This window comes from Halomonas borealis (genome assembly GCF_004798905.1).
GTDB lineage: Bacteria > Pseudomonadota > Gammaproteobacteria > Pseudomonadales > Halomonadaceae > Halomonas > Halomonas borealis.
The window spans coordinates 1-115343 of the sequence record NZ_SDMO01000005.1 but is presented as its reverse complement, the minus strand read 5'-3'; the positions used below and the strand labels follow the sequence as shown (position 1 = coordinate 115343).

Sequence of the window (115343 nt, the reverse complement as noted above, 5' to 3'; positions counted from 1 at the left end):
TACTGGGTGGAGAGCGCCTGACGGCGCTGGTTCTCGCGAATGGCGATGAACTCCATCTCCGGGGTGACGATGCCCTGGCGGGCATAGTGGAGCTGGGTGACGTTATGCCCCTGCTTGGCGCGGCGGGGCGTGCGGGTCAGCTCGAAACGCAGCGGCGCGAGCATAGGGTCGTTGGCCCGGCGGCGGCCATAGTCGGAGGTCGGTCCGTCGAGCCATTCGGTGTCGTCGCGAGCCTCGATCCAGGCGCGCCGCAGTTCGGGGAGCCCGCGACGCAGGTCGACGGCGGTGTCCGGGTCGGTGTAGGGCCCGGAAGTGTCATAGACCAGCAAGGGCGGATTTTCCTCATCGACACCGGAGGTGTGGGTCGGTGACAGGGCGATCTCGCGGAAGGGCACGCGGATATCCGGGCGTGAGCCTTCCACGAATATCTTGCGCGAGCCGGGCAGGGCCTGGATGGCGGCCTCGTCGACGCGGGCGCTTTCGTTGAGGAAGTGGGTGGTCTTGCTCATGTCGTGTTCTCCCTAGGATTGGTGGTGTTGTGCAGGGAGGACAGCCGGGAAGGACAGGGGCGACCGGTGCGATGGCACCGGCGGCATGTCGCTTGATCCCTACGCTGGTCCTAGCCAGTTCAGGTTCAACGGGACCCATGCTTCGGCGCTTGCGCCGCATGATCTCAGCCGTCTTCAACGGCACCCCGTCAAGCGTGGTGTCGCCCGCCGTCGTGGCGGGCGGGTTATGGCATCCTCTTGCCTACCGCAGGCTCACGGCCGAGCCGGGGCGGGCGGAAGAGGAGATCCTACGCCACGGATGGCGTCGGTAGCGTACCGGGAAGGTTTGACAGCGCCTCCTCGAAGGCCTTCCCCGGCGGAGCCTGTCTCTAAGGCAGGCAACAGCTCAGCGGGTCAGTCCGCACGGTCGAGCCCCATCTGCCAGAAGTCGATCTCCAGGCGCGTGGCGTTGCCGAAGGTCTCCGCCAGTTCGGCGAAGCGTGCGTCCGTCACCTCTTCGAGGCGCCCGTCGAGCCAGTCGATCTCGGCGGCCATGGCCGCCTGGAAGTCGTCGCTCTCGTACATGGCGATCCAGGCATCGAAGGGGTTGGCTTCGCCCCGCAGCGTGGAGGGCTGGGCATTCAGCCAATTGGCGATCTCGCCGTAGCCGACCAGGCAAGGCGCCAACGCCACGTGCAGGTCGAGCAGGTCGCCGCGGTTGCCGGCGTCCAACACGTAGCGGGTGTAGGCCATGGTCGCGCGGGCCTCGGGCAGGTGAGCCAGGTCGTCTTGCGAGATGCCCCAGTCGCGGCAGAAGCCGACGTGCAGGTCGAGCTCCACATCGAGGATGGTCTTCAGGCCGTCGAAGGCCTGGCGCAGCTCGGCCAGGTTACGGCTCTTGTAGGCGGCCAGGGCGTAGGCACGAGAGAAGTGGATCAGGAACAGGTAGTCCTGCTGCAGATAGTGGCGGAACGCCCCCGCCTCGAGCGTGCCGGCACCCAGGGTGCGTACGAAGTCGTGCTCGATGTAGGCGCGCCAGTCGTCCTGGCAGGCGGCGATCAAATCCTTGAAGCGGTAGCCCATCTTGCCTCCGATGCGGTCGGGATCCGGAGAGCGGGCGTAGCGGAAGCGGGGCGGGCCGGCGTGGATGATGAGCGTGCCGGGTCCTGCGCCTGATTCCCTACGCCGGTTCACATGCGGCCTGTGCCACATCCACCCGGATCAGGTTCCACGGGATCGACGCTGGGTTCGCGCAAGGCCTGTCGGCCTCTCTTGCGTATTCGCGAACCTGCGTCATCTCAGCCGGTTCCACCGGCACCCCGTCAAGCGAGTCGAATCAGTCTAGCAGCTAGAGGGAGGATGAACACCCCGGGATCATTCCCCCGGGGCGGTGTGTCCTTCGGTTTCAGGCGGCCGAGCCCAGTCCCGGCCGAAGGACTGGGTCGGCATGTCGCAGGGGCGCTCCACCGGCGGTGTTTCGGGAAGGGCGCCGGCCTCGACCGGTAGCGGCGACACCGCGTCGCGCAGCACCGGTGGCGGCGTCGTTTCGCTGGGCACCAGCAGCAGGCCGCGGCGGCGCAGGCGCCGGCCGAGGGTCAGGCTGCTGCTCCAGCGCACCAGTGGGGCGGCCAGCATCAGCCCGAACCAGACCGGGGTCAGCCACCAGAAGAAGGTCAGCGTATACCACGCGGTGAGGCCAGCCCAGAGGATGCCGACCAGGGTGCCCGGCCAGGTATGGCGCAGGGCCTCGCGCCAGGGCAGGGCACGCCCCTCGCGGGACTGAGGGTCCCAGGACACGGTGCGCCCGCTGAGCACCTCGATCACGAAGCGGCTGTGGAAGACCATCATCAGCGGGGCGATCAGCATCGCGAACAGCGCCTCGACCACGGCGCTTGTTGCCAGCCGGGCGCGACCGCCGTGGCGGGCAGGCGATTGGCGCAGGGCCAGGCAGACGCCCAGCACCTTGGGCATCAACAGCATCGCCAGGGTGCCGCCGAGTAGCGGCATGATCAGGTTGGGTGGGGCGATCGGCCAGTCGGGGAACAACTGGGCGTTGGAGGTGAAGAAGTTGGGTTCGATCACGGCACGCAGCAGGGCGTCGAGGGTGCTGACCACCAGGATCCCCAGCCAGATCAACGACGACAGGTAGGCCAGCGCGCCGCACAGGAAATGCACGCGGCTGAGCATGTGCAGGCCACGCCCGCTGAGCAGGCGCAGGTGCTGCAGGTTGCCCTGGACCCAGCGCCGGTCGCGCTTGGCGTAGTCGAGGATCTGGCTCGGCATCTCCTCGAAGCTGCCGCCGAGATCGGTACGCATGCGCACCTCCCAGCCCGCGCGGCGCAGCAGCGCCGCCTCGACGAAGTCGTGGCTGAGGATGTCGCCGCCCAGCGGCGGCCGGCCGGGTAGCTCGGGCAGGCCGGCATGCTGGGTGAAGGCCTCGACGCGCAGGATGGCGTTGTGGCCGAAGTAGTTGGCGGCGTCGGACTGCCAGAAGCTGAGTCCGGTGGCCAGCATCGGCGAGTAGACCGCTGCCGCGAACTGGTTGGCGCGGCCGAACAGGCTGTCCTGGCGAATCGGGATCGGCACCGTCTGCATCAGGCCGAGGCGCGGGTTGGCCTCCATCTCCGCGATCAGGGCGTGGATGGTGTCGCCGCTCATGATGCTGTCGGCGTCGAGTACCAGCATGAAGTCGTAGTGGCGCCCCCAGCGCTGGCAGAAATCGCCGAGGTTGCCGGCCTTGCGCCCGGCGTTGCTGTCGCGGTGCCGGTAGTGGAGGCGGCAGCGATCGGCCAGGCGCTGCTGGAGCGCCGCCATGACGGCCTTCTCGTGATCCACGGTGGCCGCGTCGTTGCTGTCGCTGAGCACGAAGGCCTCGATCCGGCGACGCTCGCTGACCGGTGGAAGATCGCGGCAGGTCGCCTCCAGGCCGGCGGCGACGCGCTCGACGTCTTCATTGTGGATGGGCATCACCAGGGCGGTGTGCGACGGGGCGTCGCCCTGGGGCGCCGGCGCCGAGAGCCTGGCCAGGCTCAGGGGATCGCGGCCGGCAAGGTTCAGGGTGAAACCGATCACGCCGCTCCAGAAGGCGATGGCGATCCAGCCGAAGGTCACGCTGAACAGCGCCAGGACCAGCAGCTCGAGGGGCGTCAGGCCGCCGACGTGGAGGATACGGAACATGGTCCACATACCCAGGGCGGTCGTGGCGGCGACCAGCAGGGCGAAGACCACACGACGCGTACGCCGCCAGGGAACGAGGGCCACGGGGTGTTGGGGATCAACGGCGCTCATCGGGGTACCAGACATAGTTCCAGGTTTCGGTCAGCGGTTCGCCATGCAGGGTGAGGGCCAGACGCATGTCGGCCGGTGTGCCCTCCTCCGGGGCGAGGTGGAAGCTGGCGCGCCAGGTGTCGCCGTCGGGCAGGCGCTGCACGCGTGGCTCGAGGATCTCGCCGTGGGAGGTCGTCAGCCGGGCGTTCAATGGCTGGTCGGCGGCGAGCCCGTCGAGGGAGGGGCCCTGGAAGTCGACGATGAAGACGCGCTGGCTGGCGGGCGGCGGATCGCTCTGCCCCGGGGTCGCTCCCCAGCCCTGACGGGAGCGGATGACGTGGGCGAGCTGCTGATCTGGCGGAGTGGCACCGAAGGTGCGCAGCCGATAGCGGAAGGTGCGCGACTGCCCGGCCTTCAGCGGCTGCTCGGGGATCCAGTAGGCGGTGATGTTGTCGTTGGCCTCGCTGTCGGAGGGAATCTCGACCAGCTCGACACTCCCCGGGCCCCAGTCGCCGAGTGGCGTCACCCATTCGCTGGGGCGATTCTCGTAACGCGCCTCGGCGTCCAGGTAGCCCTCGAAATGGCGCGGCCGCTGGACCAGGCCGAAGCCCTTCGGGGAGGTGTCCTGAAGGTTCGACAGGTGGAGCTTCTGGGGGTTGCTCAAGGGGCGCCAGATGCGCTCGCCATCGCCGGTCTGCAGTGCCAGGCCGCTGGAGTCATGGACCCGCAGCCGGTAGTCGTCGGCCGGATGGCTGGCGATGCCGCCATGCATGAACATGCTGGTCAGCGGGGCGACCCCTAGCTTGGCGACGTCCTCGCGGGCGAACAGACGGGCCTCGGTGTCGACCACGGTCTGGCTCCCGGGGGCGATATCGAAGCGATAGGCGCCGGTGACGGAGGGGCTGTCGAGCAGGGCATAGACGGTCATGCGGGTGGCGTCGGGGCCGGGTTCGGCCAGCCAGAACTCCCGGAAGGCCGGGAACTCTTCGCCTTGGGGGGACGCGGTATCGATGGCCAGGCCGCGGCTCGATAGCCCGTAGCCCTGGTCTCTGCCGATCAGTCGGAAATAGGAGGCGCCGAGGAAGACCATGAACTCGTCATGGTAGTCGCCGCTGTTCAGCGGATAGTGAAGGCGAAAACCGGCATAACCCAGGTCGTCGAGGTCGAGATCGGCAAGCTCGGCGGCATTGCCGTCGTAGCGGAACCGCGACGGGTCGAAGGGCAGGTGACGTACATCGCCTTCGGGCGTGACGAGGTTGAGGTCGACCGGGTGATCGTAGAGGAAGCCGGGATGAAACAGCTGGACCTCGAACAGCCCGTCGCTGTCGTGCCACAGGGCCTGCTCGGGGCGAAAGCGGATCTGGCGATAGGCGTCGTAGTCGAGCTCGGAGAGTGCCGAGGGCAGCTCGCCGGACGGGGCGACATAGGCCTCTCCGGCCAGGCGCTCGGCACGCTCGGTGATGGTGTCGAACAAGGCTCCCTCGGTCGTGGGGGTGGCACCGGCCTCCATGGCCAGCGTCGCGCCCAGCGAGAATGCCAGGAAACGGAACAGCGATGTCATAGGGTGACTCTCCTCGGGATCCCGCCGGCGTTCCCTGCGCGAGCCGGTCCAGGGGGATATGGCGTTGCTATGGTGGTGATCTGTCCGTGCGTCGTGGTCGATACGAACGGGCCTCTTGGATGCGTGTTGTTCGGGAAGTTGGTCAGCGTCTCGCCGGTATGGTTCCTTCGACCCGGTATGCAGGGCGCTCAGTATAGGCGATAGCGCTTCCAGTCCGGTCGGCCCTCGAGCTTCTCGGGGATCTTGCCGTAGCGCTTGTATTCCCACTGATACTGAGCCGGGTCCAGGGCGATGGCGGCCTCTACGCAGGCGTTCACCCCGGCGGCCGAGGTGGACTCGTCGTTGGCATAGACGCGCGCGTCGGCGGCCAGGAAGTGCAGCGCGAAGCCCCTGCCAGGCAGGCGCCGTGCCACGCCGGTGACCACTCGGGCCTCGGTGCGAGCCACCAGCTTGGGCAGCAGGGTCGCGGTGTAGGCCGGTCGGCCGAAGAAGGGCGCGAACACTCCGCTGCCCCAGCTGGGGACCTGGTCCGGCAGGATGCCCACCGTCTCGCCACGCTTGAGCGCCTTGAGCAAGGCCGCCACGCCGCGCGGGTTGGTGGGAACCAGCTGGGCCCCACGTCGTTCGCGGCCATGACGAATGACCGGGTCGAGCGGGGCGAGCTTGGGCGGCTCGTACATGGCAGTGAAGGGGAAGTGCCCCGACAGCCAGAAGTTGAGCACCTCCCAGTTACCGAAATGGGGGGCCAGCACGATCACGCCGCGGCCCTCGGCGCGGGCCTCGTCGAGCAGCTCGCGGCCCTGCACCTCGAGGATGCTGGCCTCGAGGTCGTGCGGCTCGCCCATCCAGGCCTGGCCCAGTTCGAGCATGGTGGCGCTGGAGTGTACCAGGCTGTGACGAGCCAGGCGACGGCGCTCGGCTGCGGGCCGCTCGGCATAGGCCTGCGCCAGGTTGATGCGCGTCACCCGGCGCTCCCGTCGGCTGCCGACCTGAACCAGTGGGCCGACCAGGCGCGACAGGCGCCACAAGGCGGCGGGGCGCCAGTTGGCGAGGGTCCGCCACAGGCCCGAGATCAGCCGGGCCTGCAGGTGTCCCTGGGTCTCTTGCGTCTCGGCCATGGGTCAGATCAGCCAGGTGTCGGCGTTGTCCGGCGAGCGTTGCTCCTGAAGCCCCTTGAAGCCCTTGACGCAGCGGATGACCAGCCAGATCACGCTCAGCAACCAGGTCAGAAAGCCGATGATCACGAAGGTCAGCAGGCCGGAGAGGGCGAAGTAGAGCAGACCGATCCAGAAGGTACGGATCTGGTAGCGATAGTGCTCGTCGAGCCAGGCCGGCCCCTTGCCACGATAGACGTAGGCGATCACCACGCCGACCAGCGAGGTCAGCCCGCCGGTGACGACGCCGGCCAGATGCAGGGCATAGACGACGATCGCCATGGTGGTGTCGGGAGACGCGGTCTCGTCGCTGGTCACGGCGTCGTGGCGCATGGGGTCGTGCTCGTTCATCGGTCGTCCTTGCAGTGAGGAAAGCATCGGCCTCCATGATACTGACCCATGTCGGCGATGCCAGCGTGTGGAACGCTCAGCGCCTGGGTCGGCTGATCTCGAGCAGGTTGCCGTCGGGGTCGCGCAGGTAGAGCGACTCGATGGCGCCGTTGGCCCCCTGACGGCTCACCGGGCCGAGTTCGACCTCGATGGAGAGCGCCTCCAGGTGCTGGAGGACCTCGTCGAGGGGCAACAGGCTGCGCAGGCATAGGTCGAGGCTGCCCGGGGTGGGCGTGGCGGCGCGTGGCTGGATGTCGGTGGTGGTCCAGTGCAGGCGCAGGGCCATGTCGCCGAGCATCAGGTCCACGCGCTCCTGATCTCGGTAGCGGACATCCAGCCCCAGCACGCGGGTGTAGAAATCCACGGCGCGCGAAATATCGGTCACGGTGATGACCAGGTGGTCGAGACCTGACAGCATGCATGCCTCCTTGAAGTGAGTCCTGCCACAGAGAATACGATGATGCCGATCTGTCCGCTATGCGCATCCACCGACCACACTCCCTACCATCGTGATGCGCGGCGCGACTATCGCCAGTGTCGGCACTGCACGCTGGTGTTCGTGCCGGCGCATCAGCGTCTCGGGCCGGTCGCTGAGAAGGCGGTCTACGATCGTCACGAGAACTCATCCGACGACGCCGGCTATCGCCGCTTCCTGTCGCGGCTCTTCGAGCCATTGACGGCGCGCCTCGAGCCCGGCGCCCGGGGGCTCGACTTCGGCGCCGGGCCCGGGCCGACGCTGTCGGTGATGTTCGAGGAGGCCGGCCACCCGATGGCGATCTACGATCCCTTCTACGCGCCGGATGAACGAGCGCTCGAGCGGCGCTACGACTTCATCACCGCCACCGAGGTGGTCGAGCATCTGTTCGCGCCGGGTCGCGAGCTCGAGCGCCTGATCGAGCTGCTGGCCCCCGATGGTTGGCTGGGGCTGATGACCAAGCGGGTACGCTCGGCCGAGGCGTTCGTCGGCTGGCACTACATCCTCGACCCGACTCATGTCTGCTTCTTCGGCGAGGCGAGCTTTCACTGGCTCGCCGAGCGCTGGCAGCTGCGGGTGGAATTCCCGGCCGATGATGTCGTGTTGCTGCAAAAGCGCCGACGGTGAAGGGGGCGTGGACGGCGCTGTCGGCGGGGCCCGACCTACGGCTAATGGTGTATGAGGCGTCGTGAATCTAGGCTCGCCGGAGTGTTTTCTTTTCGAGGTCCTCCGATGACGCCTTATGCCCCCCCGCTTCGCGACGTTCGCTTCGTGCTCGAGGAACTCCTCGAGCATGGCTCGCTCTCCCTGCCCGGCTTCGAGGAGGTCGGCCCCGACCTGGTCGAGGCCGTGCTCGAGGAGGCCGGCCGGCTGACCGGCGAGGTCTGGGCGCCGCTCAATGCCGTCGGCGACCGCCAGGGGTGCCGGCGTCGCGAGGATGGTGGCGTCGCGTTACCCGAGGGCTTCGCCGACGCTTACCGGGCCTATGCCGAGGGTGGCTGGAATGGCATCGGCGTCGCCCAGGCCCAGGGCGGCCAGGGCCTGCCGGAGGTGGTGGCCAGCGCGGTGCAGGAGATGCTGCACGGCGCCAACATGGCGCTGGGGCTATGCCCGATGCTGACCGCCGGCGCCATCGAAGCGCTGGCCCGCCACGGCAGCGAGATGCAGCAGGCGACCTACCTGGCGCCGTTGGTCGAGGGCCGTTGGACCGGCACCATGAACCTCACCGAGCCCCAGGCGGGGTCCGACCTCTCACGGGTGCGCACCCAGGCGGTGCCTTGCCCCGATGAGCCAGGCGATCATTACCGGCTGCGTGGCCAGAAGATCTTCATCACCTGGGGCGAGCACGAGGCCGCCGAGAACATCCTGCACCTGGTGCTGGCGCGGACCCCGGATGCGCCCGAGGGCAACAAGGGCATCTCGCTGTTCCTGGTGCCCAAGTTCCTGGTCGAGGCGGACGGCTCGCTCGGCGCACGCAACGACGTGCGTTGCACGGGGCTCGAGCATAAGCTCGGCATCCACGGCTCACCGACCTGCTCGCTGAGCTTCGGCGAGCGAGAGGGCGCCGTCGGCTATCTGGTCGGCGAGGCGGGGCGTGGCCTCAACCACATGTTCACCATGATGAACGAGGCGCGCCACAAGGTCGGTATCCAGGGCATCGGGGTCGCCGAGCGGGCCTGTCAGCAGGCGCGCGATTACGCCCTGGAACGGATGCAGGGGCGCCGCCACGGCGAGCCGTGCGCCATCGCCGATCACCTGGACGTCAAGCGCATGTTGCTCTCCATGCGGGCTCGGGTCGACGCGTTGCGGGCCCTGGCACTGACCGGCGCGGCGCAGATGGACCGCGCCCGCCACGCCGCCGAGGCCGATGAGCGCGCCGCCGCCCAGGCGCGCGCCGAGGTGCTGATCCCGGTGATCAAGGCGTTTGCTACCGACCAGGCGGTGGAGATCGCCTCGCTGGGCGTGCAGGTGCACGGTGGCATGGGCTACATCGAAGAGACCGGGGCCGCCCAGCTGCTGCGCGATGCGCGCATCGCGCCCATCTACGAGGGCACTAACGGCATCCAGGCCCTGGATCTGGCGGGGCGCAAGCTGGCCCGCGATGGTGGCGCGGCCCTGTCGAGCCTGCTCGATGAGGTGGCGGCCACCGCCGCGGCCCTCACCGCCCGTGACGCCCTGCGTCCGCTGGGCGAGAGCCTGGCCGGGGGCGTCGCCGACCTGCGTTCGGCCATGAGCGTGGTGTTGACCGCGGGCGCCGACCCGCAGAACGGTGCGGATGCCATCCAGGCCTTCGCCACGCCGTTCTCGAGCCTGGCCGGCCATGTGCTGTGTGCCTGGCAGCTGGGGCGCTCCGCGCTACGAGCCGAGGCGGCCCTGGCCGCAGGCAGCGACGACGACTTCTACCGCGCCAAGCTGGCGTCGGCGGACTTCGGGCTACGCCACTGGCTGCCCGAGGGGCGCGCCCGGCTCGCGGCGATCGAGGCCGGCATGGCGAGCCTGGTGTCGGTGGACCCGGCCAGCCTCTGAGCTCGCTGGCCGATGCGTGGTGGCATCGCCGGGGATGGCGCGAAGGCGATGGTCGAACGCGACCAAAGCCGTGATTGTCGCTCGACCAAGCGTTCGCTAGGGTGGGATGAATCCGTCTTCCATCGAATGAGGAGTCATCATGAGCGAGCAACCGATCGAGGTGCAGGACGACGCCGGAGTGGTCCGCCTGACCATCACGCGCCCCAAGGCGCTCAACGCCCTCAACAGCGATGTCATCGCCGCCCTGTCGGCAACGCTCGACGAACTCGAGGCCCGCGACGACCTGCGGGCGGTGCTGATCACCGGCGCCGGCGAGAAGGCCTTCGTGGCCGGCGCGGACATCACCGAGATGCGTGACCAGAGCGCGCTTCAGGCCCGCGACTTCGCCGGCCAGGCGCTCGCCACCCTCAAGCGGCTGGAGGCGTTGCCGGTACCGGTGGTGGCGCTGGTCAATGGCTTCTGCCTGGGCGGTGGCTGCGAGCTGGCGCTGGCCTGCGACTGGGCGGTGGCCAGCGACAACGCCGTGTTCGGCCAGCCGGAGGTGTTGCTCGGGGTGATCCCCGGCTTCGGTGGCACCCAGCGTCTGCCGCGCCGTGTCGGCCCGGCCATGGCCCTGGACCTGGTCACCACCGGGCGCAAGATCGATGCCCATGATGCGCTGCGCATCGGCCTGGTCAACCGGGTCATGTCCCAGACCGAGCTCGAAAGCTATGCCGCCGAGCTGACCCAGCAATTGGCCGGCAACGGTCCCCAGGCGGTGCGTGGCGCCAAGCAGGCCATCCACGACGGGCTGGACCAGGATCTGGATAGCGCGCTGGCCCTGGAAACCAGCCTGTTCGCGCTGTGCTTCGCCGGCGAGGAGCAGCGCGAAGGCATGGGCGCCTTCGTCGAGAAGCGCCCACCGAATTTCTGAACGGCGCCCGCGCCTTCAGCCAGATCGACGGCCATGGCGGCGACGCCATGGCCGTCTTGTCTTGCTCTGCGCTACCCCGAGGCTGTCGTTGGGTTCAGTCGGGATGCTTTCCGCGTCGACGGAGCAGGCGTGCGGGCCATCCCGGTCGCAGCATGCCGGTGGCGATGGCGGTGCCGACCAGGGTGATGGTCATGCCGGCCAGGATCTGTAGGCTCAGCGTCTCGTCGAGCAGCACATAACCCCACAGCAGGGCGCTGATCGGTACCAGGAAGGTCACCGTGGAGGTGGCGGTGGCCCCGGCGCTGGCGATCAGCCCGAAGTAGAGCAGGAAGGCCAGGGTGGTGCTGAAGGCCGCCAGGGCGAGGCCGTTGGCCCAGCCCAGGGCGCTGATAGGCGCCTGAGGCCACAGCCACAGGCCGGGGAGCAGCAGGATCAGCCCCGACATGGCGCAGCTGCCGGCAGCCAGCACGCGTACCGGCAGGTGCGATAGATAGGTCTTGGAGTAGTTGGTGGCGATGCCGTAGCAGAAGGTGGCGCCGAGCACTGCGAGGATGAACCAGCCGTCGCCGCCGAGGGAGAAGTCCAGCCGTTTGGCGGAAAGCACATAGACCCCGAAGAAGGCCAGTGCCAGGCCCAGGTACTGACGGCGAGGGACCGGGGTGGCGAAGAACAGCGCGCCGAGCAAGGCGGTGAACAGCGGGGTGGTGGCGTTGATCAGCGAGGTGAAGCCGGCCTCCAGCCGGGTGGTGGCCAGTGCCAGCAGGGAGAACGGCAGCACATGGTTGACCAGCCCCAGTAGCATCAGCTTGCCGGCGTTGTCTCGAACCTGGCGCAGATAATGGACGCCGAACAGCAGCGGCAACATCAGCAGGGCCCCCACGCCCATGCGAACGAGGATCAGCGGCACCGGGCCGAATTCGGGCACCGCCACGCGCATGAAGATGAACGACAGGCCCCACAGCGAAGAGAGCAGGATCAGGCGGAGGGTGTCGGCCGAGGTCATGGCGGTGTCCTGATGGCAGGCGGTTGTCGAGTTAGCCTGAGAAGGGTAATCGCCCGGACAGCGGCGGGGAAGGGCGAGGCAATCGCGGGGCGGGCTTGGTAGAGTGAGCGCTTCCATCAGTGCCAGGGAGGCAGGGATGCATATCTCTCAGCTCAATATCTATCCGGTCAAGTCACTGCGTGGCATCACGCTCGAGGAGGCCACGCTCACCGAGCGCGGTCTGGCTTTCGATCGCCACTGGATGGTCGTCGACGCCCGAGGTCGTTTCGTCACCCAGCGCGAGCGCCCCACCATGGCGCGGGTGGCGGTACGCCTCGAGGAAGACAGGCTGGTGTTGGAGCACCCCGACGCCGCTCCGTTGAGCATACCGCTGCGGCCTCGTGGGCTTTCACGCCTCGCGGTGAGCCTCTGGAACGATACCTGTGAGGCCCTGGACGAGGGGGCAGAGGCGGCCGACTGGCTGACCGCGGTGCTGGGTGGCGTCGAGCGTGGGAGATTGCATCTGGTGCGCTTCCCCGAGGAGCGCCGCCGCGCGGTGGAGGCCGATTATCTCCGGGGCGAAACGGCCCATACCGCCTTCCCCGATGGCTATCCGCTATTGGTGGCGCATCAGGCCTCGCTCGATCGCTTGAACCACCGTCTCGTCGCCAAGGGGCTCGAACGCGTGCCGATGAGCCGTTTTCGGCCCAACCTGGTGGTCGAGGGCGAGGCGCCCTTCGCCGAGGTCGAGTGGGATGCGCTGAGCCTCGTGTCGGGCGTGCGCCTGGGGCTGCGCAAGCCCTGCAAGCGTTGCAAGATCATCACCCAGGACCCGCACACCGGGGAGGCGCCGGTACCCAAGGAGCCGTTGAAGACGCTGGTGGAGATGGACACCCAGCCGGGCTGGCAGGGGGCCTTCTTCGGCCAGAATGCCATCCCCCTCGACGGCATCGGCCAGGCCTTGCGGGTCGGTGAGCCGCTGACGGCCACGTTCAACGACTGAACAGGCCTGGTGCCAGGCAGGCTCGGGGCGTCAGCGTGACGGGTCGACCCGGCCGCCCAACGAGGCGTTGCGCCGGAACCAGCCGGCGATGCTGTCGCGAGGATAGCGGGTCGGCAGCACCTCGTGAGGCACCCGGTCGGAGAGGAAGCACACGAAGGTGCCAGCCTCGGGGCGGACGCGGGTCAGCTCCCGCTCGGGCGTCTCGGCGTCGTAGATGACCATCTCGCCGCCGCCGTCGGCGGGCCAATCGGGGTTGAGATAGCCGACGGTGGAGATCACCCGGTTGGCACGGCCACGGAAGCTGTCCAGGTGTCGACGGTAGAAGGCGTCCGGCGGATATCGGGCGAAGTGGGCCTCGTACTCGAACAGCCCCAGGAACAGCGCTTGGTTGAGGGCCTGTTGCAGTTCGTCCATGGCCTCCAGGTAACGGCGCTGGGCCAGGCTTTCGCGGTTGAACCAGCGAATGGCGTCGCCGCGGATATCGCGGCGCAGGTGGTGTTCGGTGCCGCGGCCGACGCCGGCAGCGGCCAGGGCCTCGCGGGCGGCCATCGCCTCGATCTCGGCGTACAGCGGGGCATGCAGGGCTTCGGGAAGGAAGCCTTCGCCGTGATACCAGCCCTGTTCGACGAGGGCGTCGAGTAGCTCGGCCAGCCGGGCGGGCGGCAGGTGAGGGGGGGTCATGAGGGGGCCAGCCGACGCGCGGAGTGGAAGCGCAGCTCGCCCGGGGGGCGCCGGGATAGGTCGATCGGCATGCCGAAGCCCTCGGCCAACAGCTCCGACAGCATCATCGACGACAATCCCCAGATCACGAACTCGTCGTGGCGATAGCTCGGGACGAAGTAGTCGCGCCCGTCGACGCGGATCACGTCGGTGTGGGTGCGGCGGTCGGTCAGGAAGTGTGCCAGCGGGACCTCGAAGATGGCATCCAGCTCGCCCGGGTCGGCCACCAGCGGCAGGTCGGGCGGGATCACGCCCACATAGGGCGTGACCTTGAGGCCGTGCAGCGAGAGTACCTCCGACAGCCGACCGAGCACCTCTACCCGAGCGGAGGGCAGGGCGATCTCCTCGGCGGATTCGCGTAGCGCGGTGGCCAATAGATCGGAATCGCCATCCTCATGCTTGCCGCCGGGGAAGGCCACCTGCCCGCTGTGGGTAGAGAGATGGCTGGCGCGGCGGGTGAACAACAGCGTAGGGTCGGGGCGAGCCACCACGGGAATGAGCACGGCGGCCTGGGGGAGGTCGGCTCGTAGCCGATGCGGCGCATGTGCTTGCAGGCGCTCACGCAGTTTCTCTAACATGGTGATTCCGTCGGGTTTCATCCCTTTTACCCAGTCGCCGTGTGCGGCGTCAAGCCTCGGTATGCCTGCCGCCAGCCTGTCAGGGAGCGCCATGAACTTTTGCAGCCATTGTGGACAAACGGTCCGTTTCGCGATTCCCGAGGGTGACGACCGGCCGCGTTTCTGGTGCAAGGCCTGCGGGACCATTCATTATCAGAACCCGCGCATCATCGCCGGCACCCTGCCGGTGCATGGCACGCGGGTGCTACTGTGTCGCCGTGCCATCGCGCCGCGCAAGGGCTACTGGACGCTGCCGGCGGGGTTCATGGAGAACGCCGAGACCACCGTCGAGGCGGCGGCCCGCGAGACGCAGGAGGAAGCCCTGGCCGAGGTGGCGATCCATGGTCTCTATACCCTGATCAACCTGCCGCACATCGACCAGGTGTTCATGATCTTCCGCGCCGAGCTGGCCGGCGGCTACGGCGCCGGTCCGGAGAGCCTCGAGGTCGCGTTGTTCGAGGAGCAGGAGATTCCCTGGGACATGCTGGCCTTCCCCACCATCGAGTGCACCCTGCGCCACTACTTCGCCGACCGCCAGGGCGACGGTTTCCCGCTGCATGTCAGCGACATTACCCCCGAGGACCGCGAGCGCTACTTCGGTTCCGCCTGAGGCCTCGTGCGCTCGCGTCGGACAGGCACTACAGAGAGATCACTCCTAGAGGTCGGCCAGGCGCCAAGCATCGTAGGCCGGCTCCTCATAAGGATGGGCACGCCGCAGGGCCGTCACCGCCTCGTGAATCAGCGCATCCGTGCAGACCAGCTCCACCTTGAGCTCTTCCACGCGCTCCAGATCGCCGACTCGGCCGATGTGTGGGTCCGCTCCCGACAGCGGGCGGAACTGCCCGGTGCCGGGGGTCTGGAAGCAACAAGCCTCGTAATCGCCGATACGCCCGGCCCCGGTGGCGAAGACGGCCTCCTTGACGCTCTCGGCGTCCTCCACGGGCACGAAGAAGGCTAGCTTGTACATGGGTGTCTCCTGTTGAACGGTGTCGGCGTCCGTTGTGCCACAGGATAGCGTTCGCCGTCAGCCTCAAGGCCGGCACAGGCCCTGGAGTCAGCACTTCGGCTTGCGTGGCGGACGTCGGCTATCACCGCGACTACTATGGTCATATAGGACGAAGGATCATGTAAGGCGCAGGGCCCTGAGGGAGATGTCATGGGCGCTGCTCGCTCATGCAGGCCGGCTCGACGTGGGTGAGGGCGCACGCTGGCTTGCTGAGAAAGGTCGTTTCCTTGCTAATTACAATAACGTTGATGGATTGACGTAATAAACATGCGACAATGAATGTATATTTCCTAGCCACTTTGCGTAGAAGGAACTTGCCGATGAAGTCGTATCGTCCGGTATCGCCGGGGCGGCATGTGCTGCTGCCCTGCCTGCTGGCTGTCTCTTTGGTCGGCCCGGCCCAGGCCGCCGACCTGCTGACCATCACTCGGGACGCCATCGACAATAACGCCAGCCTGGCCTCGGCGCGTTCGCAGTTCGATAGCGTGGAGGCGGGACGTGATGTCGCCCGTGGCGACCTGTTGCCCCAGGTCTCGGCCTCGGGGCAGGTCGCGCATAATCGTCTCTACGAGAGTGTCGCCTCGACCCGGACAGCCGGCGTGGGCAGCGGCGATGATCGCTACAACAGCGCCGGGCTGACCCTGGAGGCCACCCAGGCGCTGTTCGATGCCGGCAACAGCGCCGAGGTCGATCAGGCCGAGAGCCGGATCGACCGGCAGACCTACCAGCTGGCCGCCACCGAGCAGCAGGTGCTGATCGATGTGACCTCAGCCTACTTCGATATCCTGCGGGCCCACGAGATCCTCGAGGCGCGCCGCGCCCAGGAACGGGCCATCGGCCGCCAGCTCGAGCAGGCCCAGGAGCAGTTCGATGTCGGCTTGATCGCCATCACCGAGGTGGAAGAGGCACAGGCCAGCTATGATCAGTCGCGTGCCGACCGGATCGCCGCCGAGAACGACCTGCAGGTCAGCTTCGAGGCCCTGGAGCGGCTCACCGGGCAGCGCTACGAGAGCATCGATGCCCTCCAGGAGGCGATGCCGGTGACGCCGCCGCAGCCGACCGGCCGCGATGCCTGGGTCGACCTGGCGATGGACAACAGCCCCCTGGTGTTGGCCAGCCAGGCCGGCATCGAGGTCTCCGAGGACGCCGTGGACATCGCCAAGGCTCAGCGCCTGCCGGTGGTCGAGGCCTTCGCTAACTATGACTACTCCGATACCGATCAGGACTACATGGAGGGGCATACTTCCTCCAGCCAGATCGGTGCCCGGTTCAGCCTGCCGATCTACACCGGCGGCCGCACCAGCGCCAGCATTCGCCAGTCCACCTATGACCTGGCATCCAGCCAGTATGACTTCGAGGACCAGCGTCGCCAGACCGTCCAGCAGGTGCGGTCACTGTACACCCAGGTCACCAACGACGTGGCCACCGTCGAGGCGCGGGCCCAGGCGATCGTCTCCAATCAGAGTGCGCTGGATGCCACGCGCGCCGGCTATGAGGTCGGCACCCGTAACATCGTCGATGTGCTCAATGCCGAGCAGCGCCTCTACGATGCCATCGCCGACCACGCCGATGCGCGCTTCAGCTACGTGATCGACCTGCTGTCCCTGCGTCAGCAGTCCGGCACCCTGAATGTCGAGGCCATCGAGACGGTCAACGACTGGCTGTCGGAAGAGCGGCGCGTGTCGTTGACGCTGCCCCGAGCCGACGAAGATAGCCGCTATGAAGCGGCGATGGACATCGGGGCGCCACCGCAGCCCGAGTCATGAAAGCTTCTTACATGCAGGCGTGAATGTATGTTTATATGCGCGCCTGCCGTGTGATCCCATCGACGTTCGACCCCTTAACGAGAATCTGGCATGAATACAACTCTTCGACGCAGTCGAGCCGGGCTGCTGGCGTTGGCGGCTGGCGTACTGCTGGCCGCTTGTGGCCAGGACGAGGCTGCTCAGTCACAGGGCGAGGGCGGCGAGCAGCCTCCCCAACCCAAGCCGGTGGCGACGCTGGCGCCACAGGATATTCCGCTGGACAAGTCCTACCCGGCCCAGCTGCGCAGCGATACCGAGGTGACGCTGGTGGCTCGTGTCACCGGCTTTCTCGAAAAGCGTCTCTTCGAGCCCGGTGACATCGTGGAGAAAGGCGAGAGCCTGTATGCCATCGAGCCGGATGTGTATCAGGCGACGGTGTCGCAGCGCGAGGCCGACCTGGCGAGCGCCGAGGCCGAGCTGGTGCGGGCGCGTCGCGATGCCAACCGCTTCCAGCAGCTGCTGCGTCAGAACTCGGTGAGTCGCCAGCAGGTCGATCAGGCTCAGGCCGATCTCAACGTGGCACGCTCCAGCGTGGCGCAGGCCGAGGCGGCGCTGGCCAGCGCGCGCATCAATCTGGAGTATGCCGACGTGACCGCACCGGTCAGCGGCGCCATCGGCCTCAGTGAGGTCAATGTCGGCAATCTGGTCAATTCGGGGACCGAGCTTGCGACCATCACCCCGCTGGACCCGCTCGAGGTGCGTTTCCAGCTACCTCAGGAGGATGCCTTCGCGCTGCGTCGCCAGCTCAAGGACCAGCCGATCGGCGAGATAGGCGCGCGACTGGTACTGCCAGGGGGCGAGGATCGCCTCGAGGGGCATCTGGACTTCTTGGCCTCGCGGGTCGACGAGGACACCAGCACCGTCCAGGCCAAGGCCGCCTTCGACAACCCCGAGGGCGCGGTGCTCCCCGGCCAGTTCGTGCGGGTGCGAGTGGAAGGGCTGAAGCGCTTCGAGGTGCTGGCCGTCCCCGAGCTCGCCATGAGCCAGGGATTGATGGGCCCCCAGGTGTTCGTGCTCGACGAGGACGACGTGGCCCGGGCGCGGCCGGTGGAGCTCGGCGAGCTGGCCGGCCCCTGGCAGGTTCTCAACGGTGGCGTAGAAGCGGGTGAGCGCGTGATGGTCGGCAATCCGGCGGACGTCGAGCCCGGTATGCCGATCGAGCCCCGCGAGTTCGATGGCGACGCCGAGGCGTTGGTCCGTCAGGCCACCGGCCAGCAGCCGGCGCAGGGCCAGGGCGCGCCCGCCGATGAACGCGCCGCGTCGAGTGAAGAGGACGCGGCGCAATGAACTTCTCCAACTTCTTCATCAAGCGGCCGATCTTCGCCACGGTGCTGGCGATCATCCTGACGGTGATCGGGTTGATGAGCATGCGGGTGCTGCCGGTCGAGCAGTACCCGAGTGTTGTGCCGCCTACGGTGTCGGTCAATGCCACCTTCCCCGGGGCGGACGCCGAGACCGTGGCGCAGACGGTGGCCGCACCGCTCGCCGAGGCCATCAACGGCGTCGAGGACATGCTCTACATGACCTCGAACAGCGCCGATAATGGCTCGATGAGCCTCTCGGTGGCCTTCGATATCGGCACCGATGGCGACATCAACACCATCAACGTCAACAACCGTGTGCAGGGAGCGCTCTCCCAGCTGCCTGATGCGGTACAGGACCAGGGCGTGACGGTAGAGCTGCGTTCCAGCTCGATCCTGATGCTGGTGGCATTGACCTCGCCCGAGGATGACTACGACCGCATCTACCTGCAGAACTACGCCACTCTCAACCTGCTGGATGAGCTGCGCCAGGTGCAGGGTGTCGGTGAGGCCGAGGTGCTGGGTGGCGGCGAGTTCGCCATGCGTATCTGGATGGATCCGGACAAGCTGGCGCAGTACGACCTGACGCCTTCCGAGGTGGGTAGCGCGATACGCGCCCAGAACACCGAGGTCCCGGCGGGTAGCCTGGCGGCGACGCCGCAGTCGGAGCCGCGGGCCTTCACCTATACCATCACCGCCGGCGGGCGCCTGACCGATGTCGACGATTTCCGCGATATCTTCCTGCGCACCAACCCGGATGGCTCGGCGCTGCGCCTGGACGACGTGGCGCGTATCGAGCTAGGGGCTTCCTTCTACGGCGTCGAGGCACGGCTCAATGGCGGCACCATGGCGCCGATCATCATCAACCAGCAGCCCGGCGCCAACGCCCTGGAGACCGCCAAGCTGGTCGAAGCCAAGATGGAAGAGCTGTCCGGACGCTTCCCACCGGGGCTCGATTACGTGGTGCCCTATGACACCACACAGTTCATCGATGCCTCGGTGGAGACGGTCTATCACACCTTCATCGAGGCCTTCCTGATCGTCGGCGTCATTCTGTTCATCTTCCTGCAGAACTGGCGCTTCACGGTCATCGCCATGTCGGTGGTGCCGGTCTCGGTGCTGGCGACCTTCGCCGGCTTCTACGTCTTCGGTTTCTCGATCAACCTGCTGACGCTGTTCGCCTTGGTGTTGTCGATCGGCATCGTGGTCGACGATGCGATCCTGGTGGTGGAGAACGTCGAACGGGTGCTCGGCGAGGATGAGGAGGTCACCGTCCGCCAGGCGACGGTCCAGGCCATGAAAGAGGTCGGCGGGCCGGTCATCGCCACGTCGCTGATCATGGCCGCGGTATTCGTGCCGGTGGCCTTCCTGGGTGGCTTCAGCGGTCAGATCTACCAGCAGTTCGCCTTGACCGTCGCCATCTCGGTGGCCTTCTCGGCGCTGATGGCGCTGACCTTTACGCCGGCGCTGTCGGCGATCTTCATCAAGCATGACCTGCACACCAAGGAGACGGCGTTCAAGCGCGCGGTGCGTACGCCGCTGCGACTGTTCGACCGCCTGTTCGCCGGCATCACCACGGTCTACATGGTGATCGTCAAGGCACTGGTGCGCTTCTGGGGTCTGGCGTTGCTGTTGACCGCCCTGGTGGGGGCGGGCTCCTGGTGGCTGTATTCCACCACGCCCTCGACGCTGGTGCCCGAGACCGACCAGGGCATCGTGCTGGCCGCCGTGCAGTTGCCGGACTCCGCCTCTCTGTCGCGGACGCGGGACTACATGAGCGAGCTCAGCGCGGCCATCGAGGAAGTACCAGGCGTGAAGTATTCCTCGGCGGTCGCCGGGTACGACATGCTGTCGAGCTCGGTGAATACCGCCCGGGGGATCATCTTCGTCAACCTGGAGCCCTGGAGCGAGCGTGACATCAGTGCCACCCAGCTGATCGGCAAGATCATGCAGTTCGGCGCGCGGATCGAGGGCGGCTCGGCGATGGCCTTCAACATGCCGCCGATCATGGGGCTGTCGACCACCGGTGGCTTCACCGGTTACCTGCAGTCCTTCGAGGGCGCCTCGCCTCAGGAGCTCTTCCAGGCGTCGATGAAGGTGATGCAGACGGCCGCAGAGCATCCGGCGTTGAAGCGGGTGTTCACTACCTTCAACGTCAACGTACCGTCCTTCCGTGCCGAGATCGATCGGCAGAAGGCGTTGAGCTATGGCGTGTCGCTCGAGGCGCTTAACTCGACGCTGGGCAGCACGTTCGGCAATGGCTTCGTTAACTACTTCAGTTATCAGGGCCGCAACTTCCAGGTCTACCTGCAGAACGAGGATGAGTTCCGCAAGACACCGGACGACATCTCTAACGTCTATGTTCGGGGTGGCGACGGCAATCGCATCCCGTTATCCGAGTTCGTGACCCTGAATCGCCAGACCGCACCGGCGGTCATGACGCGCTTCGGCGTCTATCCGGGTGCCCAGTTCCAGGGCGGTCCGGCGCCGGGCTACAGCTCGGGGCAGGCAATTTCCGCCATGGAGGAGATCGTCGCGGAACAACTCGGCGATGGTTGGGGCATGGGGTGGACCGGCACCGCCTACCAGGAGAGTCAGGCGGGCAGCGCCGCGACGCTGGCCATCGTCTTCGGCCTGCTGATGGTGTTCTTGATCCTGGCGGCCCAGTACGAGAGCTGGTCGCTGCCGCTGGCGGTGCTGACGGCGACGCCTTTTGCCTTCCTTGGGGGCATCGGTGGCATCGCCCTGCGCGGGCTGGATACCAGCGTCTACGTGCAGATCGGCATGCTGGTGGTGGTCGGGCTTGCGGCCAAGAACGCCATCCTGATCGTCGAGTTCGCCGAGTTGCAGCGCCGCGAGATGGGCAAGACGATCCGTGAGGCGGCCATCACGGCGGCGGAGCTACGCTTCCGGCCGATCGTCATGACCTCGCTGGCCTTCATCTTCGGTACTCTGCCGTTGATGGTGGCCACCGGGGCAAGCGACACCAGCAGCCATCACATCGGCACCACGGTGGCGATAGGCATGGCATCGGTGGCGGTGCTCGGCAGCCTGTTCGTGCCGACCTTCTACGCCATGATCGCGAGGGTCGCCGACGGCTTGAAGCGCAAGAGCGATGGCCAGCGGTCCGATGAGCGCCCGGCGCTGGAGAACGACACGAAGTGACCCGGGCCATCGCCTGAGTCGACGGGCACCGCCTCCCAAGGAGGCGGTGCCCGTTTTCGTTGGGCGGGGCCGCCGAGAGGCGAGCGGGGCGGTGGTATGCGACCAAAGTGGGGCGTTGCGCGTTGCCGGTGGGCCGCTACGCTGAAGGGAGGAAGACACTTTGCCGGCTAATCGGCCGCATGGGAGGAGCCGTCATGAACACCCTTACTTCACTCGCCCTGAGCTTTCCGCTGATCGTCTTCACCCTGCTGCTGGGGCTGCTGGTCGTCTATTGGCTGCTGGTGGTGCTGCGTCTGGCGCCGGTGGAGCTGTTCGAGCGTGACAGCCTGCGCAACGACACCCTGGCCAGCGCCCTGGTGTCGCTGGGGTTCGCCGGAGTGCCAGCTTCGCTGGCGCTGAGCATGCTGGTGATCCTGGCGTCGTTGTTGGCGCTGGTCGCCGAGGTAGCGGTGTTGGGCCCGCTTCCACTCGGCTTGTTCCGGGTGCCGCTTGGGATGGCGGTGATTTGGGCCGCCTTCGCGCTGGCCTCGCCGCTGGCGTCGGGGGCCTGCCGCCGGCTACATCGTCGCCTGCATCGCCATCCCAGCCTGTCGCGGCGCTGCCTGTTGGGTGAGCGCGTGCGGGTCATGCGGGTGGACGACGAGGGAGCGGTCGCCGAGCTGGGCGATGATCCCGGCCGTGAGGTACGGCTGCTGGGTAAGGCAGGCAATCGGCCGAGCCTCGGCGACACGCGTGTGTTGGTCAAGTACCTGGCGGGGCAGGAGGCGTACCGCTCGGTACGGGAGGAGGACTACCTGGATGCGCGCACGCGGCTGGTGCGGCTGCATCTGCTGGAGCGCCATGAGAGGGCGACACAGGAGAGTCGCCACGGTGATTCGCGGCCGTCAGCTTGAAGCGGGGGGGGCGAGTGAGGAGATACAGCTGGGCGTCGACCAGTTCGGTGCTGCGCTCAAGCAGTGAAAAGGCCGCGGTGTCGCGCAGCCAGTCGTGGTAGAGGCCGCTGAGGGTCGACTGCAGCAGGCGAGTGGCGAGTTCGGGGCTGATGTCGTCACGCAGCAGCGTTAGCTGGCGGGCGGTGGTGAAGTAGTCATGCAGGGCATCCAGGCAGTCGCGTGCCATTTCCTCCTGCATCGACTGGGGGTCGATGTCACTGAAGAACTCGCAGCGATGCAGCAGGATCGCATGCACCCGCCGATGTCGTGGTTGTTCTAGGCGCTGCACACCTTGTTGGCAACCTTGTCTGATGGCATCGAGGGGATTGGCAATGTCGGCTCCACTCGCGGCGACCAGTTCCTCGAAGGGCATGCGTACCCGGTCGAGCATGGCGCGAAACAGGTCGGCCTTGTTGCGGAAATGCCAGTACAGGGCGCCGCGGGTCACGCCGGCCTGGCAGGCGACCTGTTCCAGGGACGCGTGGGCCACCCCCTTCTCGAAGAAGACTTCTTCGGCGGCATCCAGCAGGGCCTCGCGAGTGGCTTCGGCTTCGGCCTTGGTGCGTCTGGCCATGAGGAATGACTCCGGATGATGAGGGAGTCATTCTACCTTAGCGGCGTGGCACTTTACATTCATCGCTGAATGCAACGCCACCCCGGAGTTCTTGAGGCATTCGCCGGGATGCGGGAATATGAGTCAGCGCTTATCTCAGGAGATCGCTTCATGGCCCGTGCTCCCTTCGAGCTCGCCGATACTCGCGTAGCCCCCGGCACCCGTCAGCAGATCGATGTGCCGGTGGCCCGGCTCTATACCCATGCACCGCTGCATATCCCGGTGGAGGTGGTTCACGGTCGTCAGCCGGGGCCGGTGATGCTGGTCTGTGGTGGCATCCATGGCGACGAGATCAACGGCGTTGAGATCGTGCGTCGCCTGCTGCGTTCCCGGCAGCTCAAGGGACTGCGCGGCACCCTGGTCGGCGTGCCGATCGTCAATGTCTTCGGCTTCGTTCAGCACAGCCGTTACCTGCCCGATCGACGCGACCTCAATCGCTGCTTCCCGGGTAGCGAGTCGGGCTCCCTGGGGGGGCGCATCGCGGCCCTGTTCCGCCAGCAGATCGTCGATCAGGCCACCCATATCATCGACCTGCATACCGGGGCCCTGCACCGCACCAACCTGCCGCAGATCCGTGCGCAGCTGCGGCCCGGCAGCGAGACCGAGCGCATGGCCGATGCCTTCGGGGCGCCGGTGATCCTCAACGCCGAGCTGCGTGACGGCAGCCTGCGGCACTATGCCGAGAGCCGCGATATCCCGGTGCTCACCTACGAGGCCGGCGAGGCGTTGCGTTTCGACGAGTGGGCGATCGCGCCCGGGGTGAGGGGCGTGCTGAGGGTGATGCGCCGGCTCGGCATGCTGGGGGGAGAAAAGCGCCGGCGCCCGCCACCGGCCGCCGAGGTGGCCGGTGGCTCGAGCTGGGCACGGGCACCGATCGACGGCATCCTGCGCCCTCGGGTGCGCCTGGGCGCAAGGGTGGCCGCGGGCGAGCTACTGGGGAAGGTGGCCGACCCCTTCGGCAATGCCGAGGGCGAGGTACGTGCCGTGGCCGATGGCATCGTGATCGGCATGAGTCGCCTGCCGTTGGCCAACGAGGGCGAGGCCTTGTTCCACATCGCCCGCTTCGATGCCATCGAGGAGGCCGAGAGCGCCGTCGAGAGCTTCCAGTCGAGCCTCGATCCGCCGCCGGACGCCCTGTACTGAGGAGTCAGCCGGCGAGGCTGGCTTGCTGCGGCGGGACCAGGCCCAGCGCATCGTCGAAGATCGAGAGCCCGGCGCCCTCGCGGTGGGCATTCTCGGAGAGATGGCGGCGGAACTTGCGACCGCCCGGGCAGCCCTGGAACAGGCCGAGCAGGTGTCGGGTCATGTGGTTGAGCTTCGCGCCTTCCTCGAGCCGGCGTGCGATGTAGGGGCGGAAGGCCTCGGCGGCGGCATGGCGGTCGAGCGTCGGGCCGGGCTCGCCATAGAGGCGTCGGTCGACGTCGGCCAGCAGCCAGGGGTTCTGGTAAGCCTCTCGGCCGACCATCACGCTGTCCACGTGCTCGAGCTGGGCCTGGCATTCGTCCAGCGTCTTGAGTCCGCCGTTGATGCCGATATGCAGCTCCGGGCGCTGCTGTTTCAGGCGATGCACCCGCCCATAGTCGAGCGGTGGCACATCGCGGTTCTGCTTGGGCGAGAGCCCTTCCAGCCAGGCCTTGCGGGCATGCACGGTGAACACCTCGCAGCCGGCATCGGCGACGCGTTCGATGAAGCGGGCCAGGTCGGCGTCCGCATCCTGGTCGTCGATGCCGATGCGGCACTTCACGGTGACCGGGATCGATACCGCCTCGCGCATGGCCGCAACCGCCACAGCCACCTTCTCCGGATAGGCCATCAGGCAGGCGCCGATCAGGTTGTTCTGTACCCGGTCGCTGGGGCAGCCGACGTTGAGGTTGACCTCGTCATAGCCCCAGGCCTCGGCGATCGCCGCGCATTCTGCCAACGCGCCGGCATCGCTGCCGCCCAGTTGCAGGGCCAGCGGGTGCTCGACCGCGTCATAGCCGAGGAAGCGTTCACGCGGGCTGCCGTGCAGGATGGCGCCGGTGGTCACCATCTCGGTGTAGAGTAGGGTATGGCGCGTCAGCGTTCGGGCGAATGCGCGGTAGTCGCGGGTCGTCCAATCCATCATGGGCGCCACGGAAAAGGTACGGTCGAGGTCGGTCATCGTCGTCACGGGGTCATTCGAGGAGGGCGTATTCTATCAGCCATGACGCGGGGTGCGAGCATCGAGGTCGCCCTGTCCTCGTGACCCGTTGGCGTCTATGCGCGCTTGAAGCGTCACGAGTCGCCTGGCGAGGGCGCCCCATGCGACCCTGTGTCGACATCGTCAGCATGAATCGGGCATTTCCGGACAGGGAGAACGGGCATGACAGCATGGCAGCGAGGCGTGTGGTGGATCGCGCTGATGGTAGCGCTGACGGGTTGCGGCGACGGTGGGGATGAGCCGCCGCCGGGCGATGAACGCTTGGGCGGCGTGGCCCAGCCCGAGGCCTCGACGCAGGCTGCGGCGGAGGCCAGCGTCACGCCGTTCGAGGCGGTGGTGAGCATCAATATCGATGCCCGGTTGCGCCGCGATCGACGCCTGATGGTCGAGGGGGGGACCAACCTGCCGGAGGCGACGCATCTACAGGTGCTGGTGGAGCGCGAGCTTAGTGGTGTGCGCTGGCAGGAGCGTACCGCGGTCGGAGCTGAGGGCTTCGTCGCCGGACCGTTCGGCCCGGGTAGCGGACTGCCCGACGGTGGTTATCGTATTACCGTCAACATGCCGGCGGCCCAGGTGCAGCCGCCTAACGTACGGGAACGGCTGGGCGATCGGGGGCAGCACCTGAAAGGTCCCCTGGTGCAGGCGTCGCGGCATGGGCTGGGCAAGGTGATCAGTGCCCGGCAGCGTTTCCTGATCGGCAGCGAGCCGCGGCATACCACCGATCAGGTGAACGTCATCGAGGTGGAATGAGGGCGTCGGTTTACAGGGTCTCGTGACGCCACAACGCGACGACCTTGCCCAGCAGGTGGCAGTCGGGTGTGTAGGGAGCGGGCCTGGCATCGTCATGGCGCTGGAAGGTCAGCTCGCCCTTGGCATCCTGTTGAACTCGGCGTAGCGCCAGCTTTCCGGCTTCTTCGATCAGGTAGAGCCCCGGCTGGCGGAAGATGTCGGTCGGCGCAATGGCCGCCAGGTCGCCGGCGTTCAGGTAATCGAGCGCCTCGCCGGGGGCCGGCGTCACCAGGTGGCAGTCGCCGTCCCAGCGTTGCCCGGGGGTGAGCTCGATGGGCAGCTCGATGCCCTTGGCCTCGCTGCCTTCCCAGGGTGGTGCTCCCTCGGTCTTGAGGAATAGTGGGGCCGGTCGGCGGGTACCGTTATCGAGCAGGGAGGACAGCGGGCAGTCGAGGGCCGCGGCCAGGGCGACCAGGCGCTCGTGGCCGATCTGTTTGATGGCGCCGGATTCCCAGTAGGAGATGGTGACGTCCGAGACGCCGACTCGGCGGGCCAGGGCGGCCTTGTTTAGTCGAGCCTCCTGGCGTAACTGTTTGATTCGTGGGCCGAGGGTTTCCATGAACGCAGTCCTGTCTAAGGTCGTCTGTAAAGAGAAAGCATGGTCTGTGATTGCTCGGGGCGGTGCAATACCGAGCATCAACGTTATGTCCGTTCGCCCGCTTGCCTCCACCAGGGGAGGAGGAAGGCGCCCCCGATTCCCGAAATCGCCGAAGTCGAGCGGTGAGCGAGCGCTCAGGGGCGCATCCGGCCGCTCGCTCATGACGCCGGGGTGACGCATGCGGGCTTGGAGAGGCGCCGGCGGTGCGATGCCGATGGTGCCGGGATGACGGCACATGTCGGGGTTGAGGCGTCGAGGCTCCAATGCGGCCGATTGTCATCGGCCTGCTATGGGCGACCTGGTTTACGCGATAGCCCTGGATCGGCCAGCAGGGGCGCGATGAACGACGCGCCGATAACCGTGGCGCTGCTATAGTCGTCGGGCGGCGAGAAAAGCATGGTGAGGCCTCAGCTAAGTGGGAGTCAGTGGTGGACCTCATCGATCGCGAATGATTCCACGGCGCGGCTGCCGGCATCACGCGAGGTGCGTATAATGCACACATTCCCCGGACGACCGTCGGCATGGCACGAGCAATGCGGCCGTGTGTGATCGGCTCGGTGCTCCGGGGCTCCACTCCCTCGACCGGACCAAGGACGACATGACCGTACGTACCCGTATCGCGCCGTCTCCCACCGGCGATCCCCATGTGGGGACCGCCTACATCGCCCTGTTCAACCTGTGCTTCGCGCGGCAACACGGCGGCGAATTCATCCTGCGCATCGAGGATACCGATCGGGTGCGCTCGACCGCCGAGTCGGAGCAGATGATCCTCGATTCCTTGCGCTGGCTGGGCCTGGAATGGAACGAGGGCCCCGACGTGGGTGGCCCCCACGGCCCCTACCGGCAGAGTGAGCGTGGTGACATCTACGCCGAGCATGCGCGCAAGCTGCTGGATTCCGGGCATGCCTTCAAGTGCTACCGTACCAGCGAGGAGCTCGACGAGCTGCGCGAGACGCGCAAGGCCGAAGGCCTTCACCTGGCGCTGAAGCCGGCCGACCTGGCCTTGCCCGACAACGAGGCCGCCCGCCGCGAGCGCGAGGGCTGGCCGCATGTGGTGCGCATGCAGGTGCCGGCCAGCGGCACCTGTGTGGTCGAAGACATGCTGCGCGGCACCATCGAGGTCGACTGGGCCCAGGTGGATGCCCAGATCCTGCTCAAGTCCGATGGCATGCCGACCTACCACCTGGCCAACGTGGTCGATGACCACCTGATGGGCATCACCCATGTGCTGCGTGGCGAGGAGTGGATCAACTCGGCGCCCAAGCACCAGCTGCTCTATGAGTACTTCGGCTGGCCGATGCCGACGTTGTGCCATATGCCATTGCTGCGCAATCCGGACAAGTCGAAGCTGTCCAAGCGCAAGAACCCGACCTCGATCAACTATTACCGGCGCATGGGTTTCCTGCCGCAGGCGGTGACCAACTACCTGGGGCGTATGGGTTGGTCGATGCCGGACGAGCGTGAGAAGTTCAGCCTCGAGGAGATGATCGGTCATTTCGACATTCAGCGGGTCTCGCTGGGCGGGCCGGTGTTCGACCTGCAGAAGTTGAGCTGGCTCAACGGCCTGTATATCCGTGAGGACCTGGACGACGCTGCCTTGCTTGAGGCCCTGAAGGACTGGGCCTTCAACGAGGATTACGTGCGCCAGATCCTGCCCGAGGTGCGTCCGCGGGTGGAGACGCTGTCGGACGTGATGCCGCTGGCCGGCCACTTCTTCGCCGGCGTGCCGGCGCTCGAGGCGAGCGATTTCGATGGGGTCAAGCCGGAGCGCGAGACGCTGGTCAAGCTGCTGCAGTTCCTGGTGTGGCGCCTCGAGATAGTGCCGAGTTGGCACAAGGACGCCTTGCTCGCCGAGATCAAGGCGCTGGCCGCGCATTTCGAACTCAAGATGAAGGACTTCCTGGCACCGGTGTTTATCGCCATCACCGGCTCGGCGTCCAGCACCTCGGTGATGGATGCCATGGCGATCCTCGGCTCCGACATGACTCGGGCTCGCCTGCGTCACGCCATCGAAGTGCTGGGCGGTGTCTCCAAGAAGCAGGCCAAGCGCTTCGAGAAGGAGTATCGCGAGCTATAAGGTGCGCCGCGCCGCTTGGAGAGGGAAGGGCCTCTGTCCTTCCTGCGACGTGTTCCCTCTTTTCTCGGGAATCGGTTGACGAAGGCGAGGAGTCGCAGTAATATACGCCTCGTCTTCGCGACATGTGGGGCCTTAGCTCAGCTGGGAGAGCGCAACACTGGCAGTGTTGAGGTCAGCGGTTCGATCCCGCTAGGCTCCACCATCAGCGTCAAAGAAGATGATGCGTCCCATTCGTCTAGTGGTCCAGGACACCGCCCTTTCACGGCGGTAACAGGGGTTCAAACCCCCTATGGGACGCCACTACCTCCTTGTTATTCCCTCCGGACGCCGAGCGCGTCTTTTTTTGTCTCCGTCATCGGCGTTTTTCAGGCGTCTCATCGCACGGGGCCATACTTTTTGACTAGGAAAAAGTCTTGCCAGGCCTTGACTTGTCCACCTGTTAGGCTCCCGCACCAAAGCTTGTGCACAGGATGGCCTCGCAGCCCCGTGGCTATGGGGTTTGTGAATTAGTTGTTTAAAATCAAAGGCTTGAGTTAGGTCAAAAGTTGATCAATCTGAGCGCGAGCCGCTATTCATGGCGATTATGGGCGGTTCCCCAAAGGTTTTGAACAGGCTTGTCCACAGAATGTGTGGAAAACGCTTCATCCCAGGGTGGGGGAGTGGAAGTCGATGGGGAAAGCGTGGCGATCGGCGGGTGAATCGCCCTCTATGCCGTCTTCGAGTGAGGCATGGCGGTCGGCCCGTGGCCGTTCGTCGCTGACGCGCAGTAAGCTCGACGTGAGGTGTCGTGGCGGGTGTGGGAGGCCCCTCGAGGCGCCTGCGCAGGCAAGGCTGAGCCTTGTGTCGGACGTAGGCAGAGTGCGCGTGGGCGGGGCGCGCTGTGTGGCACCCGAATGAAGAAGGCCGCCCCTCGGGGCGGCCTTCTACAGCGGTGCGTACCGACGCCCGGCTTACTCGGTGGGGTAGTCGCGCTTGGTGTGGCCCACGTACAGCTGGCGCGGACGGCTGATCTTGTAGCTGTCGCTGAGCATCTCGTGCCAGTGGGAGATCCAGCCGATGGTGCGGGACACCGCGAAGATCACGGTGAACATGTTGGTCGGAATGCCCATGGCCTTGAGGATGATGCCGGAATAGAAGTCGACGTTCGGGTAGAGCTTGCGATCGATGAAGTAGTCGTCTTCCAGGGCGATCTGCTCGAGGCGCTTGGCGATCTTGAGCTGCGGGTCGTCGGCCTTGCCCAGCTGGGCGAGGACCTCGTCGCAGGTCTCCTTCATGACCTTGGCGCGGGGGTCGAAGTTGCGATAGACCCGGTGGCCGAAGCCCATCAGCTTGAACGGATCGTTCTTGTCCTTGGCGCGGTCGACGAAGCGCTGAATGTTCTCTTCGGAGTCGTCACCGATCTCGTCGAGCATGTTCAGCACGGCTTCGTTGGCGCCGCCGTGCGCCGGCCCCCAGAGGGCGGCGATGCCGGCGCTGATGCAGGCGAACGGGTTGGCGCCGGTGGAGCCCGCCAGGCGCACCGTGGAGGTGGAGGCGTTCTGCTCGTGGTCGGCGTGGAGCATGAAGATGCGATCCATGGCCTTGGCGAACACCGGGTTGATCTCATAATCCTCGCAGGGATTGCTGAACATCATGTAGAGGAAGTTCTCTGCATAGTTCAGGTCGTTGCGCGGATAGGTGAACGGCTGGCCCACGTTGTACTTGTGGGACATGGCGGCGATGGTCGGCATCTTGGCGATCAGGCGAATGGCGCTGATCTCACGATCTTCCTGCTTGGTGATGTCCAGATGATCGTGATAGAAGGCCGCGAGGCCGCCGACCACGCCACACAGGATCGACATCGGGTGGGCGTCGCGGCGGAAGCCTTTGAAGAAGTTGGCCAGCTGCTCGTGGACCATGGTGTGATGGGTGACGCGGCCGGCGAACTCGTTGTACTGGGTCTTGTCGGGCAGCTCGCCGAACAGCAGCAGGTAGCACAGCTCGACGAAATCGGACTGTTTGGCCAGCTGGTCGATGGGGTAGCCGCGATGCAGCAGCATGCCCTGGCCACCATCGATGTAGGTGATGGCAGATTGGCAGGAGGAGGTCGCCATGAAGCCAGGGTCGTAGGTGAACAGGCCTTCGGCACCCAGGCTGCGAACGTCGATGACATCCGGCCCCGCGGCTCCCGAGTAGACCGGCAGCTCGATCGATGTTTCCAGGCCCTCTACCGTCAACGTTGCTTTCCTGTCAGCCATAACTGGCCTCCTCTCGAGTTCGTGGTGGCGCGATACGTCGTGATTTCGCTGAACTTGCCGGCGAAAAGGTTCGCCCACTATAGAAGCGTCTTGTCGATTGTCAATTCATTCGTCGGTGGCCAGGCGGCGCCGGCTGGCTCGCGGTTGTACGGATTTCGTGCGGGATATGCGGCTGTGCATCATGCCGTTGTTGCCTCCCTTGGGCGGCACAACGATGAACCTGTCGAGTCGTCGTGGAGCGGCACCGTCGTCGCCGTTCGTCGCCCGTGCCATGGCCCGGTCGGCCGGCTGAAGATTTGTCATGATGGGGGCATGACCCTATAATCTTGTCGCGCGACTGGCAGGAAAAGGGAGATCGTGACCCGCAAGGCATGATCGTTCTCCTTCCCGAAACCACCGCCCGTACCGGGCCTCCTCGAGTGCCCATTGGCGGGCCAAGAGAGTGTGTAGAGAGCCGTGAATAGCAAACGACCCGTAAATCTGGATCTGTCCACGATACAGTTCCCCCTCCCCGCCTTGACGTCGATCGTCCACCGCATCACCGGCGTCATTCTCTTCATCGGCCTGATCTTCGGCTTCTGGGCGCTGGATGCCTCTTTGTCGTCGCCCACAGGCTTCGCGGCGGTCAGCGATGCGCTGGCTCACAACTTCCTGGCCAAGTTGATCGCTTGGGGGCTGTTGTCCGCACTGGCCTTTCACTTCGTGGCCGGCATCAAGCACCTGCTGATGGACGTCGACATCGGCGTGACCCTCGAGGGTGGTGTCAAGAAGGCGCAGATCACCGTGGTGGCAAGCGTGGTCCTGATCATTCTGGCTGGAGTCTGGGTATGGTAACCAATATCACGAACCTCGGGCGCAGCGGCCTGTCTGATTGGCTCGTTCAGCGTCTCTCGGCCATTATCCTGGCTCTCTACACGCTCTTCATCGTCGGCTACCTGCTGTTTCATCCCGGGCTCGACTATGCGACCTGGAGCGGGCTCTTCGGCCAGACCTGGATGCGGATCTTCTCGCTGCTGGCCTTCGTGGCCCTGTCTGCCCACGCCTGGGTGGGGCTTTGGACCGTGACCACCGATTATCTCAAGTCGACCGGCATTCGTCTTGCCGTCCAGACCGTCATCATCCTGGCCATCTTTGTATTCCTGGTCTGGGGTATTCAAGTTCTGTGGGGAGCCTGATCCATGTCTACCATGCGTAGCCTGACCTTCGACGCCATCATCATCGGCGGTGGCGGTTCCGGCCTGCGGGCCGCCCTCGAGCTGGCCAAGTCCGGCAAGAAGACCGCCGTGCTGTCCAAGGTCTTCCCGACCCGTTCGCACACCGTCTCCGCCCAGGGCGGCATCACCTGTGCCATCGCCTCCTCGGACCCCGAGGATGACTGGCGCTGGCACATGTATGACACCGTCAAGGGCGGCGACTACATCGCCGACCAGGATGCCGCCGAGTACATGTGCTCCGAAGGCCCCAAGTCGGTCTTCGAGCTCGAGCACATGGGCCTGCCGTTCTCTCGCTTCGACAACGGTCGCATCTACCAGCGTCCGTTCGGCGGCCAGTCCAAGAACTTCGGTGAAGGCGGCCAGGCGGCCCGTACCTGCGCCGCGGCGGACCGTACCGGCCATGCCCTGCTGCATACTCTTTATCAGAATAACCTGAAGAACAATACCACCTTCCTCAACGAGTGGTATGCCATCGATCTGGTCAAGAACGCCGACGGCGACGTGGTGGGCTGCATCGCCATGGACATCGAGTCCGGCGAAGTGGTGCATATCAAGTCCAAGGCGACCGTGCTGGCCACCGGTGGCTCCGGCCGTATCTATGCCTCCACCACCAACGCCCTGATCAATACCGGCGATGGCATCGGCATGGCGCTGCGCGCCGGCTTCCCGATCCAGGACATCGAGATGTGGCAGTTCCACCCGACCGGCATCTACGGCGCCGGCACCCTGGTGACCGAGGGTTGCCGCGGCGAGGGTGGCTACCTGATCAACAAGGACGGCGAACGCTTCATGGAGCGTTACGCGCCCAACGCCAAGGACCTAGCCGGCCGTGACGTGGTCGCGCGCTCCATGGTGCTGGAGATCCTCGAGGGTCGCGGCTGTGGCGAGAACGGCGATCACGTCTATCTCAAGCTCGACCACCTCGGCGAGGATGTCCTCAGCAAGCGCCTGCCGGGCATCGTCGAGCTGTCCAAGACCTTCGCCCACGTGGACCCGGCCAAGGAGCCGATCCCGGTGGTGCCGACCTGCCACTACATGATGGGCGGCGTGCCGACCAACGTGCACGGTCAGGCGATCATGCCGGACAGCGATGGCAATGATCAGATCGTCAACGGCCTGTTCGCCGTGGGCGAGGCGGCCTGCGTGTCGGTCCACGGCGCCAATCGCCTGGGCGGCAACTCGCTGCTCGACCTGGTGGTCTTCGGGCGTGCCGCCGGCATGTTCATCGAGAGCGCGCTCAACGAGGGCGTCGAGTACCTGGCGGCCAGCGAGTCCGACGTCGCGGCGGCCATGCAGCGCATCAACCGCTGGAACGAGTCCGAGAGCGGCGAGACCGTGCCCGAGCTCAAGCGCGATCTGCAGGACATCATGCAGAATGCCTTCGGCGTCTTCCGCCAGGAAGACAACATGCAGAAGGGCGTTCAGCAACTGGCCGAGCTGCGTAAGCGTATCGACAACGCCTACCTGCCGGACAAGTCCAACACCTTCAACACCGCCCGGGTCGAGGCGCTCGAGCTCGACAACCTGATGGAAGTCGCCGAGGCTACCGCCATCGCCGCCCTCGAGCGCAAGGAGAGCCGTGGTGCCCACTCTCGCTACGACTACCCGGATCGCGACGACGTCAACTGGCTGAAGCATTCCATGTACTTCCCGGCCGAGAAGCGCCTCGGGAAGCGTGATGTGAACTTCGCGCCCAAGACCGTCGACATGTTCGAACCGAAAGTCCGTACCTACTGAGGGGAGTCACGATGTCCACGCTTCAGGTATCCCTGTACCGCTACAATCCCGAGACGGACTCCGCGCCTTACATGGAGGAGTTCCAGGTCGACACCCAGGGTCGCGACCTGATGGTGCTCGATGTCCTGCATATGGTGAAGGAGCAAGACAACGGCCTGGCCTTCCGTCGCAGCTGCCGTGAGGGTGTGTGCGGCTCCGATGGCATGAACATGAACGGCAAGAACGGCCTGGCCTGCATCACGCCGCTGTCCGACGTGATCAAGAAGGGCAAGCTGACGCTGCGCCCGCTGCCTGGTCTGCCGGTCATTCGTGACCTGGTGGTCGACATGAGCCTGTTCTACCAGCAGTACGAGCGCATCCAGCCGTACCTGCAGAACGACACGCCGGAGCCGGCCATCGAGCGCCTGCAGTCGCCGGAAGATCGCGACAAGCTCGATGGCCTCTACGAGTGCATCCTGTGTGCCTGCTGCTCGACCGCTTGCCCGTCGTTCTGGTGGAACCCGGACAAGTTCGTCGGCCCGGCCGGCCTGTTGCAGGCCTATCGCTTCCTGGCCGATTCTCGTGACGAGGCGACCCGCGAGCGCCTGGAAGAGCTCCAGGACCCGTTCAGCGTGTTCCGCTGTCGCGGCATCATGAACTGTGTGGCGGTGTGCCCGAAGGGGCTCAACCCCACGCGTGCGATCGGCAAGATCCGCGAGATGCTGCTGGCGGATGCCACTTAAATCGTGGGCCGGGGCTTGTTATCATGCGCCACAGGCTGCGGCGTGCTGTCGCAGCGTGGCCCCCGGTGAGCTATTCGAAGCCGGTGCCTCGTGCACCGGCTTCGGATCATCGCAACACAGGCATCCGCCCCGTCGGCGGGCTGCCCAATGATGTCGCCACGGGTCAACCGTGACGGCCGACACCACCCCATCAGTGCAGGGTGACCGAGAGATGCAACAAGGCATTATGGAGTTGATGTGGCGCTCCTCTCATGTCAGTGGCGGTAATGCCCACTACGTGGAAGCGCTCTATGAGCAGTACCTCGAAGATCCTTCTGCCGTTCCCGATGAATGGCGTCAGTACTTCGATCAACTGCCGGACCCCGATGGCGGGGCCACTCACGACGTTCCGCTTGCCCCTACCCGCGAACAGTTCTATCAGCTAGGCCGTCAGCGCCGTACCACCCAGAGCGCCTCCGCCGCGCCTGAGAGCGACGTGAATCGCAAGCAGGTCAAGGTACTGCAGCTGATCAACGCCTACCGCTTTCGCGGCCACCAGAAGGCCGACATCGATCCACTGGGCTTGCGCGATCCCAAGCCGGTACCCGACCTGGATCTGTCGTTCCACCAGCTCTCCAAGGCCGATCTGGAGACCGAATTCCAGACCGGCTCGTTCTTCCTCGGCGTCGACAAGGCTCCGCTGAAGGAGATCGTCGAGGCGCTGGAGCAGACCTACTGCCGCAGCATCGGCTGCGAGTTCATGCATATCGTCGACACCGAAGAGAAACGCTGGCTGCAACAGCGTTTCGAATCGGTGCGTTCCAAGCCCAAGTTCAGCGAATCGGTGCGCAAACACGTCTTCGAACGGCTCACCGCCGCCGAGGGCCTGGAGAGCTACCTGGCCTCCAAGTATCCGGGCACCAAGCGGTTCGGGCTGGAAGGCGGCGAGTCCTTCATCCCGATGATGGACGAGCTGATCCAGCGTGCCGGTGGCTATGGCACCAAGGAAGTGGTGATCGGCATGGCCCACCGCGGCCGTCTCAACGTGCTGGTCAACATCCTGGGCAAGAACCCCTCCGAGTTGATCGACGAGTTCGACGGCAAGAAGCTGGTCGAGCGCGGCTCCGGTGACGTCAAGTACCACCAGGGTTTCAGCTCCAACGTCATGACGCCGGGCGGTGAGGTCCACCTGGCGATGTCGTTCAACCCGTCGCACCTGGAGATCGTCGCACCGGTGGTCGAGGGGTCCGTGCGGGCTCGCCAGGATCGCCGCGATGACGCCGACGGCGGCAAGGTGCTGCCGATCAACGTCCATGGCGATGCGGCCTTCGCCGGCCAGGGCGTGGTCATGGAGACCTTCCAGATGTCTCAGACCCGTGCCTACCGGACCGGCGGCACGGTGCACATCGTGATCAACAACCAGGTCGGCTTCACCACCTCGCATCCGCTGGACTCGCGTTCCACCGAGTACTGCACCGACATCGCCAAGATGGTTCAGGCGCCGATCATCCACGTCAACGGCGATGATCCGGACGCCGTGCTGCACGCCACTCAGGTGGCGCTGGACTATCGGCAGCAGTTCAAGCGGGACGTGGTCATCGACCTGGTGTGCTTCCGCCGTCGTGGCCATAACGAGGCCGACGAGCCGTCCGGCACCCAGCCGATGATGTACACCAAGATCAAGGAACACCCGTCATCGCGCGCGCTCTTCGCCGAGCGGCTGGTCAAGGAAGGGCTGTTCAGCGAAGACGAGACCAAGGCCACCATGGAAGGCTACCGGGATGATCTGGTCGCCGGTAATCACGTGGCCAACGCCCTGGTGCAGAAGCCCAACACCGCGTTGTTCGTCGACTGGAAGCCCTATCTCGGCCACGAGTGGAGCGGCCACACCGACACCAGCTTCGACATGAAACGCCTGCAGCACCTGGCGACGCGGATGTGTGAGGTGCCCGACGGCGTCGGCGTGCAGCGCCAGGTCGCCAAGATCTATGACGATCGCCGCAAGATGCAGGCCGGAGACCTGGCCTGCAACTGGGGCTTCGCCGAGACCCTGGCCTACGCCACGCTGCTCGACCAAGGGCACCGGGTTCGTCTGACCGGCCAGGACACGGGGCGCGGCACCTTCTCTCACCGCCATGCGGTGGTGCACAACCAGAACGATGGCAGCACCTACGTGCCGTTGCAGCACCTTCGAGAGGGGCAGCCACACTTCACCATTCACGATTCCTTCCTGTCGGAAGAAGCCTTGTTGGCGTTCGAATATGGCTATGCCACCACGGCCCCCAACGACCTGGTGGTCTGGGAGGCCCAGTTCGGCGACTTCTTCAACGGCGCTCAGGTGGTGGTCGACCAGTTCATCTCCTCCGGCGAGACCAAGTGGGAGCGGCTGTGCGGCCTGACGATGTTGCTGCCTCATGGCTACGAGGGGCAGGGCCCCGAGCACTCCTCGGCGCGTCTGGAGCGTTTCCTGCAGCTGTGCGCCGAGCACAACATGCAGGTCTGCGTGCCGACCACGCCGGCGCAGATCTATCATCTGCTGCGTCGCCAGGTCATTCGTAAGCTCAGAAAGCCCTTGGTGGTGATGTCGCCGAAGAGCTTGCTGCGTCACAAGGATGCGACGTCCAGCCTCGACGAGCTGGCCAATGGCCGCTTCCAGATGGTGTTGCCCGATCAGGGCGAGCGCGACGCCGAGAAGGTCGACCGCATCATCCTGTGTGCCGGCAAGGTCTACTATGACCTGGCCAACTGGCGCGAGGAGAACGCCCGCGACGACGTGGCCATCCTGCGCCTCGAGCAGCTGTATCCGTTCCCCGAGGCCGAGCTCTTCGAGGCCATTCAGGGTTACACCAACGCCAACGAAGTGGTGTGGTGCCAGGAAGAGCCGCTCAACCAGGGGGCCTGGTACCCCAGCCAGCACCACATGCGGGCCGTGGCCGAGCGCCTCAAGACCGGCCTGGGCGGCAAGCTCAAGTTCGCTGGCCGTCCGGCATCGGCGGCGCCCGCGGCGGGCTACATGTCCGTGCACACCGAACAGCAGCGCCAGCTGGTGGAAGACGCCTTCAACCTCTAAGGCGGCCCACCGGGACGAGACAGAACATACAAGGGAAACGACATGGCTACCGAGATCAAGGCACCCACCTTTCCGGAATCCGTTGCCGAGGGCAGCGTCGCCGCCTGGCACAAGAAGCCGGGTGACAGCGTCGAGCGTGACGAACTGATCGTCGAGATCGAGACCGACAAGGTGGTGCTCGAGGTCGTGGCACCCGAGGCCGGCACCCTGGCCGAGGTACTGGTGGAAACCGACGATACCGTGCAATCCGAGCAGGTGCTCGGCCGCATCGGTGAGGCCGCGGCGAGCGATGCCGAGCAGGCCGAGAGCAGCGGCGACGAGAGTTCGGCCTCCGACTCCGAGAGTGCCGACCAGGCCTCCACGCCGAAAGCGGCCGGCGGCCAGCAGCATGAGGTGAAGGCGCCGACCTTCCCCGAGTCCGTGCAGGAAGGCACCGTGGCCAGCTGGAGCAAGCAGGTCGGTGAAGCCGTCAAGCGCGACGAGGTACTGGTCGAAATCGAGACCGACAAGGTGGTACTCGAGGTGGTCGCGCCGGCCGATGGCGCGCTGTCCGAGATCAAGGCCGAGGCCGACAGCCAGGTGGCTTCCGAGCAGGTCTTGGCGATCTTCACCGAAGGGGCCGGTGGCGATGCCGCCGCGAGCTCCGACGGCCCGAGTTCCGCCGGCGAAGGCAAGGCCGCGGCGTCGGCCGACGACGGTGCCAGCGACGAGCAGGTCGGCGACAAGATCCTGGCCCCGGCCGCGCGCAAGCTGGTCGCCGAGCATGACCTCGACGTCGCCAAGCTCGAGGGCACCGGCAAGGGCGGGCGTGTGCTCAAGGAAGACGTGCAGAAGGCCGTCAAGGAGGGCAGCGCCAAGAAGGCCGCCAAGCCGGCGAGTGCCGCCAAGGCCGCTGCCGCGGCGCCGGCCCCGGCCGTCGAAGGCGAGCGCCCCGAGAAACGCGTGCCGATGACGCGTCTGCGCAAGACCATCGCTAAGCGCCTGGTCGAGGCTCAGCAGACCGCCGCCATGCTGACCACCTACAACGAGGTGGACATGGGCGCGATCATGGATCTGCGTGCCCAGTACAAGGATACCTTCCTCAAGGCCCACGATACCAAGCTCGGTTTCATGGGCTTCTTCGTCAAGGCGGCCTCCGAGGCGCTCAAGCGCTTCCCTGACGTCAACGCCTCCATCGATGGCGATGACATCGTCTATCACGGCTATCAGGACATCGGCGTGGCCGTGTCGACCGACCGTGGGCTGGTGGTGCCGGTGCTGCGCGACACCGACAGCATGAAGATCGCCGATGTCGAGAAGGGCATCGTCGACTTCGGCAAGCGTGCCCGTGACGGCAAGCTCGGTATCGACGAGATGCAGGGTGGCACCTTCACCATCACCAACGGCGGCATCTTCGGCTCGCTGATGTCCACGCCGATCCTCAACCCGCCGCAGACCGCGATCCTTGGCATGCACAAGATCCAGGAGCGTCCGATGGCGGTGAACGGTAAGGTCGAGATCCGCCCGATGATGTACCTGGCGGTGTCCTACGATCACCGCATGATCGACGGCAAGGACGCGGTGCAGTTCCTGGTCACCCTCAAGGAGCTGCTCGAGGATCCGGCCCGTCTGCTGCTGGATGTCTGATCGGCGCGGGTTAACGAGCACAGCGAAACACATTGCAAGGAGCCAACATGGCCGACAAGTTTGATGTCATCGTCATCGGCGCGGGCCCCGGCGGCTACGTGGCTGCCATCCGTGCCGCCCAGCTGGGCCTGAAGACCGCCTGTGTCGAGAAGTGGATCGGCAAGGACGGCAAGACCTCCCACGGTGGCACCTGCCTGAACGTGGGCTGCATCCCGTCCAAGGCGCTGCTCGAGGCCTCTCACAAGTTCGTCGAAGCGAAGCATGACTTCGACGACATGGGCATCCAGGCCGGTGACGTCAGCATGGACGTCGAGAAGATGATGGCCCGCAAGGATACCATCGTGAAGAACCTGACCGGCGGCATCGCCGGCCTGTTCAAGGCCAACGGCGTCACCGCCATCGACGGTACCGGCAAGGTCACCGGCGATAAGCAGGTGGAAGTGACCGACCCGGATGGCAAGGCCACGACCTATGAGGCCGACAACATCGTGGTCGCCGCCGGTTCCGTGCCGGTCGATATCCCGCCGACCCCGCTCACCGAGGACCTGATCGTCGATTCCACCGGCGCCCTGGAATTCCAGGAAGCGCCCAAGCGTCTGGGCGTGATCGGTGCCGGTGTCATCGGCCTGGAGCTCGGCAGCGTGTGGAGTCGCCTGGGCTCCGAGGTCACCGTGCTGGAGGCCATGGATGATTTCCTGCCGATGGTCGACGGTACCATCGCCAAGGAGACCCAGAAGCTGCTCAAGAAGCAGGGCCTGGACATCAAGCTGGGCGCGCGCGTCACCGGCTCCGAGGTCAAGGGTAGCGAGGTCGTGGTCCAGTACGCCGACGCCAAGGGCGAGCAGGAGGTCACCTTCGACAAGCTGATCGTCTGTGTCGGTCGTAAGCCCTACACCCAAGGCGTGATCGGTGACGGCGTGGGCGTCGAACTGGACGAGCGCGGCTTCATCAGCGTCGATGACCGCTGCCACACCAGCGTGCCGAACGTCTACGCCATCGGCGACTGCGTACGCGGCCCGATGCTGGCCCACAAGGCCTCCGAAGAGGGCATCATGGTGGCCGATATCATCGCCGGCCATAAGGCCGAGATGAACTACGACGCCATTCCCAGCGTGATCTACACCTTCCCCGAGGTGGCCTGGGTCGGCATGACCGAGCAGGATGCCAAGGCGGCCGGCATCGAGGTCAAGACCGGTGCCTTCCCGTTCGCCGCCAGCGGACGCGCCATGGCCAACAATGCCACCGAAGGTCAGGCCAAGGTCATCACCGACGCCGAGACCGATCGTATCCTGGGCATGCATATCGTCGGCCAGCATGCCGGCGAGATGATCGCCCAGGGCGTCATCGCCATGGAGTTCGGCTCCAGCGCCGAGGACCTGGCGCTGTCCTGCTATGCGCACCCGACCATGTCCGAGGCCGTCCACGAGGCTGCCCTGGCCGTGGAAGGCCACGCCATCCACATGGCGAACCGCAAGAAGCGCAAGTAAGACAACAAGAGCGCCGCCTGCGGGCGGTGCTTCCTTCCGGCCTCGTACCGAGAAGGAGCGGTGGTAGCCGCCGCGCTGCGCCGAGCCGGCGCTCGGGCGACTACCGTTCGAGTCACATGCAACCAATGGCATGAATCGATGAACCTTCACGAGTATCAAGGCAAGCAGCTGTTTGCCGACTATGGTCTGCCCGTTTCCAAGGGCTTCGCCGTCGACACCCCCGAAGAAGCGGCGGAAGCCTGCAAGAAGATCGGCGGTGAGATGTGGGTCGTCAAGGCCCAGGTCCACGCCGGTGGCCGTGGCAAGGCCGGTGGCGTCAAGCTGATCAAGAGCCCGGAGGAGGCCAAGGCCTTCGCCGAGGAGTGGCTGGGCAAGAACCTGGTGACCTTCCAGACCGATGAACACGGTCAGCCGGTCGCCAAGATCCTGGTCGAGAACTGCACCGATATCGCCGACGAGCTGTATCTGGGTGCGGTGGTCGATCGTACCACCCGTCGCGTGGTCTTCATGGCCTCTACCGAGGGTGGCGTCGAGATCGAGAAGGTTGCCGAGGAAACCCCCGAGAAGATCCTCAAGGCCGAGATCGATCCGCTGGCCGGCGCCCAGCCGTACCAGGCCCGTGAGCTGGCCTTCCAGCTGGGACTCGAAGGCGCCCAGGTCAAGCAGTTCACCAAGATCTTCCTGGGTCTGTCGAAGCTGTTCCACGACAAGGACCTGGCGCTGCTCGAGATCAACCCGCTGGTGATCACCGACGAAGGCAACCTGCATTGCCTCGACGCCAAGATCGGCCTGGACGGTAATGCCCTGTACCGTCACCCGGACCTGCAGGCCATGCGCGATCCCTCCCAGGAGGATTCCCGCGAGGCCGAGGCCGCGGCCTGGGACCTCAACTATGTGGCCCTGGACGGTAACATCGGCTGCATGGTCAACGGCGCCGGCCTCGCCATGGGCACCATGGACATCGTCAACCTCAACGGCGGCAGCCCGGCCAACTTCCTGGACGTCGGCGGTGGCGCCACCAAGGAGCGCGTGGCGGAAGCCTTCAAGATCATCCTGTCTGACGACAACGTCAAGGCCGTGCTGGTCAACATCTTCGGCGGCATCGTGCGTTGCGACATGATCGCCGAGGGGATCATCGGGGCCGTCGAACAGGTCGGCGTCAACGTGCCGGTCGTGGTGCGTCTCGAGGGTAACAACGCCGAGCTGGGTGCCGAGAAACTGGCCTCCAGCGGTCTGAACATCATCGCTGCCAAGAGCCTCACCGATGCGGCTCAGCAGGTCGTCAAGGCAGCGGAGGGCAAGTAATGAGTATCCTGATCGACAAGAACACCAAGGTCATCTGCCAGGGCTTCACCGGCGGCCAGGGGACCTTCCACTCCGAACAGGCGATCGCCTACGGCACCCAGATGGTCGGCGGCGTGACGCCGGGCAAGGGCGGCCAGGAGCATCTCGGCCTGCCGGTGTTCAACACCGTCAAGGAAGCGGTCGAGCAGACCGGTGCCGAGGCCAGCGTGATCTACGTGCCGGCACCGTTCTGCAAGGATTCCGTCCTCGAAGCCGCCAACGCCGGCATCAAGCTGATCGTGTGCATCACCGAAGGCATCCCGACGCTTGACATGCTCGACGTCAAGGTCAAGTGCGATGAGCTGGGCGTGCGCCTGATCGGCCCGAACTGCCCCGGCGTGATCACCCCGGGTGAGAGCAAGATCGGCATCATGCCGGGCCACATCCACCAGCCGGGCAAGGTCGGTATCGTGTCGCGTTCCGGTACTCTGACCTACGAGGCGGTCAAGCAGACCACCGACCATGGCTTCGGTCAGTCCAGCTGTGTCGGCATCGGCGGTGACCCGATCCCGGGCTCTACCTTCATCGACATCCTCGAGATGTTCGAGAAGGACCCGAAGACCGAGGCGATCGTGATGATCGGTGAGATCGGCGGCACCGCCGAGGAAGAGGCCGCGGCTTACATCAAGGAGCACGTCTCCAAGCCGGTGGTTTCCTACATCGCCGGCGTCACCGCGCCTCCCGGCAAGCGCATGGGCCACGCCGGCGCCATCATCGCCGGCGGCAAGGGCACCGCGGACGAGAAGTTCGGCGCCCTCGAGGCGGCGGGCGTCAAGACCGTGCGTTCGCTGGCCGAGATCGGCGATGCCCTGAAGGTTGCCACCGGCTGGTAAGCCGATGTCGCCTTCCGGCACGCGAAAAGGGCACCCTAGGGTGCCCTTTTTCATGCCTGATCGGCCGCTGTGCCGAACGCAGACCTTGAACGAAAGACGGCGGCCGAGGGCCACCGTCGATGTCGCGTGTGGAGAATCGTGGGCTCAGTCGGCCGGACGGCCAACCAGTGAGCGAGTCTCCTCACGGGCCTCGGTCAAGGCCACGCGGATCGCGTCGCCCAGCTTGAAGCGCTCGACGCCCTCGATCTGGATGCGGCCTTCCTTGTCGTCGATCGCGACCTTGTCGCGGTCCGAGTGCATCAGCGGGGCCGGCACGAAGGCGGTGGCGCCGTTGGCGGTCAGTCGCACGCGCATGCCGCCACGGTTGACGGCGATGATTTCGGCATCGAAGCTTTCGTTCGCCTCGGCGGCCGCACCCAAGAAGCGCACGTAGAGCCAGTCCTTGACGTCGCGCTCGGCCATGCGGTTCAGGCGGCGGCGTTCGGTGAGCTGCTCGGTGAGCTCGAGGCTGGCCTCGGCCGGGGCCTGCTCGCCCTTGAGTACTCGCTTGATCAGGCGGTGGTTGACCATGTCGCCGTACTTGCGGATCGGCGAGGTCCAGGTGGCGTAGGCGGCGAGCCCCAGGCCGAAGTGCGGGCCGGGTTTCGCCGACATGCTGGTGAAACCCTGGAAGCGGCGCAGGCGGGCATCCAGCCAGGCATCGTCGCGGCCCTCGAGCTCACGCTTGAGCTCGGTGTAGCGGGAGAGCTCGGTGAGCTGCTCGTGTTCCACCTGGATGTCCTGACCGGCCAGGAACTCCTGGGCGGCCTCGGCCTTCTCGGGCTCGAAGGCGCGGTGGACGTTGAAGATGCCGTGACCCACATGCTGGCTGAGCAGGTCGGCGCAGCTGGCGTTGGCGGCGATCATCGACTCCTCGATCATGCGGTTGGCGATGCGCCGCTCCTCGGTGTGGATCCCCAGCACATTGCCGGAAGCATCGAGGTCGAAGACGTAGTCCGGGCGATCCTTGAACACCAGGGCATGCTTGGCGCGCCAGGCGGCACGTGCCTCGGTCAGTTCGCGCAGGGCATGCAGCTGCTCGCCGATGGCCTCGCTCGGTGCCCAGTCACCCTGACCCTCGAGCCAGTCGGAGACGTTGTCGTAGGCAAGCTTGGCATGGGAGCGGGCGGTGGCGGCGAAGAAGCGGTAGTCGCCCAGGCTGCCGTCGGCCTCGATGTCCAGCGCGCAGGCCAGCACCGGACGGTCCTTGTCTTCCCACAGCGAGCACAGGTCGTCGGCCAGTTGCTCGGGCAGCATGGTCACGTTCTGGCCCGGCAGGTAGACGGTGAAGGCGCGGGTGCGAGCCTCCAGGTCGGCGGCGTGGCCTTCCTCGACATAGGCGGTGGGATCGGCGATGGCCACGCTCAGGGTCCAGCCGCCGCCCTCGCGGGAGGTGATGCGCAGGGCATCGTCCATGTCGCGGGTCTTCTCGCCGTCGATGGTGAAGAACGGCTCGGCGGTCAGGTCCTCGCGCTCGAGGCCCTCGTCGTGCAGCGGCCAGTCATCGCCGGCGTCCGGGCATTCCTGCTCGAGGGCATGGCGGGCCAGGGTCACCCGCCAGGGCACCGCCGGATTATCGGTCTTGGCCACCAGCTCGTCGATCTGGGCGAAGAAGCCGCGGTCGTCGGCCTTCAGCGGATGACGCACCAGGCGTGCCACCACCCAGTCGCCGTCGGCGATGCTGGCCTCGTCGAGGCTGCGCTTGAGGCGTGCCTTGAGAACGTTCTTCACCGAGGGGTGGTCGGGAACCACGGCGAGGCGACCGTCGCGCTTCTGGACCCGGGCGACGAAGCGCTGCAGGCCGATCTCCAGCAGGACATCCGGCTCGACCGACTTCTTCTCACCTTCCTCGTGGAGGATGGCCTCGACCCGGTCGCCATGCAGCACTTGCTTCATGGCGGGGGGCGGCACGAAGTAGGACTCGCCGTCGTCGGTCTCGAGGAAACCGAAGCCACGCTCGGTGGCCTTGATGACCCCCTCGACACGGGGGGTGTTATCACGCATCTGCTGCTTGAGCTGAGCAAGCATCGAGTTGTTCTGAAGCATCGGACACTTTGGCTTGGCGGGGAGTAGAGGGCCACTATACGGATTCCGCCAGCCCGCGCCAATCGGGCGACGCCCCGATCACGCCCCGCCTGTGCCGGCCACGTCGCTGGGACCTCGAGGCGCCCTCTGCGGCGGGTCTCGAACCATGGTCTAAGGAAATTGGTATTTGATTGGTATCCAATGTGGTCTAGATTGGTACTATCACGACGCCCGGATGAGAACGCCCATGGACCCCCGCCTACGACAGCTTCGGCTCGATACCTCGCTGCCGACCCCGCTCTATCACCAGCTCGCCGGCGGGCTAGAGCATGCCATCGAGGCCGGTGCCTGGCTGGCCGGCGAGGCGCTGCCCTCCGAACGAGCCCTGGCCGAGGCGCTGGACGTCTCGCGCATCACCGCCCGCAAGGCCCTGGATCGGTTGGCCGAGAAGGGCCTGATCCGCCGTACCCACGGTTCCGGCACCTTCATAACCCCGCGCCTGAACCAGCCACTGACCCGCTTGGTGAGCTTCACCGAGATGCTCACCCAGCGCGGCTTCACGCCCAACTCGCGCTGGCTGTCGCGGCGCCTGGCCGCGCCCACCGCCGAGGAAAGCCTGCGCCTGGGGCTCGCCGGCGACGCCCGGGTCGCCCGTCTCAAGCGCCTGCGCCTGGCCGACGGCGTGGTCATGGCGGTGGAGGAGAGCTGCCTGCCCCAGGCGATCCTCGCCGACCCCGAGGCGGTGGAGCACTCGCTCTACGACGCCCTGGACGCGGCGGGCAAGCCGATCGCTCGGGCCTTGCAGCACGTCAGCGCGGTCAACGCCGATGCCGAGCTGGCACGGCTGGCCGAGGTGCCCGAGGGCCAGGCGCTGCTCGAGGTGACGCGCCTGGGCTATCTTGCCGACGGCACCCCGGCGGAGCTGACCGTCACCTACTGTCGCACCGACTACTACGACTTCGTGGTCGAACTCACCCGCTGAGAGGAAGCCCCTCATGTATGAAGGTAAGCGCTACGGCAATGTCCTGACTCCCGACGGCTGGCGTCTCGGCGAGCTGCACTGGCGCGACGGTTGCCTCACGGCGTTGCCCGAGGCGCCGGTGGACCCCGACGACAACGACCTGCCGCGTATCTTGCCCGGCTTCCTCGATCTGCACGTCCATGGCGGCGGCGGGGCGGACGTGATGGAAGGCGGCGCGGCCCTGGCCACCGTGGCGCGCACCCATGTGCGCTTCGGCACCACCGGCCTGCTGGCCACCACCATGACCGCCCCGGATGCCGATATCCGCCGCGTGCTTGGCGACATCGGCGACTACCTGCGGGATCCGGCGCCGGATGCCGCCGGGGTGCTGGGCGTGCATCTGGAAGGCCCCTATATCAACCCTGGCAAGCTCGGCGCCCAGCCGTCCCATGCGCGCCCTGGCGTGCTGGAGGAGGTCGAGTCGCTGTGCCGGCTGGCGCCGATCCGCCTGCTGACCCTGGCCCCGGAGCTGGCCGGCCACCTGACGCTGATCCGCGAGCTCAGCGAGCGCGGCATCCGTGTGCAGCTCGGCCACAGCCTTGGCAGCTACGAGGAAGGGGTGGCGGCGCTCGATCACGGTGCCTGCGGCTTCACCCATCTGTTCAATGCCATGAGCGGGCTGCATCACCGCAAGCCCGGCATGGTCGGCGCGGCCCTGGCCCATGCCGACTACGCCGAGCTGATCCCCGACCTGTTACACGTGCACCCCGGCGCCATCCGCGCCGCCCTGCGCAGCATCCCCCATCTCTATGCGGTCACCGACTCGACCGCGGCGGCGGGCATGCCCGACGGTGACTACCGGCTCGGCGAGCAGGCGGTGACCAAGTGCCTGGGTGGCGTGCGTCTGGCCGACGGCACCCTGGCCGGCAGCACCCTGACCATGGATCAGGCGCTGCGCAACCTGGTGAGCCTCGGCCTGTCACTGGCCGAGGCCTCGGACCGGCTGTCGCGTTTCCCCGCCGACTTCCTGGGACGCCATGACCTGGGGCGCCTGAGCGAAGGCGCCCGGGCCGACCTGGTGGTGCTCGATCCCGAACTGAACCTGCAGGCCGTCCACGTGGCGGGCCGGCGCATCGAAGGAGAACTCCATGTCACTGATGCTTGATGAAGCGCGCAACGCCCCCGAGCGGATCCGTGGCCAGCTGCAACGCAACGCCGAGGTCATGGCCGCGCTGGGAGCCCGCCTGAGCGAGGCGGCGCCCGGCGGCGCCATGACCGTGGCCCGCGGCAGTTCCGACCATGCCGCGGCCTATCTTGGCTACCTGATCATGAAGCACCTGGGCATGCCGGTGGCCTCGCTGCCGCCGTCCCTGGCCGGCTCTCCCTGGCGGCTCCCGGGACAGTTGGCGGTGGCCATCTCCCAGTCGGGCCAGAGCCCCGATCTGATCACCGCCCAGCGCGCCCTGGCCGCCGGTGGCGCGGGCACCCTGGCGCTGGTCAACACGCCCGAGTCACCGCTTGGCGAGGCCAGCGACGACGAGGTGGCGTTGTTCGCCGGTGAGGAGCGCAGCGTGGCGGCCACCAAGAGCTACCTGGCGACGCTGTCCGCCGCGGCCCAGCTGGTCGGTCATTGGGCCAATGATGAGACGCTGCTCGCCGCGCTCGAGGCGCTGCCGGATCGTCTGGTCGAGGCGGCCGGGCAGGACTGGTCGCCGGCCATCGAGGCGCTGGTCGGCGTCGAGCGCATGATGGTGATCGGTCGCGGCCCTGGCCTGGCGGTGGCCCAGGAGGCGGCGCTCAAGTTCAAGGAGACCTGCGCCATCCAGGCCGAACCGTTCAGCGGCGCCGAGGTGCGCCATGGCCCCATGGCGCTGATCGGGGACGGCTACCCGGTGCTGGTGTTCGCGCCGCCGGGACCCGAGCAGGCCGGGCTGCTGGAGCTGGCCGAGTGGCTCGAGGGCGTGGGTGCACGGGTGCTGCTGGCCGCCGATGCGAGCGTCGCCAGGCGCCAACTGACGCTCATCGACGCCGGCCACGACGACCTGCAGCCGCTATCGGTGATCCAGAGCTTCTACACCATGGCGGCGGGGCTGGCCGAGGCCCGAGGCAGCGACCCGGACCGGCCCCGGCACCTGCGCAAGGTCACGCGCACCGTCTGAGCGTCGGACGTTGCCCCTTTCCGCCACGCACAACAACAACCCCATGGAGACTTCCATGCCAAGCTCATCCCTGATCCTGCAGGCGCCGTGCGACGGCGTGCTGCTGCCTCTGGAGGAGGTGCCGGACCCGGTCTTCGCCGGCCTGGCGCTGGGCGAGGGCATCGCCCTGGACCCGCTCGGCGATACCCTGCACGCGCCCTGCGACGGCGAGGTGGTGCAATGCGCCCGGACCCACCATGCCGTGACTCTGCGCACCGTCGAGGGTGTCGAGCTGCTGCTGCACCTGGGCCTCGACACCGTCGAGCTGGACGGCGAGGGCATCGAACTCGCGGTCGCCACCGGCGATCGGGTGGTCGCCGGCCAGCCGCTGTGCCGCTTCGTCCCCGATCTCCTGGCCCGTCGGGCCAAGGCGTTGATCACCCCCTTGGTCATCACCGAGCCCGCCGGCTTCCGGCTCGAAGCGGTCGAGCGGGACACCGGGACGCGTGTAGCCAAGGGCGAGGCGTTGCTGACCCTGAGGCCGACAGGGCAAGCGGCGCCCGCCTCGGCGGTCGACGGGCCGACCCACCGCCGGGAACTCGTCCTGGCGCTGGCCGCCGGCCTGCATGCTCGGCCGGCGGCGCGGCTGCGGACCATTGCCCGGAAGCACGCGGTCAGCCTGACGCTCGCCTCGGCGGACGGCGAGGCCGCCGCCGACAGCCTCAGCGCGTTGATGAACCTGGGGGCCCTCGAAGGCGCCTCGCTGACCCTGACGGCACGAGGTGAGCGGGCCGAGGTGGCCCTGGACGCGGCGCAGCGGCTCTTGACCACGCCGGAGGCCGACGAGCCGGCCCCAGAGCCCCAGGAGGCGTTGGCCGAGGCCGCCGATGGCCAGTATCCCGGCCTGGTGGCCAGCGCCGGCCTGGCGATCGGCCCGCTGGTCGCCTATGCCCCGGCGTTGCCGGAAGTGCCGCGGGACGGCGAGGGTCACGCGGTCGAGGCGCCGCGTCTGACCCGAGCCCTTGAGGCGGTGGGCGAGGCCCTCGACGGCGAACATCAGCGTGCCCGGGCGGCCGGTCAGGAGGCCGAGGCGGATATCCTCGCCGCTCACCAGGCCTGGTTGGACGATCCCGACCTGAGCCGGGCGGCGGAAGAACACCTCGTCGCGGGGCGCAGCGCCGGCCAGGCCTGGCGCGAGGCGTTGGACGGCGAGGCCGAGCGGTTGGTCGCCAGCGGCAATCCGCTGCTCGCCGGTCGCGTCGCCGACCTGCGTGACCTGCAGCGTCGGGTGATGGCGGAGTTCGCCGAGGCCGAGGCAGCGGCGCCCGAGGTGCCCGCCGGGGCCATCGTGCTCGCCGACGATCTCACGCCCTCCGAACTGATGGCCCTGGCCGAGACGCGCCCTGCGGGGCTGTGCCTCGCCGCCGGCGGCACTACCTCCCACGTGGCGATCCTGGCCCGGGCTCGCGGCATGCCTTGCCTGGTGGCCATGGGCCAGGTCTTGGGCGAACTCGACGGCGAGCGCGGCGTGCTCGATGCCGAGACCGGCCTGCTCGAGCCGGCACCGAATAACGCACGCCTGGCGGAGGTCGAGGCGGCGCTGGCCGAGCGCGCCGAGCGTGACGCCCGGGAGCGCGCCGCCGCCGGTGAGCCGGCGGTGACCCGCGACGGCCGCGCGGTGGAGGTAGGGGCCAATATCGGCTCCGCCGAGGAGGCTCGCCTGGCCGCCGAGGCTGGGGCCGACGGCGTCGGCCTGATGCGCAGCGAATTCCTGTTCCTCGAGCGGTCCGCGGCGCCGAGCGAGGCGGACCAGCGTGGTGAGTACCAGGCGGCGGTAGACGCCCTCGGCGGCAAGCCGGTGATCATCCGCACCCTGGACATCGGCGCCGACAAGCAGCTGCCCTACCTGCGCCTGCCGCAGGCACCCAACCCGGCGTTGGGCGTGCGTGGCTCGCGGCTGTGGGAGAGCCATCCCGAGCTGCTCGACACCCAGCTGAGAGCGCTGCTCGGCGTCACAACCCCCGAGCGGCTGCGCATCATGGTACCGATGATCGGCGATGCCGGTGAACTGGCCCGGGTGCGGGAGCGCCTCGAGCGCATCGCCGAGGCGCTGGGCCTGACCCGGCTGCCGGCGCTGGGCGCGATGATCGAGGTGCCGAGTGCGGCCCTGGGCGCCCGGCGCCTCGCCGCCGAGGCCGATTTCCTGTCCATCGGCACCAACGACCTGACTCAGTACACGCTGGCCATGGACCGCGAGGCTCCCGGGCTGGCGGCCCGCGCCGATGTGCTGCATCCGGCGGTATTGACGCTGATCCGCGCCACCGTGGAGGGCGCCGCCGGGCGTTGCCCGGTGGGGGTATGTGGCGCCGCCGCCGGCGATGAGCTGGCCGCGCCGCTGCTGGCGGCGCTGGGCGTCGACGAGCTGTCGGTGGAGCCGGCCCGGGTGCCGGCGATCAAGGCCGGGTTGCGTCGCCTGAATGCCGCGGCCCTGGCCGAGCAGCTTCCCGAATTACTCGCCCTGGACGATGCCGCGGCGGTACGCGAGCGCCTGATGGCCTGGTTCGCCGCGCAAGATGCTGTCACCACCACACGCCACGAGAGGATGCCCACATGAGCACGACCCTCGGTTCTCGATTCATGGCCGGCCTGCAACAGCTCGGCCGTTCGCTGATGCTGCCCATCGCCGTGCTGCCGGTCGCCGGCCTGTTGCTGCGCCTGGGCCAGCCGGACCTGCTCGACATCGCCTTCGTCGCCGAGGCGGGCAACGCCATCTTCGCCAACCTGGCGCTGATCTTCGCCATCGGCCTGGCGGTGGGCTTCGCCGATGACAGCAATGGCGCCGCCGGCCTGGCCGGGGTGATCGGCTACCTGGTGCTGGATGCGGTGCTCACCACCCTCAATCCCGAGATCAACATGGGGGTACTGGCGGGGGTGATCATGGGTAGCGTGGCGGGGCTGCTCTACAATCGCTACAAGGCGATCGCTCTGCCGGACTACCTGGCCTTCTTCGGCGGTCGGCGTTTCGTGCCCATCGCCACCGGACTGGCGGCGGTAGGGCTCGGCATCGTCTTCGGCTGGGGCTGGCCGGTCATCCAGTCCGGCATCGACACCCTGGGCCATTGGCTGATCGAGGCCGGGGCGATCGGCAAGTTCGTCTACGGCGCCCTGAACCGGCTGCTGATCGTCACCGGCCTGCACCATGTGCTCAACAGCTTCGTGTGGTTCGTGTTCGGCAGCTTCGATGGCGCCACCGGCGACCTCAACCGTTTCTTCGCCGGCGATCCCAGCGCCGGGGGCTTCATGGCCGGCTTCTTCCCGGTGATGATGTTCGGCCTGCCGGCGGCGGCGCTGGCCATGTATCACACCGCGGCCAAGGGGCGCCGCGCCCAGGTGGGTGGCCTGCTGCTGTCGCTGGCGCTGACCGCCTTCCTGACCGGGGTGACCGAGCCCATCGAGTTCGCCTTCATGTTCCTGGCGCCGCTGCTCTACGTCTTCCATGCGGTGATGACCGGCGTGTCCATGGCGCTGATGCACTGGTTAGACGTCAAGCTGGGCTTCACCTTCTCCGCCGGGGCCTTCGACTATGCGCTGTCCTACGGATTATCCACCCATGGTTGGCTGATGCTGCCGGTGGGCCTGGCCTACGCCGCCATCTACTACGGGGTCTTCCGTTGGGCCATCGTGCGCTTCGACCTGCCGACGCCGGGGCGTGAGCCCGAGGACGAGGCCGTCGAAGCGGCGCCCGTGGCGGTCGGCGAGCGAGGCCCGGCCTTCGTCGCGGCCCTCGGCGGGGCGGCTAACCTGCAAAGCGTCGGCGCCTGCACCACCCGGCTACGCCTGGTGCTCGGTGATGCCGATGCGATCGACGAGCCCGTCCTCAAGTCGCTGGGCTCGCGTGGCGTGATGCGCCTCGGAGGGGGCGGCCTGCAGGTGATCCTCGGCCCGATCGCCGATGGTGTCGCCGACGAGATCCGCGCCGCCGTGGCGGCTGCGGGCATGGCCGAGCCCGCCGATGCCGCGCCGGGTGAGGCCGACACGCCGGCCGACGTCGCCCCGGCGCCCGATGCCGAACGCCTCGACCGTTGGCGTGAGGCGCTGGGTGGGGCGAGCAACCTGCGACGCCTGGAGGCCCAGGCCCATAGCCGGCTGCGCGTCGAGCTGGCCGACGAGGAGCGCCTGGACGGGACGGCCCTGGAGGCGCTGGGTTGTCGAGGCATCCAGTCGCTGGGGCAGGGCGCCTGGCATCTGGTGGTCGGTGACCAGGCAACGCCATTGGCACGGGCCTTGAACGCCGACGGCTGAGGTTTGATCTTCCCTTCAGGCGGGGGTGTCGAACGACGATGGGCGACGCCCCCGGCCTGATAGAATGGACCCACACTCTTTTCAGCGGAGGGCGACGCCCATGCCGGCCCACCTCATCGTCACGGACCTCGACGGCACCCTGCTCGGGGTCGATCACGCGTTGACGGACGAAACCGTCGCGACCTTTCGCGCCCTGGCGGCCCGGGGCCACCACATCGCCCTGGCCTCGGGGCGCCACCATCGCGATATCCTGGCGTTCCGCGACCGCCTCGGCGTGGACGCTCACATCATCAGCACCAACGGTGCCTATCACCATGATCCCGACGACCGCCTGATCGCGGCGCACTACCTGCCGGCCGAGCTGGCCCGCGAGCTGATCGACCTACCACGCCCCGACGGGGTGCGGCTCAACCTCTATCACGACGACGAGTGGGTGATCGACGCCGAGGCCCCGGGGTTGCTCGCCCTGCATGCCCATACGGGCTTCGGTTATCGGGTGGAGGCGCCGACGCGGATCTCCCACGATGGAGTCGGCAAGGTGCTCTATATCGGCGAGCCCGACCATCTCGCCGAGCTCGAGCAAGAGGTGAGCCGGCGTGCCGGCAAGCGGCTGCACGTCACCTATTCCATGGGGAACTCGCTGGAGATCATGGCCGCCGGGGTCAACAAGGGCGCCGCCCTGACACGCTTGCTCGGGACACTGGGGCTATCGGCCGACGATTGCCTGGCCTTCGGCGACAACCTCAACGATACCGAGATGCTGGCGCTGGCCGGCGAGGCTCATGTGATGGCCAATGCCCACCCCGACCTGCATGCACGGGTGCCCCAGGCGCGGCGCATCGGCCACCACGGAGAAGCGGCGGTGGCCGGCGTGCTGCGTGAGCGTTTCGGGCTATAGCGCTGCTGATGCGATCCCGGCCATCGATATCGCGGCCTCCTGCCTTGGGTGGCGGGCCGGGAACAGGGCTTGCGGGAATGCACTGAGCCGTCGATAGGGGGTAACGTCCCAGGTTCAATGCACCGTGATCACCCGGCACTCGGCGGCGTGGCTGACGCGGTGGGAGGCGCTGCCTACCACTAGCCCCTTGAGATCACTGAGGCCGCGGCTGCCCATGACGATGGCGTCGACGCCGTGTTCGTCGGCCACGGCCAGGATGGTCTGATCGGGCGCGCCTTCGGTGAGCACGGGGTTGACCCGTTCGACGCCGAGTGCCTTGGCTTCTTCGGTGGCATGCTCGAGAATCTGGCGTCCGACCTGCTCACGCTTCTCGACGGTGGCGCTCAAGGGCACCGCCCCGATGCCCCATACCAGCAGGGGCTCGTGGGGCAGCGCCTCGGGGATATGCAGCAGGATGATCCTGCCGTCTTCCTGGCGGGCGAGCTTGCAGGCGACGCACAATGCCAGGCGCGAATGCTCCGAGCCGTCGACGGGCACGAGGATGGTCTGGAACATGGGAGGTCTCCTCGACCGGGAGTGTCTCCTTACAGCCTAGTCGTCCTGCTCGCGATGAGCATCATCAGCGTGTCGCGTCGTCTTCCTCGCGGCGCTCCAGGCGCCTCAGCCGGCCCCATAGCTCGCGACGCAGGTCGGCGATACGCGGTCGCTGGGCCTCGTCGAAGGCCAACGGCCGGGTCAGCCGTTGGGCACGCAGGCCCAGCCGCGCCCCCAGCAGCCCCACCGCCAACCCTTGGCCGGCGCGTGCCGAGAGTCGCCCGGCGAGGTCCATCGATAGCCACTCCATGCCGGCATCACCGGCCAGTTCGCTGGCGCCGGCGAAGGCCATGTCGCGCAGTATCTGGCGAAACAGTCGCAGGCGTGCCGCATAGCCCAGTTCCAGGCCGTAGAGCCGGCACAGTCGGTTGACCAGCGCCAGGTGCCGCCAGGCGACCAGCGCCATGTCGACCAGCGTCAACGGGCTCAGCGCCACCATCACCGCCGTCTCGCCGCTCATCCGCGAGATCAACCGGCGAGCCTCGCGATCGCGCGGGGCCAGCAGATGATGGGCCAGCAGGGCCTGGGTCTCGCGCCCGTCATGATGGGGTTCGCGCGCCGTGAGGAAGGCGCGCCAGTGGGGATGGTCGTCGTCCAGCGCGAGCCGCCGTCGCAATCGTTCGGCGGTGACCGCCGCCTGATGCGGTGAGGCGGCGGGCAGTTCGGCGAGTGCCTCGCGCAGACGCTCATGGCGACGCAGGCGGCGTAGCCGCCAGAGCTCTCTCACCAGGGCGCCGCCGCCGAGTGCGATGGCGCCGAGGCCGAGCAGGCCCCAGCCCAGACCCAGCCAGTCGCCGTCGGCCATTGCCACGGGCAACGACAGGGCGAGCTCGCCGGCGCCCAGGCCGAGCCCGGCGACCAGCAGCCCGAGCAGGCCCCGGCGTCGGCGCCTCGGTGGGGCCAGGCCGGCGTCGACGGTGGTCTCGCTCTTGTCCGCGTCCGGGGCATCGGCCGTCGGCTCCAGCGGGCGATGCGCCTGCCCGGGGTCGAAGCGCTGCTCCGGGGCGGGGGAAGACGATGTCGCGGGCGTGGGATCGGTCTCCAGCGTGAAACGCTGGCCGGGCCGCGGGTCGGAGGGGCGGGGCGCGGTCATGTCAGCTTGTCTCCGATCAGCCAGTCCAGGGCGGCGTCCATCCGGATGTGGGGCAGGGCGCCGTCGGTGCGGGGCAGCGGGCGGAAGGCGGTGAAGGTGAAGCCCTGGCGGCGCCAGAAGTCCTCGCCGGGCAGTCGTTTCGGCACCTCGCCGGGAAACAGCAGCGTCTCCTCGCCCGCCAGGGTGGTGCCATGCAGGGCCGGTTGACGTCGTCCGCGCTGCTCGACCTCGCGGGTCTCGGTGGCGCGGATCGAGGCCAGGCTCAGGGCGCGCACCGGTACATCGGCGAAGCGCAGGTCCTTGAGTGGCTCGGCGAGCAGGGCCTCGAGTAGCTCGCCGAGTCGGCCATGTTGCTCGGGGGTGACGTGATCGGCCTTGGTGGCGGCGATGGCCAGGCGATCGATGCGTGGGGCGAAGAGCCGCGACAGCAGGCTGCGCTTACCGTAGTCGAAGCTTTGCATCAGGCGCGACAGCGCCCGCGACAGGTCCTCGAAGCGTTCGGGGCCGGCGTTCAGCGCGCCGAGCACGTCGACCAGCACGATCTGGCGATCGAAGCGGCGGAAGTGCTCGTGGTAGAAGGGTTTGACGATGTGTTGCTGATAGTGGCGGAAGCGCCGTGTCAGGGTCGCGTAGAGGCTCTCCGGCGGCAGCCTCTCGAGGCTCGCCGGATCGTGCTCGGCGAGCCCGGGGAGGGGGAAGAACTGCAGCACCGGGGCGCCTTCCAGTTCGCCGGGCAACAGGAAGCGGCCGGGCTGTAGATCGGAGAAGCCGGCCTCGCGGGCCGCCCTCAGACCTTCGGCGTAGCGTTCGGCGATCTCGGCCAGGCGACTCTCCTCGACGTGCTGTGTCGGGTCGAGCCCGGCCACCTCGCGTCGCCAGTCGGCGAACAGCGCGGCGCGTTCCCCTTCGAGTGTCTGTGCGCGGCTCCAGCTCGCGAAATCGTGACCGAGCAACGGCAGGTCGAGCAGCCATTCGCCGGGATAGTCGAACAGGTCCAGGGTCAGTCGGCGCACGTCGCCGCCGATCCAGCCGGGGCGGCGGGGCCGGTAGCGGATCGACAGCCGCAATTCGCCGATGCCGCGGGTCGGCTCGGGCCAGCGCGGCGGGCTGTCATCGAGGGCGGTCATGGCACGGTCGAAGGGAAAGCGCGGCACGCCGAGATCCTGTTGTTCGACCCGGCGTGCGCCCAGCAGGCGCCCCTCCCGGGCCGCCGGCAGCAGGTCGAGGCGTGCCTCGAGCCCGGCGTGACGCAGCTGGTCGACCAGCGAGGTCAGAAAGGCGGTCTTGCCGGCCCGTGACAGGCCGGTGACCGCCAGGCGTAGCTGCTGGTCGCGGCCGCGTTCGAGCAGGTCGCGTGTCAGTTTTGGTGGCATTCGTGGCGTCACTCGGCGTCCGTGTCAGTCTCTAATCTGCGGGCGTCGGGCGCCGAAGGCAAGGTGTCGCAAGCCGAGCAGCACCAGCGGCAGCAGGCACAGCGGGATCAGCAGGGCGTTGAGCGTCGCCCAGCCCAGCAGGCTCACCGCCGGGCCGGCCAGCAGGGCCGTCACCGCGACGGTAGAGAACACCAGGAACTCGTTGGCTGCCTGGGTACGGGCCTTTTCGGCGGGGCGATGGGCCTCGGTGAGCAACCCGGTGGCCGGCAGGAAGGTGAAGTTCCAGCCCAGCCCGAGCAGCACCAGCCCGGCATGGAAGCCGGCCATGTCCGCCTCGAATTGCGCGGTCAGGGCGCTGGCGACCAGCAACAGGCAGCCGCAGACGATCATCCTCGAGGCGCCGAAGCGGGCGGTCAGCCGCCCGGTCACGAAGGAGGGCAGGAACATCGCGAGCACGTGCCACTGGATCGTGGCCGTCACATGCTCGAAGGAATGGCCGGCCTCGGCCATCGCCAGGGGGGTGGCGGTCATGGCCAGGTTCATCACCCCGTAACCGACCATGGCGCTGATCACCGCCAGCAGGAACGCCGGCTGACGGGCGATCTCGCCAAGCGAGCGCCGTTCGCCCGCGGTGGTGTCATGAGTCGCCTCGGGCAGTCGTATGAAGGCCAGCAGCATCAATGCGACCAGGTAGAGTCCCCCGAGCCCGAGGAAGCTGCCCAGATAGGGCATGTCGGCCAGGGCATGGCTATGGCGCGCCAGCCAGGGGCCGAAGAAGGCCGCCAGCACGCCGCCGCCCATCACCAGGCCGATGGCTCTGTCGCGCCCGCCCGCGGGCGCCGCCTCCACCGCGGCGAAGCGATACAGCTGGCCGAAGCCGATGCCGATGCCGATCAGCCAGGTGGCGAGCAGGAAGGTGGTGAAGACCTGGGTATGCAGGGCGAACACCGCCAGCCCCGCCCCGGCGAGCCCCAGCAGATTGCCGAGCATGAAGCCTCGGCGACGGCCGAGGCGGGCCATCAGCAGCGATGCCGGAATCGTGGCGCACATCAGCCCCAGCCATTGGGTGGCCACCGGGGCGGTGGACCAGGCAAGCGACGGGGCGAGTTGGGCGCCGATCATGGGCGACACGGCGATCAGCAGGATGTTGCCGCTGACCAGCAGGGCCTGGCAGAGCGAGAGCAGCGTCACGGTCAACGGCATGGGGATCCTTCCTGAAAGGTGGCGTGAGGGGCGAAACGATAGCGTAACAGCTGTGGCGCGTCGGACCCGCCCCGAAAACGACGATGCCCCGCACGGGGCGGGGCATCGAGGGTCGTGGCGAGGGCCGGTGTCAGGCGAAGGCGGCGTAGATGGCGATCACCAGCACCACCAGTGCGATGCCGGCCGGCACCGCGCCCTTCCACGGCGTCAGGTCGACGGCACCGCTGTCCACGTGGACCCAGGCCTCGGCGCGCGGGCGCAGCTTGCCGATCACCAGCATCGTGACCACCAGCAGCGCGAATACCGAGGCGACGAAGTGGAACTCGTGCATCACCTGGGGCAGCTTGTCGAAGGGCGGGATGAAGTAGCCGGCGAAGATCAGCAGGCAGCCACCGACCAGTGCGATCTTGGCGGCCATGGCGGGTACGCGCTTGGTCAGCAGGCCAACCAGCACCACCGCCAGCAGCGGGATGAAGTAGATGGCGTTCATCTTCTGCAGATAGCCGAACAGGCTGTCCTGGCCGGCCAGCAGCGGGGCGATGGTCATGGCGATCAGCGCCATGATCCAGCCGAAGGTCTTGCTGGCGCGCACCACTTGGGCTTCGCTGGCGTCCTTGTTGAGCACGCCCTTGTAGAAACCGAGGCTGAACAGGGTGGTGGTGCTGTTGAGCGCCGAGTTGAACGACGACAGGATGGCGCCGACCATCACCGCGGCGAAGAAGCCGGAGAGGTAAGGCGGCAGCACGTTGAACACCAGGTGACCATAGGCCTCGTCGGCCTGCACGCCCTGATCGGCGTAGAGCTGATAGGCGATGATCCCGGGCAGTACCAGGTAGAGCGGGCCGAGCAGCTTGAACAGGCCGGTCAGCAGCACGCCCTTCTGGCCCTCGGCGAGGTTCTTGGCGGCGAAGGTCCGCTGGATGATCTGCTGATTGGTGGTCCAGTAGAAGACGTTGATCAGCAGCACGCCGGTGAACAGGGTGGCGAAGGGCACCTGCTGGTCCTCGCGGCCCATCGAGTTGAGACGCTCGGGCTGGCTTTCCTTGAGCATCTCCCAGCCGGCCAGCACGCCGTTGCCGTCGCTGACCGCCTGCAGGCCGAAGTAGACGATCACGAAGCCGCCGATCAAAAGGCCGATGCCGTTCAGGGTGTCGGACACCGCGACGGTGCGTAGGCCGCCGAACAGTGCATAGACGGCACCGATCAGCCCCACCAGCCATACGGTCAACCACAGCAGGGTGGTGTCGGACTCGATGCCGGTCAGGCCGTGCAGGTCGAGCATGCCCTGCAGGCCCATGGCGCCGGAGTAGAGGATGATCGGCAACAGGATCACCGCGTAGGCGAGCAGGAAGATCACGTTGGCGATGCGCTGGGTGCCCTTGTCGAAGCGGATCTCCAGCAGCTGGGGAATCGTGGCGATGCCGCTTCTCAGGAAACGCGGCAGGAAGAACAGCGCCAGCATCACCAGGGCGATGACCGCCACCACTTCCCAAGCCATCACGCTCAAGCCATCGGCGAAGGCGGCGCCATTGAGGCCGACCATCTGCTCGGTGGAGAGGTTGGTCATCAACAGCGAACCGGCGATCAACGGGAAGGTCAGGTTGCGCCCGGCCAGGAACAGGCCTTCGGTGCTGTGGTGATCGTCGCGGCGGGTGATCCGCCAGGTCACGAAGGCCACCAGTCCTGTGAAGAACAGGAAGGAAGCGAGGGTCAGGGCGTGCATATCGGAAAAATCCTTAATGTCTGGCGCGCATTTAGGGGGAGCGCCGCGTCAGGAAGACATTTTGTTGCTAACTTTACGACGTTATCGAGGCAGTCTAGGGGACTGCCTTGCCTGTTCCATACGCCTTTCGTCTAGGGTTATGACATCGGGGTCGTAAGTAAGAAGGCAGCGTTGCCGAGAGACTGCATCGTGCTGCTATGCTGGAGGCAGTGGCGAGGGGCCGATGGGGCCTCACCTGGCAAGGAGGCAATGATACCATGGTCGATTCGGGAGGCCGACGAGTGCTCGAGTTCTGGTTCGAGGCGTTGCGTCCCGCCCAGTGGTTCCGCCGCGACACGGCCCTCGACGATGAGATTCGCCACCGCTTCGGCGACACGCTCGAGGCCGCCCGTCGCGGCGAGCTAGCGGCCTGGCGGCATAGCCCGCGTGGGCGGCTCGCGGAGGTGATCGTGCTGGACCAGTTCTCGCGCCATATCCACCGCGATAGCGCCACGGCCTTCGCCGCCGATGCACAGGCGCTCACCTTGGCCCAGGAGGCGGTGAGTGACGGAGACGACGCGGTACTGCGCGATGCCGAGCGCGCCTTCCTCTATATGCCCTACATGCACAGCGAGAGGCTGGCCGTCCATGACGAGGCGTTGCGGTTGTTCGGCCAGCCCGGTCTCGAGGCAAGCCTGCCCCACGAACGGCGGCACCGGGAGATCATCCGCCGCTTCGGGCGCTATCCTCATCGCAACGCCGTCCTGGGGCGTGAATCGAGCGCCGAGGAACTGGCTTTCCTACGGCAGCCGGGGTCGTCGTTCTGATGCCCCGGTGAGTGAGACCCGTACCATCGGTAATGGCTTTATCACCAGCAAGGAGAATGCAGCATGGGACTGATCGCTTGGTTGATCATCGGCGGACTGGCAGGCTGGATCGCCGGCAACATCATGCGCGGCGGGGGATTCGGCATCCTCGGTAACATCGGCGTGGGCGTCGTCGGCGCGGTGCTCGGCGGCTTCCTGTTCAGCTTGCTGGGGCTGTCGTCGGGCGGCTTCATCGGCTCGCTGGTCACGGCCACGGTGGGGGCGGTGGTCCTGCTGTGGGTGATCGCCAAGGTTAAGACCGGCTAGCCGCCATCGCGGCAGCCGTCAGAGGAAACGCAAAGAACACCGCCCGGCCATTTGGCCGGGCGGTGTCGTTGGGGGCGTTGCGAACCGGGATCAGGCGGTGGTGGCTGGGCTGCCGAGCACGGCCTTGAGGTTCTGCTCGACGATATCCAGGCCTTCGGTCAGCACCTCGTCCTCGATGGTGACCGGCATCAAGAAACGGATGGTGTTGCCGAACATGCCGCAAGACAACAGGATCAGACCCTGTTCCCGGGCGCGTTTGCACAGGGCGGCGGCGAGCTCGGGAGACGGCTGGCCATCCTTGTCGTTGAGCTCGAAGGCGGCCATGGCACCGAGATGACGTGGGTGCACCACGGCCTCGAAGTCGCCGGCCCATTGGGCGAAACGCTGGCCCAGCTTGTCGCCGAGCGCCTGGCTCTTGGCCAGGATGTCTTCTTCCTCGAACACTTCGAGCACCGCCAGAGTGGCGGCGCAGGAGAGCGGGCTGCCGGAGTAGGTGCCACCCAGCGAGTTGGCGCAGGAAGCGTCCATGTGCTCGGCGGTGCCGACCACGGCGGAGATCGGCATGCCGGCGGCCATGCTCTTGGCCATGGTCATCAGGTCCGGCTTCACGCCGCTGTGCTCGATGGCGAACAGCTTGCCTGTACGGCCGAAACCCGACTGAACCTCGTCGACGATCATCAGGATACCGTGCTCGTCACAGATCTCGCGGATCTTCTCGAGGAAGCTCTGAGGGGCGGGGTAGAAGCCGCCTTCGCCGAGTACCGGCTCGAGCACGATGGCGGCGGTGTCACTGGGGTTAGCGTCGGTCTTGAGCACCATCTTGAGGCGACGCACCGCTTCTTCCTCGCTGATGCCGTGCTCGTCCACCGGGTAGCCGGCGCGGAACACGCAGCCCGGCATGGTGCCGAAGTCGTTGGCGTAGGGGGCGACCTTGCCGTTCATCGCCATGGTCATGAAGGTTCGGCCGTGGTAGCCACCATCGAAGCAGATGACGTTGTTGCGACCGGTAGCCGCGCGGGCGATCTTGACGGCGTTTTCCAGGGCCTCGGCGCCGGAGTTGGCGAGCATCACCTTGGCCTCGCCGCGCACCGGGGTGACATGGCTGAGCTTCTCGGCCACCTTCACGTAGCCCTCATAGGGCATCACGGTCTGACAGGTGTGCATGACGCGGTCGAGCTGATCCTTGACCGCCTCGACTACCTTGGGATGGCGATGACCGATATTGAGCACGCCGATGCCGCCGGCGAAGTCGATGATGCGGTTGCCGTCGGCGTCCCAGATCAGGGCGTTCTCGGCGCGGTCGGCGAACTGGGTGGCCGGGCTCGCGGCGCCGCTGGCGACATAGCGTTGCTTGAGCTCGTTGAGCTGTGCGTTGTTCATGGAGACGACTCCTGTTGAGAGAGCGGTAGGGCCTCAGAGCCCGCCGATACAGACGTATTTTAGTTCAGTGTATTCGTCCAGGCCGTGATGCGAACCCTCGCGACCGAGGCCGGATTCCTTGACCCCGCCGAAGGGCGCGAGCTCGGTAGACAGCATGCCTTCGTTGACGGCCACCATGCCGTATTCCAGGCCTTCCATGACGCGCCAGATGCGTTGGTAGTCGCGGGCATAGAAGTAGGCCGCCAGGCCGAATTCGGTGGCGTTGGCCATGGCCAACGCCTGCTCATCGCTGGAGAAGCGGAACACCGGGGCCAGCGGCCCGAAGGTTTCCTCGCTCGCGACACGCATCTCGTCGGTGACATCGGCGATGACCGTCGGCTCGAAGAAGGTGCCGCCGAGGGCATGAGCCGCACCACCGCAGATCAGTCGTCCGCCTTTGTCGAGGGCATCGCGGATATGGGATTCGACCTTGTCCACCGCGCCCCGGTTGATCAAAGGCCCCTGGACCACGCCGTCTTCGAGGCCGTTGCCGACCTTGAGCTCGGCCACCCGAGCGGCGAGCTTGTCGAGGAAAGCATCGAAGACGCCGTCCTGAACCAGCAGGCGGTTGGTACACACGCAGGTCTGGCCGGAGTTGCGGAACTTCGAGGCGATCGCGCCTTCCACCGCGGCGTCGAGGTCGGCATCATCGAAGACGATGAAGGGGGCGTTGCCGCCGAGCTCCATGGAGGCCTTCTTGACGGTGCCGGCGCACTGGGCCAATAGGCGCTTGCCTACCGGCGTGGAACCGGTGAAGGAGACCTTGCGCACCCGCGGGTCGGTGGTCAGCACCTCGCCGATCTCGGCGGGTTGCTTGGCGGTCACCACGTTGAGCACACCGGCGGGGAAACCGACTTCCTCGGCGAGCTTGGCCAACGCCAGGGCGGTCAACGGGGTGGCCTCGGCGGGCTTGATCACCACCGGGCAGCCGGCGGCCAGCGCCGGGGCGCACTTGCGGGTGATCATCGCCAGCGGGAAGTTCCAGGGGGTGATGGCGGCGACGACACCGATCGGCTCGCGGAACACCAGGATGCGCTTGTCGGCGCCGTGGCCGGGCAGCGTCTCGCCGGCCATGCGCTTGGCCTGTTCGGCGTAGAATTCGATGAAGCTCGCGCCATAGGCCACCTCGCCGCGAGACTCGGTCAGCGGCTTGCCCTGTTCCAGGGTCATCAGCCGCGCCAGGCTCTCCTGGTGGGTCATGATGGCATCGAACCAGCGGCGCAGCAGGGTGGCTCGCTGTTTGGCGGTCTGCTGGCGCCAGGCAGGCCAGGTCGCCTCGGCGGCCGCCACGGCCTCGCGAGCATCATCGGCGTCGAGGTCCGGCACCTCGGCCAGAGTCTCGCCGGTGGCGGGATCGGTCACGGCGAAGCGGCGCTCGGCATCGCGCCATTGGCCGGCTATGTAGGCCTTGTCGATCAACAGGCTGGTCTCGACGGTCATGGGGGTCCTCGCTCACTCGGTCATCATGATTGACGAGTGTGCATTATTTAAAACACTCGGCCAAGTCTCCGTCGCTGACTTTTTTCGGGGCACGTGGAGCATCGGCGTCGGCAGCGCTTTCCGTTACACTGTGTCGCCGTATTTACCGCGGCGCTTCGGCGCCGTTCCGAACGTTTGCTTGTGTGGCGAGGTGTGCCTTGGTCGATCCCCTGAATGCCTGGTGGGCCCAGCAGCTGGTGCTGTGTGATTGGGCCTTCGCTCCCGACCCCTTGACGCTGGAAGCCGAGGTGGCGGTGGCCCGCCTGGAAGGGTTGGGAGTCGTCGACCGGGGCGAGCTGGGCTGGCGCCTGTTAGAGGCGTTCGGCGCCGGTGAGGCCGATCCTGCCCGATTGCTTGCCGCACTCGAGCTGACGGCGCTGGCGGGTGCCGCCGGCTGGCTGAGCGATCGCCGGGCCAGGGCCTGGGCACGGCGGATCGCCGAGGAAGCCGGGGCGCACCATGATGATCTGGATGCCTGGTTGAGCGCCTTGCGTCAGGCACGCAGCGCCCAGGGCTGGATGCATGGCGATGATGGCTTCAGTGAGGCCTGCGAGGCCCTGGCCGCCCTCGAGCATCAGGGCGAAGGGGTCACCTGGGAGCTGTTGCGCGAGTGGCTCGCGACCCAGCGTTCGACGCATGAGCTATGGCCCGACGATGCGGCCGACCGGGTATGGCGGCTGCGTGCCGCCTTCAGCCCGGTGCTCGAGCCTCAGGCCGCACCCCTCGATTGGCAGGGGCTTGAGGCGTGGCTGGTCGAGGCCTGGCGGGTCCAGGGGCGTGATGAGCTGATTCAGGTGCTGCTGTGGCTGGGCGCCCAGGGGGATCGCCAGGCCTGGGACCTGGATGCCAGTCACCTGCTGGCGGCGACGAGCGAGCAGCGTCGCGCCTGGTGGGAAGGGCTGGCTCCCCACGATCAACCGGCGGGCCGTGTGCTACTGGCGTTCGTGGAGAGTGGCGAACCCCTGGAGTGGGCCGCCTGGGACTGGCTGCGCATGATCGACCTGGCCTGGGCGGGGCTCTGCCTGGGCTGGCTCGATGACGACGAGGCGCGCCACTTCGCGCTGCACGGGGCCGACCTGGTCCTGCATCGTTACAGCGACTGGGTGGCGTTGGCCCGAGCCTATCAGCGCGGTCGCAGCCTGTTCGAGGCACGCGATCTGCGCGGTAACGTCGCCGCCGACTGGGTGTTGTTGCTGCACTCGCCGGTCAGCCCTTGGCGCACGTCGTTGTCGGGGCTCGTCGACGAGTCGCGGCTGGAGGCCTCGCGTCAGGCCGTGCGGGCCTGGCGCCGCGATCCGCGTCACTGGATACTGGCGCTGGCCGCGGTGCGCGAGCCGGAGCTGGCGCTGCGTCAGGGCGTGGCGCCGGCGCTGCCGGAGTCGCGTCAACAGGATGCCCGCCGCTATCTCGCCGAGACCCTCGACCTGCATGCCGACGAAGGTCCCGAGGCCCTGGCGCGTTACTGGCTGCCGGCCCAGGCGCATCACCTCAACCAGCTGGCGGCGGATGCCGCCCATGCCGCGACGGCCCCGGCGCTGACGCCATTCGGCCGGGCGGGAGTCGAGGAGCTGGCCGCCCGGGATGCCCTCGGGAAGGCCAGCCGCCACGCGGCGACGATCCACATGGCCGAGAAATACGCCTTTCATCTCCAGATGGCCATGGACAGCGGGCTCTTCGATGCCGCACGGCTGGCCGAGCTGGCGGCTTCCCTGCACGGCTCGTTGAGCCGCTTCTATACCAGCCCGCGACGCCTGCTCGCGGCCTGGGAGCAGTGGGAAGGGCTGCTGCCCGAGCCCGACCAGCCGTCGCTGGTCGCCGAGATCCGCTGGCATCAGGAGGATCCGGGGAGCCTCTTCCGCTGGCTCGACGGGCGCGGCGGTGAATGGCGAGAGCCGGGCCCGCGGCCGAGCCTGTCGCACTTCACGGCCATGGCGCTGGTCGGGCCGCTTAACAGCCCCGCCTGGAGCCTGCCCCAGCCGGAGAGTGAGCGTGAATGCGATTCGATTCGCGAGTGGGTCGACGGTCATTATGGCCTGCATACGGCGGGCGAGCTCGCCGAGTTCGTGGATTACCTGCTGGAGGCCGGGGATCGTCAGGAATACCAGATCAACTATGCCCCCTATACCCTCAACCAGGGCCGGTTGGCCTCGGAGATCGTCACTCTCGAGTCCGACGAGTGCAGCGAGGAGGAGCGCAACCACCTGTTGCGCCTGATCCGGGTGCGGGACGGGCAGGACGGGTGTAACGAGCTCGACATGACCGCCTGGGACCTGTCCCAGGCGGTGGACCTGGCGATCGCCGGCCGTCAGCTCGGCTGGCTCGCCGAAGCCGACTTCCTCGCCTTCCTGACGCGAGCCCATGGCCTGGCCGCGCTGCACTACGGCGGCTGGGAAGAATATGCCCGGGGACTGCTCGCCGGTTTCTCGTTCTTCATGGGCGAGACACCCGAGCGTGAGGCCTTCCTGGGTGGCTTCCGCGAGGCCCTGGTGAGCTGGTTGTCCGCGGCGCCGCCGCTGGCCGGGGCCTGGGCGAGCCTCGATTTCCCCGGCGCCCGCCCGCGTCACTGGGCGCCGATGCACGTGGATACTCTGCCGGGCGACGGCCGACAGCTGCATTAAATCGTCACGCTGGTTATGATGCATGCCAGCCGACCCGGATCGGCGTGATGATCATCCACCAAACGCAAGGATCGGGAGAGGGGACAGGGATGTCGACGTGGAGTCGTACTGCCGTCACAGGCGTGGCACTGTTGCTGCTGACCGGTTGTGCCACCGGTGGAGGATCGCAGGCGCCGGAAGACGACTATTTCGCCCGCGACCTGCCGGAGATGCCCGGCGGGGCGAAGATGTCGCCGGTCGACAACCCGGCCCTCGAGATGCGCGGCCTGCACCACCCACCGCCGGCTCAGGTACGCCAGGCGCTGCTCGCCGAACACGAGCGCTGGCTGGGCACGCCCTACCGGCTGGGCGGCGAGACTCGCCGCGGCGTCGACTGTTCCGCGCTGGTGCAGCGTGTCTTCGCCGAGGCTTTCGACCTGAACCTGCCGCGCACCACCACCCAGCAGGTCCATGAAGGCAAGTCGGTACCCCGTGAGGCCCTGCGACCGGGGGATCTGGTGTTCTTCCAGCCTCCGGGCTACTACCAGCATGTCGGCATCTATGTGGGGCAGGGGCGCTTCCTGCATGCCTCGACCTCGCGCGGCGTCAAGCTGTCCTCGCTCGACAACCGGTACTGGCGGAACTACTACTGGCAGGCGCGCCGCCCGCTGGAGGCGGTGCAGCTGGCCCAGCGTCTCGACGATCTCGGCTTCGATCGCGGCGAGGGGTGAGGCCTCGCCAGCGCGCTGAACCAGGACGCAGGCCCGTAGGGTCGGCGGGAGCCCGCGCCATGCGGACGCCCGCCGAGCTCGTGAGCGGGAGGCCGGAGTGCCTGGCATCACTGCCGCATGGGTCGCCCATCCGGAGAACCCCATGATCGTTGCCCATAGCCGCGCCTGGTGGCGCGCGACCCTGGCCCTGTGCCTGGGCTCCTTCCTCGTGTTCAACAACCTCTATGTGGTACAGCCACTGCTGCCGTCGCTGCACCAGGCGCATGGGGTCTCGACGCTGGCCGCCAACCTGACGATGTCGCTGGCCACGCTGTCGCTGGCCGCGTCGCTGCTGGTCTTCGGTCCGTTGTCCGATGCCATCGGCCGCGGCGCGATCATGCGCCTGACGCTGCTGCTGGGAGGAGGGCTGTCCTTGGCGATGGCGGTCACGCCGGGTTTCGAGACGCTGCTGGCGCTGCGCGTGGCGCAAGGCTTCGTGCTGGGTGGGCTGCCGGCGGTGGCGATCGCTTGGATGGGCGACGAGTTCGAGCGTACGGCGATGCTGCCGGCGGTGGGGCTGTATATCGCCGCCAACTCACTGGGCGGCATCTCGGGGCGGGTGATCGGCGGTTGGGCGGCGGAATCGGGCGGGGTGTCGGCGAGCTTCGCCTGGGTCGGTGGGATGACCCTGGTGGGCGTGGCGCTGTTCTGGTGGCTGTTGCCCCCGGCTCGCGGTTTCACGGCGCGACGCTTCCGGCTGGGCCAGGCCCTCGGTGATTTGGTCGGCCACCTCAGGAAGCCGTCGCTGCGTGGTGCCTATCTGCTGGGTGGGCTCAACTTCCTGGTGTTCATCAACCTCTACAGCTACCTGACCTTCCGGTTGGCGGCGGAGCCTTTCTCGCTGGATAGTCGTTGGCTGGGGCTGCTGTTCCTGACCTACCTGGGTGGCACCCTGGGTTCCTCGTTGTCGGGGCGCCTGGCGCGTCGTGCCTCGCCGCCGGCCTGCATGGCACTGGGCACGCTGCTGCTGGCGGTGGGCATGGCGCTGACCCTAGTGCCGTCGCTGCCGGTCATCCTGGGCGGACTCACCCTGGCCGCCTTCGGCTTCTTCCTGGCCCACTCCATGGCCTCCGGCTGGGTGGGGCGCCAAGCCGGGCGTGCGCGGGGCAGCGCCTCGGCGCTGTATCTGGTGTTCTACTATCTGGGCGCCAGCCTCGGCGGCCTGTGGCTCGAGCCCTTCTGGCGCGTGGCGGGCTGGCCGGGGGCGCTGTTGGGTGGCGCCCTGATGCTGCTCGTCACGCTGACGCTGGCCTGGCGGTTGCTGTTGGGCGAACGTCGCCGCATGGCCGCCGAGGCGTAGGCTCAGGGCATGGTGTGGGCGCTGGCCTCGTCGCCCCAGACCTCTTCCAGCCGGTCTTTACGCCCACAGGCCGACTTGTAGAAGTTGTAGCGAACCGAGTTCTTCTGATAGTAGTCCTGATGATAGGTTTCGGCGGCGTAGAAGGGCGTGTCGTCGAGGATCTCGATGCCGATCTCGCGGTCGAAACGTTCGGCCATGGCGTCGCGGGTCGTCTCGGCCTGGGCGCGTTGCTCGGCGTTCTTCGGGAAGAGGGCGCTCTGGTAGGGGCGACCCTGGTCGCAGAACTGGCGATTCACGGCGAAGGGGTCGATGTTGCGCCAGAACACGTAGAGCAGCGTGCGGTAGTCGACCACCTCGGGATCGTAGTCCACCTTCACCACTTCGATATGCTCGGTATCGCCACTCGATACCTCATCGTAGCTAGGGTCTTCTAGCTGGCCGCCGGAGAAGCCCGAGGTCGTCGCGACCACGCCCTCGACCTTGTCGTAGGCCTGTTCCACACACCAGAAGCAGCCGCCGCCGAAGATGGCGCTGGCGGTGCTCGGGGCGTCGTTTGCGGTTTCACCGCGGCTCTGCCCATCGGCGGCCCCGACGGGAGCGGCGAACGCGGCGGCCAGCAGAAGGGGCAGGGCAGGCAAGCGAATCATGGTGTTGAATGTCATGATGGGTGGGCCTCGTCCAGGGAAACATGGGGAATAGTCGCGCATGATCGATCTTCCTTACATGCGGTGGACCGTCAATGTAAGGAAACGTGCATGTCGCCGACTCACCCGACGAGACTTCACCATGGAACAGGGAGACCGATTTGACCAAACGACGCCTGCTATTGCTGTGCCTCATCGCCATCGCCGTCGGGGGCTTTTTTCTTTCCGGGGCCGATCAGCTGCTGACCCTGGAGACCCTCAAGGCCGAGCAGGTGCGTTTCCAGGCCTGGCTCGCCGATGACCCCCTGACCGTGGTCGGGGGCTTCTTCGCCCTCTACGTGGCCATGGCCGCGCTGTCGCTGCCCGGTGCCGCGCTATTGACGCTGCTCGGTGGGGCGCTCTTCGGTTTCGGCTGGGGGCTGGTGCTGATCTCGTTTGCCAGCGGCCTGGGCGCGACCCTGGCCGCGCTGATCGCGCGTACCCTGGCACGTGCGCCGCTGGAGCGACGTTTCGCGTCCCAGCTGGAACGGGTCAACGCGGGCATCCGTCGCGAGGGGGCCTTCTATCTCTTCACCCTGCGATTGATTCCGCTGTTTCCTTTCTTCGTCATCAACCTGGTGATGGGCCTCACGCGGATGCGGCTTTTGACCTTCTATTGGGTCAGCCAGCTGGGGATGCTGCCGGGCACCGCCGTCTACGTGAATGCCGGTCGGGAATTGGGCGATCTCGAATCGCTAGCGGGCATCCTGTCGCCGGGACTGATCGTCTCCTTCGCGCTGGTCGGGCTCTTTCCCTGGCTGGCCAAGGGCATGGTGGGGCTGGTTAAGCGTCGTCGGCTGGCCCAGCGCTTCACGCGGCCGGCGCGGTTCGACCACGACCTGGTGGTGATCGGCGGCGGCTCGGCCGGGCTGGTCGCCAGCTACATCGCTGCTGCGGTGAAGGCGAAGGTCGCGCTGGTGGAGCGCGACCGATTGGGCGGTGACTGCCTGAACACCGGCTGCGTGCCCTCCAAGGCGTTGATCCGTGCGGCCCGCGCCGCCACCGAGGTCCGTCGGGCGCCGCGTTATGGCGTCGAGGCTGGTGAGCCGGCGGTCGACTTCGCCGCCGTGATGGCACACGTGCGTGGGGCGATCCGTGAGGTCGAACCCCACGATAGCCGTGAGCGCTACGAGGGGCTTGGCGTTGAGGTCGTCGCGGGTGAGGCGCGGCTCGACGATCCCTGGCGGATTCGCGTGCGTGAGAGCGCAGACGGCACCGCAGAGGCGGCGAGCGAAAGGGTGATCACGGCGCGCCAGGTGATCATCGCTAGTGGTGCTTCGCCCTGGGTGCCGCCGTTGCCGGGCATCGAGTCCATCGAGGTGTTGACCTCGGACAACCTCTGGCAGCTGGAAACATTGCCCGAGCGGCTGCTGGTGCTGGGCGGTGGCCCCATCGGCTGTGAGCTGGGCCAGAGCTTTGCGCGGCTGGGCAGCCGGGTGTCGCTGGTGGAGATGGGCGGCCAGCTGCTGCCCCGCGAAGACCAGGAGGCCGCCGCCGAGGTCGAGATGCGACTGCGCGACGAGGGGATCGAGTTGTGCCTCAATTCGCGGGCACTGCGGGTCGTGACACAGGACGGTGGCCATGCCCTGGAGGTCGAGAGCGGGGAGAGTGTCACCACGCTGCCCTTCGATCGGCTGCTGGTGGCGGTCGGCCGACGCGCCAATGTGGCCGGCATGGGGCTTGAGGAGCTGGGCGTCGAAACCGGCCCCGGCGGCACCCTGGCGGTGGACGAGACGCTGCGCTCGGTGTTGCCCAATGTGTGGGCCTGTGGCGATGTGGCGGGCCCCTTCCAGCTGACCCATGCCGCCGCCCACCAGGCCTGGTACGCCACGGTCAACGCTCTGTTCGGCGAGCTGCGGCGCTTCCGGGTTGGCTACCGGGCGTTGCCGGCGGTGACCTTCACCGATCCGGAGGTGGCCAGGGTCGGCCTCAACGAACGTGAGGCCGCCGAACGGGGCATCGCCGTCGAGGTCACTCGCTATTCGCTCGCCGAGCTGGACCGGGCCATCGCCGATGGCCAGCGTGAAGGCTTCGTCAAGGTGCTGACCGTGCCGGGCCGCGACCGTCTGCTGGGCGCCACCCTGGTCGGCGCGGGGGCGGGCGAGATGCTGGCCGAGTTCACCCTGGCCATGACCCATGGCATCGGCCTGAACAAGCTGTTGGGCACCGTGCATCCCTATCCGACCCGCAGCGAGGCGGTGAAGGCCACCGCCGGTGTCTGGAAGAACGCCCACAAGCCCGAGCGGCTGTTGGGCTGGCTCGCACGTTACTTCGCCTGGCGGCGCGGCGAGGGGCGCGCGCCGGATCGGCGGTCTGCCAGCCAGGACATGACCGACAAGGAGGAAGGGCGCTGATGCTCGACCGTTGGAGCATGCCGCTGACCCAGCGGCCCTTGAAGTGGCTGGCCCAGGGGCTTGCGAAGGCCGGCGTACGGCCGGATCAGGTGACCGTAGCGGCCTTCCTGGCCGGCATGCTGGCGTTGCCGTTGCTGGCCGTGGAGGCCTATGGTACCGCCCTGGTGGCGATCCTGCTCAACCGCCTGGGCGATGGGCTGGATGGAGCCCTGGCGCGGTTGACCGGCAGGGCCAGCGACGCCGGGGGCTTTCTCGACATCGGTCTGGATTTCGTCTTCTATGCCGCCGTGGTGCTGGGCTTCGCGCTGGCCGATCCGGCGGCCAACGCCCTGGTCGCGAGCCTTTTGCTATTCGCCTTCATCGGCACGGCGACCTCGTTTCTGGCCTTCGCGATCATGGCCGCCCGCCACGCCCTCGATCGGCCCCACTTTCCGCGCAAGGCCTTCTATTACCTGAACGGCCTGACCGAGGGCACCGAGACGGTGCTGGCGCTGGTGGCCTTCTGCCTGTGGCCGGCACACTTCCCGCTGCTGGCGGGAATCTTCGCGGCGGCCTGCCTGATCACCACCGCGACCCGGCTGGCGGGCGGCTATCTGACCCTGAAGTCGCTGCCGCCAGGCGTGGGGTGAGTGGCGACACCGGCGCATAAAAAAGGGGCAGCCAATGGCTGCCCCGCGACGTCCGTTGAGGTGCCGAGCTTAGTGCTCCTGCTCACCTTCGCCGTGGACGTGGCCGTGTTCGACTTCTTCTTCGCTGGCTTCGCGGACTTCGGCGATCTCGACGTCGAAGTTCAGGGTCTGGCCGGCCAGCGGGTGGTTGCCGTCGACAGTGACGGTGTCGCCTTCCACCTGGGTCACGGTGACCATCAGCGGGCCGCCTTCGGTCTGCGCCTGGAACTGCATGCCGGCTTCGATGCTCTCGACACCCTGGAAGGCATCGCGCGGCACTTCCTGGACCAGCTGCGGCTGGACTTCGCCGTAGCCTTCTTCCGGAGTGACCTTGGCCTGGAGCTTCTCGCCAGCCGCGCGGCCTTCCATTTCCTTCTCGAGGCCCGGGATGATGTTGCCGGAGCCGTGGAGATACGTCAGCGGCTCGCGGCCTTCCGAGCTGTCCAGCACTTCACCTGAATCGTTGGTCAGGGTGTAGTGGAAGGCGACAACGGCATTCTGCGCGATTTGCATGGATGAACCTATAGGTGAGTGCATGTAAAAGCGCATGGTAACGTGGCATCCCCGGGACTGTCAGTGCCACACCGAGAATTTTCCACTTGTCCAGTATGATCTTGAGCGCTATTCACGCCGCGTTCCGTGGTTGCGTGGCCCCCAAGGCGGGGATACCCTTGCTGCGACATTTTCTTCCCGTCCCTTCGTTCTCTGCAGGAGACCCTCATGACCGTGACCGTCGTCTGGCTGATCGCCTTTGCCGTGCTCCTCTTCCTGTGCCTGAGCCGCTGGGAGGCCTCCGTCAGCGCTGGACTCGACAAACTGCTGCCGTCCGTGCTGCGCAGCGAGGATGACCGCTGGGTCTGGAGCCCGGCCATCGCCGTGCTGGGCGCCACGGCCATCGTGCGCCCGGTGGACCTGCTGCTGACCCTGATCCTCATCGCGTTGATCGCCTTCGTCGGCGGCAAGCTGGTGTGCTGGGGAATGCGCAAAGCCCGCTTCCACTGAGGCCGTATGACGGCGATCGAAAAGGCCCGCGGCGCATGCCGCGGGCCTTTTCGTGTCGTTTTCACGAGGCTTGGTGCGTGGCTCAGTAAGGCGCCACGCTGGCGTTGCTGCCGCTACCGATCAGGCGTACTTTCTGGCCGACCTGGAAGGGCTGGTCGGCCTTCTGTACCACGACGACGGTCTGGCCGGTCTGTTTGCGGATCTCGAGCTCCCAAGCATCCGTCCGGTTGGCGCCATCCTCGACCTTCTTGCCGGCCACGCTGCCGCCGATGGCGCCGGCCGCGGTGGCCAGGGTCCGGCCAGAGCCGCCGCCGATCTGGTTGCCCAGCAGGCCGCCGATGATGGCACCGCCGATGCCTCCCAACGCGCCGCTGTTCTGATCGCTGGCCTGGATCTGCACCCGCCGCATGGCGGTGATGGTCCCCACGCTCACGTTCTGGGTGACCTTGGCCTGATCGCCGGTATAGACGTTGCCCGAATAGGGAGAGGTGTTGGCGCAGCCCGCCAGGCTCAGTACGCCGAGGGCGATGATGGGGAGAAAGCGCTTCATGAATGAGCTCCTTGCAAGTCGGATGAGTGACGCCGATGGCATCTCGCTGGGTAGCGTTGCTGTCGTAGGGCATGGCGCAGCGCAGCGTACTCGCCCTAGTCCTGGCCTATAGCCTGCCTGTAGACGCAGGGTTTGACCAGCGGATGGTCAGTAAGTGCGCCGGAAGATGGCATGAGCCGGTGCGCGAGGCGGAGCATGAGCAGGCCCATCCCGGCGAGCGGGATGGGCCCTGGTGCATCATGGTGTATTAGTGGGAAGGCGGGTCATTCCTCTTCGAGTCGTAGCGTATCGCCGGTCAGCACCTCATCCCAGGCATCGTCGAGGGAGTAGCCCGACCGGCTGTCGATGGTGTCGAGCACCTCGACGGCATGTTGCAGGGATTCCCGGTTGCCCTTCAGGGCCAGCACCAGCTTGGCGAGTTCCTGCTTGCTGAAGGTGCCGGCGATGCGTTCGGCCTGGTGGCTCAGTTCGATGCAGTTCATGTCTCACACCTCGTAGCATGGCTATCGTCGATGGTGGCAAGGGGCGTTTGCTACTCATGTCGGGCCGGGTAAGCGCCCGGTGCTGCCGTTGCGAAGTGGTCACAAGCGTGGAAGACCATCGTTTAAGGCGCCTGGGTCATCGATAAATGCGCCTCGTTGGTAGCTCGGTGCAGGATGCTGGGTCGGGGTAGCGACGGGCCGTCCTGCGCCATGACTTGACTATGGTGCAGGACGGTGGGCTCGACCATTCCTCCTTAGGGGCAGGCGGCGTTGTAACTCGACTACATCAGGCGGGTAACGTCTGCGATGTTGTCGTTATCCTTCATGGAGGCTCGGTCGCCGCTGGTCGGTTTGTCGGCCGATGCAAGCACCGCCAGGCGTGGGGCAGCAACAAGAAGGGGAGGCCGATAGGCCTCCCCGGGGTCGCGATGCGGCCTGCGTTCAGCCGAACTGGTTCATGGTGTTGTCCTTGCCGCCGGCCTTGAGCGCCGCCTCGCCATGGAAGAACTCCTTGTGATCGTCGCCAATGTTGGAGCCGGCCATGTCCTGGTGCTTGACGGTGGCGATGCCCTCGCGGATTTCCTTGCGCTGCACGCCCGCCACATAGGCCAGCATGCCCTCGTCGCCGAAGTAGCCGCGGGCCAGGTTGTCCGTGGACAGGGCCGCGGTGTGGTAGGTCGGCAGGGTGATCAGGTGGTGGAAGATACCGGCTTCACGGGCGCCGTCGCGCTGGAAGTTGCGGGTCCACTCGTCGGCCTGTCGCCCAAGCTCGGTCTCGTCGTACTTGGCGTTCATCAGGTCGGCGCGCTCGTAGGCGGAGACGTCCTTGCCCTCCTGCTCCCAGGCATCGAACACTTGTTGACGGAAGTTCAGGGTCCAGTTGAACGAAGGCGAGTTGTTGTAGACCAGTTTGGCGTCCGGGCAGGCCTCGCGGATGCGGTTGACCATGCCGGCGATCTGGCCGACGTGGGGCTTCTCGGTCTCGATCCACAAGAGGTCGGCGCCGTTCTGCAGGCTAGTGATGCAGTCCAGCACCACGCGGTCCTCGCCGGTGTTCGGCTTGAACTGGTAGAGGCCGGAGGCCAGGCGCTTGACCTTGACCAGCTTGCCGCCTTGCTTGATGACCACGTCGCCGTTGGCGATGTCGTCCGCCGAGGCGATCTCGTCGCCGTCGAGGAAGGCGTTGTACTGGTCACCCAGGTCGCCTGGCGCATGGGAGACGGCGATCTTCTGGGACAGGCCGGCGCCCAGGGAGTCGGTGCGGGCGACGATCACGCCGTCCTCGACGCCGAGTTCCAGGAAGGCATAGCGCACGGCGTTGATCTTGGCGATGAAGTCCTCGTGGGGCACGGTGACCTTGCCGGCCTGGTGGCCGCACTGCTTCTCGTCGGAGACCTGGTTCTCGAGCTGCAGGCAGCAGGCGCCGGCTTCGATCATCTTCTTGGCCAACAGGTAGGTGGCCTCGGCGTTGCCGAAGCCGGCGTCGATGTCGGCGATGATCGGCACCACATGGGTCTCGTGGTGGTCGATCGCCTCCTCGAGCTCGGCCGCGCGGGCCTCGTCGCCGGCCTGGCGGGCCGTATCGAGGTCGCGGAACAGGGGGTTGAGCTCCCAGCTGTCGGCCTGGCGCAGGAAGGTGTAGAGCTCTTCGATCAGCGCCGGCACGCTGGTCTTCTCGTGCATCGACTGGTCGGGCAGGGGGCCGAACTCGGAGCGCAGCGCGGCGATCATCCAGCCGGAGAGGTACAGGTAGCGCCCCTGGGTGTGGCCGAAGTGCTTCTTGATGGAAATCATCTTCTGCTGGCCGATGAAGCCATGCCAGCAGCCAAGCGACTGGGTGTAGCGGGTGGCGTCGCCGTCGTAGGCCGCCATGTCCTCGCGCATGATGCGAGCCGTGTAGCGGGCGATGTCCAGGCCGGTCTGGAAGCGGTTCTGGATGCGCAGCCGGGCGGCATGCTCGGGGGTGATGTTGTCCCACTTGCCGCGCTGGCTTTCGCGCAGTTGGGTCAGGGTCTTGTATTGATCTTGAAGCGTTGCCATGGAGCCATCCTCTCTGCCTGCAGGAGAAGGTCGCCTGGTCTCGTCTCGGCATACCGCTACCGACCCGCTCGACGAAGCCTCTACGGCGACCGTGAAATCTTCTCGGATTCTTCCGCGCCCCTAGAGTTATCGCGAGGGGAACCCGTCGAGGGAGGAGCCGTTCCGGCGATGACGCACAGCGTCGCTCGATGCCGGGCGGGCCTCGCTCGCCTTGGCATTCACTATGGGCCGCCATGACACGGCTCAACCATTGTTCCTTGGGGGCAGGCAGGGTTGTAGCCCGACGACAGAGCGGGAATGAGAGGGGGATTCTTGTCGTCGGGCTACCGAGGGCCGGCAATGATGTGCGGCGAGGGGGTCAGTCGTCGAGAGGCAAGACCATGTGGCGATGCGGGATGCCGGCGTCCATGAAGATCTCGCCGTGGGCCTCGAAGCCCAGTCGTTCGTAGAAGGCCAGGGCATGGGTCTGCGCGGCGAGCTCCGTGGTGGCGAGTCCTTGCCGGCGAGCGCTGGCGATCGCCGCCTCCATCAGTGCCAGGCCGATACCCAGGCCACGGGCCTCGGCCAGCACGGCGACGCGGCCGATATGGCCGTCGGGCAGCAGCCGGGCGGTGCCCAGGGCGTGGCCGTCGGCCAGCGCCAGGAAATGCAGGCACTCGGGGTCGCGGCCGTCCCACTCCTCGTCTCCGGGGACCTCCTGCTCCTCGATGAAGACGACGCGGCGGATCTCGCCGGCCGCCTCGCCGAGGGCGACCCAGTCGCCCTCGCGGATCTCGATGCTGTCAGTCATGCGTTTACTCCTCCGTCCTCACGTTGCATTCTTCTTCGTGGTTGCTCCACCAGGCGAGGCTGCCGGCGTCGAGCAGGTGGGTCAGCACGCGTGGGGCCTCGTCATGCTTCAGCAGTTCGGCATCCACGGGGGCATCGCCGGCCAGGGCGCGGGCCAGCGCGATCGGGCACTCGACGCCGTCGCCGTCGACGAACAGCGTGGCCCGATCGCCCTCCAGTGCCCGCCAGGCGAAGCGTGAGCCGGGGCTGCGCTCGAGCATCTCGCCGTCCTGTAGTGCGGTGACAAGGTCGTCGGGGGCGGTGGGCGTCTCGCTGGCCACCAGCTGGTCGACGTACTTGGGCTGGGTCATGACTCGTCCGAACCACTGGGCCAGCTGGGTCGGGTCGTCCAGGCTCTCGAGGATCAGCGCACGCATCCGCGCGAGCGCCGCATCGTCGAGTTCGGCGGGGTCGTTGGGCGGTGCCATGCCGGCATCGCCGTAGCGGCGCGTGGCGGGTAGCTGTTCACCGATGTAGTCGGCGTATGAGGTCACGGCTTCGTCCGCCGAGGGCGCGCGGAAGCCCACCGAGAAGGTCATGCAGTCGTCGGATTGGCTGGGGCCGTGATGCGCCCAACCCGGCGGCAGGTAGAGCATGTCGCCGGGTTCGAGGACCCAGTCGCTGTCGGCCTCGACCTCGAAACGCTCGAGGATGCGCAGGTCGATGCCGTCGACGATGGGGGCGTCGTCGGGCACCTGGCCGCCGATCTGCCAGCGGCGCTGGCCGCTGGCTTGAAGCAGGAAGACATCGTACTGGTCGACGTGGGGGCCGACGCTGCCGCCGGGCGGCGCATAGCTGACCATGATGTCGTCGAGCCGCCAGCGGGGCAGGAAGTCGAAGGTCTCGAGCAGCTCGGCGACCTCGGGCACGTAGTGATCCACGGCCTGGACCAGCAGGGTCCAGTCGCGCTCGGGCAGGCGGGCGAAGGTGGTCTCATCGAAGGGACCATGGCTGACCTGCCAGGGGCCGTCGGGACCGTTCTCCTCGACCAGCCGGGCCTCGATGTTCTCCTCGCAGGCGAGTCCCGCCAGCTCGTCGGGATCGAGCGGGCTCTCGATGTCGGGGAAGGCGCCACGAATCAGCAGTGGACGGCGCTGCCAGTGGTCGCGCAGGAAGTCGGTGGCGGTGAGGCCGCCGAGCAGGGTGAGGGGTTCGTCTCGGGACTGTCGTGACATGGGGCTCGCGCTCGCGAAGGGGGTGAAACGGCGACAGGCGCCGCATGGCGCCTGTCGGGATACTAGCATGTGGGGCCGGCTGACGAGGGGCGCCGGGAGCAAGCCTAAGAGAGGCGCCCACGCCATGGGTGGTGCGCACGGCGCCGAACGGGCTGGCCATGGATGGCCAGCACAGGCCCGGCAAGCGCGAGAGCGCCGCGGGGCATCGGGAGCCGACAAGGACGTATTCACGGCGTCTTCTCGCAGGCTCGTCGCCGGAGTCGCCCCGGGCCGGCGTCCATCCTTGCCGGCCCGCTGCATGGCCTGGCTTACAGCTGGCGCGCCTGGGCCTCGGCGTTGCCGATGTAGTTGGCCGGGGTCAGCTGCTTCAACTCTTCCTTGACGGTCTCTGGCAGCTCCAGCGTGTCGATGAAGGCGGCGAAGCCGGCCTGGTCGATGCGCTTGCCGCGGGTCAGCTCCTTGAGCTTCTCGTAGGGCTTCTCGATGCCGTAGCGGCGCATCACGGTCTGGATCGGCTCGGCCAGCACTTCCCAGCTGTTGTCGAGATCCTCGGCCAGGCGCGCCGGGTTGGCCTCGAGCTTGCCGATGCCCTTCAGCGAGGCCTGGTAGGCCACCAGCGCATAGGCCATGCCGACGCCCAGGTTGCGCAGCACGGTGGAATCGGTCAGGTCGCGCTGCCAGCGGGAGATCGGCAGCTTCTCGGCCAGATGGCCCAGCACGGCATTGGAGAGCCCCAGGTTGCCTTCGGAGTTCTCGAAGTCGATCGGGTTGACCTTGTGCGGCATGGTCGAGGAGCCGATCTCGCCGGCCACGGTCCTCTGCTTGAAGTAGCCCTGCGAGATGTAGCCCCAGACGTCGCGATCGAAGTCGATCAGCACGGTATTGAAGCGGCAGATGGCATCGAACAGCTCGGCGATGTAGTCGTGCGGCTCGATCTGGGTGGTATAGGGGTTGAAGGTCAGCCCCAGACCCTCGACGAAGGTGCGGGCATTGGCTTGCCAGTCGACCTCCGGGTAGGTCGTCAGGTGGGCGTTGTAGTTGCCCACGGCACCGTTGATCTTGCCGAACAGTTCCACGCCCTCGATCTGCTTGAGCTGGCGGCGCAGCCGGTAGGCGACGTTGGCCATTTCCTTGCCGAGGGTGGTGGGGGTGGCGGTCTGGCCGTGGGTACGCGACAGCATCGGCTGGGCGGCGTGTTCCTCGGCCAGGCGGGCGATCTCGTCGGCGATGTGGTGCATCACCGGCAGCAGGGCATCCAGGCCGCCACGCAGCATCAGCGCGTGGGACAGGTTGTTGATGTCCTCGCTGGTGCAGGCGAAGTGCACGAACTCGGTGATGGCGTGCAGCTCCGGGGTCTCGGCGATGCGCTCCTTGATGAAGTACTCGACCGCCTTGACGTCATGGTTGGTGGTGCGCTCGATCTCCTTGATGCGCTCGGCATCCGCCACGCAGAAGCCGCGGACCAGGCCGTCCAGCGCCGCGGTGGCCCCGGCGGAGAGCGGCGGCACCTCGGTGATCTGCGGCTGATCGGCGAGGCGTTGGAGCCAACGCGCCTCGACGATGACCCGGGCACGGATCAGGCCGAACTCGCTGAAATGCTCGCGCAGGGCTTCGGCCTTGCTGCCGTAGCGGCCATCGACGGGAGAAAGGGCGGTGAGGGCGGTCAAGGGTAGTGACTGGGGCTGCATGGTCGCGTTCCGGGTAGGCGTAGGTGGAGGAAAGTCAGTTCAGCTCGTCCAGGGCCTTCTTCAGGCTGCCGCGCTGGAACATCAGCTTCCAGCGTCGGCCGCCCTGCTGGTGCCACAGCAGCGCGAAGCGAATGCCGGTCAACAGGCAGGCGCGAACGCGCTCGGGCATCATGCGGCTCTGCAGCAGCGAGGGATCGCCCTGGACGACGATCCGGTTCTTGAAGGTGGAGATGGTGTCCTGATAGACCTCGCCGAGGCTGGCGATGACGTTCTCGTGGGTCGCGCCGAAGTGCTCGGCCTGGCCCTGGACGCGGCTCAGCCGGGCCCCCAGGGTATCCATCATGTCGGCGTCGTTGCGCAGCTTGCTCATCAGCATCAGCAGCGAGAAGCCATAGCGCATCACCACCGGGTTGGCCTGGCGACGGCCGAGCATGCCCTCGAGGGTCTCGATGCCGAGCCGCAGGTTGTTGGGATGGCCGCCGTAGATCGCCTCGAAGCTGGCCGGGTCGGTATCCAGGGTGGCGTGGATCAGGGTGCCCCAGGCGCGCTCGTCGACCTGGCCGCTGCGGGCCAGCTCGTCGACCTGGCTGGCGGCCTGGAAGACCCCGGCCAGGGCCAGGGCCTGACGCGCGGTGGACGAGTCCGGGGCCCGGTGAATGGGCGTGGTGCCGTTCATCGCGCGGGCTCCTCGTGGTTCCAGATGGCCTTGATGACGCCGCCGCCGAGGCAGATGTCGCCGTCGTAGAGCACCAGTGACTGGCCGGGGGTCACGGCGCGCTGGGGGTCGTCGAAGCGTACCTGCACGCCGCCGTCCTCGCGGGTCTCGAAGCGGCAGGCGACGTCTTCCTGGCGGTAGCGGGTCTTGGCGGTGAGGCGGCCCGTGACGGCCGGTGGCTCGCCGGCGACCCAGTCCATGGCCTCGGTGGCCAGGCTGTCGGTGTAGAGCAGCGGGTGGTGCTTGCCCTGCACGGCCACCAGCACGTTGCGCTCGAGGTCCTTTTCGGCCACGAACCAGGGAGCGTCGGAGTAGTGGGCGAGCCCGCCGATGCCGAGCCCCTGGCGTTGGCCGAGGGTGTAGTACATCAGCCCCATGTGCTCGCCGATGACGTCGCCGTCGGGGGTCTCGATGGTGCCGGGCTGGGCGGGCAGGTACTGCTTGAGGAAGTCGCGGAAGCGCCGCTCGCCGATGAAGCAGATGCCGGTGGAGTCCTTCTTCTTCGCGGTCACCAGGTCGTGACGCTCGGCCAGGGCGCGAACCTCGGGCTTCTCGAGCTCGCCCACCGGGAACAGGGTGCGGGCGATGGCGGCCTCGGGCACCGCATGCAGGAAGTAGCTCTGGTCCTTGTTGGCGTCGAGCCCCTTGAGCAGCCGCGGGCGCTGGTCGCCATCGAGATCGCCGGATGCCTGGCCGCCACGCACGTAGTGGCCGGTGGCGATGCGCTCGGCGCCGAGCATCTCGGCGTATTCGAGGAACACCTTGAACTTGATCTCGCGGTTGCAGAGGATGTCCGGATTCGGCGTGCGCCCGGCCTGGTATTCGGCCAGGAAGTGCTCGAAGACGTTATCCCAGTATTCGGCGGCGAAGTTGGCGGTGTGCAACGGGATGCGGAGCTTGGCACAGACGGCCTCGGCGTCCGCCAGGTCTTCCTTGGCGGTGCAGTATTCGGTGCCGTCGTCCTCGTCCCAGTTCTTCATGAACAGGCCCTCGACCTCATAGCCCTGTTCGAGCAGGAGCAGGGCGGAGACGGAGGAGTCGACGCCGCCGGACATGCCGACGATCACCTTGCCTTGAGTGGCTGTCATGACGCTCTCGGATTGGGTGGTCACAAATGGGGCATGATTATACCTGATTCGGGCTCGAAGCTCGAAGCGCGAGCTAGCGCTCGTGAATCACGTCCATGGGATAGAAGCGCCCGGCCAGGGTGTCGTGCACACGGCGCATCACCAGTGGGCTGCGTAGTCGGCCTTCTCGCTCCAGGGCCTCGAGTTCTTCCAGCGCCAGCCAGTGAGTGGCGAGTATCGCCGGGTCGAGTGCGTGGCCCAGGCGTGCCAGCGCCATGCCGTAGAAGCCGTGGCTGTGGAAGGTCTTGCCGTCCGGCGCCTGGAAGACGTAGAGCCCCAGGTAGTCGCTGAGGCCGACCTGCCAGGCGGTTTCCTCGCGTAGCTCGCGCAGGGCGGCGTCCTGGATGCGTTCGCCCGGCTCGAGGTGCCCGGCCGGCTGGTTGAAGACGCTGTGCGGGCCACCGCGGTCCTCTTCCACGACCAAGAAGCGGCCGGCACGTTCGACCACCGTCGCCACGCTGACGAAGGGCTGCCAGCGGCTCATCGGCGGGTCCTCCCCTTGGAAGGGCCGGCATTCCGTCGGCCGGCGCCGCGACGCTCCGGCGGTGGCGTGGGGGCATGCAGGGTCTCGCGGCGCCACTCGCCGGGCGCCAGGTCGGCGAGCGTCCAGGGGCCGATCGCCACCCGTACCAGGCGCAGGGTGGGGTGGCCGACGTGGGCGGTCATGCGCCGCACCTGCCGGTTGCGGCCCTCGGAGAGGGTCAGTTCCAGCCAATGGGTGGTCGGGTGGCGCTTCGCATCCAGCGGCGGCTGGCGCTCGGGCAGGCCGGCGTCGGCGAGGCGGCGCACCTTGGCCGGCCGGGTGGGGCCGTCCTTGAGCGTGACGCCTTGGCGCAGGGCGGCCAGTGCGGCGTCGTCTGGCCGGCCCTCGACCTGCACGCGATAGGTCTTGGGCTGCTTGTGGCGCGGGTGGCTGATGCGGTGGATCAGTTCGCCGTCGTCGGACAGCAGCAGCAGGCCCTCGGAGTCGTGATCGAGACGCCCCGCCGGGTAGATGCCGGGGACGTCGAGATAGTCGGCCAGGGTGCGGCGAGGGACGCCTTCGGCGTCGCCTCGGTCGGTGAACTGGGACAGCACCCGGTAGGGCTTGTGGAAGAGATATAAGCGGCTCATGGGGCCATCTTACCGGTCGGCGCACCATGATGGCAGGCCCCGGCTTCGATCGCCGCCATGCGTCGTGGGCGGCGGGCTGGTATACTGCGCGACGCTCGCCGGAGCGCCCTTGTCATTTCCCGGGCCTGGCGTGACTCGCTCCAAGGGATGGCCGATGCCGCGTGGCGGCCGGCCCGTGCCGGGCGGAGGTCACCCGGATTGCCCGTGTTGCCGACATCGACAGAGTGCGTTTCCGATCCGTTTCATGTACTGCTGTGACCAGAGAGATCTACGCCAACATGTCCAAAACGCCGAAGATTATCTACACGCTGACCGACGAAGCGCCGGCTCTGGCGACCCATTCCCTGTTGCCGATCATCGACGCCTATACCGACTCCGCGGGTATCGCCGTCGAGACTCGTGATATCTCCCTGGCGGGTCGCATCATCTCGCAGTTCCCCGATTATCTCTCCGCGGCGCAGCAGCTGGGCGATCACCTGGCCGAGCTGGGCGATCTGGCCAAGACGCCGGAAGCCAACATCATCAAGCTGCCCAACATCAGCGCGTCCATGCCGCAGCTCAAGGCGGCCCTCAAGGAGCTGCAGGGCCAGGGCTATGCGCTGCCCGATTATCCGGACGAGCCGAGCAGCGACGCCGAGCGCGACATCAAGGCGCGCTATGACCGCGTCAAGGGCAGCGCCGTGAATCCGGTGCTGCGCGAAGGCAACAGCGACCGCCGCGCGCCGCGTTCGGTCAAGAACTATGCCAGCAAGTATCCGCACCGCATGGGCGCCTGGCAGGCGGACTCGCGCTCTCACGTCGCGCACATGAGCGAGGGTGACTTCTACGGCAGCGAGAAGTCCGCCGTGGTCGACGCCGATGGCGCGGTCAAGATCGAGCTGGTCGGCCAGGATGGCAGCGTCAGCGTGCTCAAGGAGCGCGTGCCGGTGCTGGCCGGTGAGGTCATCGATGGCTCCATGATGAGCCGCGAGGCGCTCTCGGACTTCGTCGCCGAGCAGATCGCCGATGCCAAGGCGCAGGGCGTGTTGTTCTCCCTGCACCTCAAGGCGACCATGATGAAGGTCTCCGACCCGATCATGTTCGGCATGGTGGTCAACGAGTTCTATCGCGACGTGCTGGACAAGCACGCCGACGCCCTGGAAGAGGTCGGCTTCGCGGCCAACAATGGCATCGGCGACCTCTACGCCACCATCGCCAAGCTGCCGGCCGACAAGCAGGCCGAGATCGAGGCCGACATCGAAGCGCTCTACGCCGAGCGTCCGAGCCTGGCCATGGTCGATTCCTACAAGGGCATCACCAACCTGCACGTGCCGAGCGACGTGATCATCGACGCCTCCATGCCGGCGATGATCCGTGACTCCGGCAAGATGTGGGGCGCCGATGATGCCCTGCACGACACCAAGGCGGTGATCCCGGATCGCTGCTATGCCGGCATCTATCAGGCCACCATCGACGACTGCAAGCAGCACGGCGCCTTCGACCCGACCACCATGGGCAGCGTGCCCAACGTCGGCCTGATGGCCCAGAAGGCCGAGGAGTACGGCTCCCACGACAAGACCTTCCAGATCCCCGCCGCCGGCACCGTGCGTGTGACCGATGAGGCCGGCGAGGCACTGTTCGAGCATCCGGTGGAGCAGGGCGACATCTGGCGCATGTGCCAGACCAAGGACGCCCCGATCAAGGACTGGGTCAAGCTGGCCGTGTCCCGCGCCCGTGACAGCGGCGCCCCGGCGGTGTTCTGGCTCGACGCCGAGCGCGCCCACGACGCCCTGCTGATCAAGAAGGTCGAGACCTATCTGCAGGATCACGATACCGATGGCCTGGACATCCGCATCATGGCCCCGGTCGAGGCGATGCAGTTCTCGCTTGCGCGTATCCGTCAGGGCCAGGACACCATCTCGGTGACCGGCAACGTGTTGCGCGACTACCTGACCGACCTGTTCCCGATCATGGAGCTCGGCACCAGCGCCAAGATGCTCTCCATCGTGCCGCTGATGAACGGCGGTGGCCTGTTCGAGACCGGTGCCGGCGGTAGCGCACCCAAGCACGTCCAGCAGCTGCTCGAGGAGAACCACCTGCGCTGGGATTCCCTGGGCGAATTCCTGGCCCTGGCCGCCTCCCTGGAGCACCTGGGCAAGACCTTCGACAACGCCCGCGCCCGAGTGCTGGCCAAGGCGCTGGACGAGGCCAACGGCAAGTTCCTCGACAGCAACAAGTCGCCGTCGCGCAAGGTCGGCGAACTCGACAACCGCGGCAGCCACTTCTACCTGGCGATGTACTGGGCCGAGGCGCTGGCCGCCCAGGATGAGGATGCCGAACTCAAGGCGCTGTTCGGCAAGCTCGCCGGCGAACTGGCCGAGAAGGAATCGGTCATCGTCGAGGAGCTCAGCGGTGTGCAGGGCCAGGCGGTCGATATCGGTGGCTACTACCACGGCAATGGCGAACTGGCCGATGCCGTGATGCGCCCCAGCCGCACCCTCAATGCGGCGCTCGCGTTGGTGGCCGAGCGCTAAGCGCGGCGTTCCCCGCGACACACGCGTCGCCGACGTGCTCCGGCCCTCGCCCGCTTCCGGGCGGGGGCCGTTGCATTGATGGCGATAGGCAAAGACGGCACAGTGAATGCCTCCCCGATGAACCCGGTCGGCTCACCGGCGTCCAAATACGGTTGGAATGCCGGGCGACGACCGGCTTGTCGATAGCGACAGCGAAGCTTATGTTCAAGACACAGGTAGAAGGCATGAGGGCGCGCCGTGCGTCGATCCATGCCGGCATGACACGCCCCCCGGGGCCCGAGGAAGGCGACGACGGCGATCTGGCGGTGCAGTCGTCCGAGCCGGAACTGGCGCAGCCGCCGTTGTACAAGGTGGTCTTGCACAACGATGACTTCACCCCCATGGACTTCGTGGTGGAGGTATTGCAGACGTTCTTCCATGTGGACAACGAGAAGGCGATGCAGATCATGTTGGCCGTGCATACTCAAGGCAAGGCGACCTGTGGGGTCTTCACCCGCGATATCGCCGAGACCAAGAGTCATCAGGTCAACGAATATGCCCGGGAATGCCAGCATCCACTGCTGTGCGACATCGAGGCAACGGATTGAGCGGTGGCGTGTCGAAGTGCAAAAGCCACCAGCGTTGGCAGGATGACTTGCAACGCCGATGTTTGTGCTCGATGTTGAAGATGCTGGATCCGCAAGGATCCGACGCAAGCCCTAAGCGGCGAGAAGGGGACTGCCATGCTGAGCAAAGAACTTGAACTGACCCTGAACACGGCCTTCACCGTGGCGCGTTCCAAGCGCCACGAGTTCATGACCGTGGAGCACCTGCTGCTGGCATTGCTCGACAATGCTTCGGCGGCGGACGTGCTGCGTGCCTGCGGGGCCAACCTCGATAAGCTGCGGTCCGACCTGCAGGATTTCATCAATTCCACCACGCCGCTGATCCCCGAGGAGCAGGCCGACCGCGAGACGCAACCGACGCTGGGCTTCCAGCGCGTGCTGCAGCGCGCGGTGTTCCACGTGCAATCCTCGGGCAAGAGCGAAGTGACCGGCGCCAACGTGTTGGTGGCGATCTTCTCCGAGCAGGAGAGCCAGGCGGTCTACTTCCTCAAGCAGCAGAACGTGGCGCGGGTGGATGCCGTCAACTATATCGCCCATGGCATCTCCAAGGTGGCCGGCCATGGCCAGAGCCAGAGCTCGCCGTCGCCGGAGGCTGAAGATGCCGAGGAGGCCGGCAGCGAGTCGAGCGGTAATCCGCTGACCGGCTATGCCACCAATCTCAATGAGCAGGCCCGGATCGGCAAGATCGACCCGCTGATCGGGCGCGATCACGAGCTCGAGCGGGTGGTGCAGATCCTCGCCCGGCGGCGCAAGAACAACCCGCTGCTGGTCGGCGAGGCCGGCGTCGGCAAGACCGCCATCGCCGAGGGGCTGGCCAAGCGCATCGTCGAGGAAGATGTTCCCGAGGTGATCGGTGACGCCGTGGTCTACTCGCTCGACATGGGCGCGTTGCTGGCCGGCACCAAGTACCGCGGCGACTTCGAGAAGCGCCTCAAGAGCCTGCTGGCCGAGCTCCAGAAGCAGCCCAATGCGATCCTGTTCATCGACGAGATCCATACCGTGATCGGTGCCGGGGCGGCGTCCGGCGGGGTGATGGATGCCTCCAACCTGCTCAAGCCGCTGCTGTCCTCCGGCGAGCTGCGCTGCATCGGCTCGACCACGTTCCAGGAATTCCGCGGCATTTTCGAGAAGGATCGTGCGCTGGCGCGGCGCTTCCAGAAGGTCGATGTCATGGCGCCCTCGGTGGAAGACACCATCCGTATCCTCAAGGGGCTGCGATCGCGCTTCGAGGAGCACCACAAGCTCAAGTACACCGATGCCGCGCTCGAGAGCGCCTCGCGGCTGGCCGATCGCTACATCAACGATCGCCACCTGCCCGACAAGGCGATCGACGTGATCGACGAGGCCGGTGCTCATCAGCGGCTGCTGCCGCCCGAGGTGCGCGTCGATACCATCGATACCGATCAGGTCGAGGCGGTGGTGGCCTCCATCGCGCGGATTCCGCCGAAGAGCGTGTCGAGCTCCGATCGCAAGCTGTTGGCCAACATCGACCGCGATCTCAAGATGCTGGTGTTCGGGCAGGACGAGGCCATCGATAGCCTGTCGGCGGCCATCAAGCTGTCGCGGGCGGGACTCAAGTCGCCGGACAAGCCGGTGGGCAGCTTCCTGTTCGCCGGCCCCACCGGGGTCGGCAAGACCGAGGTGGCTCGCCAGCTGTCCCACATCATGGGCATCGACCTGGTGCGCTTCGACATGTCCGAGTACATGGAACGCCACACCGTGTCGCGGTTGATCGGCGCGCCCCCGGGCTATGTCGGCTACGACCAGGGCGGTCTGTTGACCGAGGCGATCACCAAGCAGCCGCATTGCGTGCTGTTGCTCGATGAGATCGAGAAGGCCCACCCCGAGGTCTTCAACCTGCTGCTGCAGGTCATGGATCATGGTCGCCTGACCGACAATAACGGGCGAGAGGCGGACTTCCGTCACGTGATCCTGATCATGACCTCCAATGCCGGGGTCGAGCAGGCCACGCGGCGTTCGATCGGTTTCCAGACCCAGGATCACTCGACCGATGCCATGGAAGTCCTGCGCAAGACCTTCTCGCCGGAGTTCCGCAATCGCCTGGATAGCATCATCCAGTTCCATTCCCTGCCCACCGAGGTGGTGCGCAACGTGGTCGACAAGTTCCTGATCGAACTCCAGGCACAGCTCGACGAGAAGCGTGTACAGCTCGAGGTGGACGATGAGGCCCGCGATTGGTTGGCCGAGAAGGGCTACGACCCCGACATGGGGGCAAGGCCGATGGCGCGGCTGATGCAGGATAAGCTCAAGAAACCGTTGGCCGAGCTGATCCTGTTCGGCGAGCTGGCCGAGCATGGGGGTTTGGTGCATGTCAGCGTCGAGGACGGCGAGCTGCACCTGGCATCGGAGTCGGAACTGGCCGACGCGCCCTGAGGCGGCGCGTCGATCGCTCCCGCTAGCCCATCAGCGCCCTGTCTTCGGACGGGGCGTTGTGCGTTTGGGAGCAGAGCTGGCAGGGGCGGTGCCGGCGCCTGGGGGAAGGCGCTGCGCGGCTGTCCTCAGCGAGAGCGGTAGACGATACGGCCCTTGGACAGGTCATAGGGGGTCAGCTCGACCTTGACCTTGTCGCCGGTGAGGATGCGGATGTAGTTCTTGCGCATCTTGCCCGAGATGTGGGCGGTCACCACGTGGCCGTTCTCGAGTTCGACACGGAACATGGTGTTGGGCAGCGTGTCGACGACGACGCCTTCCATTTCGATATGGTCTTCGCGTGCCATATAGGCAATTCCTCGCTGGTGATAACAAACGGCGGCACGAATGGCGGTGTGTCCGCTCGTGCCGATCAGGATAGCGCGATATTGTGCCGCATGCCGGGCGTCAAGGCAAAACGAGCGCTCATTCAGGTGGGGATCAGGCGCCGCCAGTGGCGTCCCTCGAGCCGTTCCAGGGGGGTGAAGGCCTGTTTGTAGGCCATCTTGCGGCATTCCTGGATCCAGTAACCCAAGTAGACATGAGGCAGTGCCCGGGAGCGGGCGTGCTCCACCAGGGCCAGGATCGCGTAGGTGCCAAGAGAGCGGCGTTCGAAGGCCGCGGCCGGATCGAAGAAGGTGTAGATGGCCGATAGGCCGCGCTCGAGCTGGTCGAAGGCGGAGACGGCCAGCAGCCGGCCGTCCAGGCGCAGCTCCAGCATCCGCGCGTAGTCCTGGTTCAGGGTCAGGAAGGTGCGGTACTGCTCGTGGCTGGGCGGGTACATGTCGCCGTCGGCATGCCGGGTGCGGATGTAGTGGGCATAGAGCCCGTAGTGCTCGGCATCGAAGCATGCCGGGCGCACATTGACCTCGAGATCGGCGTTGCGGCGGTAGAGCTTGCGCTGGGTGCGGTTGGGGGCGAAGTCCTCGACCGGGATGCGTACCGAGATACAGGCGCTGCACCCCTCGCAGTGGGGGCGATAGAGGTGCCGCCCGCTGCGTCGGAAACCGAGCGGCGCCAAGGCATCATAGACACCGCCGCCCGGCGCTTCCTGGGGGTCCAGGAACAGCGTGGTGGCCTCGCGCCCCGGCAGGTAGCTACAGGCGTGGGGCACGGTCAGGAAGAACCGCAGATCGCGAATCGGTTGACGGGGCGTGTTACTGCTCAAGGCGGCCGTCTCCTATGGCTCCCGGGGGCATCTGTCTCGCGGCATCGAGGCGTTCGAACGACCATGCCGGTGGTGCGAAGGCGGGCAGGGTGTCGCCCCGTGGCGTCGGCATATCGTCCAGCCACTCATCAAGATAGCCGATGAATGCCTCTCGGGCGATGTCCCGGGCGCCCAGGCTCGCCAGGTGGGGGGTATGCATCTGGCAGTCGATCAGCCGGCCGCCCTCGGCGGCCATGGCCCGGGCGAGGCTCGCCAGGGCCACCTTGGAGGCATCGGGTGCACGCGAAAACATCGATTCGCCGAAGAATACCGGCCCGAGGGCCAGGCCGTAGAGGCCGCCAACCAGTGTGTCGCCTTGCCAGACTTCTATCGAATGCGCGGCGCCCAGCGTGTGAAGTCGGGCGTAGGACTCGGCCATCGCGGGAGTGATCCAGGTGCCGGGCTCGTCGTCGCGTGGTTCCGCGCAGGCGGTGATGACGGCATCGAAGGCGCGATTCGCGGAGACCGTGAAGCCGCCATTGCGCAGCCGCTTGGCCAGGCTGCGCCGTATCCGAATCTCCTCGGGGAACAGCACCATGCGCGGGTTGGGGCTCCACCATAGGATGGGCTGGCCCTCGCTGTACCAGGGGAAGATGTCGTGGCGATAGGCGTTGAGCAGCCAGGCCGGGCTCAGCTCGCCGCCGGCGGCGAGCAGGCCGCCGGGGTCGTCGAGGGCGCTATCGACCGGCGGGAAGCGAACGGGGTGCTCAGGGAGCCAGGGCAGCATGGGGCAGAGGTCCTCGTGATGTGGGGTCCAAGTGTGACCGGCACGTTGATGGGGCTCAAGTCGTCGTTTCCCCCTGTGACGGGCGCGGCATGCTCGGTATGATTGATGGCCTTGGATTTGGAAGACGCCATCCGGCGCAAGGGGGTTGGCAGCTTGAGTGCCAAGAAGACAACCACGTCGTCGTCACGCGGACGCACGGCGACGGCCAGGGAAACGGCCAGGCGATTCGGTTTGCGGCTGCAGGGCTCCATGCGAGAGGGCGTGGTGATACTGCTGCTGGCGGGCTGTGTGTTCCTGTTGCTGGCGCTGTACAGCTTTCGGCCCGATGACCCTGGCTGGTCGCGTAGCGGCCCCGAGACCGACATCGCCAACTGGATGGGCCAGGTCGGCGCTTGGCTTGCCGATGTGATGTATTCCTTGTTCGGCGTCAGCGCCCTGTGGTGGCCAGCGATGCTGGGCTTCGCCGCCTGGTGGCTGATTCGCGCCGGTCAGGTGCGCCTGGAATGGGATGCCACGGCACTCGCCGTGCGTTGCGGTGGCCTGATGCTGCTGTTACTCGGCACGACCACCCTGGGGGCGTTGCATTTCTATGACCCCGAGAGCCTGCTGCCCTATGGGGCGGGTGGCATCCTCGGCGAGGGGCTGGTCGGGGCGCTGCTGCCGCTGGTCGGCGCCGGTGGCACCGCCTTGTTGTCGCTGGTGGCCCTGCTGTGTGGCGTGCCGCTGTTCAGTGGCTGGTCCTGGCTGACCATCATGGACGAGCTGGGCCGGCGTGCCACCGCGCTGTGGAACCGGGTCGACGAGCGCTTCGCCCTGCGTCGCGGCGGTACGGATGACGATGATACCGAGGAGCGTACGTCGACGCCCGATGCGTCGCCGGCCGCCGAGGCGTCGGCCGAAGCCACTCCGTCACCCGGCCGCACACCCTGGTGGCGCCGCTGGTCGCCGGTACGGCGTGAGGCCGCCCCGGCCCTGGCCGCCGAGAGCGGGCGCCGCGAACCCGGCTTCGGCGACGATGGTGAGACCGATATCCCCTGGGACGTTCCCGAGCACACGCCCTCGGCGAAGCGCCCCGAGGCGGCCTACACCGCCCAGGAGCCGCGGCTTTCGTTGTCCGCCGAGCATGGCGAGCCCGATGCGCCCTCGGCCCCGGCCATGGCGCTGAGAGCCACCGAGCCGGAGGCGCCGGCGCAGCCATCCCCGGCGGCCACACCTGCAGCGCAGGCCGAGGTGCCGGCCGAGCCAGCCGCGCCCCGGTCGCCGGAGGCGTCGTCCCTGCCACGCTCGGAGCCGACCGAGTCGAACGAGGCTCCGCGGCCGTCTGCGGCATCCGACGAGGCGCCGTTGCCCCGGGCGTCCGCGCCGAGCGAGCCTTGCCAGGAAGCCTCTCCGGTGCCTACGCGAGCGATACCGGGCGAGGCGTCGCGTGAGCCACAGGCGCCAGACGCCGAGACGTCAGACGCCCCGAATGAGACGGCCGCGCCGCCCTGGTCGCCCGACGAGGCGCCTGAATCGGCCGAGGCAGCGGTCGCGGCGAACCAGCCGGCCGAGCCTGAGGCACGCGAGACGACCGCCGCGCCGGAGTCAGCCCTTGAGTCGAAGCCGAGCCCCGAGCCGGCGGCGGCTCCGCCGGCGCGCGAGCGTGAGGCGGACGACCCGGCAGCCTCGGTGCCCGAGCGGCCCGAGCCGCGGCGGGTGCCGGAGGTGATTCCCGAACCGGTGCTGCCGGACGACGATGACGTTCCGCTACCGGCGGCTCCGCGGTCGTCCGAGCCGCCGCATCAGGAGGAATCGCCGCGTCAGGAGGCGTCGCCCGCGAACATGGCCAGCGCCGATCAGGCGCGACAGGCCGCCGAAGAGGGCGATGGCCCGGCGCTGTGGACCGTGGAGCATCTGCAGAATCAGGGTGCCGAGGTGGAAGCCTACGCCGAGCCCGAGGGTGAGTTGCCGAGCCTGCGCCTGCTGACGCCGCCTCAGGATCATCAGCCCAACTACACCGACGAGCAGCTCGCCGAGATGGCCGAACTGCTCGAGGTTCGGCTGCGTGAGTACGGGGTCAAGGCCGAGGTGGTCGACACCTGGCCGGGTCCGGTGATCACGCGTTTCGAGATCAAGCCCGCGGCGGGGGTGAAGGTTTCCAAGATCAGCAACCTGGCCAAGGACCTGGCGCGTTCGCTGATGGTCAAGAGCGTGCGTGTGGTGGAAGTGATCCCGGGCCGGCCCACGGTGGGCATCGAGATCCCCAACCCCAACCGCGCGATGATCCGCCTGCGCGAGGTGATCGACTCCGACCGCTACCAACACGAGGCCTCGGCGCTGACCATGGCGCTCGGCCAGGACATCGGTGGCGGGGCGGTGGTCGCCAATCTCGGCAAGATGCCGCACCTGCTGGTGGCCGGCACCACCGGCTCGGGCAAGTCGGTGGGGGTCAATGCCATGTTGATCTCCATGCTGCTCAAGGCCAATCCCGACGAGGTCCGCATGATCATGGTGGACCCCAAGATGCTGGAGCTGTCGGTCTACGATGGCATCCCGCACCTGCTGGCGCCGGTGGTCACCGACATGAAGGAGGCCGCCAACGCGCTGCGCTGGTGTGTGGCCGAGATGGAGCGGCGCTACAAGCTGATGGCGGCCATGGGCGTGCGTAACATCGCCGGCTTCAATGCCAAGCTCGACGAGGCCGAACGCGCCGGTGCCCAGGTCGCCGACCCGCTGTGGGAGCCGCAGCCCTGGGAGATGCATCAGGAGCCGCCGGTGCTCGAGAAGCTGCCCTATATCGTGGTGGTGATCGACGAGTTCGCCGACATGTTCATGATCGTCGGCAAGAAGGTCGAGGAGCTGATCGCGCGGCTGGCCCAGAAGGCGCGTGCCGCCGGCATCCACCTGATACTGGCCACCCAGCGCCCCTCGGTGGATGTGGTGACCGGGTTGATCAAGGCCAACATCCCCACCCGCATGGCCTTCCAGGTGTCGTCGCGGGTCGATTCGCGGACCATCCTCGACCAGGGTGGCGCCGAGGCGCTGCTGGGTCACGGCGACATGCTCTACCTGCCCGCCGGCTCCGGGATGCCGACCCGCGTGCACGGTGCCTTCGTCGATGACGACGAGGTGCATCGGGTGGTCGAGGACTGGAAGCGTCGTGGCGAGCCGGAGTACATCGACGAGATCCTCTCCGGCGGCGTCTCCGCGGATGCGCTGGCCGGCCTCGAGGCCGAGGGTGGCGGTGGCGACGATGCCGAGCAGGATGCGCTCTACGATGAGGCGGTGGCCTTCGTCACCGAGAGTCGTCGGGCCTCGATCTCGGCGGTCCAGCGCCGCTTCAAGATCGGTTACAACCGCGCCGCACGCCTGGTCGAGGCGATGGAAATGGCCGGCGTGGTCTCGACCATGGGCACCAACGGTGCCCGCGAAGTGCTGGCATCGCCGCCGGCGGGCAACTAACCCGTCGATCATGCAACCATCATGCAAGCCGCGGCGGGGCGGCAACCCGCCGCGGTGAGCGTAGTCGTAACGGGCAGGATGCCTATCGATCCCCAGGGAACCCGACCCTCAGGGAAACAGGAGATGACCATGAAACGATCCCTCGCCGCGCTGGCCCTGGTGGCCCTGACCCCGCTGTCGGCCATGGCCGATCAGGGTGCCGAGCGTCTGGCCCGTATGCTGGAGCCGGTGGATACCTACGTCGCGGACTTCGACCAACAGATCCTCGATGGCTCGGGGCAGCGCCTGCAGGAGGCCAATGGCCGGATGTGGCTGTCGCGCCCGGGTCGCTTTCGCTGGGAGGTCAATGCGCCCTACGAGCAGGTCGTGGTCTCCGACGGCGAGCAGGTGACCCTCTTCGACCCCGACCTGGCGCAGGCGACCGTCCAGCCGCTGGACGAGCGTGTCACCCACACGCCGGCCCTGCTGTTGTCCGGCAGCGCCGGACAGCTGACCGACAACTACGAGGTCACCAGCAGCCAGCAGGGCACCGCCGAGATCTTCGAGCTGGTGCCGAAGAGCCCCGACACCCTGTTCGAGGAGCTCAAGCTGACGTTCTACGGCGAGCGGCTCGGCTTCTTGCAGATGACCGACAGCACCGGCCAGCGCACCGCCATCGAGTTCGATGATGTCGAGCAGAACGTGTCGGTGGAAGATGCTCGCTTCGACCTGACATTGCCCGAAGGTACCGACGTGATCCGCGAAGCCCAGTAAACGACGAGCGGTGAGCGACAGACAGACCCCGATGGCCGAGGCCGTCGGGGTCTTCTTTCGTAGGGAGCGTATGGCGGGTCGCTATGGTGACGTGTCCGCCTGGGCATCCAGCTCGGCGCGCCATTCGAGCATCTGGGCGTAGCGCTTCTCCTGGCCGTTGGCGGTGGGTCGGTAGAAACGCTCCTGTGGCACCTCCTCTGGCCAGCAGTCATGGGCGCTGCCGGCCGGGTAGCCGTCGGGTTCGTTGTGGGCGTAGCGATAGCCGTCGCCATGGCCCAGCGACTCCATCAGCTTGGTGGGGGCGTTGCGCAGGTAGGTCGGCACCTCCAGGCGGGGCTGGGCGGCGGCGAAGGACTTGGCGCGATGCCAGGCCTGGTCGACGGCGTTGCTCTTGGGCGCCACCGCCAGATGGACGGCGGCGTGGGCGATGGCGCGCTGACCCTCGTGGTCGCCGAGGCGCAGGTAGGCATCCCAGGCCGAGATGGTCAGCGGTAGCGCCTTGGGATCGGCGTTGCCGACGTCTTCGGAGGCGATGGCGGTCAGCCGGCGCATCACGTCGAGCGGGTCGCCGCCGCCCTGCATGAAGCGGGCGATGTAGAGCAGTGCGGCGTCGGGACGCGAGGAGCGGATCGACTTGTGGATCGCCGACAACAGGTCGTAGTAGTGGTCGCCCTGCTTGTCGAAGGCGCTGGCCTGGTGGCCGATCACGTCCTCCAGGGCCTCGCGTGGCAGACGCTCGCCGTCGTCTTCCGGGGTAGTGAAGTCGCAGGCGGTCTCCAGCAGGCCCAGCGCTCGGCGGGCGTCGCCGGCGGCGGCTCGGGCCAGCAGCGTGAGGATGTCGGCGTCCACGGCGATGCGCCGGGCGCCCAGTCCGCGCTCGGTATCGCCGAGGGCGCGCCGCAGGACCTCGATCACATCGTCGTCGGTGAGCGACTTGAGCACATGCACCCGGGCCCGAGACAACAGCGCCGAATTGACCTCGAAGGAAGGGTTCTCGGTGGTGGCACCGATCAGCGTCAACAGCCCGGATTCCACGTGGGGCAGCAGGGCATCCTGCTGGCTCTTGTTGAGCCGATGGATCTCGTCGAGGAACAGCAGGGTAGGCGCATCCTGTCCCTGGGTGGCGCGGGCCCGTTCCACCGCCGCGCGGATATCCTTGACCCCGGCCATCACCGCCGACAGGCGTTCGAGGTGGGCGCCGGACTCTTCGGCGAGAATCTCCGCCAGGGTGGTCTTGCCGGTGCCCGGCGGGCCCCACAGGATCATCGAGCGTACCGGGCCGCCTTCGGCCATGCGGCGCAGCGGCTTGCCGGGGCCGACCAGGGCCGGCTGGCCCACGTAATCGGCCAGCCGGCGTGGGCGCATGCGCCAGGCCAGGGGCGCGCTGTCCTCGCTGGTGGCCTGCTGGAACAGGTCCATTTCTGACTCCTTCGCTGACGGCTGCTATGTTGGATACGGCGATGCCGGGGAATCACTCCTGCGTCTGCCTGAATCCCGAATGAAGTGGGCGAACCCTGACGGCCGGTGCTATTGGCCAGGAACCCGGATGGAAAAGGCGCGTCTAACGAACAGTGCCTTGTTGTCCATGACCGATATTGAGGAGGCTGCCGTAATGCCCATGCTGAACCAACTGCGCCAGGATCATGCCAACATGGCCCGCATGTTGCACGTTCTTCAGCTCAAGCAGAAGACCTTGGCCGAGGGCGAACGCCCGAATTTCCAGCTGGTGCGGGAAGTCGTGGATTATATTCTCGATTACCAGGACGGCTTCAGCCAGCCGTTGGAGCATGTCTGCTCCGAGCGCCTACGAGAACTGGCACCGGAGACCGAGGCCACCACCGAGCGCCTGGCCAAGAACTATCGTGCCCTGAAGGCGCAGCTCAAGCGTCTATCCGGTGACCTGGACATGATCCTCATGGATGGCGTGATGCCCATGGGGCGCTTCGCCGACGACCTCAAGGCGTACCTCGATGCTCACCGGGCCTACCTGCGCGACGAGCGCGAGCTGCTCTTCCCGCTGATCCGCGAGTACTTCGCCGAGGGCGATCTCGAGCGTTTGGCCGAGGCCTTGCCCGCCCAGGCGTCGAGCGAGCTTGAGCGTCTGCAACAGAGCTACCCCGAACTCTATGCCGAGCTGCGCGAGGCGCCCGAGCCGATGACCTGAGGTCCACCGGCACCGCCGCCGGGAGACGGCTTCGGGTCCCGGCCGCGCTGAGGTAGAATGCGTCGCATCGTTCGACGGATAGCCTGCGATGCCGACTTCTGCTGATACCGCTCTGATTGCCACTGCGTCCCCCGTGCCGACTCGGCCGGGGGGCGCGTGCATGGTGGACTCCTGATGGCGGGCCCGGTACTGGTGTTCGATTCCGGTGTCGGTGGCCTGTCGGTGGTCGAGGCGCTGCGCCGTCGGCTGCCGGAGGTGGCCCTGGCCTATGCCTGCGACAACGCCATGCTGCCCTATGGCGTACGCGAGGACGACTGGCTGGTGGCGCGTATCCTCGAGGTCTGCGAGGCGGCGGTGGCGGCCAGTGGTTGCTGTGGCCTGGTGGTGGCCTGCAATACCGCCAGCACCCTGGCGCTGGAGGCCCTACGCGAGCGCTTGTCGGTCCCGGTGATAGGCACCGTGCCGGCGATCAAGCCAGCCGCGGGGACCAGCGTGAGTCGCCACATCGGGCTGTTGGCCACCAGCGCCACCGTGGCGCGGCCCTACACGGCGCGGCTGATCGAGGCCTTCGCCGGCGACTGTCGCGTCACGCGCCTGGCCGCGGACCCGTTGGTGGCCGAGGCCGAGCGCCTGGTGGCCGGCCAGGCGCCCGACGTGGACGTGCTGCGCCGGGTGCTGGCGCCGCTGGCCGGGCTCGAGGACCTCGATACCCTGGTGCTCGGCTGCACCCACTTTCCGTTGTTGCGCGAAGCCCTCGAGGCCGCGGTGCCGCACCCGGTGCGTCTTGTCGATTCCGGTGACGCCATCGCTCGGCGCACCGGGCAGGTGATCGCCGCTCCGCAGCGTCGCCCGGCCATCGAGCGGGGCTGGGTCACCGGCCCCGATCCGGCACTCGCCCGCGGGCTCGCCGGCTTCGGTTTCGGGACGACGCAGCCCCTCGTATTGCCGTGATACGCCGTGCGTCGCGCCTTGTTTCTCCGTCTTCACCCGAGTCTTCCTTTCGACCCTTCATCATTCAGGAGCCGCCGTGGCCATCCCCGTTGTCGACCCCGACCGCTATGACGAACAGCTCGCGGCCAAGCGCGACCGACTGACCGCCGATTTCGCTCGCTTTTCCCCGCCGCCGCTGGAGGTGCATGCCTCGCCCGCCAGCCACTTCCGGCAGCGCTGCGAGTTCCGAATATGGCACGAGGGCGATGATCTCTACTATGCGATGTTCGAGGTCGACCCCGAGAATCCGAAGCACAAGACCGTGGTGCGCTTGGATGATTACCCGGTGGCCGGTCGACGCATCAACGCGCTGATGCCGGCACTGCGCGAGCGTCTGCTCGATAATCCGGCGCTGCGCCATCGGCTGTTTCAGGTGGAGTTTCTCACCACGCTCGCCGGCGAGGCGCTGGTCACGCTGATCTATCACCGTCAGCTCGACGAGGCCTGGGAGGCCGAGGCCCGGGCGCTCGAGCAGGCGCTGGACATCATGGTCATCGGCCGGGCCCGCAAGCAGCGTCTGGTGCTGACCCAGGACCACGTCTGGGAACACCTGAGCGTCGGCGACCGTGTGTTCGCCTACCAGCAGGTAGAGAACAGTTTCACTCAGCCCAACGCCGAGATCTGCCGCGCGATGCTCGGCTGGGCCCGGGATGCCACCACCGGCAGCACCGGTCGCGACCTGGTGGAGCTTTATTGCGGCAACGGCAACTTCACCATCGCCCTGGCCGAGAACTTCCGCCGCGTGCTGGCGACCGAGATCTCTCGCACCTCGGTCGCGAGTGCCCGTGAGAACCTGATCGCCAACGGCATTACCAACGCCACCGTGGGGCGCATGTCCGCCGAGGAATTCGCTCAGGCATTGCGCGGCGAGAAGGGCGGGCGCCGGGTCGCCGAATTCGGCCTCGACGACTATGACTTCTCCACCGTGCTGGTAGACCCGCCGCGGGCCGGGCTCGACGACGACAGCTGTCGTCAACTCAGTGGTTATGAGCGTATCGTCTATATTTCCTGTAACCCGGAGACGCTCGCCGACAACCTGGAGATCCTGTCCCGCACCCATGAGGTGGTGCGCTTCGCGCTCTTCGACCAGTTCCCGTGGACGCACCACTGCGAATGCGGTGTCCTGCTGGAGCGTCGCCGCTAGCGCCCCACCTTGCCGCTGGCAGGTTTGTCAAGGCCGATGCGCAACCGACATGGTCATGAGAGAACCGGCATGTGGCTGGGTTGACCGACGTTAGAAGCGTAAGCTGTTGGTGATGCGGCCTTTGATGAAGGCCGGGAGGTCCACTCCGGAAGGGTGGGCCTCCCGGTGCGTCAGGGGTCGGCGCTCAGGTCCCATGATTCGGCCGCATGAGGCGGCCGCAGGCAGTCGAGGTGATGGATGCTACAAGTCGCACAGGAGGAGGGCCGTCAGGATCTCCTCAAGCAGCTCGAGGAACGGCTGCAGAACCGTCTAGGAAAGGACAAGGCTACCTCGGTCGAGGCCTTCGCCCGGCACTTCTACGCCGCGGTTCCCCTGGAGGACCTCTTGGGACGTCGCCTGGACGATCTGTATGGCGCGACCCTTTCGGTGTGGCACTTCATCCAGCAGTTCGATGCCGCCGATCCCAAGGTGCGGGTCTTGAACCCGGACTTCGAGGAGCATGGCTGGCAGTCCACCCATACCTTCATCGCCGTGCTCCACGAGGACATGCCGTTTCTCGTCGACTCGGTGCGCGTGGAACTCAACCGGCGCGGCATGACCGTGCATGCCATCCATAACGCCGTGCTGGCGGTGGAGCGCGACGCCGAGCAGCGCCTGTGCCGGGTAGCCGACCCCGTCGATGCGGATGCCCCGCAGGCTCGCGAATCGCTGATCGCCATCGAGGTGGATCGCCACTCCAACCTCGCCGAGCTGGAGGAGATCGAGACCAGCCTGCAGGAAGTGCTGAATGACGTGCGTACCTCGGTCGCCGATTTCGATCCCATGCGCGAGCAGGTGCGGGCCTCCATCGCCGAGCTTCAAGCCGGTTGCCCCGAACAGATCGATCCCGAGGATCACCGTGAAGCGATCGCCTTCCTCGAGTGGTTGCTCGAGGACAACTTCACCTTCTTCGGCTACGACGAGTACGAGGTCCTGGAAGACGGTGGCCGTCAGCGGCTGGACAAGGTCGAAGGCAGCGAGCTGGGCGTGTTCCGCCTCGACCAGCCGCGTTATCGCGAGCGCATCCGCACCGAGCTGGGTGTCGAGGGCGATCGCCTGGTACTGGTGCCCGAGCTGCTGTCGTTCGCCAAGAGCGCCCATCACGCGCGGATCCATCGGCCGACCTACCCGGACTACATCTCGATCGATCGCTACGACGAGCAGGGCAACCTCATCGGCGAGCGGCGCTTCCTGGGGCTGTTTACCGCCACCGTCTACAACGATTCGCCGCGCCATGTGCCGATCCTGCGGCGCAAGTTGAGCTCGGTGATGGATATCTCCGGCTTCAACCCCAAGGCCCACAACGGCAAGCAGCTGCTGCAGATCCTCGAGGTCTATCCCCGCGACGACCTGTTCCAGATCGATGTCGACGAGCTGGCGCAGACGGCGCTGGGTATCCTGGATATCCGCGAACGCCGCCGGGTGCGGTTGTTCATTCGCGAGGACCGCTTCGGCAAGTTCTTCTCCTGCCTGGTGTTCGTGCCGCGCGACGTGTTCTCCACCGAGCTGCGTGTACGCCTGCAGGAGCTGCTGTGCGAGGAGCTCGATGCCACCTTCGGTGACTTCAACACCTATCTCTCCGAGTCGGTGTTGGCACGCATCCAGTTCATCCTGCGTTTCAACGGCGATGCGCCGACGGACTACGACATCAAGCGCGTCGAGGACAAGCTGGTCAAGCTGGCTCGCAACTGGCGCGATGACCTGCTCAGCGCCGCCATCGAGGGCTTCGGCGAGGAACAGGCCAACCTGATGCTGGGGCGCTTCCGCAACGCCTTCCCGGCCAGCTATCGCGACGACTTCAGCGCTCGCACCGCGGTCTATGACCTGCAGCATCTCGGCGAGCTCGATGACGGCGCGCCCCTGGCGCTGTCGTTGTACCGCCTGATCGAGGAGGAAGGTAGCGGCGTCAATCTCAAGCTGTTCCATCCCGATGCCTCGATCCCGCTGTCCGATGTGCTGCCGATGATGGAGAACCTCGGCCTGCGGGTGCTCGGCGAGCGACCCTACGAGGTCAGTGCCGCCGATCGCGACTACTGGATCCACGACTTCACCCTGGAGCACCACACCAGTGCCGAGGTGAATCTTCAGGAGATGCGCGAGCCCTTCATCGAGGCCTTCCAACGCATCTGGAGCGGCGAGGCCGACAACGATCCCTTCAACCGGCTGATCATCGGCGCCAACCTGGACTGGCGGGAAGTGGCGATGCTGCGCGCCTATGCGCGCTACCTGAAGCAGATCCGCTTCGGCATGTCGCAGAACTACATCGCCACCACCCTGGTGAACCATCCCGAGATCACCCGTGAGCTGGTGAGCCTGTTCGAGCTGCGCTTCGATCCCGCCGATCGCCCCGCGGACGACGACATCGCCGACTGCGAGGCGCGCATCCTGGCGCTGCTCGACGAGGTGCCGAGCCTCAACGACGACCGCCTGTTGCGTCGTTACCTGGAGCTGATCCAGGCGACCCTGCGTACCAACTATTACCAGCGTAAAGACGACGGGGGCTTCAAGGACTACATCGCCCTCAAGCTGGAGCCGACGCGGGTCACCGGCATGCCCAAGCCGCGCCCGGCGTTCGAAATCTTCGTCTGCTCGCCGCGGGTCGAAGGCGTGCACCTGCGCGGGGGCAAGGTGGCACGCGGCGGGCTGCGCTGGTCCGACCGGCGGGAAGATTTCCGCACCGAGGTGCTGGGTCTGGTCAAGGCGCAGCAGGTCAAGAACGCGGTGATCGTGCCGGTCGGCGCCAAGGGCGGCTTCGTCTGCAAGCGCATGCCGGAAGGCGCGGATCGCGAGGCCGTGCAGAAGGAAGGCATCGCCTGCTATCAGATCTTCATCCGTGCGCTGCTCGATGTCACCGATAACCTGGTGGCCAGCGAGGTGGTTCCGCCGCACAACGTGGTGCGCCACGATGACGACGATGCCTACATGGTGGTCGCCGCGGACAAGGGCACGGCGACCTTCTCCGACATCGCCAACGAGATCTCCACCGAGTATGGCCACTGGCTGGGCGACGCCTTCGCCTCCGGCGGTGCCAACGGTTATGACCACAAGAAGATGGCCATCACCGCCAAGGGCGCCTGGGAATCGGTCAAGCGCCACTTCCGTGGCCTGGGCATCAACACCCAGGAGGACGAGTTCAGCGTGGTGGGCGTCGGTGACATGGCCGGCGACGTCTTCGGCAACGGCATGCTGCTGTCCGACAAGATTCGCCTGATGGGCGCCTTCAACCACCTGCATATCTTCGTCGATCCCGAGCCGGATGCCGCGGCGGGCTTCGCCGAACGCCAGCGCCTGTTCGATCAGCCGCGGTCGAGCTGGGAAGACTACGACACGGCGTTGATCTCCGAGGGCGGCGGCGTGTTCAAGCGCAGCGCCAAGTCCATCGCCATCACGCCGCAGATGAAACGTGCCTTCGGCATCCGTGAAGACAAGCTCTCGCCCAATGAGCTGATTCGCGCCATGCTCGTGTCGAGTGTCGATCTGATCTGGAACGGCGGCATCGGCACCTACGTCAAGGGCAGCACGGAGAGCGACGCCCAGGTCGGCGACAAGGCCAACGATACCCTGCGCATCGACGGCCGCGACCTTCACTGCCGGGTGGTCGGCGAGGGCGGCAACCTCGGCCTCACCCAGCTTGGGCGTATGGAAGCCGCGGCCAAGGGCGTGCGGGTCAACACCGACTTCATCGACAACGCCGGCGGCGTCAACTGCTCGGACCATGAGGTCAACATCAAGATCCTCATCGACGAGGTGGTGTCTCGCGGCGACATGACCGAGAAGCAGCGCAACCAGCTGCTCGCCGACATGACCGACGAGGTCAGCGAGCTGGTGCTGCTTGACAACTATCGCCAGACCCAGGCCCTCGACCTGGCCGAGCGCATGACCCGCGAGGGCATCGGCCCCTTCCGGCGCTTCATCAGCGAGCTGGAGGCCGCCGGTCAGATCGATCGCGAGCTGGAGTTCCTGCCCAGCGACGAGGAGCTCCAGGAGCGTGCCCAGCAGGAGCAGGGGCTTACCCTGCCCGAGCTGTCGGTGCTGATCTCGTATGCCAAGAGCGTGCTCAAGGGCGACCTGATCGCCTCCGACGTGCCCGACGACCCGACCATCATTCGCTTCGTCGAGCGCGTCTTCCCGTCGATGCTGGCCGAGCGTTACCGCGATGACATGTACGATCACCGCCTCAAGCGCGAGATCGTCGCCACCCAGCTGGCCAACGACATCATCGATCACATGGGCGTGGTCTTCATGCGTCGGCTGATGGACTCCACCGGCGCCGGCCGTGCCGAGATCGCCCGGGCCTATGTGATCGCCCGCGACAGCTTCCAGCTGCCCAAGCTTTGGGAACAGGTCGAGGCGCTGGACAACAAGGTGGCGAGCGATGTCCAGTACGCGATGATGCTCGACCTGATGCGCATGCTGCGCCGCGCGACGCGCTGGTTCCTGCGCCATCGCACCAGCATGTCGACCCGCGATGCGATCGACTACTTCGCCCCGCGCCTGGCTCAGCTGCAGGAAGGCATCGGCAAGCGCCTGCGCGGCGAAGAGAAGGTCCAGTGGGAGACGCGTCGTCAGGAGCTGCTCGAGGCCGGCGTGCCCGACGCCATGGCCAACACGGTGGCCGCGGCCAACAGCCTCTACGCGGCGCTGGGGATCATTCATGCGGCGCGCCAGAACGACGATAAGCCGCAGCGCGTCGGCGAGGTCTTCTACGAGATCGGCGCTCGCCTGGAGCTGCCCTGGCTGCTGCAGCAGGTCACCCGGCTCGAGGTGCGTGACGGCTGGCAGGTCAAGGCGCGCGAGACGTTCCGCGACGATATCGAGCGTCAGCAGCTGGCGTTGACCACCAGCGTGTTGCGTATGGAAGGCGGGCCGCGCGACAGCACCGAACGCGTCGAGCGCTGGCTGTCGCTCCACGAGAGCATGCATCAGCGCTGGGGTCGCCTGCTCGAAGAGGTCGGCAGCGGCAGCCAGGGAGGCTTCCCGCTGTTCGCCGTGGCCGTTCGCGAGCTGGTGGATCTGGCGGAGAGCAGTAGCGAGGGCTAAGGCTTTCGTGCTGCCTGCGGCAGAGCCACGACACAAGAAGGGCGCCCCTCGGGGCGCCCTTTTCATGCGCGGTCACAGGCCGGCGATCAGCGGCAGCTGATGCTCCAGACGGCCTTGTAGCCTTCGCCGTCTTCATTCAAGGCGGCCAGGTTGGTGTCCTCGTTGACGGTTCCGCCCTCGACCATGGCCGTGGCCTGTTCGCGTTTCTCGGCGCTGGTGTCGGGGCCCAGGACCTGCTGTTGCTGGATCACGAACTCGTCCCGCTCGCGGGCCTCGCACTGCTCCAGGGCACGCTCCTTGGCTTCGTCCAGGGCTTCCTGGCGGTCGTCTCCGAGGCCGGTGACCACATAGTCCGTGCTGTGCTGCTCCATGGAGGCGCTGTCGCTGGCGCAGCCGGTGAGCCCGAGGGTGGCGATGGCGCCGACGACTAGCAGCATCGAACGGTTCTTGGTCAGCATGTGAGATCTCCTTTCCTGCCGTGATGATCGTGCCGCGAGCATGTGCTGGAGGCTCCTAGCGATGAGAGCCGCCTCGCTCGGTGGCACGCCTTGTTTTTCATGCTAATAGTGTGATCGGGCGGCGCATAGAGTGGTGTTCGGGCGACGCCGAGTGTTGCTCATCGCAGACAGGAGGGGAGGCGCCTCGTAAAGGGCGGCCGGCCCACTGGCCGGCCGCTCCATGCGATGGCGCTATAGCAGGAATATCGTGGCCAGCCCGAGGAAGGACATGAAGCCCACCACGTCGGTGACCGTGGTCAGTACCACCGAGCCGGACAGCGCAGGGTCGATGCCGAAGCGCTTGAGCATCAGCGGGATGACGATGCCGGCCACGCCGGCGGCGAGCATGTTGATCACCAGCGCGGCGGCGATGATCACGCCGATGCCGATGCTACCGAACCAGGCGACCGCCAGCGCCGCCACCACCAGCGCCCACAACAGGCCGTTGAGCACCGAGATGCCGACCTCCTTGCGCAGCAGCCAGTTGCTGTTGGTACGACTGATCTGGCCCAGTGCCAGGCCGCGAATCGCCAGGGTCAGGGTCTGGCTGCCGGCGATGCCTCCCATGCTGGCGACGATCGGCATCAGCACGGCCAGCGCCACCAGCTGGTCCAGTGCGGCCTCGAAGCGGCCGATCACCCAGGCGGCCAGGAAGGCGGTCAGCAGGTTGATGCCGAGCCATACGGCGCGGCGCTTGGCGCTGGGCAGTACCGGGGCGAACAGGTCCTCTTCCTCGTCGAGGCCGGCCATGTTCATCAGTGCCTGCTCGGATTGCTCGCGGATCACATCGACGATGTCGTCGATCACGATGCGACCGAGCAGCATGCCATGGGCATCGACCACCGGCGCCGAGACCAGGTCGTGGGTCTGGAAGAGGGTGGCGACGTCGTGGGACTTCATGGCCCCCTGAATGCTGTCCACGTCACTGTCCATCAGGTCGGCCACGGCCTGCTCCTGATGGCTTGCCACCAGCCGCGCCAGCGGCAGGGTACCCATGAACAGGCCGTCGCGATCCACGACCATCAGGCTATCGGTATTGTCGGGGATGTCCTGCTTCCAGCGCAGGAAGCGTTGCACCGTCTCTAGGCTCACGTCGGCGCGTACCGCGATGGTGTCGGTGCGCATCAACCGGCCGGCGGAGTCTTCCTCGAAGGCCAGGGTCTCCTGCAGGCGTGTGCGCTGCAGCGCGTCCATCGAGTGCAGCATGTCCTCGGCAACCTGCTTCGGCAGGTCCTCGAACAGCTCCGCCAGGTCGGCGGTGTCGAGTCCGGCGGTGGCGGCGACGATCTCGGCGTGGTCCATGTCGTCGATGAGGGTGCTACGCGCCTCGTCATGGACATGCAGCAGCACCTCGCCGTCGACCTCGCGTGGCACGCGCTCCCACAAGCGGATACGCGCGTCGAGCGGCAGCGATTCCAGCAGCAGGGCCACCTCGGCGGGCTCCAGGTCGGCGATCACATCGTCGACCCGCTCCAGGTGTTCCTGCTCCAGTGCCTGGTGAATGTGTGACAGGCGGTGTTCCAGCGTCTCGGTCGTGTCGGTCATGGCGTCTCCCTGGCGGGGCGGCGGTCGCCCGCGATCCTTGTGGTGTCGGACATTCCGATGTCCGCTCAGTAGAGCATACAAGAAGTGTCCAGCGGTCGTTGGCATTGGTGTTCGTCGTGGCGAAGCGGCTGCGCTATACTCGCGCCCGATTTTCCGCCGTCGCCTCAGGAGCCGCCATGTACTCCCTCGCTCGTTCGTTGCTGTTCCGCCTCGATGCCGAGAAGGCCCACGGCCTGACCCTGTCGGGGCTGGATCTGGCCGATCGCTTCGGCCTGGCGCGAGCCCTGGGAGAGCGCGTCGAGGCCCCGCTGGAGCTGATGGGGCTGCGTTTCCCCAATCGCGTGGGACTGGCCGCCGGGCTCGACAAGAACGCCGATCACCTGGAGGCGCTGGGGGCGCTCGGCTTCGGCTTCGTCGAGGTCGGTACCGTGACGCCGAGGCCCCAGGACGGCAATCCCCGGCCGCGGCTGTTTCGGCTGCCCGAGGCCGGCGCCATCATCAATCGCATGGGGTTCAACAACGCTGGCGTGGACCATCTGGTCGCCAACGTCCGCGCCAGCCGCTATGACGGCGTGATCGGCATCAACATCGGCAAGAACCTGACCACGCCGGTCGAGCAGGCCGTGGACGACTACCTCCACTGCCTGCACAAGGTGCATGCCCATGCCCACTACGTCGCGGTGAACATTTCCTCGCCGAACACGCCCGGGCTGCGTGACCTGCAGTTCGGCGATCACCTGGACGAGCTGCTCGGCACGTTGCGTGAGGCGGCCGATCGGCTCGATCGTGACAGCGGGCGTCGGGTGCCTCTGGCGGTGAAGATCGCCCCGGACATGGACGCCGAGGAGGTCGCCCTGGTGGCGCGTAGCCTCGAGGCCAATCGTATCGACGCGGTGATCGCCACCAATACCACGGTGGCGCGCGAGGCGGTGGCCGGGTTGGCGCATGGTGATGAGTCGGGAGGGCTGTCGGGCCGGCCGGTGTACGAGGCCTCCAATGCCGTGATTCGCGAGCTGCGCCGCCATCTTCCCGAGCTGCCGATCATCGGTGTGGGCGGCATCGACAGCGGCGAGGCCGCGGTGGCCAAGGGGCAGGCCGGGGCGGATCTGGTCCAGCTGTATTCCGGTTTCATCTATCGGGGGCCGGCGCTGGTCGGGGAATGCGCTCGGGCGCTGCGGGAGCCGGGGCACTGACGCGTGGCGGTTCTCAACGTGAGTACCCACAAAGAGCCCGCGCAGGGCGCGGGCTTGAGCTTGGTGCGTCTTTGGGAAGTGTCGTAGAGGGGATCGACGATCTCTCGATCGAGTCAGATCACCATGGGGTTCTTGTGAATACCGGAGATGCCCGTCATGCCGGACCACTGATCTCCACGACCTTCACGCCAACCGCTCATCCAGTATTCGCGTAGATTGACCTCTTGATTCGGACAGTCATCGCGGGAACGACCTGAGACACCCGCCTTGTACCCATGGACATAGGCACGCTGGAAGCGATCACGTTTCTGTCGTTTCATTGGATTACCTCTTGCTAAAGGCACCGAAGGCATACGACGCTGAAAGGGCGTCGCAGCCGTTATACGAGGGCGTCGAAACGGCGCGGAATCGAGCCGCGCCAACAGGGTCTTGCCCTCATGACAGGCACACATGCGTTGTCTGGTAGCTACCACTTTATTCATAGCGCAACCTGGCCGATGCCGTCGACAGGTGATTTGTAACAAAGCGTACATTCAGGCGTCACGCTGGCGTGGCGAGCCTGATGCCACCCGATGGATTTCTCATGACCGAACGACGAGCTTCCGACCCCCTGGCCTTTCTCGCTACTTGCCCCAAGGGCCTCGAACTGTTGCTGGCCGAGGAGTTGGCGGCACTCGGCGCCACGCCGGGCAAGACGACCCTGGCGGGAGTGCATTTCCAGGCCGACCTGGCGACGGCCTATCGGGCCTGTCTGTGGTCGCGGCTGGCCAACCGGGTGGTGCTGTGCCTGGTGCGCGAGGAGGGCATCGAGACCCCCGAGCAGTTGCGCGCGGCCACGGCCAACGTGGCATGGCGCGATCACCTGCCGAGCGGGGCGACCCTGGCGGTCGACTTCCATGGCCACTCCAGCGAGATTCGCCATACGCGTTTCGGCGCACAGACCGTCAAGGATGGCGTGGTGGACCGCCTGCAGGCCGATGGCCAGCCACGCCCGAGCGTCGATACTCGCCAGCCGGACCTGCGCCTCTATGCCCACCTGCATCGCAACCGTCTGACGCTGGGCATCGACTTCGCCGGCGACAGCCTGCACCGCCGCGGTTATCGCCGTGACGTCGGCCATGCGCCGCTCAAGGAAAACCTGGCCGCGGCGTTGCTGGTGCGCGCCGGCTGGCCCGAGCTCGCCCGCGAGGGCGCGCCGCTGGTCGACCCGTTGTGTGGCGCCGGCACGCTGCTGATCGAGGCGGCGATGATGGCCGCCGACATGGCCCCCAACCTGCATCGCGAGCGCTTCGGCTTCGAGGGCTGGGGTGGCCACGACGCGGCCTGTTGGCGTGAGCTCAAGCGTGAGGCCGAGGCGCGGGCGAGCATCGGCCGCAAGCGCTGCCGTTGCCGGCTCTACGGCTTCGACCAGAGCCCGCCGGCGCTGTCGTCGGCCAAGGCCAATGCCATGCGCGCCGGCATCCCGGCGCTGATCACCCTGCAGGGGTCGAGCCTCACCGAACTGGCGCGTCCCGAAGAATTGTCAGACGATGCCCAGGGCCTGGTGATCACCAACCCGCCCTACGGCGAGCGCCTCGGTGAGCTGCCCGAGCTGGTGGGGCTCTACGCCGACCTGGGGGAGCGGGCCCGCCAGGCCTTCCCGGGCTGGCGTATGGGGCTGTTCACCGCCAACCCCGACCTTGGCCATCGCACCGGATTGCGCGCCCACAAGCAGTACTCGCTGAAGAACGGACCGCTCGACGCCAAGCTGCTGCTGATGGCGGTGCCGGAGGCCGCGCCGAGCGGGGAGGCGCCCGCCACGCCGGCCCCGCCGCCGCGCTCCGAAGGCGCGCAGATGTTTGCCAATCGCCTGGCCAAGAACCGCAAGCGACTCAACAAGTGGCTCAAGCGCTCCGGCGAGCCGTGCTACCGGCTATACGATGCCGACATGCCGGAGTACGCCCTGGCCATCGACATCTACGGCGAGCATGTGCATGTGCAGGAATACGCGCCGCCGAAGTCGATCGATGCCGGTCAGGCGCAGAAGCGGCTGTACGAGGCGCTGGGCGTGATCCCGGAGGCACTGGACGTCGACGCCGGCCGGGTGGTGGTCAAACGCCGCGAGCGCCAGAGCGGGCGTGCCCAGTACCAGAAGCAGGCGGCCAGCGGCGAGCGTTTCGAGGTCCGTGAGGGAGACGCCAGGCTGTGGGTGAACCTGCGTGACTACCTGGATACCGGGTTGTTCCTCGATCACCGGCCGGTGCGGCGGATGCTGGGCGAGATGGCGGCGGGCAAGCGCTTCCTGAACCTGTTCTGCTATACCGGCACGGCCACGGTGCACGCGGCGCTCGGCGGGGCGTCGGACAGCGTCAGCGTGGACCTGTCCAATACCTACCTGGACTGGACCCGCGACAACTTCGCCCTGAACCGGCTCGACCCCTCGCGTCACCGGGTGGTGCGCGACGATTGCTTCCAGTGGCTGGAGACCGCCGGCGTCCAGTTCGACCTGATCTTCATGGACCCGCCGACGTTTTCGAACTCCAAGAAGATGGACGACACCTTGGACGTGCAGCGCGATCACGGTCGGCTGGTGCGCCTGGCCATGGCACGCCTGGCGCCCGGTGGCACGCTGGTGTTCTCCAACAACCAGCGGCGTTTCAAGCTCGACGCCGAGCTGGCCGAGGCCTTCGCGGTGGAGGACATCTCGGCGAAGACCTTCGACCCTGATTTCCAGCGACGCCCGGACCTGCACCATGTCTTCCTGATTCGCCACCAGGAAGGCGCCGCCGAGGCATGATTCGCCTGACGCTCTACACCACGCAGGGCTGTCATCTCTGCGAGACGCTGGAGGCCTGGCTTGCGCGTTTGGCCGGTGTCGAGTATCGCCTGGCGCGGGTCGAGATCGCCGATGACGAGGCCCTGCTGGCACGCTTCGGCGAGCGTATCCCGGTGCTGCTGGACGAGGCGTCGGGTGAGGCGCTGGAAGGGGGCGTGGCGCCGTCACGGCTGGCCGACTGGCTGGCGGCGCGGGGCTGGCTGGACGAGGCGGCCTGGCAGGCGGAGCCGGGTGACGACGAGGCGCCGCGTTCCGGCGGTGTGATCAGGCGTCGGGGCCGGCGTTACTTGCTTTGAGCCAACAGGCTCGATGGGAGAAGCGTCGAGCGCAGACCTTTTCCGGCGAGCCTATAGCGGGTCGAGCAGCGACAGCTGATGCACGGCGTCACGCCCTTCGGGGGTGTGGTCGTCGGCCTCCAGCACCTTGTGGAAACCGCGCGAGGTCTGGATGGTGGCCTCATCCTCGAGCCACATCATGGCCTGGCCGTGATCGTCGGCGAGCCGATGCTTGAGCCCGCCGAACTGGGTGCCGATCTGGCCCCAGGCGCGGCTGAAGATCCAGTCGCCGAACATGTCCTGGTGGACATGCACCAGCACATAGTCATGGTCGGTTTCCCAGCGGATGATCACGGCGACTCCCGAGGTCGGCGGCGGCGCGACAGGCGCCGCTCATGTAACATGGACGTTATTGTAAGGCCTTGTGTCCCATGGACAAGTCAAGCGAAGGGGAAGCCCCATGAGAATCGTCGTCGACGCCAACGTGCCGGCCGCCGAGGCCTGCTTCGGGTCGCTTGGCGAGGTGGTTCGGGTGCCGGGCCGCGAGATCGATGCGGCCACGGTCCGCGATGCCGATGCGCTGGTGGTGCGCTCGATCACCCGCGTCGATGACGCCCTGGTGGCAGGATCCCGGCTGCGCTTCATCGGTACCTGTACCATCGGCACCGATCACGTCGACCAGGCGGCGCTGGCCGCACGCGATATCGGCTTCGCCAGCGCCCCGGGCTGCAATGCCGAGGCGGTGGTCGACTACGTGCTGGCGAGCCTCGCCACGCTAGCCGAGCGTCAGGGCTTCTCGCTTACCGAACGCACGATCGGCATCGTCGGAGTGGGCAACGTCGGGGGGCGATTGCGCGCCCGCCTCGAGGCCATGGGCATCGCCTGCCTGGCCTGCGATCCGCCGCGTGCCGAGGCGGAAGGGCAGAGCGGCTGGCATGACCTGGATACGCTGATCGACGCCTGCGATGTGCTCTGCCTGCATACGCCACTGGTGCACGACGGCCGCCACGCCACCCGGCATCTGCTCGATGCCCGGCGCATCACCGAGCTGGCGCCGGGCAGCATCGTATTGAACGCCGGGCGCGGCGATTGCCTCGATGGCCAGGCGCTGCGGGCTCGGCTCGCCGGGCAGGGCGATATCACGGCGGTGCTCGACGTCTGGGAAGGGGAGCCCGGCATCGACGCCGCGCTGTGCGACCTGGCGGCGATCGCCACGCCGCATATCGCCGGCCACAGCCGCGACGGCAAGCTGCGAGGCACCCACGCGATCTACCAGGCGCTGGCTCATCGCTTCGGGCTGCCGGCGCGGCTGAGCCTGGCGGCGCTGTCGCCGGCACCGCCGCTGGCCGCCCTGACGCTCGATGGTGGGCTGTCGCCGGAGGAGGCGCTCAGGCTGTGCATGCGCGCGGTCTATGACGTGCGCCGCGACCACGATGCCCTGCAGCGCGAGAGCCGCCGCCAGGGCCTGGCGGTCGGCTTCGACGACTGCCGGGCGCGCTATCCGTTGCGCCGGGAGTTCGCGACGCCTTCCGTCGAGCTACGGCCGGCGGCCGAGGCCCTGGCCGCATTGCTCGAGGGCGCGGGCTTTCGGGTGACGCGCGCGCCCTGAACGATAGGCATGCCGCCGACGACAGAAGGCCCGCCATTGGCGGGCCTTCTGTGTGTCATGCGACGCGTGTGGCGTGGAACGCCGCCGAGCAGTTACTCGCGGTAGGCCGCTTCCTTGAGGGCACGAATCCGGTCATCCAGGGGCGGGTGACTGGCGAACAGACGCTCCATCAGCTTGCGGGTCTGGCCGGTGGTGATGGCGAAGGCGGTCAGGGTGTCCGGCATCTGATCGGCCATCTGGGTCTCGGCCTTGAGGCGGCCGAGGGCATTGATCATGGCGCCGCTGCCGGCCAGCCGGGCACCCGCGGCGTCGGCGCGGTACTCGCGGAAGCGCGAGAACCAGGCGACCACGGCCGAGGCGATCAGCCCGAACACGATCTCGGCGACGATCACCACCGCGAAGTAACCGAAGAAGCCCAGGCCCTGGTCGTCATCGCGGCGCAGGAAGCTGTCGACCAGCTGGGCCACCACGCGGGCGAAGAACATCACGAAGGTGTTGAGCACGCCCTGGATCAGCGCCAGGGTGACCATGTCGCCGTTGGCCACGTGGCCGATCTCGTGGGCCAGCACCGCACGGACTTCCTCGGGGCGCATGCGGTTGAGCAGGCCGGCGGACACCGCCACCAGGGCGTCATCCTTGTTCCAGCCGGTGGCGAAGGCGTTGGACTGCTGGGCGGGGAAGATGCCCACCTCCGGCGTCTTGATGCCGGCTTCGCGGGCCAGTTCGCCGACGGTGTCGAGCAGCCATTGTTCGGTGCTGTTGGACGGTTGCTCGATGATCACCGTGCCGGTGGTGCGCTTGGCCATCCACTTGGAAATGAACAGCGACACCAGGGAGCCGGCCATGCCGAATACGAAGCAGAAGATCAGCAGCGCGTTGAAGTTGATGCCCTGGGCGTCGAGGTAGGGGGCTACGCCGAACAGGCGCAGCGTGATGCTGGCCACCAGGATCACCGCCAGGTTGGTGCCCAGGAACAGCAGGATTCTCATCATTGCCGGAACTCTCCCGTGAGGGTTGTCTTGCGGGCGCCGCGCCCGGGCGGGCGCGGCGAGTAGAAGCATCTGCTTAGATACGGGGTTTGGCCGAGGGTTTCAAGCCTCGGCCATCGATTGGCTATTGGCGATAGCGCGACAGGAAGCGCGCGAAGCGATCCAGGGCGTCGTCGAGCTGTTCGGCCCAGGGCAGGGTGACGATGCGCACGTGGTCCGGTTCCGGCCAGTTGAAGGCGCTGCCCTGCACCAGCAGGATCTTCTCCTGCAGCAGCAGGTCGAGCACCAGCCGCTGGTCGTCCTGGATGTTGAAGACCTTGGGGTCGAGGCGCGGGAAGGCATAGAGCGCGCCCTTGGCGCGGGTGCACGAGACGCCGGGGATGGCGTTGAGCTTCTCGAAGGTGATGTCGCGCTGGGCCAGCAGGCGGCCCTCGGGCAGCACCAGGTCGTTGATCGACTGGTAGCCGCCGAGTGCGGTCTGGATGGCATGCTGGGCCGGCACGTTGGCGCACAGGCGCATCGAGGCCAGCATGTTGAGGCCCTGAAGGTAGTCCTGGGCGCGCTGCTTGGCGATGCTGCCCGATAGCGTCATCCAACCGCTACGGAAGCCGGCGCAGCGATAGCTCTTGGAGAGCCCGTTCATGGTCACCACCAGCTGGTCGTCGCCGGCCAGCGAGCCGGTGGCCACGTGCTCGGTGCCGTCGTAGAGGATCTTGTCGTAGATCTCGTCGGAGAACACCACCAGGTCGTGCTCGTGGGCGATCGCCAGCAGCTCGCGCACCACCTCCGGCGGATAGACGGCGCCGGTGGGGTTGTTGGGGTTGATGATGACGATGGCGCGGGTGTGGCCCGTGACCTTGGCGCGGATGTCATCCATGTCCGGCGCCCAGTCGGCCTGCTCGTCGCACAGGTAGTGCACGGCGCGCCCGCCGGAGAGGTGGGTCGCGGCGGTCCACAACGGGTAGTCGGGGGCCGGGATCAGCACCTCGTCACCGTCGTTGAGCAACGCCTGCAGCGACAGGGTGATCAGCTCGGAGACGCCGTTGCCGATGAACACGTCCTCGATGCCGACGCCGGGAATGGCCTTGCGCTGGCACTCCTGCATGACCGCCTTGCGCGCCGAGTAGAGCCCCTTGGAATCGCAGTAGCCCTGGGCGGTGGACAGGTTGCGCATCACGTCCTGGAGGATCTCCTCCGGGGCCTCGAAGCCGAACGGCGCGGGGTTGCCGATGTTCAGCTTGAGGATGCGCTGACCTTCCTCTTCCAGGCGCTTGGCGTGGTCGAGCACCGGGCCGCGGATGTCATAGCAGACGTGGTCGAGTTTGTGCGATTTCCTGAGCGGGGCAGTATCCATGGGGGCGAGTCCAGTGGTGTCCAGGGCCGCTGGGCGGCGGGGTTATTGTCTCGGGTCGATCGATGGGATCACAGGGCCGCTTCGTCGTCGGCCTGGGCGGGGGCATCGTCGGGCAGTGCCGCCGGGATGTCGTCGGGGGTCTCGAGGGTCACGCGCCCGAGCTTGCCGTCGCGCAGCTCATGCAGCAGCACCTCGGCGCCGCGGTGCAGGTCGACCTCGCCTCCCGGGCGCAGGCCGCCGCGCTTGCTGGCGATGGTGGACAGCAGGGCGTAGCCATCGAAGCCGGCCTCGGCCAGCAGGTCGAGCTGGGCGTCGCCGTCGGCATCGACCTGGTCGGCGTCGGGGTGGCCCTCATAGGGGGGCAACGCCTTCAGCTTGTAGCGCGTGGAGAGGGCCTCGGGGTAGCGCTTGGCCAGCTCGGCGGCGGCTACCACGGCCACGTCGACATAGTCGATGGCGGTGTCGCGGATGGCGCCACTGGCGGCCAGGCGATAGGCGCAGGCCTGGTCTGTGATCTTCGGCCACAGCACCCCGGGGGTGTCGGTGAGTGCCACCTGGCCTTGAATACGCACCTTCTGCTGGCGCTTGGTGACCGCCGGCTCGTTGCCGGTCTTGGCGATGGTGCGCCCGGCCAGGCCATTGATCAGCGTCGACTTGCCGACATTGGGGATGCCCATGACCATGACCCGCACGTCGCGGTCGGCGCGTACCTGGCCGGCCAGCTCGTGGCACAGCTTGGGTATGCGCTTGAGCTCGCGCGACTGGGTCGTCGTCACCGCCAGCGCCCGGGTGTCGGGTTGGGCATCGAAATGGGCCGCCCACTCCCGGGTTCGGGCCGGGTCGGCCAGGTCGGCGCGCGAGAGGATCTTGAGTACCGGCTTGTGGCGAGTGAGTTCCGCCAGCATGGGGTTGGCGCTGGAGTAGGGCAGGCGGGCGTCGAGCACCTCGACCACCACGTCGATCTCCGGCAACGCCTCGAGGATCTGTCGGCGTGCCTTGTTCATGTGTCCCGGGAACCAGCCGAGCATCACTCCTCTCCTGCTACTGAATGAAACGGCCGGCCATCATAGCAGATGGCCGGCCGTGACAGGGCAGGGGCGGGCTATTCGCCGGGGTGAAAGTCGAGCGAGACCGAGTTGATGCAGAAACGCTGACCGGTGGTGTCCTGAGGGCCGTCGGGGAAGACGTGGCCGAGGTGGGCGTCGCAGCGGGCGCAGAGGACCTCGACGCGCTGCATGCCATGGCTGGAGTCCGACTGCTGTTCCACGCAGCCGGTGCTCAGGGGGCGGTCGAAGCTCGGCCAGCCGCAGCCGGCGTCGAACTTGTGCTCGTTCTCGAACAGCGGGGCGTGGCAGCACGAGCAGTGATAGATGCCGTGCTCGTCGGTGACCTGGTGGTCGCCGGAGAAGGGGCGTTCGGTGCCTTTCTCGCGAGTCACGTGGTACTGCTCGGGGGAGAGCTGTTCACGCCACTCGGCCTCGCTCTTCTCTACCTTCTTGCGCATGGCCTTCACTCCTTGGTTGCATCGCGGGGTGCGTGCCCGTCATTGTGACATCAATAGGCGGGATTCTTTCCAGTCCGGGCGTTAACGCTGAATCGGCGGGGCAAGCCCGTGCTTGACACTTTCCCCGTGTGTCAGTACTATACGCGCCATCTCGACGAGGCGAGACACTGCGTCCCATTCGTCTAGTGGTCCAGGACACCGCCCTTTCACGGCGGTAACAGGGGTTCAAACCCCCTATGGGACGC

94 protein-coding genes, 3 tRNA genes, 1 pseudogene and 2 riboswitches (1 of these 100 running past the window's edge) are annotated in these 115343 nt (G+C 67.0%); of the genes and pseudogenes, 51 read left to right on the top strand and 47 right to left on the bottom strand.

The genetic code is table 11. The features are described 5' to 3' along the window. The 7 genes from thiC to ETC07_RS07025 form a co-directional block, all read right to left on the bottom strand. Positions 1-509, bottom strand: the start of a protein-coding gene (thiC, locus tag ETC07_RS07055) for a phosphomethylpyrimidine synthase ThiC (RefSeq protein WP_136247798.1). 1396 nt of this gene lie to the left of the window's left edge; the window shows 509 of its 1905 coding nt (coding positions 1-509); it begins with the start codon at positions 507-509; its stop codon lies beyond the left edge, outside the window. 79 nt (positions 510-588) lie between these two features. Further along, positions 589-707, bottom strand: a riboswitch (TPP riboswitch). Between the two features lie 195 nt (positions 708-902). Beyond that, positions 903-1571 (bottom strand): thiaminase II, encoded by a 669-nt coding sequence (tenA, locus tag ETC07_RS07050; protein ID WP_136247797.1) that lies wholly within the window; start codon positions 1569-1571, stop codon positions 903-905. 76 nt (positions 1572-1647) lie between these two features. Further along, a riboswitch (TPP riboswitch) is annotated at positions 1648-1820 on the bottom strand. A gap of 42 nt (positions 1821-1862) precedes the next feature. Beyond that, complete coding sequence (gene mdoH, locus ETC07_RS07045; protein ID WP_240724582.1) at positions 1863-3776, bottom strand: glucans biosynthesis glucosyltransferase MdoH; 1914 nt, start codon at positions 3774-3776, stop codon at positions 1863-1865. Continuing rightward, positions 3763-5316 carry an OpgD/OpgG family glucan biosynthesis protein gene (locus tag ETC07_RS07040; RefSeq protein WP_136247795.1) on the bottom strand — a complete coding sequence of 518 codons (1554 nt, stop codon included), beginning with the start codon at positions 5314-5316 and terminating at the stop codon, positions 3763-3765. The genes mdoH and ETC07_RS07040 overlap by 14 nt, the downstream gene beginning before the upstream one ends. A gap of 188 nt (positions 5317-5504) precedes the next feature. After that, positions 5505-6434, bottom strand: a complete 930-nt coding sequence (locus tag ETC07_RS07035; RefSeq protein WP_136247794.1) for a lysophospholipid acyltransferase family protein — start codon at positions 6432-6434, stop codon at positions 5505-5507. Positions 6435-6437: 3 nt separating this feature from the next. Then, positions 6438-6821, bottom strand: a complete 384-nt coding sequence (locus ETC07_RS07030; RefSeq protein WP_136247793.1) for a DUF4870 family protein — start codon at positions 6819-6821, stop codon at positions 6438-6440. Between the two features lie 76 nt (positions 6822-6897). Then, positions 6898-7278 (bottom strand): VOC family protein, encoded by a 381-nt coding sequence (locus tag ETC07_RS07025; RefSeq protein WP_136247792.1) that lies wholly within the window; start codon positions 7276-7278, stop codon positions 6898-6900. A gap of 39 nt (positions 7279-7317) precedes the next feature. On the opposite strand from ETC07_RS07025, the gene ETC07_RS07020 reads away from it, so the two are divergent. The 3 genes from ETC07_RS07020 to ETC07_RS07010 all read left to right on the top strand — a co-directional run bounded on the left by ETC07_RS07020 (position 7318) and on the right by ETC07_RS07010 (position 10774). Further along, complete coding sequence (locus ETC07_RS07020) at positions 7318-7962, top strand: class I SAM-dependent methyltransferase (RefSeq protein WP_136247791.1); 645 nt, start codon at positions 7318-7320, stop codon at positions 7960-7962. A 105-nt stretch (positions 7963-8067) separates the two neighbouring features. Continuing rightward, positions 8068-9861, top strand: a complete 1794-nt coding sequence (locus ETC07_RS07015) for an acyl-CoA dehydrogenase (RefSeq protein ID WP_136247790.1) — start codon at positions 8068-8070, stop codon at positions 9859-9861. A 139-nt stretch (positions 9862-10000) separates the two neighbouring features. Then, entirely contained in the window at positions 10001-10774 is a 774-nt protein-coding gene (locus ETC07_RS07010; RefSeq protein ID WP_136247789.1) for an enoyl-CoA hydratase-related protein, read from the top strand. Between the two features lie 94 nt (positions 10775-10868). Here the strand turns inward: ETC07_RS07010 and ETC07_RS07005 are convergent, their stop codons facing one another. After that, entirely contained in the window at positions 10869-11777 is a 909-nt protein-coding gene (locus ETC07_RS07005) for a DMT family transporter (protein WP_136247788.1), read from the bottom strand. Positions 11778-11913: 136 nt separating this feature from the next. Here ETC07_RS07005 and ETC07_RS07000 point away from each other — a divergent pair, with 136 nt between their 5' ends. Next, entirely contained in the window at positions 11914-12759 is an 846-nt protein-coding gene (locus tag ETC07_RS07000) for an MOSC domain-containing protein (RefSeq protein WP_136247787.1), read from the top strand. 30 nt (positions 12760-12789) lie between these two features. Here ETC07_RS07000 and ETC07_RS06995 read toward each other — a convergent pair whose 3' ends face one another. Both ETC07_RS06995 and ETC07_RS06990 read right to left on the bottom strand, forming a co-directional pair. Beyond that, a complete protein-coding gene (locus ETC07_RS06995) occupies positions 12790-13440 on the bottom strand; it encodes a 2OG-Fe(II) oxygenase (RefSeq protein WP_136247786.1) in 651 nt (216 codons plus the stop codon). Beyond that, positions 13437-14057, bottom strand: coding sequence for a CoA pyrophosphatase (locus tag ETC07_RS06990; protein WP_136247785.1), 621 nt, complete (start codon positions 14055-14057; stop codon positions 13437-13439). The genes ETC07_RS06995 and ETC07_RS06990 overlap by 4 nt, the downstream gene beginning before the upstream one ends. Before the next feature lie 91 nt (positions 14058-14148). Between ETC07_RS06990 and ETC07_RS06985 the strand changes: the two genes are divergently transcribed. Then, on the top strand, positions 14149-14706 hold the full coding sequence (locus ETC07_RS06985) for an NUDIX hydrolase (protein WP_136247784.1): 558 nt from the start codon (positions 14149-14151) through the stop codon (positions 14704-14706). A 45-nt stretch (positions 14707-14751) separates the two neighbouring features. Here ETC07_RS06985 and ETC07_RS06980 read toward each other — a convergent pair whose 3' ends face one another. Further along, positions 14752-15063, bottom strand: a complete 312-nt coding sequence (locus tag ETC07_RS06980) for a YqfO family protein (protein WP_136247783.1) — start codon at positions 15061-15063, stop codon at positions 14752-14754. Positions 15064-15422: 359 nt separating this feature from the next. Here ETC07_RS06980 and ETC07_RS06975 point away from each other — a divergent pair, with 359 nt between their 5' ends. The 4 genes from ETC07_RS06975 to ETC07_RS15895 all read left to right on the top strand — a co-directional run bounded on the left by ETC07_RS06975 (position 15423) and on the right by ETC07_RS15895 (position 22266). Then, on the top strand, positions 15423-16868 hold the full coding sequence (locus tag ETC07_RS06975; protein WP_136247782.1) for a TolC family outer membrane protein: 1446 nt from the start codon (positions 15423-15425) through the stop codon (positions 16866-16868). Positions 16869-16958: 90 nt separating this feature from the next. Continuing rightward, positions 16959-18194 (top strand): efflux RND transporter periplasmic adaptor subunit, encoded by a 1236-nt coding sequence (locus tag ETC07_RS06970; RefSeq protein ID WP_136247781.1) that lies wholly within the window; start codon positions 16959-16961, stop codon positions 18192-18194. Continuing rightward, positions 18191-21373 carry an efflux RND transporter permease subunit gene (locus ETC07_RS06965; protein ID WP_136247780.1) on the top strand — a complete coding sequence of 1061 codons (3183 nt, stop codon included), beginning with the start codon at positions 18191-18193 and terminating at the stop codon, positions 21371-21373. The genes ETC07_RS06970 and ETC07_RS06965 overlap by 4 nt, the downstream gene beginning before the upstream one ends. A 194-nt stretch (positions 21374-21567) precedes the next feature. Continuing rightward, a complete protein-coding gene (locus tag ETC07_RS15895) occupies positions 21568-22266 on the top strand; it encodes a hypothetical protein (protein ID WP_136247779.1) in 699 nt (232 codons plus the stop codon). Between the two features lie 28 nt (positions 22267-22294). On the opposite strand, the pseudogene ETC07_RS06955 reads toward ETC07_RS15895, so the two are convergent. After that, positions 22295-22879: pseudogene (locus tag ETC07_RS06955) on the bottom strand (TetR family transcriptional regulator); the annotation flags it as partial. Between the two features lie 150 nt (positions 22880-23029). On the opposite strand from ETC07_RS06955, the gene ETC07_RS06950 reads away from it, so the two are divergent. After that, positions 23030-24061: a succinylglutamate desuccinylase/aspartoacylase family protein gene (locus tag ETC07_RS06950; RefSeq protein WP_136247777.1), complete on the top strand. Its 1032-nt coding sequence runs from the start codon at positions 23030-23032 to the stop codon at positions 24059-24061. A 4-nt stretch (positions 24062-24065) separates the two neighbouring features. On the opposite strand, the gene dusA is transcribed toward ETC07_RS06950, so the two are convergent. Continuing rightward, complete coding sequence (gene dusA, locus ETC07_RS06945) at positions 24066-25061, bottom strand: tRNA dihydrouridine(20/20a) synthase DusA (protein ID WP_136247874.1); 996 nt, start codon at positions 25059-25061, stop codon at positions 24066-24068. 201 nt (positions 25062-25262) lie between these two features. Here dusA and ETC07_RS06940 point away from each other — a divergent pair, with 201 nt between their 5' ends. Continuing rightward, the gene (locus ETC07_RS06940) at positions 25263-25850 is read left to right on the top strand and encodes a hypothetical protein (protein WP_240724581.1); all 588 of its coding nucleotides are present in this window, start codon (positions 25263-25265) and stop codon (positions 25848-25850) included. A gap of 10 nt (positions 25851-25860) precedes the next feature. On the opposite strand, the gene ETC07_RS06935 is transcribed toward ETC07_RS06940, so the two are convergent. Continuing rightward, complete coding sequence (locus ETC07_RS06935) at positions 25861-26448, bottom strand: helix-turn-helix domain-containing protein (RefSeq protein WP_168709181.1); 588 nt, start codon at positions 26446-26448, stop codon at positions 25861-25863. Between the two features lie 637 nt (positions 26449-27085). Between ETC07_RS06935 and gltX the strand changes: the two genes are divergently transcribed. The 3 genes from gltX (at position 27086) to ETC07_RS06920 (ending at position 28864) form a co-directional block, all read left to right on the top strand. Then, positions 27086-28564 (top strand): glutamate--tRNA ligase, encoded by a 1479-nt coding sequence (gene gltX, locus ETC07_RS06930; RefSeq protein ID WP_136247775.1) that lies wholly within the window; start codon positions 27086-27088, stop codon positions 28562-28564. A 126-nt stretch (positions 28565-28690) separates the two neighbouring features. Then, a tRNA-Ala gene (locus tag ETC07_RS06925) sits at positions 28691-28766 on the top strand. A gap of 22 nt (positions 28767-28788) precedes the next feature. Continuing rightward, positions 28789-28864: transfer RNA gene (locus ETC07_RS06920), tRNA-Glu, on the top strand. Positions 28865-29514: 650 nt separating this feature from the next. Here the strand turns inward: ETC07_RS06920 and gltA are convergent. Then, entirely contained in the window at positions 29515-30801 is a 1287-nt protein-coding gene (gene gltA / locus ETC07_RS06915) for a citrate synthase (protein WP_136247774.1), read from the bottom strand. A gap of 456 nt (positions 30802-31257) precedes the next feature. On the opposite strand from gltA, the gene sdhC reads away from it, so the two are divergent. The 9 genes from sdhC (at position 31258) to sucD (ending at position 42813) form a co-directional block, all read left to right on the top strand. Beyond that, on the top strand, positions 31258-31635 hold the full coding sequence (sdhC, locus tag ETC07_RS06910) for a succinate dehydrogenase, cytochrome b556 subunit (protein WP_136247773.1): 378 nt from the start codon (positions 31258-31260) through the stop codon (positions 31633-31635). After that, the gene (gene sdhD, locus ETC07_RS06905; protein ID WP_136247772.1) at positions 31629-31976 is read left to right on the top strand and encodes a succinate dehydrogenase, hydrophobic membrane anchor protein; all 348 of its coding nucleotides are present in this window, start codon (positions 31629-31631) and stop codon (positions 31974-31976) included. The genes sdhC and sdhD overlap by 7 nt, the downstream gene beginning before the upstream one ends. A gap of 3 nt (positions 31977-31979) precedes the next feature. Continuing rightward, positions 31980-33752, top strand: coding sequence for a succinate dehydrogenase flavoprotein subunit (sdhA, locus tag ETC07_RS06900; RefSeq protein ID WP_136247771.1), 1773 nt, complete (start codon positions 31980-31982; stop codon positions 33750-33752). 11 nt (positions 33753-33763) lie between these two features. After that, positions 33764-34474 carry a succinate dehydrogenase iron-sulfur subunit gene (locus ETC07_RS06895; RefSeq protein WP_136247770.1) on the top strand — a complete coding sequence of 237 codons (711 nt, stop codon included), beginning with the start codon at positions 33764-33766 and terminating at the stop codon, positions 34472-34474. Between the two features lie 211 nt (positions 34475-34685). Further along, positions 34686-37523, top strand: a complete 2838-nt coding sequence (locus ETC07_RS06890) for a 2-oxoglutarate dehydrogenase E1 component (RefSeq protein ID WP_136247769.1) — start codon at positions 34686-34688, stop codon at positions 37521-37523. A gap of 42 nt (positions 37524-37565) precedes the next feature. Beyond that, positions 37566-39149 (top strand): 2-oxoglutarate dehydrogenase complex dihydrolipoyllysine-residue succinyltransferase, encoded by a 1584-nt coding sequence (gene odhB / locus ETC07_RS06885; RefSeq protein ID WP_136247768.1) that lies wholly within the window; start codon positions 37566-37568, stop codon positions 39147-39149. A 47-nt stretch (positions 39150-39196) separates the two neighbouring features. Next, positions 39197-40636: a dihydrolipoyl dehydrogenase gene (lpdA, locus tag ETC07_RS06880; protein WP_136247767.1), complete on the top strand. Its 1440-nt coding sequence runs from the start codon at positions 39197-39199 to the stop codon at positions 40634-40636. Positions 40637-40774: 138 nt separating this feature from the next. Continuing rightward, a complete protein-coding gene (gene sucC, locus ETC07_RS06875) occupies positions 40775-41941 on the top strand; it encodes an ADP-forming succinate--CoA ligase subunit beta (RefSeq protein ID WP_136247766.1) in 1167 nt (388 codons plus the stop codon). Next, positions 41941-42813: a succinate--CoA ligase subunit alpha gene (sucD, locus tag ETC07_RS06870; protein ID WP_136247765.1), complete on the top strand. Its 873-nt coding sequence runs from the start codon at positions 41941-41943 to the stop codon at positions 42811-42813. Before sucC ends, sucD begins: the two co-directional genes overlap by 1 nt. A gap of 144 nt (positions 42814-42957) precedes the next feature. On the opposite strand, the gene ETC07_RS06865 is transcribed toward sucD, so the two are convergent. Next, the gene (locus ETC07_RS06865) at positions 42958-44898 is read right to left on the bottom strand and encodes an exoribonuclease II (protein WP_136247764.1); all 1941 of its coding nucleotides are present in this window, start codon (positions 44896-44898) and stop codon (positions 42958-42960) included. A 226-nt stretch (positions 44899-45124) separates the two neighbouring features. Here ETC07_RS06865 and ETC07_RS06860 point away from each other — a divergent pair, with 226 nt between their 5' ends. From ETC07_RS06860 to ETC07_RS06835, 6 genes are all read left to right on the top strand, one after another. Next, complete coding sequence (locus ETC07_RS06860) at positions 45125-45859, top strand: GntR family transcriptional regulator (protein WP_136247763.1); 735 nt, start codon at positions 45125-45127, stop codon at positions 45857-45859. Positions 45860-45872: 13 nt separating this feature from the next. Continuing rightward, the gene (nagA, locus tag ETC07_RS06855) at positions 45873-47003 is read left to right on the top strand and encodes an N-acetylglucosamine-6-phosphate deacetylase (protein ID WP_136247762.1); all 1131 of its coding nucleotides are present in this window, start codon (positions 45873-45875) and stop codon (positions 47001-47003) included. Beyond that, complete coding sequence (locus ETC07_RS06850) at positions 46987-47997, top strand: SIS domain-containing protein (RefSeq protein WP_136247761.1); 1011 nt, start codon at positions 46987-46989, stop codon at positions 47995-47997. The genes nagA and ETC07_RS06850 overlap by 17 nt, the downstream gene beginning before the upstream one ends. 55 nt (positions 47998-48052) lie before the next feature. Beyond that, positions 48053-50590, top strand: a complete 2538-nt coding sequence (gene ptsP / locus ETC07_RS06845; protein WP_136247760.1) for a phosphoenolpyruvate--protein phosphotransferase — start codon at positions 48053-48055, stop codon at positions 50588-50590. Next, positions 50587-52278: an N-acetylglucosamine-specific PTS transporter subunit IIBC gene (gene nagE, locus ETC07_RS06840; protein ID WP_136247759.1), complete on the top strand. Its 1692-nt coding sequence runs from the start codon at positions 50587-50589 to the stop codon at positions 52276-52278. Before ptsP ends, nagE begins: the two co-directional genes overlap by 4 nt. Positions 52279-52378: 100 nt before the next feature. Continuing rightward, positions 52379-53176 carry a Cof-type HAD-IIB family hydrolase gene (locus tag ETC07_RS06835; RefSeq protein ID WP_136247758.1) on the top strand — a complete coding sequence of 266 codons (798 nt, stop codon included), beginning with the start codon at positions 52379-52381 and terminating at the stop codon, positions 53174-53176. A 114-nt stretch (positions 53177-53290) separates the two neighbouring features. Here the strand turns inward: ETC07_RS06835 and ETC07_RS06830 are convergent, their stop codons facing one another. From ETC07_RS06830 to ETC07_RS06810, 5 genes are all read right to left on the bottom strand, one after another. Beyond that, positions 53291-53731: a universal stress protein gene (locus ETC07_RS06830; RefSeq protein WP_136247757.1), complete on the bottom strand. Its 441-nt coding sequence runs from the start codon at positions 53729-53731 to the stop codon at positions 53291-53293. Positions 53732-53795: 64 nt separating this feature from the next. Beyond that, a complete protein-coding gene (locus ETC07_RS06825) occupies positions 53796-54863 on the bottom strand; it encodes a TIGR01620 family protein (protein WP_136247756.1) in 1068 nt (355 codons plus the stop codon). Beyond that, the gene (locus tag ETC07_RS06820) at positions 54860-56236 is read right to left on the bottom strand and encodes a YcjX family GTP-binding protein (protein ID WP_136247755.1); all 1377 of its coding nucleotides are present in this window, start codon (positions 56234-56236) and stop codon (positions 54860-54862) included. Before ETC07_RS06820 ends, ETC07_RS06825 begins: the two co-directional genes overlap by 4 nt. Before the next feature lie 24 nt (positions 56237-56260). Beyond that, positions 56261-57439 (bottom strand): MFS transporter, encoded by a 1179-nt coding sequence (locus ETC07_RS06815; RefSeq protein ID WP_136247754.1) that lies wholly within the window; start codon positions 57437-57439, stop codon positions 56261-56263. 130 nt (positions 57440-57569) lie between these two features. Beyond that, on the bottom strand, positions 57570-59162 hold the full coding sequence (locus tag ETC07_RS06810) for a solute:sodium symporter family transporter (RefSeq protein WP_136247753.1): 1593 nt from the start codon (positions 59160-59162) through the stop codon (positions 57570-57572). Between the two features lie 257 nt (positions 59163-59419). On the opposite strand from ETC07_RS06810, the gene ETC07_RS06805 reads away from it, so the two are divergent. Then, a complete protein-coding gene (locus ETC07_RS06805; protein ID WP_136247752.1) occupies positions 59420-59968 on the top strand; it encodes a DUF924 family protein in 549 nt (182 codons plus the stop codon). Between the two features lie 63 nt (positions 59969-60031). Continuing rightward, positions 60032-60274, top strand: coding sequence for a GlsB/YeaQ/YmgE family stress response membrane protein (locus ETC07_RS06800; RefSeq protein WP_136247751.1), 243 nt, complete (start codon positions 60032-60034; stop codon positions 60272-60274). A gap of 90 nt (positions 60275-60364) precedes the next feature. Here the strand turns inward: ETC07_RS06800 and gabT are convergent, their stop codons facing one another. Both gabT and ETC07_RS06790 read right to left on the bottom strand, forming a co-directional pair. After that, complete coding sequence (gene gabT, locus ETC07_RS06795) at positions 60365-61654, bottom strand: 4-aminobutyrate--2-oxoglutarate transaminase (protein ID WP_136247750.1); 1290 nt, start codon at positions 61652-61654, stop codon at positions 60365-60367. A gap of 33 nt (positions 61655-61687) precedes the next feature. Continuing rightward, entirely contained in the window at positions 61688-63133 is a 1446-nt protein-coding gene (locus tag ETC07_RS06790; protein WP_136247749.1) for an NAD-dependent succinate-semialdehyde dehydrogenase, read from the bottom strand. 197 nt (positions 63134-63330) lie between these two features. Here ETC07_RS06790 and ETC07_RS06785 point away from each other — a divergent pair, with 197 nt between their 5' ends. The 3 genes from ETC07_RS06785 to ETC07_RS06775 all read left to right on the top strand — a co-directional run bounded on the left by ETC07_RS06785 (position 63331) and on the right by ETC07_RS06775 (position 67839). Beyond that, positions 63331-65790, top strand: coding sequence for a DUF1266 domain-containing protein (locus ETC07_RS06785; protein ID WP_136247748.1), 2460 nt, complete (start codon positions 63331-63333; stop codon positions 65788-65790). A gap of 89 nt (positions 65791-65879) precedes the next feature. Beyond that, complete coding sequence (locus ETC07_RS06780; RefSeq protein WP_168709180.1) at positions 65880-66500, top strand: C40 family peptidase; 621 nt, start codon at positions 65880-65882, stop codon at positions 66498-66500. A gap of 142 nt (positions 66501-66642) precedes the next feature. Beyond that, positions 66643-67839, top strand: a complete 1197-nt coding sequence (locus ETC07_RS06775; RefSeq protein ID WP_136247747.1) for an MFS transporter — start codon at positions 66643-66645, stop codon at positions 67837-67839. A 2-nt stretch (positions 67840-67841) separates the two neighbouring features. Here the strand turns inward: ETC07_RS06775 and msrA are convergent, their stop codons facing one another. Beyond that, complete coding sequence (msrA, locus tag ETC07_RS06770; protein WP_240724580.1) at positions 67842-68501, bottom strand: peptide-methionine (S)-S-oxide reductase MsrA; 660 nt, start codon at positions 68499-68501, stop codon at positions 67842-67844. A 143-nt stretch (positions 68502-68644) separates the two neighbouring features. Here msrA and ETC07_RS06765 point away from each other — a divergent pair, with 143 nt between their 5' ends. Then, the gene (locus tag ETC07_RS06765) at positions 68645-70876 is read left to right on the top strand and encodes a dihydrolipoyl dehydrogenase family protein (protein ID WP_136247746.1); all 2232 of its coding nucleotides are present in this window, start codon (positions 68645-68647) and stop codon (positions 70874-70876) included. Continuing rightward, on the top strand, positions 70876-71505 hold the full coding sequence (locus tag ETC07_RS06760) for a CDP-alcohol phosphatidyltransferase family protein (RefSeq protein ID WP_136247745.1): 630 nt from the start codon (positions 70876-70878) through the stop codon (positions 71503-71505). The genes ETC07_RS06765 and ETC07_RS06760 overlap by 1 nt, the downstream gene beginning before the upstream one ends. A gap of 69 nt (positions 71506-71574) precedes the next feature. Here the strand turns inward: ETC07_RS06760 and ETC07_RS06755 are convergent, their stop codons facing one another. Further along, entirely contained in the window at positions 71575-72057 is a 483-nt protein-coding gene (locus tag ETC07_RS06755; RefSeq protein WP_136247744.1) for an FKBP-type peptidyl-prolyl cis-trans isomerase, read from the bottom strand. A gap of 207 nt (positions 72058-72264) precedes the next feature. Here ETC07_RS06755 and ETC07_RS06750 point away from each other — a divergent pair, with 207 nt between their 5' ends. After that, on the top strand, positions 72265-72546 hold the full coding sequence (locus ETC07_RS06750) for a hypothetical protein (protein ID WP_136247743.1): 282 nt from the start codon (positions 72265-72267) through the stop codon (positions 72544-72546). Between the two features lie 82 nt (positions 72547-72628). Here the strand turns inward: ETC07_RS06750 and ETC07_RS06745 are convergent, their stop codons facing one another. The 10 genes from ETC07_RS06745 to ETC07_RS06700 all read right to left on the bottom strand — a co-directional run bounded on the left by ETC07_RS06745 (position 72629) and on the right by ETC07_RS06700 (position 82264). After that, positions 72629-73096, bottom strand: coding sequence for an outer membrane lipoprotein (locus ETC07_RS06745; RefSeq protein WP_136247742.1), 468 nt, complete (start codon positions 73094-73096; stop codon positions 72629-72631). Positions 73097-73359: 263 nt separating this feature from the next. Next, positions 73360-73578: a hypothetical protein gene (locus ETC07_RS06740; RefSeq protein ID WP_136247741.1), complete on the bottom strand. Its 219-nt coding sequence runs from the start codon at positions 73576-73578 to the stop codon at positions 73360-73362. Between the two features lie 441 nt (positions 73579-74019). Beyond that, on the bottom strand, positions 74020-75618 hold the full coding sequence (locus ETC07_RS06735) for an isocitrate lyase (protein WP_136247740.1): 1599 nt from the start codon (positions 75616-75618) through the stop codon (positions 74020-74022). A 358-nt stretch (positions 75619-75976) separates the two neighbouring features. Continuing rightward, a complete protein-coding gene (locus ETC07_RS06730) occupies positions 75977-76408 on the bottom strand; it encodes a GNAT family N-acetyltransferase (protein WP_136247739.1) in 432 nt (143 codons plus the stop codon). 4 nt (positions 76409-76412) lie between these two features. Next, positions 76413-77621 carry a cupin domain-containing protein gene (locus tag ETC07_RS06725; protein ID WP_136247738.1) on the bottom strand — a complete coding sequence of 403 codons (1209 nt, stop codon included), beginning with the start codon at positions 77619-77621 and terminating at the stop codon, positions 76413-76415. 308 nt (positions 77622-77929) lie between these two features. Next, on the bottom strand, positions 77930-79309 hold the full coding sequence (gene purB / locus ETC07_RS06720) for an adenylosuccinate lyase (RefSeq protein WP_136247737.1): 1380 nt from the start codon (positions 79307-79309) through the stop codon (positions 77930-77932). A 34-nt stretch (positions 79310-79343) separates the two neighbouring features. Further along, positions 79344-79985, bottom strand: a complete 642-nt coding sequence (gene hflD / locus ETC07_RS06715) for a high frequency lysogenization protein HflD (protein WP_136247736.1) — start codon at positions 79983-79985, stop codon at positions 79344-79346. Then, positions 79982-81112: a tRNA 2-thiouridine(34) synthase MnmA gene (gene mnmA, locus ETC07_RS06710; RefSeq protein ID WP_136247735.1), complete on the bottom strand. Its 1131-nt coding sequence runs from the start codon at positions 81110-81112 to the stop codon at positions 79982-79984. The genes hflD and mnmA overlap by 4 nt, the downstream gene beginning before the upstream one ends. 73 nt (positions 81113-81185) lie before the next feature. After that, positions 81186-81635 (bottom strand): NUDIX domain-containing protein, encoded by a 450-nt coding sequence (locus ETC07_RS06705; protein ID WP_136247734.1) that lies wholly within the window; start codon positions 81633-81635, stop codon positions 81186-81188. Further along, positions 81632-82264 carry a pseudouridine synthase gene (locus ETC07_RS06700; protein WP_136247733.1) on the bottom strand — a complete coding sequence of 211 codons (633 nt, stop codon included), beginning with the start codon at positions 82262-82264 and terminating at the stop codon, positions 81632-81634. The genes ETC07_RS06705 and ETC07_RS06700 overlap by 4 nt, the downstream gene beginning before the upstream one ends. A 278-nt stretch (positions 82265-82542) precedes the next feature. Here ETC07_RS06700 and ETC07_RS06695 point away from each other — a divergent pair, with 278 nt between their 5' ends. The 3 genes from ETC07_RS06695 to clpA all read left to right on the top strand — a co-directional run bounded on the left by ETC07_RS06695 (position 82543) and on the right by clpA (position 87776). Beyond that, complete coding sequence (locus tag ETC07_RS06695; RefSeq protein WP_136247732.1) at positions 82543-84777, top strand: NADP-dependent isocitrate dehydrogenase; 2235 nt, start codon at positions 82543-82545, stop codon at positions 84775-84777. Positions 84778-85034: 257 nt separating this feature from the next. Continuing rightward, positions 85035-85364: an ATP-dependent Clp protease adapter ClpS gene (clpS, locus tag ETC07_RS06690; RefSeq protein ID WP_240724579.1), complete on the top strand. Its 330-nt coding sequence runs from the start codon at positions 85035-85037 to the stop codon at positions 85362-85364. A gap of 135 nt (positions 85365-85499) precedes the next feature. Further along, entirely contained in the window at positions 85500-87776 is a 2277-nt protein-coding gene (gene clpA, locus ETC07_RS06685; RefSeq protein WP_136247730.1) for an ATP-dependent Clp protease ATP-binding subunit ClpA, read from the top strand. Between the two features lie 125 nt (positions 87777-87901). Here clpA and infA read toward each other — a convergent pair whose 3' ends face one another. The 3 genes from infA to aat form a co-directional block, all read right to left on the bottom strand. After that, positions 87902-88120, bottom strand: coding sequence for a translation initiation factor IF-1 (gene infA / locus ETC07_RS06680; RefSeq protein ID WP_013332816.1), 219 nt, complete (start codon positions 88118-88120; stop codon positions 87902-87904). 122 nt (positions 88121-88242) lie between these two features. Then, positions 88243-88980 (bottom strand): arginyltransferase, encoded by a 738-nt coding sequence (locus ETC07_RS06675; RefSeq protein ID WP_136247729.1) that lies wholly within the window; start codon positions 88978-88980, stop codon positions 88243-88245. Then, positions 88970-89746 carry a leucyl/phenylalanyl-tRNA--protein transferase gene (gene aat, locus ETC07_RS06670; RefSeq protein WP_136247728.1) on the bottom strand — a complete coding sequence of 259 codons (777 nt, stop codon included), beginning with the start codon at positions 89744-89746 and terminating at the stop codon, positions 88970-88972. The genes ETC07_RS06675 and aat overlap by 11 nt, the downstream gene beginning before the upstream one ends. A 105-nt stretch (positions 89747-89851) precedes the next feature. Here aat and ETC07_RS06665 point away from each other — a divergent pair, with 105 nt between their 5' ends. Beyond that, a complete protein-coding gene (locus tag ETC07_RS06665) occupies positions 89852-93187 on the top strand; it encodes a DNA translocase FtsK (protein ID WP_136247727.1) in 3336 nt (1111 codons plus the stop codon). 123 nt (positions 93188-93310) lie between these two features. Next, entirely contained in the window at positions 93311-93940 is a 630-nt protein-coding gene (lolA, locus tag ETC07_RS06660) for an outer membrane lipoprotein periplasmic chaperone LolA (RefSeq protein WP_136247726.1), read from the top strand. An 81-nt stretch (positions 93941-94021) separates the two neighbouring features. Here lolA and ETC07_RS06655 read toward each other — a convergent pair whose 3' ends face one another. Continuing rightward, positions 94022-95359 carry a replication-associated recombination protein A gene (locus tag ETC07_RS06655; protein ID WP_136247725.1) on the bottom strand — a complete coding sequence of 446 codons (1338 nt, stop codon included), beginning with the start codon at positions 95357-95359 and terminating at the stop codon, positions 94022-94024. A 199-nt stretch (positions 95360-95558) separates the two neighbouring features. On the opposite strand from ETC07_RS06655, the gene ETC07_RS06650 reads away from it, so the two are divergent. The 4 genes from ETC07_RS06650 (at position 95559) to ETC07_RS06635 (ending at position 103317) form a co-directional block, all read left to right on the top strand. Beyond that, complete coding sequence (locus ETC07_RS06650; protein WP_136247870.1) at positions 95559-96104, top strand: hemerythrin domain-containing protein; 546 nt, start codon at positions 95559-95561, stop codon at positions 96102-96104. 174 nt (positions 96105-96278) lie between these two features. Beyond that, entirely contained in the window at positions 96279-97055 is a 777-nt protein-coding gene (murI, locus tag ETC07_RS06645; protein WP_136247869.1) for a glutamate racemase, read from the top strand. Between the two features lie 76 nt (positions 97056-97131). Further along, entirely contained in the window at positions 97132-98238 is a 1107-nt protein-coding gene (gene trmA, locus ETC07_RS06640) for a tRNA (uridine(54)-C5)-methyltransferase TrmA (RefSeq protein ID WP_136247724.1), read from the top strand. Positions 98239-98475: 237 nt separating this feature from the next. Continuing rightward, positions 98476-103317: an NAD-glutamate dehydrogenase gene (locus ETC07_RS06635; protein ID WP_136247723.1), complete on the top strand. Its 4842-nt coding sequence runs from the start codon at positions 98476-98478 to the stop codon at positions 103315-103317. An 86-nt stretch (positions 103318-103403) separates the two neighbouring features. On the opposite strand, the gene ETC07_RS06630 is transcribed toward ETC07_RS06635, so the two are convergent. Both ETC07_RS06630 and mgtE read right to left on the bottom strand, forming a co-directional pair. Continuing rightward, positions 103404-103775, bottom strand: coding sequence for a hypothetical protein (locus ETC07_RS06630; RefSeq protein ID WP_136247722.1), 372 nt, complete (start codon positions 103773-103775; stop codon positions 103404-103406). Positions 103776-104006: 231 nt separating this feature from the next. Then, entirely contained in the window at positions 104007-105359 is a 1353-nt protein-coding gene (gene mgtE, locus ETC07_RS06625) for a magnesium transporter (RefSeq protein WP_136247721.1), read from the bottom strand. 176 nt (positions 105360-105535) lie between these two features. On the opposite strand from mgtE, the gene ETC07_RS06620 reads away from it, so the two are divergent. After that, a complete protein-coding gene (locus ETC07_RS06620) occupies positions 105536-106552 on the top strand; it encodes a quinone-dependent dihydroorotate dehydrogenase (RefSeq protein WP_136247720.1) in 1017 nt (338 codons plus the stop codon). A 113-nt stretch (positions 106553-106665) separates the two neighbouring features. Here ETC07_RS06620 and rmf read toward each other — a convergent pair whose 3' ends face one another. Next, complete coding sequence (gene rmf, locus ETC07_RS06615; protein WP_136247719.1) at positions 106666-106872, bottom strand: ribosome modulation factor; 207 nt, start codon at positions 106870-106872, stop codon at positions 106666-106668. Between the two features lie 263 nt (positions 106873-107135). Here rmf and rlmKL point away from each other — a divergent pair, with 263 nt between their 5' ends. Both rlmKL and ETC07_RS06605 read left to right on the top strand, forming a co-directional pair. Next, the gene (rlmKL, locus tag ETC07_RS06610; protein WP_136247718.1) at positions 107136-109328 is read left to right on the top strand and encodes a bifunctional 23S rRNA (guanine(2069)-N(7))-methyltransferase RlmK/23S rRNA (guanine(2445)-N(2))-methyltransferase RlmL; all 2193 of its coding nucleotides are present in this window, start codon (positions 107136-107138) and stop codon (positions 109326-109328) included. Next, positions 109325-109663, top strand: a complete 339-nt coding sequence (locus tag ETC07_RS06605) for a glutaredoxin family protein (protein WP_136247717.1) — start codon at positions 109325-109327, stop codon at positions 109661-109663. The genes rlmKL and ETC07_RS06605 overlap by 4 nt, the downstream gene beginning before the upstream one ends. A gap of 51 nt (positions 109664-109714) precedes the next feature. Here ETC07_RS06605 and ETC07_RS06600 read toward each other — a convergent pair whose 3' ends face one another. After that, complete coding sequence (locus ETC07_RS06600; RefSeq protein ID WP_136247716.1) at positions 109715-109996, bottom strand: hypothetical protein; 282 nt, start codon at positions 109994-109996, stop codon at positions 109715-109717. A 106-nt stretch (positions 109997-110102) separates the two neighbouring features. Here ETC07_RS06600 and pdxB point away from each other — a divergent pair, with 106 nt between their 5' ends. Then, entirely contained in the window at positions 110103-111251 is a 1149-nt protein-coding gene (pdxB, locus tag ETC07_RS06595; protein WP_136247715.1) for a 4-phosphoerythronate dehydrogenase PdxB, read from the top strand. A 92-nt stretch (positions 111252-111343) separates the two neighbouring features. On the opposite strand, the gene htpX is transcribed toward pdxB, so the two are convergent. The 4 genes from htpX to msrB all read right to left on the bottom strand — a co-directional run bounded on the left by htpX (position 111344) and on the right by msrB (position 115098). Continuing rightward, positions 111344-112243, bottom strand: a complete 900-nt coding sequence (htpX, locus tag ETC07_RS06590) for a protease HtpX (protein ID WP_136247714.1) — start codon at positions 112241-112243, stop codon at positions 111344-111346. Between the two features lie 121 nt (positions 112244-112364). Next, positions 112365-113594: a pyridoxal phosphate-dependent aminotransferase gene (locus ETC07_RS06585; protein WP_136247713.1), complete on the bottom strand. Its 1230-nt coding sequence runs from the start codon at positions 113592-113594 to the stop codon at positions 112365-112367. A 68-nt stretch (positions 113595-113662) separates the two neighbouring features. Continuing rightward, positions 113663-114622, bottom strand: a complete 960-nt coding sequence (ylqF, locus tag ETC07_RS06580; protein WP_136247712.1) for a ribosome biogenesis GTPase YlqF — start codon at positions 114620-114622, stop codon at positions 113663-113665. 74 nt (positions 114623-114696) lie between these two features. Then, positions 114697-115098 carry a peptide-methionine (R)-S-oxide reductase MsrB gene (gene msrB, locus ETC07_RS06575; RefSeq protein WP_136247711.1) on the bottom strand — a complete coding sequence of 134 codons (402 nt, stop codon included), beginning with the start codon at positions 115096-115098 and terminating at the stop codon, positions 114697-114699. Positions 115099-115269: 171 nt separating this feature from the next. Between msrB and ETC07_RS06570 the strand changes: the two genes are divergently transcribed. Then, positions 115270-115342 (top strand) — tRNA-Glu (locus tag ETC07_RS06570). Position 115343: the final 1 nt, after the last annotated feature.

Coding starts and splice junctions, on each gene's coding strand:
- clpA (WP_136247730.1), top strand. CDS start 85,500: ATGCTGAGCAAAGAACTTGAACTGACCCTGAACACGGCCTTCACCGTG.
- ETC07_RS06815 (WP_136247754.1), bottom strand. CDS start 57,439: ATGCCGTTGACCGTGACGCTGCTCTCGCTCTGCCAGGCCCTGCTGGTC.
- ETC07_RS06655 (WP_136247725.1), bottom strand. CDS start 95,359: ATGGACCTGTTCCAGCAGGCCACCAGCGAGGACAGCGCGCCCCTGGCC.
- infA (WP_013332816.1), bottom strand. CDS start 88,120: ATGGCACGCGAAGACCATATCGAAATGGAAGGCGTCGTCGTCGACACG.
- ptsP (WP_136247760.1), top strand. CDS start 48,053: ATGCCAAGCTCATCCCTGATCCTGCAGGCGCCGTGCGACGGCGTGCTG.
- msrB (WP_136247711.1), bottom strand. CDS start 115,098: ATGCGCAAGAAGGTAGAGAAGAGCGAGGCCGAGTGGCGTGAACAGCTC.
- ETC07_RS06760 (WP_136247745.1), top strand. CDS start 70,876: ATGCTCGACCGTTGGAGCATGCCGCTGACCCAGCGGCCCTTGAAGTGG.
- ETC07_RS06990 (WP_136247785.1), bottom strand. CDS start 14,057: ATGTTAGAGAAACTGCGTGAGCGCCTGCAAGCACATGCGCCGCATCGG.
- sucC (WP_136247766.1), top strand. CDS start 40,775: ATGAACCTTCACGAGTATCAAGGCAAGCAGCTGTTTGCCGACTATGGT.
- ETC07_RS06790 (WP_136247749.1), bottom strand. CDS start 63,133: ATGACCGTCGAGACCAGCCTGTTGATCGACAAGGCCTACATAGCCGGC.
- ETC07_RS06825 (WP_136247756.1), bottom strand. CDS start 54,863: ATGACCGCGCCCCGCCCCTCCGACCCGCGGCCCGGCCAGCGTTTCACG.
- ETC07_RS06650 (WP_136247870.1), top strand. CDS start 95,559: ATGCTGAACCAACTGCGCCAGGATCATGCCAACATGGCCCGCATGTTG.
- dusA (WP_136247874.1), bottom strand. CDS start 25,061: ATGACCGACCTCGACCGTACCTTTTCCGTGGCGCCCATGATGGATTGG.
- nagE (WP_136247759.1), top strand. CDS start 50,587: ATGAGCACGACCCTCGGTTCTCGATTCATGGCCGGCCTGCAACAGCTC.
- ETC07_RS06895 (WP_136247770.1), top strand. CDS start 33,764: ATGTCCACGCTTCAGGTATCCCTGTACCGCTACAATCCCGAGACGGAC.
- ETC07_RS06745 (WP_136247742.1), bottom strand. CDS start 73,096: ATGAAGCGCTTTCTCCCCATCATCGCCCTCGGCGTACTGAGCCTGGCG.
- gabT (WP_136247750.1), bottom strand. CDS start 61,654: ATGAACAACGCACAGCTCAACGAGCTCAAGCAACGCTATGTCGCCAGC.
- ETC07_RS06995 (WP_136247786.1), bottom strand. CDS start 13,440: ATGACCCCCCCTCACCTGCCGCCCGCCCGGCTGGCCGAGCTACTCGAC.
- ETC07_RS06630 (WP_136247722.1), bottom strand. CDS start 103,775: ATGCTGACCAAGAACCGTTCGATGCTGCTAGTCGTCGGCGCCATCGCC.
- ETC07_RS06730 (WP_136247739.1), bottom strand. CDS start 76,408: ATGACTGACAGCATCGAGATCCGCGAGGGCGACTGGGTCGCCCTCGGC.
- aat (WP_136247728.1), bottom strand. CDS start 89,746: ATGCTGCCCTGGCTCCCTGAGCACCCCGTTCGCTTCCCGCCGGTCGAT.
- ylqF (WP_136247712.1), bottom strand. CDS start 114,622: ATGCTCGGCTGGTTCCCGGGACACATGAACAAGGCACGCCGACAGATC.
- sucD (WP_136247765.1), top strand. CDS start 41,941: ATGAGTATCCTGATCGACAAGAACACCAAGGTCATCTGCCAGGGCTTC.
- tenA (WP_136247797.1), bottom strand. CDS start 1,571: ATGGGCTACCGCTTCAAGGATTTGATCGCCGCCTGCCAGGACGACTGG.
- ETC07_RS06775 (WP_136247747.1), top strand. CDS start 66,643: ATGATCGTTGCCCATAGCCGCGCCTGGTGGCGCGCGACCCTGGCCCTG.
- ETC07_RS06980 (WP_136247783.1), bottom strand. CDS start 15,063: ATGTACAAGCTAGCCTTCTTCGTGCCCGTGGAGGACGCCGAGAGCGTC.
- ETC07_RS06700 (WP_136247733.1), bottom strand. CDS start 82,264: ATGAGCCGCTTATATCTCTTCCACAAGCCCTACCGGGTGCTGTCCCAG.
- ETC07_RS07005 (WP_136247788.1), bottom strand. CDS start 11,777: ATGACCTCGGCCGACACCCTCCGCCTGATCCTGCTCTCTTCGCTGTGG.
- ETC07_RS06695 (WP_136247732.1), top strand. CDS start 82,543: ATGTCCAAAACGCCGAAGATTATCTACACGCTGACCGACGAAGCGCCG.
- mnmA (WP_136247735.1), bottom strand. CDS start 81,112: ATGACAGCCACTCAAGGCAAGGTGATCGTCGGCATGTCCGGCGGCGTC.
- ETC07_RS06780 (WP_168709180.1), top strand. CDS start 65,880: ATGTCGACGTGGAGTCGTACTGCCGTCACAGGCGTGGCACTGTTGCTG.
- ETC07_RS06800 (WP_136247751.1), top strand. CDS start 60,032: ATGGGACTGATCGCTTGGTTGATCATCGGCGGACTGGCAGGCTGGATC.
- ETC07_RS06865 (WP_136247764.1), bottom strand. CDS start 44,898: ATGCTTCAGAACAACTCGATGCTTGCTCAGCTCAAGCAGCAGATGCGT.
- ETC07_RS06740 (WP_136247741.1), bottom strand. CDS start 73,578: ATGAACTGCATCGAACTGAGCCACCAGGCCGAACGCATCGCCGGCACC.
- ETC07_RS06890 (WP_136247769.1), top strand. CDS start 34,686: ATGCAACAAGGCATTATGGAGTTGATGTGGCGCTCCTCTCATGTCAGT.
- clpS (WP_240724579.1), top strand. CDS start 85,035: ATGACACGCCCCCCGGGGCCCGAGGAAGGCGACGACGGCGATCTGGCG.
- ETC07_RS07010 (WP_136247789.1), top strand. CDS start 10,001: ATGAGCGAGCAACCGATCGAGGTGCAGGACGACGCCGGAGTGGTCCGC.
- ETC07_RS06620 (WP_136247720.1), top strand. CDS start 105,536: ATGTACTCCCTCGCTCGTTCGTTGCTGTTCCGCCTCGATGCCGAGAAG.
- ETC07_RS06665 (WP_136247727.1), top strand. CDS start 89,852: ATGGCCTTGGATTTGGAAGACGCCATCCGGCGCAAGGGGGTTGGCAGC.
- mgtE (WP_136247721.1), bottom strand. CDS start 105,359: ATGACCGACACGACCGAGACGCTGGAACACCGCCTGTCACACATTCAC.
- ETC07_RS06835 (WP_136247758.1), top strand. CDS start 52,379: ATGCCGGCCCACCTCATCGTCACGGACCTCGACGGCACCCTGCTCGGG.
- ETC07_RS07030 (WP_136247793.1), bottom strand. CDS start 6,821: ATGAACGAGCACGACCCCATGCGCCACGACGCCGTGACCAGCGACGAG.
- ETC07_RS06975 (WP_136247782.1), top strand. CDS start 15,423: ATGAAGTCGTATCGTCCGGTATCGCCGGGGCGGCATGTGCTGCTGCCC.
- ETC07_RS06820 (WP_136247755.1), bottom strand. CDS start 56,236: ATGCCACCAAAACTGACACGCGACCTGCTCGAACGCGGCCGCGACCAG.
- ETC07_RS06585 (WP_136247713.1), bottom strand. CDS start 113,594: ATGGATACTGCCCCGCTCAGGAAATCGCACAAACTCGACCACGTCTGC.
- ETC07_RS07025 (WP_136247792.1), bottom strand. CDS start 7,278: ATGCTGTCAGGTCTCGACCACCTGGTCATCACCGTGACCGATATTTCG.
- ETC07_RS06750 (WP_136247743.1), top strand. CDS start 72,265: ATGACCGTGACCGTCGTCTGGCTGATCGCCTTTGCCGTGCTCCTCTTC.
- hflD (WP_136247736.1), bottom strand. CDS start 79,985: ATGAACGGCACCACGCCCATTCACCGGGCCCCGGACTCGTCCACCGCG.
- ETC07_RS06985 (WP_136247784.1), top strand. CDS start 14,149: ATGAACTTTTGCAGCCATTGTGGACAAACGGTCCGTTTCGCGATTCCC.
- ETC07_RS07020 (WP_136247791.1), top strand. CDS start 7,318: ATGATGCCGATCTGTCCGCTATGCGCATCCACCGACCACACTCCCTAC.
- murI (WP_136247869.1), top strand. CDS start 96,279: ATGGCGGGCCCGGTACTGGTGTTCGATTCCGGTGTCGGTGGCCTGTCG.
- ETC07_RS06860 (WP_136247763.1), top strand. CDS start 45,125: ATGGACCCCCGCCTACGACAGCTTCGGCTCGATACCTCGCTGCCGACC.
- purB (WP_136247737.1), bottom strand. CDS start 79,309: ATGCAGCCCCAGTCACTACCCTTGACCGCCCTCACCGCCCTTTCTCCC.
- ETC07_RS15895 (WP_136247779.1), top strand. CDS start 21,568: ATGAACACCCTTACTTCACTCGCCCTGAGCTTTCCGCTGATCGTCTTC.
- ETC07_RS06940 (WP_240724581.1), top strand. CDS start 25,263: ATGACAGCATGGCAGCGAGGCGTGTGGTGGATCGCGCTGATGGTAGCG.
- htpX (WP_136247714.1), bottom strand. CDS start 112,243: ATGATGAGAATCCTGCTGTTCCTGGGCACCAACCTGGCGGTGATCCTG.
- gltX (WP_136247775.1), top strand. CDS start 27,086: ATGACCGTACGTACCCGTATCGCGCCGTCTCCCACCGGCGATCCCCAT.
- ETC07_RS06635 (WP_136247723.1), top strand. CDS start 98,476: ATGCTACAAGTCGCACAGGAGGAGGGCCGTCAGGATCTCCTCAAGCAG.
- rmf (WP_136247719.1), bottom strand. CDS start 106,872: ATGAAACGACAGAAACGTGATCGCTTCCAGCGTGCCTATGTCCATGGG.
- rlmKL (WP_136247718.1), top strand. CDS start 107,136: ATGACCGAACGACGAGCTTCCGACCCCCTGGCCTTTCTCGCTACTTGC.
- mdoH (WP_240724582.1), bottom strand. CDS start 3,776: ATGAGCGCCGTTGATCCCCAACACCCCGTGGCCCTCGTTCCCTGGCGG.
- ETC07_RS07040 (WP_136247795.1), bottom strand. CDS start 5,316: ATGACATCGCTGTTCCGTTTCCTGGCATTCTCGCTGGGCGCGACGCTG.
- ETC07_RS06725 (WP_136247738.1), bottom strand. CDS start 77,621: ATGTCACGACAGTCCCGAGACGAACCCCTCACCCTGCTCGGCGGCCTC.
- ETC07_RS06950 (WP_136247777.1), top strand. CDS start 23,030: ATGGCCCGTGCTCCCTTCGAGCTCGCCGATACTCGCGTAGCCCCCGGC.
- gltA (WP_136247774.1), bottom strand. CDS start 30,801: ATGGCTGACAGGAAAGCAACGTTGACGGTAGAGGGCCTGGAAACATCG.
- pdxB (WP_136247715.1), top strand. CDS start 110,103: ATGAGAATCGTCGTCGACGCCAACGTGCCGGCCGCCGAGGCCTGCTTC.
- ETC07_RS06735 (WP_136247740.1), bottom strand. CDS start 75,618: ATGGCAACGCTTCAAGATCAATACAAGACCCTGACCCAACTGCGCGAA.
- nagA (WP_136247762.1), top strand. CDS start 45,873: ATGTATGAAGGTAAGCGCTACGGCAATGTCCTGACTCCCGACGGCTGG.
- lolA (WP_136247726.1), top strand. CDS start 93,311: ATGACCATGAAACGATCCCTCGCCGCGCTGGCCCTGGTGGCCCTGACC.
- lpdA (WP_136247767.1), top strand. CDS start 39,197: ATGGCCGACAAGTTTGATGTCATCGTCATCGGCGCGGGCCCCGGCGGC.
- ETC07_RS06810 (WP_136247753.1), bottom strand. CDS start 59,162: ATGCACGCCCTGACCCTCGCTTCCTTCCTGTTCTTCACAGGACTGGTG.
- msrA (WP_240724580.1), bottom strand. CDS start 68,501: ATGACATTCAACACCATGATTCGCTTGCCTGCCCTGCCCCTTCTGCTG.
- ETC07_RS06970 (WP_136247781.1), top strand. CDS start 16,959: ATGAATACAACTCTTCGACGCAGTCGAGCCGGGCTGCTGGCGTTGGCG.
- ETC07_RS06965 (WP_136247780.1), top strand. CDS start 18,191: ATGAACTTCTCCAACTTCTTCATCAAGCGGCCGATCTTCGCCACGGTG.
- sdhD (WP_136247772.1), top strand. CDS start 31,629: ATGGTAACCAATATCACGAACCTCGGGCGCAGCGGCCTGTCTGATTGG.
- sdhA (WP_136247771.1), top strand. CDS start 31,980: ATGTCTACCATGCGTAGCCTGACCTTCGACGCCATCATCATCGGCGGT.
- ETC07_RS06805 (WP_136247752.1), top strand. CDS start 59,420: ATGGTCGATTCGGGAGGCCGACGAGTGCTCGAGTTCTGGTTCGAGGCG.
- ETC07_RS06830 (WP_136247757.1), bottom strand. CDS start 53,731: ATGTTCCAGACCATCCTCGTGCCCGTCGACGGCTCGGAGCATTCGCGC.
- ETC07_RS06705 (WP_136247734.1), bottom strand. CDS start 81,635: ATGAGCCGCTGGCAGCCCTTCGTCAGCGTGGCGACGGTGGTCGAACGT.
- ETC07_RS07015 (WP_136247790.1), top strand. CDS start 8,068: ATGACGCCTTATGCCCCCCCGCTTCGCGACGTTCGCTTCGTGCTCGAG.
- ETC07_RS06935 (WP_168709181.1), bottom strand. CDS start 26,448: ATGGAAACCCTCGGCCCACGAATCAAACAGTTACGCCAGGAGGCTCGA.
- ETC07_RS06850 (WP_136247761.1), top strand. CDS start 46,987: ATGTCACTGATGCTTGATGAAGCGCGCAACGCCCCCGAGCGGATCCGT.
- ETC07_RS07035 (WP_136247794.1), bottom strand. CDS start 6,434: ATGGCCGAGACGCAAGAGACCCAGGGACACCTGCAGGCCCGGCTGATC.
- ETC07_RS06755 (WP_136247744.1), bottom strand. CDS start 72,057: ATGCAAATCGCGCAGAATGCCGTTGTCGCCTTCCACTACACCCTGACC.
- odhB (WP_136247768.1), top strand. CDS start 37,566: ATGGCTACCGAGATCAAGGCACCCACCTTTCCGGAATCCGTTGCCGAG.
- ETC07_RS07000 (WP_136247787.1), top strand. CDS start 11,914: ATGCATATCTCTCAGCTCAATATCTATCCGGTCAAGTCACTGCGTGGC.
- ETC07_RS06605 (WP_136247717.1), top strand. CDS start 109,325: ATGATTCGCCTGACGCTCTACACCACGCAGGGCTGTCATCTCTGCGAG.